This window comes from Sphingomonas sp. CFBP 8760 (assembly GCF_014841615.1).
Classification (GTDB): domain Bacteria; phylum Pseudomonadota; class Alphaproteobacteria; order Sphingomonadales; family Sphingomonadaceae; genus Sphingomonas.
Window position 1 is genome coordinate 225300 of record NZ_JACYUG010000002.1, and the last position, 112525, is coordinate 337824.

Sequence of the window (112525 nt, forward strand, 5' to 3'; positions counted from 1 at the left end):
CTCCGGCCGGAAATAGCTGGCGGTGCCGGTCAGGAACATCGCGAACAGGATCCAGCCGGCCAGCAGCCCCAGCCAGCCGTGGATCCAGGCCATGTTCTGGCGCAGCGATCCGGTCACGGCCGCACGCCCAGCAGCCAGAGCAGCCCGCCACCGGTCAGCGCGATCCCCCACACCGCCGCCAGCACGCGCGCCAACCGGCCTTCGTGGAAGCACCACAGCCCGATCACCGCGTAGAACAGGAACGACAGCGTCATGCCCCATGCGGTGGCCTCCGCCCGGTCGCCCGGCAGCAACCGGGCGATCAGCGTCGCCAGCACCGCCGCGGCGGCATAGCCCCCCACCAGCGCGGTGACGCAGCGTGCCGCCATCGCCCCGCCGCGCCACGGCAGGCGGGCGGTTCGGGGGGCGGGCTGCGGTCGCTGCCGGTCGATAAACATTACGTTATGAGCCTCTTGCCCGGATGACGATCTCCCTTTAGCGGCTGTTGCGACTGACTAGCAATATCGAATCTCGGGGTTGACGACATGTGTACAGGATGGGCAGCGATGCTGTGGGGGACGATGCTGGCCGGCATCGCGGCGCCGGCCATGGCGGAACCCGTCGCCGACCGGATCGTGACGGCCGACGACGAGGCGCAGCGCGGCGACGAGATCGTCGTCAACGGCGAACGGGTGAAGCGCACCGCCGAGACGGGCAGCAAGACCGCCACCCCGCTGATTGCGCTGCCGCAATCGGTGACGGTGATCGACGAGACGGAGCTGCTGCGCCGCAACGCGCTGTCGATCAACCAGGCGCTGGGCTATGTCGCCGGGGTTTCCCCCAACCAGCGCGGCAACGTGGCGACGCGGTACGACCAGCTGTACATCCGCGGCTTCACCCCCGGTGTCTACATGGACGGGATGCGGTTGCTGGGCGGCCCCTATTCCAGCCCGCAGATCGATTTCCATCTCGTCGAGCGGGTCGACGTCATCAAGGGGCCGGCATCGGTCCTCTACGGCAATTCGACCCCGGGTGGCCTCGTCAATCTGGTCAGCAAGACGCCCTATGCCGAAGCCGGCGGACGGATCGAGCTGGCCGGCGGGAGTTTCGACCTGCTGCGCACCGCGATCGACGTGAACCAGCCGCTCGACCGTGACGGCAAGTTCCTGTTCCGCGTGATCGCCGGGGCGGAACGGTCCGACGGCTTTATCGCGCGTACCGGCAACCGCCGCTATTATGCGCGGCCGATGCTGACCTTCGCCCCGGATGACCGGACCGACATCACGCTGATCCTGAACTATCAGCGCGATCCGGAGGCGGCGTCGTACAGCGGCGTGCCCGTCTATGGTTCCGCACTGCCCAACCCGTTCGGCGAACTGCCGCGCGACCTGAACGTGTCGGAGCCCGCCTACGAGGCGTTCGACCGCAAGCAGAAATCCGCCACCCTGCTGTTCCGGCGCCAGCTGAACGATGCGCTGACCTGGACCACCAATGCCCGCTACCTCGACATTGATCTGCATTACCGGCAGATTTATCTGTCGTTCGCGGCGAACGCCAATCTGGATGCGGCCGGCAACACCAACCTGTTGCGGATCAGCCGTGGCGGCGGTGGCGCCGACGAGTCGTTCCGCACGATCACGCTCGACAACCGCATCGCGGCGGCGTTCGCCACCGGCCCGGTCGGGCACACGGTGATCGCCGGGGTCGACTGGCAGAACAATCAGGGGCGCAACACGCAGGCGTTCGCCACCGGGCTGACGGGCAATCCCCGCATCCCCGATCTGGACCTGTTCAACCCCGTCTATGGCCTGTCGCTGCCGACCAGCGATCTCGGCCGGTTCGCCGGCGTAGCGCGCAATTTCCGCAAGATCGATCAGGTCGGCGTCTATGCGCAGGACCAGATCAAGCTGGGCGGCCTGAACCTGATCGCAAGCGGCCGGTACGACTGGTACACGCAGGTCACCCAGAACCTGAACCTGGCGCCGGGCAATGCCGCGGCGGTGACGCGCCTGTCGCAGACCGCCTTCACGGGCCGGCTGGGCGCCCTGTACGAAATCGGTTTCGGGCTGGCGCCGTTCGTCAGCTATTCCGAAAGTTTCGAGCCGCAGACCGGCACCGGGTTCGACGGATCGGCCTTCGTACCGGTCAGCGGTCGCCAGTACGAGGCGGGGCTGAAGTTCCAGCCACGCGGCACCAACGCGCTGTTCACTTTCTCCGCCTTCGACCTGCGGCGGCAGAACGTGCCGGTCGGCGATCCCAACAATGTCGGATTCTCGGTTCAGGTCGGCGAGGTGAAGGTGCGCGGGCTGGAACTGGACGGGCGCGGCGATCTGGCGCCCGGCCTGTCGCTCAGCGTGGCGGGGACGTACACCGATCCGCTGACGACGCGGGGCAATCCGCGCGTCGGCACGGGCGACCAGCTGGCGGGCGTCACCGGCACCCGTCCGCTCGGCATTCCGAAATGGAGCGCGTCCAGCTTCATCGCTTATGACCTGAAACAAGTGGCGACCGGGGCGTTGGGCGGCCTCAACCTCGGGGCCGGCGTCCGCTATGTCGGCAAATCCGATGGCACCGCGCAGACCGTCGTGGCGCGGCAGTTGATTACGCAGCGGTTCAGTTCCCCGGGGTTCACGCTGGTCGATGCGGTCGCCGGTTATGATTTTGGCGCGCTCGACCCGCGCTGGCAGGGGCTGTCGCTGTCGGTCAACGCCGCCAACCTGCTGAACAAGCGGCATATCGCCAGCTGTTTCTTCAACAACAGCTGCTATTTCGGCGAATCGCGCACGGTGGTCGGGACGCTGCGCTACAACTGGTGACGGGGTAGCCTATCCCCGCCAGTCGCCGGCCGCCGCCATCCATAGCGACACGGCGGCGGCGGCGGCGGTGTCGGCGCGCAGGATGCGGGGGCCGAGCGTGATCGCCGTCGCCGACCCATGCGCCCGGATCAGGGCACGCTCCTCGTCGTCGAACCCGCCTTCGGGGCCGATCAGGATCGCCGCCGGTCCGGCATGGGCGCGCATCGCGTCGAACGCGGGCGCACCGCCGGTCTCGTCGGCGAAGAACAGCGCGCGCGCTGCCGGCCATTCGCGCAGCAACGCAGGCAGCTTCACCGGATCGGCCAGATCGGTCAGGGCGGTGCGGTCGCACTGTTCCGCCGCCTCGATCAGGTGGGCACGCAGGCGGTCGGCATTGGGCTTGTCGACGATCGTCCGCCGCGTGATGACCGGCACGAGCCGGGCGACGCCCAGTTCGCACGCCTTCTCCGCCAGCCAGTCGACCCGGCCCTTCTTCAGCGGCGCGGCGCACAGCCACAGGTCGGGCACCGGCTCGCGTTCCCGCAACAGGCTGATGATATCCAGCGTCAGGTCGCGTTTGCCGGCGGCCATGACGGTGGCGAGCCATTCGCCGGTCCGGTCGTCGAACAGCTTCACCGGATCGCCGGGCTTCGCCCGCATCACCGTGGCCAGGTAATGGGCGGGCGGACCATCGAGCGTGATCGGACCGGTGGCGAGCGGCCGGTCGACGAACAGGCGCGGCGTCGATTGCGGCGGCCAGGCGGGGGTGGCGGGCAGGGCTGGAACTCCTATCGGTGCGGGCGACGACGCCACAGGCGGCGCAACACGAACCACGCGGTGATGGCGACGGCGGCGGCCAGCAGCACGCCACCCGCGACGACCCCGGCGACCCGGAAGATCGCCCAGAACAGCGCCTCCACGAAACGGCCGACCGCGACCGACAGGCCGATCATGGGTGGTGGCGCCGTGTCATCGGCATGGGATAGCGCGGTCGGCGCCCGCGTCATAGCGGTTCCCCCGATGGCATCGTCGCGATAGGGCGGGGCCATGACCACAATCGTTCCCGACAGCGAGCATCGCGGGCTCGTCGCGCGGCTGCCGCGTACCGTGCAGGGGCTGGTGCTGCTGGCGCGGCTCGACCGGCCGATCGGCTGGTGGCTGCTGTTCTGGCCGGGGGCCTGGGGCGTGGCGCTGGCCGGTGGCGCGATCCGGCGGTGGGATTTGATCCTGTGGATATTGCTCGGCTCGATCGCGATGCGCGGCGCGGGCTGCGTCTACAACGATATCGTCGACCGCGATCTCGACGCGCAGGTCGCCCGCACCGCCGCGCGGCCGATCCCCAGCGGTATGGTATCGACGAAGACGGCGTGGACATGGCTGGTGGTGCTGAGCCTGATCGGGCTGGCCGTGCTGGTGCAGTTGCATGGGCTGGCCGCGATGGTGGCGCTGGCCAGCCTCGCCCCGGTGGCGGCCTATCCGTTCATGAAGCGGATCACCTGGTGGCCGCAGGCATGGCTGGGTCTGGTCTTTTCATGGGCGGCGCTGGTCGGGTGGAGCGAGACGGCGGGCGATCTGTCCGCGCCGATGTGGTGGCTCTATGCCGGCAGCATCGCCTGGGTGATCGGATACGACACGATCTACGCGTTGCAGGACCGCGAAGACGACGCCCTGATCGGCGTGCGATCGTCCGCGCTGCGGATGGGCCGCCATGTGCGGGGCGGGGTGGCGGCCTTCTATGCGGCGGCGGTGGTGTTGTGGGGCATCGCGATCTGGGGCGTGCGGGCCGATCCGCTGGCGCTCGTCGCGCTGTTGCCGGCGGCGGCGCATCTGGCGTGGCAGGTCGCGACGCTGCGGCCCGAAGACGGCGCGGGCGCCCTGGCCCGCTTTCGCGCGAACCGGATGACGGGGCTGTTGCTGTTCCTCGCCTTCGCGGTGGTCGGAACGGCGGGCTGACGACCGGGTATCGTTCATCGCCGCGAAACCTTTGGCCCGACCGCGCATTGGCGACGACGAACCCCGTCATATCGTCAGGTCGCGTCATGAAGCAGCTGTTGCCCGTCGTCCTCGCCCTCATCCCGCTGGCCGCCGTGATCGGGGCATGCGTCACCTGTCCGTGAGGTGACGGGGGGATAGCCCGGCCGCTGAAAAGACGAATCGCGGCAAGCTATCTGGGCGGCAATCGCGAAGCCTCCGGGAAAGGCACCTCATCCGCCACCAGACCCTCCCCGGCGGAGGCCGGGACCTGGAGCCGGATGATATCAGGTTGAACCGGATGTTCGTCATTGCGAGCGGAGCGAAGCAATCCAGGGCGTCTTGGTCCGGCGCTGGATTGCTTCGCTACGCTCGCAATGACGGATGAGATCAGACCAATGTCATCCCGCTCTGGTGGGGTGAGTGTTGGTAATCACTTACTGCGACGTTCCCAGCTGGGCCCCGGCCTCCGCCGGGGAAGCACAAGGGGGGTCGCAAAGGTCGGTATTCTGTCGGGGAGGCGGTGTGCGCTACAATCGCCGCCGATCCCATCGGACCCCGGCTCAGANGTCAGCCCTGCGCCGGCTCGTCGGAGTGGACCTCGGCGGTCGCGCCCGGCTCGGCATTAGGATCGTAATCCTCGGTGAAGCCGGCTTCGTCGCGCTCGAACATCGATGCCATGACATCGACGCCCTGCGACTGCATCTCGGCCTCTTCGGGCGAGCGGGCCACGTTCACCTTGACGGTGACCGAGACTTCCGGGTGCAGCGCCACCTTGACGGTGTACACGCCGATCGCCTTGATCGGCTTGTCGAGCACGATCGCCGACTTGGCGACCTTGTGACCATCCGCTTCCAGCGCCTCGATCAGATCGCGCACCGCGACCGAACCATAGAGCTGACCGGTGTTCGACGCCTGGCGGATCAGCGTGACCTGCGCGTCCTTGAAGGACTGTGCTTCCTTCTCGGCTTCGCCGCGACGGTTGGCATTGTCCGATTCGATGCGCGACCGGTTGGCCTCGAACACCTTGCGGTTGGCTTCGTTGGCGCGCAGCGCCTTCTTGCGCGGCAGCAGGAAGTTGCGGGCGAACCCGTCCTTCACCTTAACCACGTCGCCGATGGCGCCGAGCTTCTCGACGCGCTCAAGCAGAATGACGTCCATAATCCGGACTCCTTACTTAACGACGTAGGGCAGCAGGCCCAGATGACGGGCGCGCTTGATCGCCTGCGCCAGCTCGCGCTGCTTCTTGGCGCTCACCGAGGTGATGCGCGACGGCACGATTTTGCCACGCTCGGACACGAAGCCCTGCAGCAACCGGACGTCCTTATAGTCGATCCGGGGAGCGTCCTTGGCCGAGAACGGGCAGGACTTGCGGCGGCGGAAAAACGGGCGAGCCATTATGCGGCCTCCTCTTCACGGTCACGACGGGGTGCGCGCTCGGGGCGGTCGCCACGGGGGCCACGGTCGCCACCTTCGCGGTCGCCACGACGCTCACGGTCGCGCTCCTGCTTGCGCATCATCGCCGAAGGGCCGGCTTCCAGCTCGTCGACCTTGACGGTCATGAAGCGGATCACGTCCTCGTTGATCTGGGTCTGGCGCTCCAGCTCGGCGACCACGCCGGCGGGTGCGTCGATTTCGAGCATCACGTAATGCGCCTTGCGGTTCTTCGCGATGCGATACGCCAGCGAACGCAGGCCCCAGGTCTCGGTCTTCACGACCTTGCCCTGATTGTCCGTGATGATCTTGGTGGCGGCTTCCGCCAACGCATCCACCTGCGCCTGTGCCAGATCCTGGCGCGCAAGGAACACGTGCTCGTACAGAGCCATGTCTTACCTTCTATGTTGGCCGATCGCTGACGCCGCCCCATGCGGTCGCCCCTCCGGCTGTCGTCGTACGTCAACGGGGCGGCAGACATGCGCCTGCCACCCCGTGCGCAGGGTCCATACCCGTTTCCGGCCGAAACGCAAGTTGCCTGCGCGGGCGTCCCTGCCTAAGGCGCACGGCTTCTGAATTCAGGGAGACGCCGGATGCGCGCATTCATCTTTCCGGGGCAGGGCAGCCAGTCCGTCGGCATGGGCAAGGCGCTGGCCGAAGCCAGCCCCGTCGCCCGCGAGGTGTTCGGCGAGGTCGACGAGGCACTGGGCCAGCACCTGTTCCGCCTGATGGGCGAGGGGCCGGCCGACGATCTGCTGCTGACCGAGAACGCGCAGCCCGCGATCATGGCGAACGCGATCGCGACCCTGCGCGTGTTGGAGCGCGAGGGCGGCGTGCGGCTGGCCGAAAAGGCGGATTACGTCGCGGGCCATTCGCTGGGCGAATATACCGCCCTGTGCGCGGCGGGCACGTTCGACCTCGCCACCACCGCCCGGCTGCTCAAGCTGCGCGGACAGGCGATGCAGGCGGCGGTGCCGGTGGGCGAGGGGGCGATGGCGGCCCTGCTCGGCGCCGATCTGGACAAGGCGCAGGTGATCGCGGGCGCGGCGGTCGACGCCATCCTGGCGGAAGGCGGCGAGGAACTGGTCTGCACCGTCGCCAACGACAACGATCCCTCGCAGGTCGTGATCTCCGGCCATCGCCTGGCGGTGGAACGCGCGGTGGCGCTGGCGAAGGAGCTGGGGGCGAAGCGCGCGGTGCTGCTGCCGGTGTCCGCGCCGTTCCACTGCCCGCTGATGGCGGATGCCGCGACCGCGATGGACGCCGCGCTGGCCGAGGCGACGATCGCCGCGCCGCTGGTGCCGCTCTATTGCAACATCGATGCGGTCGCGATCGCCGATCCGGGCGCGATCCGCGCCGCGCTGGTCGCGCAGGTGACGGGCATGGTCCGCTGGCGCGAATCCGTGCTGGCGATGGCGGCGGCTGGCGTGACGGAGTTCGTCGAACTGGGCGGCAAGGTGCTGGCCCCGATGGTGAAGCGCATCGCCCCCGATGCGACGGCGACCAGCGTGGTGACGATGGACGATATCGAGGCGCTGCTGAAGACGCTCTAGCAATAGGGTTCGCGCAGAGGCGCAGAGGACGCGGAGGAAGATAAGGCATTGAAGGATATCGATGCGATCAGTGGCGACGTGATCGATGTCGCCTTGCGATTGCATCGTGACCTGGGACCCGGTCTGCTCGAAAGCGTCTATGAAGCCGTGCTGGCAGCGCGGCTCGCAAAAATGGGGTATGTCGTCGAGCGTCAGCGGTCCGTAGACATCGAGTTTGAAGGCTTGCGCATCGAAGGTGCCTTTCGCATCGATCTGCTGATCGACGGTCGGCTGGTCGTGGAAATCAAATCGATCGAGCGGCTTTTGCCGGTGCATGCGAAACAGGTGCTGACCTATCTACGCCTGATCCGCCAACCCGTGGGCCTGCTCATCAATTTCGGTGGCGAGACGCTGAAGGAAGGCGTGCGGCGGCTGGTCAACAACTACCGCCCCTCTGCGTCCTCCGCGCCTCTGCGCGAACACAATCAGACAGGAGATTAAAACGATGTTCGATCTTTCAGGCATGACCGCGCTCGTCACCGGCGCTTCCGGGGGGATCGGGTCGGCGATCGCGCGCGGGCTGGTGGCGCAGGGAGCGACGCTGGCGGTGTCGGGGTCCAACGCCACCAAGCTGGAGGATTTCCGCGCCTCGCTGGGCGGGACCGGCCATGTCGCGCTTCCCTGCGACCTGTCGAACGCCGCCCAGGTCGATGCGCTGGTGCCACAGGCGGTGGCGGCGCTGGGCGGGCGGCTCGACATCCTCGTCAACAATGCCGGGGTGACGCGCGACAATCTGGCGATGCGGATGAAGGACGAGGAGTGGGACACCGTCATCCGCGTCAATCTGGAGGCGGCGTTCCGGCTGATGCGCGCGGCCGCCAAGCCGATGATGAAGGCGCGGTTCGGGCGGATGATCTCGATCACCTCGGTCGTCGGGCAGACGGGCAATCCGGGGCAGGCCAATTACGCGGCATCCAAGGCGGGGCTGGTGGGCATGTCGAAGGCGCTGGGGCAGGAACTGGCCAGCCGCAACATCACCGTCAACTGCGTCGCCCCCGGCTTCATCCGCTCCGCGATGACCGACGGGCTGCCCGAGGCGCAGAAGGCGACGCTGACCGCGCGCATTCCGGCCGGCGACCTCGGCACGGGCGAGGATATCGCCGCGGCGGTGGTCTATCTGGCCAGCCGCGAGGCGGGGTACGTCACCGGGCAGACGCTGCACGTCAATGGCGGCATGGCGATGGTCTGACACGACGGGCCACCTGTCGTGCGGGCCTTGCCACGGCACCACCCGCGTTATAGGTGCGTTCAGGAAGACCGAATTACCGCTTAACGAAGAGGGACTACCATGAGCGAGACCGCCGACCGCGTGAAGAAGATCGTCGTCGAGCATCTCGGCGTCGAGGCCGAAAAGGTGACCGAGGAAGCGAGCTTCATCGACGACCTGGGCGCCGACAGCCTCGATATCGTCGAGCTGGTCATGGCGTTCGAAGAGGAATTCGGCGTCGAGATTCCCGACGATGCCGCCGAGAAGATCACGACCGTGCGCGATGCGATCACCTATATCGACGAGCACAAGGCATAAAGACACGCGCCGTGGCTCCCTGTTCGGGGAGCGCGGATGACAACGGCCCCCCGTCCCCGCTGAGAGGGCGGGGGGCCGTTTCATTATGAGACAGGATGGAGACTGGGTATGCGGCGCGTCGTCGTGACCGGATTGGGCCTCGTGACGCCGCTTGGTGCGGACGTCGAGACGGCGTGGGCGAACATATTGGCGGGCAAGTCGGGCGCAGGCCCCATCACCCGCTTCGACGCCTCCGACCAGGTATGTCGGATCGCGTGCGAGGTGAAGCCCGCCGATCATGAATACGGGTTCGATCCCGGCAAGCGCGTCGACCACAAGGTACAGCGTCAGGTCGATCCGTTCATCATCTATGGCATCGACGCCGCCGGACAGGCGCTGGAGGATGCTGGCCTGACCGAGATGACGGTCGAGGAAAGCTGGCGCGCGGGCTGTTCGATCGGATCGGGCATCGGCGGGCTGCCGGGGATCGAAAGCGAGTCGATCGTCCTGCATACCAAGGGGCCACGCCGCGTCTCGCCGCACTTCGTCCATGGCCGGCTCATCAACCTGATCTCGGGCCAGGTATCGATCAAATACGGCCTGCGCGGGCCGAATCACGCGGTCGTCACCGCCTGCTCCACCGGCGCGCATGCGATCGGCGATGCGGCGCGGATGATCGCGATGGACGACGCCGACGTGATGCTGGCGGGCGGGGCGGAGGGCACGGTCTGCCCGCTCGGCATCGCCGGCTTCGCGCAGGCGCGCGCGCTGTCGACCGGGTTCAACGACACGCCGGAAAAGGCGAGTCGCCCCTACGACAAGGATCGCGACGGCTTCGTCATGGGCGAGGGCGCGGGCATCGTCGTGCTGGAGGAATATGAACACGCCAAGGCACGCGGCGCGAAGATCTATGCCGAGGTGATCGGGTACGGCCTGTCGGGCGACGCCTATCACGTCACCGCCCCGCATCCGGAGGGTGACGGCGCGTTCCGATCGATGCAGATGGCGCTGAAGAAGGCGGGGCTGGCCCCGTCGGACATCGATTACATCAACGCGCACGGCACCTCGACGCCGATGGGCGACGAGCTGGAGTTGGGCGCGGTGCGGCGGTTGTTCGGCGATGCGATGCAGACGGTGTCGATGTCGTCGACCAAATCGGCGATCGGCCATCTGCTGGGCGGTGCGGGCGCGGTCGAATCGATCTTCTGCATCCTCGCGATGCGCGACCAGATCGTGCCGCCGACGCTGAACCTCGACAATCCCAGCGACAGCTGCGTCGGGGTCGATCTGGTGCCGCACGTCGCCAAGAAGCGGCAGGTGCGCGCGGTGCTGAACAACTCGTTCGGCTTCGGCGGCACCAACGCGTCGCTGGTGATGCGCGCGGTCTGACCGGCACATGCGCAAGCTCGGCTGCCTGATCCTGCTGATCGCACTGGTGGTCACCGCCGTGCTGGTCGCCACCAATCTGTGGGTGGGTACCGGCCCGGCCGAGCGGCCCGTCGCGGTGGTGGTGCCGGAGGGCGCCAGCCTCGCCCGCGCCGCGACCGAGCTGGAGCGGGCGGGCGCGATCCGCTCCGCCAGCCGGTTCCGCCTGTTCGCGCGGGTGTTCGGCGGCGGTGGCTCGATCAAGGCGGGCGAGTATCGGATTCCCGCCGGTGCCAGCCAGAAGGACGTGCTGGCCCTGCTGGAGGACGGCAAGGTCCGCCAGCGGCTGGTCGCGGTGCCGGAGGGTTATCCCTCGATCATGGTGCACGACGCAGTGATGCGCGCCGACGGGCTGACCGGAACGGTGGCGGTGCCGGCCGAGGGATCGATCCTGCCCGACAGCTACGCCTATCAGCGCGGCGATACCCGTGCGGCGCTGGTCGCGCGGATGCAGAAGGCGATGAAGGACTACCTCGCCGCCGCCTGGGCGAAGCGCAAGCCGGGTATCGCGGTGACGACGCCCGAACAGGCTATCACGCTGGCCGCGATCGTCGAAAAGGAAACCGGCAAGCCCGCCGAGCGCCGCACCGTGGCGGCAGTCTATGGCAACCGCGTGCGCATCGGGATGCCGCTACAGGCGGACCCGACCGTGATCTACCCGATCACCAAGGGCCGGCCGCTCGGCCGCCGCATCCTGCGGTCCGAACTGCACGCGAAGAACGGCTACAACACCTATGCCAGCCCCGGCCTGCCGGTCGGCCCCATCGCCAACCCCGGCCGCGCCTCGATCGACGCGGTACTGGACCCGGCAAAGTCGCAGGCGCTGTACTTCGTCGCGGACGGCAGCGGCGGCCACGTGTTCGCGAACACGCTGCCCGAGCATAATGCCAATGTCGCGAAATGGTATGCGATCCGCCGGCAACGGGGCGAGATGTAAGGCTGTCATCAGCGGACGGTGAACGTCTCGCTTTGACAGTACGCCCTCCAAACGCTCGTTTGGTTATTCTGGACAGGTCCGGAGCAGCAATGATCTTGCTACTTTGACACGTTATGCATGGATGGAGAACCACATGCGATAATGCAGGTCGGGCAGGCGTGTCGTATTCGCCAGCCGGGCAGGCCGGGATACGGGGGAGATGGGGCGCTCAGGAATGTCTGATTGCCCTCTCGCAAATCTCTACCATTTTCGGGCCGTAGACAGGTTAAGCCTGAGACGTGTCATCCTTGTAACTAGAGCGGGATGACTTGAGGTTGATCCGGATGTTCGTCATTGCGAGCGCAGCGAAGCAATCCAGGGCGTCCTGGTCCGGCACTGGATTGCTTCGCTGCGCTCGCAATGACGGATCAGTCTGATGTCATCTGACTCTAGAACGGCACATCGTCGTCTAAATCATCAGCAAACCCGCCAAACTTTGGGCTGGCCGACGGCTTAGAAAAATCGGGAAGAGCCTTGGGTGGGGGCGCAAGCCGTAACCGTTCCTGCTCTTCCTTTTCTTTGTCGTCGCCAACAAGCCGAATAACCATCATGATCGTTTCAGCAGCCTTGGGTGAGTTGGCGAGCGCCGCAGTTCCACCGCCAACAATGGTCATGATAGAAGCGGCTATGGCCATTGTGCGTGCAAAACTCAGGCGCTGCTTGGTCAACTCAGTTTCAAGCTCGTCAAGCTTATCCCGCAACGCTGCCTTCTTCTTGTCCGTCAAGTCTGAGCCGTCAATGGAGTAACGGAGTTGGTCAATTTCTTGCTGTATCTTGGCTCTGGTTACGCGGCCAAGCTCTACCGAATGGGGTCGTGCGACAAGCTGGCCTTGCAGTCTGACCTTGGTAACAACGCCAGCAAGATAGACTTGGAAAACTTGGTATTAGTTGTAGTCGGCTAGATCATTACCAATCTTAGGCAACCCTTCAATGCCAAGGGCCTCAGCCATGCCCGAGACAATGCTAATAAATTGAGAGCGTATTTCGGTTGAGAAGTCACCTGAGTTTGACGAGTCCAACATACGGGCCAAGTTGTTTTGCGCTATTCGGACAAGCACGGCAAACTTGTCATTTGGTTCCTGAGGCAAACCCTCATAAGCCTCTTCAGGTATCAGGTCATATTCAGACATCGCCGCTCCGCAACCCTTCAGGCAGCATCCGCCTGAGCTAGCGCCACCACGCTGGGACCGCCTTCAGAGAAGCTAGAGCATAATCCGAACGGCGTGAATCGTTGAGGGATTCCCAAGGGGACTGAAGTCTGATTCATGCTTGTCACCGGTGACGGGAGGCCGGTCAGATGGGCAAGCCGTTATCGATGGACCTGCGGGAGCGGGTTGTTAGTGCCATTTCGGGAGGCATGTCCCGCCGGGCGGCTGCAGCGCGGTTCGGAGTAAGCGCGGCGAGCGCGGTGAGGTGGGCGGCACTGCAGCGCGATCAGGGCAAGCCAGCGGCCAAGCCACAGGGTGGTGACACACGCTCGGCGAAGACCGAAGCCAAGGCGGCGCGGATCTGGGCGCTGTACGAAGCAGCGCCCGACATCACGCTTGCTGAGCTGCGCGCGGCGCTGGCCGCCGAGGGGATCGCGGTTGCGGTATCGACCCTGTGGCGCTTCTTCGCCCGCCATGGGCACACGCGCAAAAAAAGACTGGCCATGCACAAGAGCAGGACCGCCCCGACGTCCTGAGCGCGCGCGAGGCATGGTTCGAGGGCCAACTCGATCTCGATCCGGAAGCACTCGTCTTCGTCGATGAGACAGGCGCCAGCACCAGGATGGCACGCCGCTATGGACGCGCTCCACGCGGCGAGCGGCTGCGCATGGCGGTGCCGCACGGGCACTGGATGACGACCACGTTCGTCGGGGCTTTGCGGCTCTCGGGTATGACCGCACCGCTCGTCATCGACGGACCGATGACCGGGGCATGGTTCGAAGCCTGGGTCGCCCGGGCGCTCGCCCCGACGCTGAAACGTGGCGATGTCGTCATCCTGGACAACCTGCCTGCCCACAAGAGCGTCGCGGCCAGGGACGCGATCGAGGCAAGGGGCGCCCGGCTGCTCTTCCTTCCTCCTTACTCGCCGGACTTCAACCCGATCGAGAACGCCTTCGCCAAACTCAAGGCGCTCCTGCGCAAGGCCGCCGCGCGCACCGTAGATGACCTGTCACGCGCCATCGGTGCCGCCATCGACACCTTCACGCCCGCAGAGTGCGCCAACTACTTCGCCGCTGCCGGATACGATGCGTACTGAACGGAATTTGCTCTAGTCTAAGTCGCCATTACCTCAACCCGCTTTTCAAAAAACGTGGGGAAGCGGCTTAACGGTTCGGGTCCCTGTTTAGGATTCACATCGGCCATCCCCTTGCCTGACCAGTCCAAAAGCCTAATACAGCCGCCCCGACGCTCTTTCAGAAAACCCCAGAAATCGGCCATTTTTGGTGTCAGCCGTAAAATCCTTTTCTGGGCACAAACGGCACGTCGACTATCAAACCAAGCGGTACTGTCCTACACCAGCCTGTTCTGGCATGGATCGGTGCCGCTATTTTCCATGGTCGATCCCGTTGCCAGCGCACCGACGTCAGGTGCCGCATCGGTCGCTGTTCGCCACCGCAACACGCTGCATGGAAAGTCCACCGACAGGGCGTTTCCCGTGACTTTCGTGACTTTCCGATCGTCTCGACCCCGATAAACTACCGGTTGGTCGTACGGGCGGCATGTCCAGCCGTGGCTGTCGTCCAGACGGCGCTACCCGCCTGGACGCCCCGCAACGCAGATATCCGGGCTTACCCCCGCAACGCCGCCGCGGCCCGTGCCTTCGCCTCGATCTCGGCCAGCGTGCCGCCGGTCACCCAGCTGCCGCCGACGCATTCGACCGGTTCCACCGCCAGCCAGTCGCGCGCGCTTGCTTCGGTGATGCCGCCGGTGGGGCAGAAGCGGCACTGGTAGAAGGGGGCGGCGAGCGCCTTCAGCGCCTTGATCCCGCCCGAGGTTTCGGCGGGGAAGAACTTGAACGCGGTCAGCCCCATGTCCAGCCCGCGCATGATGTCGCCCGCCGTGGCGACGCCGGGGAGGAAGGGGACGCCGGACTTCACGATCGTCTCGCCCAGGCCCTGCGACAGGCCGGGGGAAACGATGAATTCGGCGCCCGCAGCCATCACCTGTTCGAACTGGCCCTGCGACACGACGGTGCCGGCGCCGACGATCGCGCCCTCCACCTTCTTCATCTCGGCGATCGCGTCGAGCGCGGCGGGGGTGCGCATCGTCACCTCCAGCACGCGCAGGCCGCCGGCGACCAGCGCCTCGGCCAGCGGGCGGGCGGTGGTGGCGTCGTCGATCACCAGCACGGGGATGACGGCGCTGGTGCGCATGATGGTGAGGATATCGGTCATCTGGAATGCTCCTGGGCAAAGGCGGCAGCCGCGCCGAACAGGCCGGGCTGCGGATGGGTGATGAGCTTGACGGGCATGGCGGCCATCATCGACTGGAACCGGCCCTTGGCGACGAAGCGCTGGTCGAAGCCGGAGCGCAGCAGCCGGTCCTTGATGCGCAGACCCAGGCCGCCGGCGATCACCACGCCCTTCGCGCCATGCGCCAGCGCCAGATCGCCCGCGACGGCGCCCAGCGCGAGGCAGAAACGGTCGAGCGCGGCGAGCGCGATCGAATCGGTGCCCTCCAGCGCCTCCTGCCAGATCGTCTTGTCGTCGCGGCTGGGGACCGGGCGGCCCTCCATCTCGGCCAGCGTCTCGTAGATCGCGACGATGCCGGGGCCGGCGACGACGCGCTCGGCGGAGACGCGGGTGAAGGTCTTGCGCAGGCGACGCAGGATCGTGTCCTCGATCCCGTCGAGCGGCGCGTAATCCATATGGCCGCCTTCGGTGGACAGGACGTGATAACCGCCATCGGCCTTCAGCACCTGCGCCACGCCCAGCCCGGTGCCGGGGCCGCAGACGGTGGTGATGCCCTTGGTCGGCAAGGGCACGTCCGGCCCGCAGAGATGGACGAAATCCGCATCGGGCAATTGTGCGACGGCATGGCCGACCGCCCCGAAGTCGTTGATGATCGTATAGGTTTCGGCGTTCAGCCGCTCCGGGATCAGCGAGGGGCGGATGACCCAGGGGTTGTTGGTCAGCCGGATCACGTCACCGGTGATCGGCGAGGCGACCGACAGCGCGGCGGCACGCGGCAGGGGGCCGGCAGCTTGCGCCTCGAATGCCTGCCACGCGGTCTGGAGCGAGGCGTGCTCGGCGGTCTTCTGCGTGCAGACCTCGCCAAGCGAGACGACATGGCCGCCCTCCACCTCGGCGATGGCGAAGCGGGCATGGGTGCCCCCGATATCGACTGCGACGACCTGCATCCTACTTCCTCTCCGCTTTGGGGAGGAGGAGCGGGGAAAGGGGAGTATCGCTCACCATCTTTCCACCGCCCCTCCTGCCGGCCCTCTCCCCCGACGGGGAAAGGGGATTACAGGCCCGCGCCCGCCAGCACGGCGGATGCACCCTTTTCGGCTTCGTCGGCCAGCGACCGGAACATGCCGAACAGTTCGCGACCCATGCCGGTGGCGGCGGGCGGGGCGACGGCCTGTTCGCGCGCGGCCCATTCGTCCGCATCGACCCGCGCATCGACGGTACCCGCCACCGCATCGACGCGGATCAGGTCGCCGTCCCGGATGCGGCCGATCGCGCCGCCCAGCAGCGCCTCCGGCGAGCAATGGATCGCGCAGGGCACCTTGCCGCTGGCACCCGACATCCGCCCGTCCGTCACCAGCGCGACCCGGAAGCCACGATTCTGGAGGACGCCGAGCGGCGGCGTCAGCTTGTGGAGTTCCGGCATGCCGTTGGCGCGCGGCCCCTGGAAGCGGACGACGACGACGACGTCCTGCTCCAGCTCGCCGGCCTTGAACGCCTCCAGCACGTCGAGCTGGTCGTGAAACACGCGGGCCGGCGCCTCGACGACCCAGCGGTCGCGCTCGACGGCGGATACCTTGATGCACGCACGGCCGATATTGCCCGCCAGGATGCGCATACCGCCATCGGGGGAAAACGGTGCCGCCGCCGGGCGCAGGATCGTGTCGTCGCCGCTGACGCCGGGATCGACCCAGTGCACCGTATCGCCATCGATCACCGGTTTGCCGGCATAGGCGACCATGCCGCCCGACGCGATGGTCATGATGTCGCCGTGGAGCAACCCCTCGCCGAGGAGTTCGCGGATGACATAGGGCATGCCGCCCGCCGCCTCGAACCCGTTCACGTCCGCCGATCCGTTGGGATAGACGCGCGCGATCAGCGGCACCGCCGCCGAGAGGCGATCGAAATCCTCCCAGTCGATCACGATGCCCGCCGCACGCGCGATGGCGGGTACGTGGAGCAGGTGGTTGGTCGAACCACCCGTCGCCAGCAGCCCGACCGCCGCGTTGACGATCGCGCGTTCGTCGACGCACCAGCCCAATGGCCGGTAGTCGTCGCCCCGCATGCCGATCGCCGCCAGCCGGTGGACGGCGGCGCGGGTCAGTTCCTGGCGCAGCTTGGTGCCGGGATTGACGAAGGCGGCACCGGGAATGTGCAGGCCCATCACCTCCATCATCATCTGGTTGGTGTTGGCGGTGCCGTAGAAGGTGCAGGTCCCCTTGCCGTGATAGGCCTGGATTTCCGCATCCAGCAATTCGTCGCGGCTGGCATCGCCCACCGCATAACGTTCGCGAACCGCCGCCTTGGCCTTGTTGGGCAGGCCGGTCGGCATCGGGCCGCCGGGGATCAGGATGGTCGGCAGATGGCCGAAGCGCAGCGCGCCCATCAGCAGGCCCGGCACGATCTTGTCGCAGATGCCCAGCAGGGCCGCACCCTCGAACGTGCCGTGGGACAGGCCGACCGCGGTCGACAGCGCGATCGTGTCGCGGCTGAACAGCGACAGTTCCATGCCGGGATAACCCTGCGTCACGCCGTCGCACATCGCGGGCACGCCGCCCGCCACCTGTGCAGTGGCACCAGCCTCGCGCGCCCAGACCTTCATCAGTTCGGGATAGCGATAATAGACCGCGTGCGCCGACAGCATGTCGTTATAGGCGGTGACGATGCCGATGTTCATGCCGCGATCGGCCTTCATCGCATCCCGGTCCTCGTCCGTGCCGGCATAGGCATGGGCGAGGTTGGCACAGCCGAGCTGCGGCCGGCGGATGCCGTTGTCCCGCTCCCGCTCGATCAGGTCGAGATAGGCGCGCCGGCTGTCACGCGACCGGGCGATGATCCGGTCGGTGACGGCGGCGACGGCATCCTTCATCATTCAGGCGCTCCAGTGGATATCGATGGGCAGTTCGACGTCGGCCAGCACGCGGCCGATCGGGTAGGGGGAGGACGGCCCCTCCGCGATCGCCTGTTCCAGCACCTTGCGCTTGGCGTCGCCGGTGACGGCGATCATCAGCGCGCGGGTGGAGGCGATGGCGGCACGCGACAGCGTGACGCGCGCGACCGGCGCCTCGGGCGGCAGCGGATCGGGCATCACGCCCAGGGCGCGGCGTTCCTTGGGGCCGTTCATCGCCTCGTCGAAATCGGGGCCGGGGAAGATCGACGCGGTGTGCCCGTCGCCGCCCACGCCCAGCAGGCAGAAATCGAGCGGCCAGTGAAGATCCTGCATCAGCGCATCGGCGGAACGGCCGGCGGCCTTGTGATCGGCCGTCGCCTCCGGCACGATCGGCATCACCCGCGCCCCCTTGGGCAGGAAGATCTTGGCGAGCGCGGTGACGTTCGACAGCGGATCGCCGAGCGGCACGATCCGCTCGTCGGTCGGGATGATCGTCACCTTCTTCCAGTCGAGCTTGGCCTTGGCCAGCTTCTCATAGGCGGGGAAGGGCGTCTTGCCCCCCGCCAGCGCGATCACCGCGGAGCCGCGGGCGTCCAGTGCGCTTTCGATGACGAACTGGATGTCGCCGGCGATCGCATCGGCCAGCTCGCCGGCGTCGTCATATTCCCACCATTCGATCTCGGTCATGTCGTGCCTTCGTGTCGCTGAAAGAAACGGGCGACGCACCCGTGGATAGACCGGGCGGGCGCCCATGGGTAGTCGTGATGGATATGTATGAAGCGCGCTCCCGCCCGACGAGCGGGGTGCGCGACGATCAGTCGTCCTGCCAGGTCACGCCGCCGCGTTCGGTCAGGCCGATCGCCGCGGACGGCCCCCATGAGCCGGACGGATAATGTTTCGGCTTCTGGTCGTTCGCGGTCCAGCCGGCGCGGATGGCATCGATGAAGCGCCACTGCGCCTCCACCTCGTCGCGGCGCACGAACAGCGTCTGGTCGCCCTCGATCAGGTCGAGCAGCAGGCGCTCATAGGCGATGCGGCGGCGGCTGCCGGCGAATTCGGCGTCCATCGACAGGTTGAGCGGCACCTCGCGCAGGCGCACGCCGTCGCGGTCGAGGCCGGGTTCCTTCGCCATCACCAGCAGCTGGACATATTCTTCCGGCTGCAACCGGATGATGAGCATGTTGGGCTGGAGCAGCCCGCCGCGCCCCGCGAACATCGAATGCGGCACCGCCTTGAACTGGATCGCGATCTCCGACCGGCGCGTCGCCATGCGTTTGCCGGTGCGCAGGTAGAAGGGCACGCCCTGCCACCGCCAGTTGTCGATATGCGCCTTGATCGCGACGAACGTTTCGGTCGACGATGGCTTGCCCAGTTCGTCGGCATAGCTCTTGACGAACTCGCCCTTCACGGCGCCGTCGCCATATTGGCCGGTCACGACGTTCTGGGGCACTTCCTCGGGCTTCATGATGCGCAGGGAACGGAACACCTTGCTCTTCTCGTCGCGCACGTCGTTGCCGTCGAACTTGGCGGGCGGCTCCATCGCGACCAGCGCCAGCAGTTGCAGGATATGGTTCTGCACCATGTCGCGCATCGCGCCCGCAGTCTCGTAATAGCCGGCGCGTTCCTCCAGCCCGACCGTCTCGGCGATCGTGATCTGGACGTTGTCGATGCCGCGCGCGTTCCAGACGGGTTCGAAGAACGAATTGCCGAAACGCAGCGCCAGGATGTTCTGGACCGTTTCCTTGCCCAGATAATGGTCGATCCGGTACGTCCGCTCCTCCGGAAAGGCGACCGCGACCGCGTCGTTGATCTCCTGGCTGGACGCTAGGTCATAGCCGAGCGGTTTCTCCAGCCCGATCCGCACCGTCTCACCCGCCAGCCCGACCTGTGCCAGCCCGGTGATCGCCGCCTCGAACAGCGAGGGTGCGGTGGACAGATAGATGGCCAGACCACCCGACACGTCACCCAGCTTTTCGGCCAATGCGGGGAAGGTGTCGGGGTTGGACAGGTCGACCGACTGATAGAACAGGCGGTCGAGGAAACCGGCCAGTGCGCCTTCGTCGCGGCGGTCCTCTGTCAGGAACTCGTCGAGGGCCTTCCCGGCGAACTCGCGGTAACCGGCGTCGTCCATGTCGCTGCGCGCCGAACCCGTGATCGTCAGCCCTTCCGGCAACAGGCCGTCCGCATGAAGACCGTAGAGCGATGGCAGCAGCATCCGCTGTGCGAGGTCGCCGGTCGCTCCGAACAGGAGCAGCTTGCCTACCGGTGTGCGCTGCATCAGGCTTCCTTCTTCAATTTAGAGCGTCAGGCCGGCGACGGGATCGAGCCCGGCCATGATGTTCAGGTTCTGCACCGCCGCACCCGCCGCACCCTTGCCCAGATTGTCATAGGTGGCGATCAGCCGTGCCTGCCCGTTGTCCGGATTGCCGAAGACCCGCAGCGTCATGCGATCGCTGGCGGCATCCTCCTCGATCCGCACCGCGGCGATGTCGTCCGTCGCGGCGACGCGGACGACGGGGGTATCCCGGTACGCCTCGCGCAGCACATCCTCCACCGCCGCCAGGGTCGGCCGGCCGGGCAAGGCATGAAGCGCCAGCCCGATTTCCCCCAGCATCCCGCGATACACATTGGCGACCGCGGGCAGAAAGATCGGCGGCTGGGCAAGGCCGCCATGCGTCCGCATTTCCGCCAGATGCTTGTGCGACAGGCCAAGCCCGTATGCGCGGAAGCCGGTGGCGGTCCCGCCGCCCTCGAACTCGGCGATCATCGCCTTGCCGCCGCCCGAATAGCCGGAGGCACCCGAATAGACGAGTGGCCAGTCCGCAGGCACCAGCCCGGCCCGGACCAAAGGGCGCACCAGCGCCAGGAAGCCGCTCGGCCAGCAACCGGGATTGCTGACGAACCGGGCCTCAGCGATCCGGGCTGCCTGTTCCGGTTCCAGTTCTGGCAGGCCATAGGTCCAGCCATCGGCGACCCGGTGGGCGCTGGATGCATCGATGACGCGGGTGGCGGGATTGCGGATCAGCGCCACCGCTTCCCGCGCGGCATCGTCGGGCAGGCAAAGGATGACGATGTCGGCGTCGTTGAGCGCCTCGCTCCGCGCGGTCGCGTCCTTGCGGCGCGCCTCGTCGATCGCGATTACGGCGATCCCGTCACGGCCGGCGATACGATCGCGGATTTCCAGCCCGGTGGTGCCGGCGGCGCCGTCGATGAAGATCGAGACGGTCATGCCGGCAACGTCGCATCGGCCGCGGCCAGACTGGCGGCGGGGATATAGCCGACCAGCGTCAACGCGGGGGCCACGCCCCACGCCGCCTCGCCGATCAGGTCGAGCACCTCGAACAGGTCGCCGGCCGCCAGTGTCGCAAGGACGGCCGATCCCGGATCGCGCGCCACGCGCAGGTCGACCGCAGTGGCGATCCGCCGGGGCATCGGGGCGGCATAATGCGGCGCGAAGACCTGGTCGGCGAGCCGGACGTCGGCCAGATCGGACCGGACCGCATGGGTCGACGGATCGAAGACGATGGATCGTCCGGTCAGCGCGAACGCCTTACGCGACGGCGTGGCTGAGGCGGTTGCCGGGGTGGGGGCCGGGGGCAGGGGCGTCGCCATCGCCGATGAATTGCCCGAACTCTTCAAGAAAATCTGCCCCTTCGGAAGTACGCGCGACGAAGATGTTGCGCTTATCGCTGTCGTCGCGTTGCCGACGCAGATAGCCGAGCGTACCCAGCCTGTTCAAGGCGCGCGTGACGACGGGCTTCGATACGTTCAGCGCACGCGCCAGACCGCGCACGGTATGGGGGCCGGGCTTGAGGTATACGAGCAGCAGCAGCGCCATCTGCCGGTTGGTCAGATCGGGTTCACCGGATCTGACGTAATCGACGAGGGCGCTCATCCAGCTGGACAGGGCATGGGGGTCGTGTGCGGGCACGGGGCTGGCTTCCGATCCTTGGTTCGTCCGTTGCGGCGCCCGGCGGTTCGGGCGTCGTTTCGCAGTCATAACGCCTTGACCGCAGCAGGTTTCCCGCCGTCCCCCGGCTTTTCGGGATGGCGTTAACCTGTATCTTCGCGGCGGGGCGGCAGGGTGGCGGATGTAACCCCGATGCGCGGCGGCGTCCGGAAGGTTGATCGCCGCCGTCCACTCGCCTATGTGCCGCGGCTGGCTCTCCCCGAAATTCTGGATCACCCCCGGCCCATGTTTGCCTTCCTGCTCGTCGTCCACGCCATCGTCGCCGCTGCCCTGGTGACGGTGATCCTGATGCAGCGATCCGAGGGTGGCGGGCTCGGCATGGGCGGCAGCCCCTCCGGCCTGATGTCCGCACGCGGCGCCGCCAACTTCCTCAGCCGGGCGACGTCGGTACTGGCGAGCATCTTCGTCGTCTTCTCGATCGTGCTGGCGGTCTATGCCGCGACGCGCAAGGTCGAGTCGATCGATACCTCGCTGGCGCGCACGCCCGCGCCGCAGACCGCGCCCGCGCCGCAGAACAACGCCGTCCCCAACACGCCGGCTGACGGCACCGTCACCACCGGCGCCGGCAAGCCGGTGCAGGTCGGGCCGGGCAGCCCGGCCGACAATTCGTCGGTTCCGCTCGCCAATTAAGTTCCATTCGCCGCGTTAAAGGCACCTGCGCCGGTCGCGGGTGCTTGTCGCGCGTGCCCTATCCACGCTAGGCGATTCCTCCCATGGCACGGTACATATTCATCACCGGGGGCGTGGTCTCGTCGCTCGGCAAGGGCCTCATGGCGGCCTCCCTCGCGGCGCTGTTGCAGGCGCGCGGCTACAAGGTCCGGATCCGGAAGTTCGATCCCTATCTGAACGTCGATCCGGGCACGATGAGTCCCTATCAGCACGGCGAGGTCTATGTGACCGACGACGGGGCCGAAACCGATCTCGACCTGGGTCATTACGAGAGGTTCACCGGCGTCGCGGCGCACCAGTCGGACAACGTCACCTCCGGCCGGATCTATCATCAGGTCATCACGCGGGAACGGCGCGGCGACTATCTGGGCGCGACCGTGCAGGTGATCCCGCACGTGACCGACGCGATCAAGGCGTTCGCGCGGGCCGATGTCGACGACCTCGATTTCGTACTGTGCGAGATCGGCGGCACGGTGGGCGATATCGAGTCGCTGCCCTTCATCGAATCGATCCGCCAGTTGAAGAACGAACTCGGCCGGGGCCAGTCGATCTCGATCCACGTCACGCTGGTGCCTTATATCGCGGCGGCGGGGGAACTGAAGACCAAGCCGACGCAGCATTCGGTGCGGGAGATCGCCGCGCTGGGCGTCGCGCCGGATGTGCTGGTATGCCGTTGTGAACAGCCGCTGCCGCCGTCGGAACGCGCCAAGATCGCGCTGTTCTGCAACGTGCCCGCCTCCGCCGTCATCCCGGCGCTGGATGCGAAGAGCATCTATGCGGTGCCGCTGCAATATCACGCCGAAGGCTTGGACGAGGAGGTGCTGCGCGCGTTCGGGATCGAACCCGGCGCCGCCCCCGACCTGTCGCGCTGGTCCGAGATCGTCGACCGGCTGTTCAACCCGGAGGGTGAGGTGACGGTCGGCGTGGTCGGCAAATATGTCGGGCTGCAGGATGCCTACAAGTCGCTGAACGAGGCGCTGGTCCATGGCGGGATCGCCAACCGCGTGAAGGTGAACGTCCGGTGGATCGACGCCGAACTGTTCGAGGGCGACGATCAGGCGGCGATCGCCGCGCATCTGGAGCCGTGCCACGCGATCCTGGTCCCCGGTGCGTTCGGCGAGCGCGGCGCAGAGGGCAAGATCGCCAGCGTCCGCTTCGCCCGCGAACGGCAGGTGCCGTATTTCGGCATCTGTTTCGGGATGCAGATGGCATGCATCGAAGGTGCGCGCGATCTGGCCGGAATCGCCAATGCCTCATCGACCGAGTTCGGCCCGACCGACGAACCGGTGGTCGGCCTGATCACCGAATGGATGGGGCGTGACGGGCTGGAGAAGCGCGAAGAGCAGGGGGACATGGGCGGCACGATGCGGCTCGGTGCCTATGATGCGACGCTGACGGGCAATTCGGTGGTCGCCTCGATCTATGGCGGCACCGCGATCTCCGAACGGCATCGCCATCGCTACGAGGTCAACACCCATTACCGCGAGGCACTGGAGGCGGGCGGCCTCGTCTTCAGCGGTATGTCGCCGGACGGGATGTTGCCGGAAATCGTCGAACGGCCCGACCATCCGTGGTTCGTCGGCGTGCAGTTCCATCCGGAGCTGAAATCCAAGCCGTTCGACCCGCATCCGCTCTTCGCCAGCTTCATCGGCGCCGCCGTGAAACAGAGCCGGCTGGTATAAGACAAAACCCCCTCCCCGTGCGGGGAGGGGGTGTCCGGGGTTATGCCGCTTCGGCGTCGATCGTCGAGCCACTGGCGGTGTCGACCGCTGCCAGCGGGGTGCCGGTCTTGATCGCGATGGTCTTGGGCTTCATCGCCTCGGGCACCTCGCGGACCAGATCGATCACGAGCAGCCCGTCGTTGAGCCGCGCATCCTCGACGAACACGAAGTCCGCGATCTCGAAGCGGCGCTCGAACGAGCGGTTGGCGATGCCGACGTGCAGGAACTGCGCGCCCGGCTGCTTTTCATCCTTGCGGCCGACGACGAGCAGCAGGTTCTGCTGCGCGGTGATCTCGATCTCGTCGCGGCCAAAACCGGCCACGGCCAGCGTGATGCGATAGCGATCGTCACCAAGGCGTTCGAGATTGAACGGGGGATAGTTTTCCGGGCCGGAACTGCGGGCATTGGTTTCCAGCAGGTCGAACAGTCGGTCGAAGCCGATCGTCGAGCGGCGATAGGGGGTCAGGTCGATACGCATGTCAAATCCTCTGTCGAGCGAGTTGTAGCAAGGCGCCCACCACTGCGCGGCGCCGGTCGCACGGTCCGGTCTCGGCCCCGTGCGGTCGGCAATCTGGGTAGGGCCGAACCGGCTTCAAGAGGGGGTGGACAGAAAATTTATCGCCCCGTTCGAGCAGCATGAAGCTGGGCTTTGCCGATCCCAAGCGCGACGTCGATTGAAAGTCCTCCGATTTGATGGAGTTTAGGGGAAAGGGGATTTCTCATGACGTCGACGCTTGTCCTGTTGCTGGCCCTGCAGGCCGCCACGCCCGCTGCGGAGCCGCAGGCCGGTTCGCCACCCGCTGCCGATGAGCAGGCGGAGGCGACTGGGCGCAGCGGCCCCGCCGCGACATCGGCGGGGGGCGACATCGTCGTCACCGCGCGCCGGCGGACCGAGACGGTGCAGAAGGTGCCGATCGCGATATCCGTGATCGGGGGCACGGCGCTGGCGGAAACCGGCACCTACAATGTCAGCCGGCTGACGCAATTGCAGCCGTCGCTGCAATTCTATTCGACCAACCCGCGCAATTCCGCCGCCAATATCCGCGGACTCGGCGCGCCGTTCGGCCTGACCAACGACGGGATCGAGCAGGGCGTCGGCATCTATGTCGATCAGGTCTATTACAGCCGGATCGCGTCGGCGACGTTCGACTTCACCGATACCGAACGGATCGAGGTGCTGCGCGGACCGCAGGGCACGCTGTACGGCAAGAACACCACGGCCGGCGCGATCAACGTGACGACGCGCAAACCCAGCTTCACGCCGGAGGCGCGGGTCGAGCTGACCGGTGGCAATCTCGATTTCTTTCAGGGCAAGGCGTCTGTTTCCGGCCCGCTGGTCGACGACAAGGTGGCGATCCGCCTGTCGACGTCGGTCACCACGCGTCGCGGCACCATCTACAACGTCCGGCAGGACGAATATCAGAACAGCCAGGACAATCTGAGCCTGCGGTACCAGATCCTGTGGAAGGCATCGCCCAGCCTCGATCTGACGCTGTTCGCCGATTATAATCGGCAGAATCCGAACTGCTGCGTGCAATATTACGCCCGTACCGGCGCGACGCAGCGGCCGGTGATCCGCCAATATGCCGCCCTCGCCGCAGCGCAGGGCTATGCCGTGCCATCGACCAACGCGTTCGACCGGGTGACCGATGTCGATACTGACCTGCGCGCGAAACAGGAACTGGGCGGGCTGTCGCTGCTCGCCAACTGGGATCTGGGCGGGGCGACGCTGACGACGGTCAGCGCGTGGCGGTTCTGGAACTGGGATCCGTCGAACGACCGCGATTTCATCGGGTTGCCGGTCACCACCGTTTCCGCCAACCCGTCGCAGCAGCGGCAGGTGAGCCAGGAACTGCGGATCGCATCGAACGGCGACCGCGCGATCGATTATGTCGGTGGCCTGTTCTATTTCCGCCAGACGATCGATACGCAGGGGCTGCAGGTGCAAGGTCCGGCGGCCAGCGCCTTCCTGCTCAACCCGACCAGCACGGCCGGGCGCAATCCGGCGACACTGAACGGACTGACCGCGCGCAACACGATCGGCTTCGTCAACACGTCCGCCGCGGTGTTCGGCAAGCTGACCTGGCATCCCGACGAACGGCTGTCGATCTCGCCGGGCCTGCGCGTCAACTACGACAAGAAGGACGGCTCCTATGTATCGGTCGTCACCAATGGCGCGGGTAGCACCAACCTGACCGCAGACCAGCGCGGCGTGCTGGCGCCGCAAAGCTATCGGCCGCAGTTCGACAACTGGAACGTCTCGGGCGACCTTACCGTCGCCTACGACATCACCGACGATGTGCATTATTACGCCACCTATGCGCGCAGCTACAAATCGGGTGGCATCAACCTGTCGGGCCTGCCCAACGACCGGTTCGGCAACCCCGCGCTGTCGGTGGCGCGGGTGAAGCCCGAAAAGGTCAACCATTTCGAACTGGGCCTGAAGACGCAGTTCGCCGATCGCCGCGCGACGGTGAACTTCGCCGGCTTCTGGACGGAGATCGAGGATTATCAGGCCACCGTCACCAACAATCAGGTGGGTGTGCTGCGCGGTTACCTGGCCAATGCCGGCAAGGTCCGGACGCGCGGGCTGGAGATCGACAGCGCATTCCGCCCGGTCGACCGGTTGAACCTGTACGCCAACGCCGCCTTCACCGACGCGAAATATGTCCGCTTCGTCGATGCGCCGTGCCCGCCCGAACTGTCCGGCGGCACGGCGTTGACGGCGGGGCAACGGCCGGCGGCGGCCGGGACGCCCGGACCCAGCCCGGACAATTGCGACATCTCCGGCCAGTGGTTGCCCGGCGTGTCGAAATGGGCCTTCTCCTACGGTGCGGAATATGGCGTTCCCGCGCAGGTGGCGGGGCTCGATGGCCGCTTCTACCTTGGCTATGACGGCAGCTATCGGTCCAAGTACTCGTCCAACCCGTCGCGGTCGGCCTATACCGACATCAAGGGCTATGCGCTGTCCAACTTCCGCCTCGGCTTTCGGGCGGAGCGGAGCTGGAACGCGTTCCTCTGGCTGCGCAACGCGTTCAACAAGGATTATTACGAACTGCTCGCCACTCAGTCGGGCAGCACGGGCCTGATCGTTGGCCAGCCGGGCGATCCGCGCACCTATGGCCTTACCGTCTCACGCAGCTTCTAACCGAGGCAGCGTATCAACATTCGATAATGATATTCAAAAGGTGAGTTGACCTGTCCTTTTCGTCGGGCATGATCGGCGACAAAGGAGAGCGGAATGTCTGATCATATCCCACCGATCGATCGACGCGGCTTCGTGGCGGGCGGTCTCGGCAGCGTTGCCGGGCTTGCCCTGCCATCGTCGGTGGCAGGGGCCAGGGCAGCGGTCGGGCGACCGCGCCCCTATCTGCTCGGTGCGGACATATCGTGGTTGCCGGAAGACGAGGCGGCGGGTGCGACCTATCGTTACGAGGGGAAGACGTGGGACCTGCTCGCGCTGCTGCGGCGGATCGGGTTCAACGCGATCAAGGTCAGGACCTTCGTCGATCCCGCCGCCGCCGGTGGCTATTCCGCCGATGCGCCGGCGGCCCGGTGGGCGGGACTGGAACGGACGGTGGCGCTGGGGCGGCGGGTCAAGGCGGCGGGGTTCGATCTCACGCTGAGCCTGCACTTCAGCGACGACTGGGCCGATCCCCAGAAGCAGGTGAAGCCCGCCGCCTGGGCGACGATGTCGCCGATCGCGCTGGCCGCTGCGGTCGAGGCGTACAGCCGGCGCACGGTCGCCGCGCTCGTCGCGGCGGGGGCGGCCCCGGACATGGTCGTCGTCGGCAACGAGACGACGTTCGGCATGATGTGGCCGGAAGGACGGGTGCCGCTGACCCGGCCGACCGGTAATCCGGTGACGGACAAGACGCATCTCGATCCCGGTCGGGTCGGCGGGTTCGATGGCTTCGCGGCGTTGCTGAAAGCGGGGATCGTCGGGGCACGCACGGCCGCGCCGGGGACCCGGATCGTGCTGCACAATCACCTCGGCCGGCATTGGCCGATCCTGCGCGACTGGACCGACGCGCTCCGCGCCCGCGACGTGCGGTTCGATGCGATCGGCCTGTCCTGCTACCAGCAGGCGGCGGAGGGCGACTGGGCACGCAGCTTCACCGAATTCTGCCGCCGCTATCCCGATCTCGGGCTGCTCGTCGCGGAATATTCCAGCCGCAAGCGATATGTGAACGATCTGGTCCACGATCTGCCGAACGGGCAGGGCTGGGGCAGCTTCATCTGGGAACCGACCCGCCATCAGGAAGCGATCTTCGATCGCGGTGGCCGCAATGCCGGCGAGGGGCCACGCCCCAACCTAATCGCGCAGGGCCTGAATTCGGCCGAGGCGCCTGGCGACGGCGTACCCGCAGCGCAACGCCGCCGCACCTACGGCGTCGGCGGCCAATATGAGGGTAACGAGTTCCTCGCCTTGTATCGCCGGATCGCCCGCGATTACGGACTACGCTGACCGGCGGATCATGACAGCGGGTAGGGGCCCTTGCCGCCATCGGCGATGAAGCGGTCGACGCGGGCGTCCACCATCGGCAACGGCACCGATCCCAGCGACAGCATGGCATCGTGGAAGGCGCGGATATCGAATTTCGCGCCCAGCGCCTTTTCCGCCTTCGCGCGCCCGGCGAGGAAGGTCAGTTCGCCCATGTAATAGCTGAGGGCCTGGCCCGGCCACGAAATGTAGCGATCGACCTCGGTCGTGATCTCGTGATCGGAAAGCGCGGTGTTGTCGTGCAGGAAAGCCTGCGCCCGTTCGCGCGACCAGCCCTTGGCATGGACGCCGGTGTCGACCACCAATCGGGCGGCGCGCCACATCTGGTAGCTGAGCATCCCGAACGTCTCGTAGGGAGTGTGGTACAACCCCATGTCCTCGCCCAGCGCCTCGCAATACAACGCCCAGCCCTCGCCATAGGCCGAGATATAGGTGTTGCGGCGATAGGCAGGCAGGTCGTCCAATTCCGCAGAGAACGACATCTGCCACGCATGGCCGGGCGCGCTTTCGTGCAGCGTCAGCGCGGGCAGCGAGTAGAGCGGGCGTGCCGGCAGGTTCCAGGTATTGACCAGATAGACGCCGGAACCGCCGCGACCGGCGGTGTAATAAGGGGCGATTTCCGCCGGTACCGGTTCGATCGCGAAGCGGGCGCGGGGCAGGCGGCCGAACCAGCGCGCGGCCTTGCCGTCGAATTCCTTGGCGGTCCATGCCGCCCGGTCGAGCAGTGCCTGCGGCGTCTTCACGTAGAATTGCGGATCGGTCCGCAGGAACGTGAGGAAACCGGCGAGATCGCCCTGCCATGCCACCTGCTTCATCACCTCGCCCATTCGGGTGCGGATCCTGGCGACCTCGGTCAGGCCGATCGCATGGATCTGATCGGCCGACTGGTCGCGGGTGACGTATTCGGCGATCTTGGACGCGTAATAGGCGCGACCATCCGGCAGGTCGTATGCCGCCAGTCCGGTCCGGGCAGCAGGGATGTATTCGTTGCGCAGGAAGGCGAGCAGCGATGCATGGGCGGGGACCACCGCACCGGCGATCACCCGCAACGCCTCTGCCCGCAGCGCCGCCTGCGTCGCGACCGGGATGGTGGCGGGCATCGTCCTGAACGGCGCGTAGAAGGTGGAGGTATCGCCGCCGGCCTTCGCCACCGCCGCGACACCGACATCGCGGCCTTGCAACGTCACCCGTGGCGGGGTGAAGCCGCGCTTCAGGCCGGCGCGCATATTGGCGACATTCTGGTCGAAATAACGCGGTAACTCGGCGAGGATACGCAGATAGCCGCGATAATCCTCCTCGGTCCGATAGGTCGCGCGGGTGAAGTAGCCGAGGTCGCCCCAGAAGCTGCTATCGGCGTTCAGCGGCTTTTCGTACTCGCGGAAGCGCTGTTCGGCGAGCAGCGCCTCGATCTGGCCGCGATAGACGGCGTAGTTGTCGCGAGCCGCCGGCGACAGCGTGCGCGGATCGATCGCGGCGAGCGCGGCCAGCGTCTCGGTCCACCGCTTCGTCTTGATCGCCTGCATCGCGGGGCCGACATCGGGCAGGCCGCGACGCTGGTTCCGGGAAGTGTTCTCATCGGTGCCCGACAGCGATCGACGCCACCGGTATTCCGCCGTCGCCAGTGCATCGAACCGTGCATCGGTACCGGTGGCGGTGGCGGTGGCGGCGGCGGCCGGCGCCTGCGCGATGGCGGGCAGGGGGGCGAGCGCGGACAGCAGGAGCGCCGGAAGCAGTTTCATGGGGGTATCCTTCATGGGACCGATCAGCCAAACCCATTACCGGTTTCGATGACCTCGACGGGATCGCCGATCCGCACCATGCCCAGGCGTTCGGGGACCGCGTTCTGGCCGAACATGATCCCTGCCGTGGTGGCATGGCCCATCGCGCGCAACGTCGTCAGGGGCTCGTTGCCCTCCAGCCGCTCGCCGGTATCGGGCTGCTGCGTCACGACGATGCAGCGCGCGCACGGGCGGGCGAGACGGAGTTCGACATTGCCGATCCTGATCCGTCGCCAGCGATCCTCTGCCCATGGCGTGGCCCCCGCGATCACCAGATTGGGGCGGAACCGCGCCATCGGTACGGCCACCGCCAGCCGCTCGTTCAGCGCGGCAAGCGACGCTTCGGTCGTCACCAGTAGCGGAAAACCGTCGGCAAGGCTGACATGCTCGCCCGGACGGGCATGGGCGGGCGCGATGGGGCGGCGGCGCGGATCGTACTGCCACGCCAGCCGGGCGGGCCGGTCGAGGATCGCGGCGAGAAAGCCGTCCGCCTGCGGGTTGCCGAGGCGGACCGGCAGTTCGTCCTTCCACACACGACCGTCGATCACCGGCGCGGCGGCATCGGGGGTGGTCACGCGACAATCGCCATGGTCGGGGTGGCGGAGGATCAGGCCGTCCGCCGTGGTTTCCACGGACAAGGCGGTCATCGCGGGCACCTGTCGCCGGGTGATGAAGCGACCGTCCGGATCGACCAGCATCCACCGGCGGTCGCCCGCCAGCCCGCACGGTTCCATCATCGCGTCGTCGACCGCATGGCCGCGCAGGCTTTTGACGGGATAGGTGAACAGGCCGGCAAGCTGCATCATCGCGCCGTCATGCCCGATCCTCCTCCACCCAACCAGACCGTCATGGTCGGTAACGCAGGCCCAGCCACAGGGTGCGCGGCGTGGCGCGCTCGACGATATCGGCGCCGCTGATCCCCGCCTCGACCCGTGCATCGGTCAGGTTCTCCGCGCGGCCCTCGATCGCGAGGGCGGCGTTCAGCGGGATCGCGACATAGGCGTCGACCGTCGTGGCGGGGGCCAGCGTCCGGCGGTTCTGGTCGTCCTCGAACTGGCGGGCGACATGGCGGAGGGTGACGGCGGCGGCGGCCCCGCGATAGCGGCCGTCGACCGTCGCCGACACCTGATCGCGCGGTGTCTGCGCCGGGCGCAGTCCGTCGAGCGGGGCGGCGGCACCGTCCGCCCGCACCCGCGCATCGACATGCGACCAGGATGCGCGCACTCCGACCGGGCCGGGGCGCCATGTCGCATCCACCTCCAGCCCGTTCGAGCGGATGCCGTCCAGATTGGCGCGGACGCGGTACACGCCGCCCGCCGCCACGAAGCCGACCAGCGGAAAGCTGCCGGGACCGGTGCCGGCGGTGACGTTGGCGATCGCGTCGTCCATCACGTTGTGAAACCAGGTCGCGGCGATGCTGGTCGATCCGGTCGGCGTGAGGGTGATGCCGCCCTCCACCCCGGACAGGCGCTCCGGTGACAGGGTGGCGTCGGCGGCGGTCGCATCCGGCCCGACCCGGAACGGGCGATAGAGTTCGTTGAGCGTCGGCAGTCGCCAGCCGCGATAGGCGGCGGTACGCAGCGTCACCGGCCCCGCGATCTGCCAGGCGAGGCCGACACGCCCGGTCGCCTCCGTGCCACGTCGATCCCTGAAAGACAGGTCGGTGATCGCGGCGCCGGTCGCCAGCGTCTGTTCGCGCAGGAAGCCGCCGGCGATCCGCCACCGGTCGATCCGGCCGCCGAGCGACAGGGTGAGCGCCCCCGCCTCGACGTTGCCGTCGGCGAACAGGCCGCCGGTCACGTTGTGCCCGCCCGCGACGCGGCGGCGGGTCGGGCTGCCGGCTACGAAGGTGAAGTTCTCCTGCGTGCGTCCCGCCACGCGGCGCAGGTCCGCCCCCAGCCGCAACCGGATCGCCTCGCCCAGTGGCGGCGCCACCTCCACCCGCGCACCAAGGCCGGTGGCGGGGGTGTTGTACTGGTCCAGCGTCTGCGTCGCGGTCGTCCGGGCGGCGTTCACGCTGGCGAAGCTGGAGGCGAAGGCGCGGCTTTGGACATAACCGAGCGCCGACCAGCTCCAGCGGCCACGGCCAACCAGGCGCAGGCTGGCATCCGCCCCCTCCGACCGGTTGGCGGTGAACGGCGTGCCGCGATCGCGCGTGTCGGTGAAGGCGGCGACGTTCGCCTGCAACTCGGTCTGCGGCGCCAGCGCGACGACGGTACGCAGCGCGCCGGATGCCTGTTCATAGGGGGCGGGCCGATCGACCGGCCCCCGGTTCGCCGCGACGATCGGGGTGAACCCGTCGCCGCGCGTATAGGCACCCGACAGCACCGCGAACCCGCCCGGCCGGACCAGCGCCGCCGACGCCTGCGCATCGATCGAGTCGCGACTGCCATAGGCCACGTTGCCGGCCAGCGGCGCGAGCTGGTCGGGCGTCGCGCTGTCCAGTTCGATCGTTCCTGCCAGGGCGCCCGGACCATAGAAGCCGCTGCCGCCACCACGCGTCACGCGGATGCGGCCTATCCGGTCGGTGGCATAAGCGGGAAATGCCACCCAGCCGCCGAACGGATCGGCCTGCGGTACCCCGTCGAGGATCAGCAGCGCCCGGCTGGCAGCGTTGCCGCCAAGGCCGCGCAGGGTGATGCCCTGGCTGGTCGGATTGGCGGTGCGGCTGTCCGACCGGCGGAACTGCTGCAGCCCGGCGACATCGGCAAGAACGCTTTCGAGCCGGTTCGCGGCATTGGCCTCGATCCGCGTGCGATCGATCTCGACGACATCGAACGCGCGATCGCCGGGCCGGTCAGCGAGACCTCGACCGGTAACGATGATCTCCGGCGGCAGCGTGTCGAGCGCTGTCTGCGCAAGCGCCCCGGCGGAACAGCAGGTCAGCAGGAGGGGTGCGACGCGAAAATCGATCATGCCCCGGCGCTTAGGGGAGGATGGGGCAGGGATGAAGGGCCCGTCAGTCGATCCGTCGAAACGGCTTGCTGAGAAAACGGGAGCCACCAAGCCCGAAGCGCCACGGCTCGGCGGCGGCGCGGGTGATGCCGATGCGGGGACCGACCTGAAGGTCTGGCTCCTCCACCCGTGGCAACAGCGTGAAAGGCGGGGCGTCGAGCGGCTGGCCGTCCAGCGCGGCGGTGATGCCCAGCGCCTGGCACAGGCGACCCGGCCCCGCGCCGCGTCGCCATGATCGCCAATCCCTCGACCGGCTCGATCGCGCGCAGCAGCACCGCCGCGCCGGGTTCGCGACCGCCGACGACGTTCATGCACCAGTGCAGGCCGTAGCTGCGATAGACATAGGCGCGACCGGGCGGGCCGAACATCGTGGCGGTACGCGGGGTGATCCCGGCATGGCTGTGCGAAGCGGCATCCCCGGCATGATACGCCTCCGTCTCGACGATCATGCCACCGACCCCGTCCACGAGCAGCCGGCACCCGATCAGTGCACGGGCAAGATCGAGGACGGGGCGATCGTAGAAGGCAGGCGGCATGTCCGGCGCGGCAGGGGGCGGCATTGCGGTGCTAGTCGACCTTGCCCGCTCCCGCCACGGCCCGCGCGACCATGATCTCCGGTTCCTCGCCCGCCGGCGTGCGGTAGCGTTCGCGGATACCGGCGGTCACCGCGTCGACGCCGCTTTCGGGCATCAGCGCGACGACCGCGCCGCCGAAACCGCCGCCGGTCATGCGTGCCCCACCCTGACCGTCGCACAGCGTCGCGATCAGGTCGTGCGCGGTGGCGGCGAGTTCGTCGACCTTGGGGACGGTGACCTGGAAATCGTCGCGCATCGACGCGTGGCTTTCCGCCATCAGCCGGCCCATCGTGCGCAGGTCGTCCGATGCCAGCGCCTCGGCGGCCGCGATCACGCGGTCGTCCTCGGTCACGACGTGGCGGGCGCGGGCCAGCACGTCGCCGGTCAGCCCGGCCGCGGCGATCATGTCCAGCGTCGCATCGCGCAGCTTGGAGACGCCGAGGATACGGGCGGCTTCCTCGCATTCGGCGCGGCGGCGGTTGTAGTGCCCTTCCACCAGACCACGGACGACGCCCGAATGGATGATGACGATCGCGGTGCCGGCGGGGATCGGGATCGCCCGCGTCTGCAGCGAGCGGCAGTCGATCAGCAGCGCGGCGTCGGCGACGCTGGCGGCCGAGGCGAGCTGGTCCATCACCCCGCACTTCATGCCGACGAAATCGTTCTCGGCGGTCTGCGCCTGCACAGCGATCCTGGTGGCGTCGGGCGTTTCACCCAGCACGGCGAGCATCGCGTGGCCGACCGCCACCTCCAGCGAGGCGGACGACGACAGCCCCGCGCCGCGCGGAATGTCGCCGACGATGGCGAGGTCCGCACCGCGCAGCGTGCGGCCCTCCTTCACCAGCGTCGCGATCATGGCGCGCACATAATCGCGCCAGCCGCCATCGGGGGCATGCTCGATCGGCTGGGCGACGTCGAACTCGTCCTGCTCGTTGCCGAATTCGATCGCGACGACGCGGACGGTCGTATCGGGGCGGGCGCGCCACGCGATCCGCGTCTCGACGGGGATCGCGCAGGGCAGGACGAAACCGTCGTTGTAATCCGTATGCTCGCCGATGATGTTGACGCGGCCGGGCGCGCGGACGACGCCATCAGGCGATCCGTCGAAGGCGGCGGTGAAGCCGGCGGACAGGCGGGCGGCGAGGTCGGTCATGCACGTTTCTCCAATAGGGGGCTTGCCGCGCGCAGCCGTTCGGCGGCCTGCTCGGGCGTCAGGTCGCGCTGGGGTTCGCCCAGCATCTCGAACCCGACCATGAACTTGCGCACCGTCGCCGACCGCAGCAGGGGCGGGAAGACGTGCGCGTGCAACCGCCACGGCGCGGTGTCGGCAATGCCGTGCGGGCAGCCGTGCCACCCGAAGGAATAGGGAAAGCTGGTCGCGAACAGGTTGTCGTACCGCGCCATCAGCCGGCCCAGCAGGCTGGCCAGCGCATCGCGCGCCGCATCCGACAGGTCCTCCATCCGCACGACGGGATCGCGTGCGATGATCAGCGTCTCGAACGGCCACGCCGCCCACCACGGCACGATCGCGAGCCAATGGTCGTTCGACTCCACCTCGCGCTCGCCACCGGCTTCTCGCTCGGCGACGGCATCGAGCAGGACGGTGCCGTGCTCGGCCATCCAGGCGCGCTGTCCTTCGTCCTCACGCGCGACATGCGCGGGGACGAAATCGCCGGCCCATACCTGGCCGTGTGGATGGGGGCTGGAACAGCCCATCATCGCGCCCTTGTTCTCGAAGAGCTGGACATGCGCCCAGCGGGCGCCGAGTTCGGCGGACTGATCGGCCCAGGTGTCGACGATCACCCGGCGTTCGGCGTCGGTCAGTTCCGGCAGGGTCCGCGAATGATCGGGAGAGAAACAGATCACCCGTGCCTCGCCACTGGCCCCCTGTGCGGGAAACAGCGGATCGTCGACCGGGGCGGGCGTATTCGGCAACAGGGCGGCGAAGTCGTTGGGGAAGACGAAGGTGCTGGCGTAATCGGGATTGCGTTCGCCACCCGTGCGGACGTTGCCGGGGCAGAGATAGCAGTTCGGATCGTAGGTCGGCCCGCGCGGGGGGGCGGGCGGGGCCTCCTCGCCCTGCCATGGCCGCTTGGCGCGATGGGGCGAGACCAGCACCCATTCGCCGGTCAGCAGGTTTCGCCGCCGGTGCGGATGATCGGATGCGTCGAATGTCATACAAAACCCCTCCGCCCGCCCACTACGCGTTGACCGCGCGGCCTGCAATTCCTAGCCGTGTCGAAATCATCACGAGGAAAAGCCATGCCCTATCAGCCCGATGCCCACCGATATGACGGGCGGATGCCATATCGCCGGTGCGGGCGCAGCGGGCTCGACCTGCCGGCCATCTCGCTGGGGCTGTGGCAGAATTTCGGCGGGCAGGACGTGTTCGAGACGGGGCGGGCGCTGCTGCGCCGTGCCTTCGACCGGGGGGTGACGCATTTCGATCTCGCGAACAATTACGGCCCGCCCTACGGCTCCGCGGAGGAGAATTTCGGACGCTGGATGGCGCAGGATTTCGCGCCGTATCGCGACGAACTGCTGATCTCGTCCAAGGCGGGGTATGACATGTGGCCGGGGCCTTATGGCGGGCCATCGGGCAGCCGCAAATATGTGATCGCCAGTGCCGAGCAGAGCCTCAAGCGGATGGGTCTCGATTATGTCGACATCTTCTATTCGCACCGCATGGATGCGACCACCCCGCTGGAGGAAACCGCTGGCGCGCTGGCGCATCTGCACCGGCAGGGCAAGGCGCTGTATGTCGGCGTCTCGAACTATACGCCCGATGCAACGGCACGGATCGCGGCGATCCTGGCGGAGGAACGCATCCCCCTGCTGATCCATCAGCCGCGCTATTCGATGCTGGAACGCACGATCGAGAATGGTCTGCTCGATACGCTGGCGCAGACGGGCAGCGGCTGCATCGTGTTCTCCCCGCTGGCGCAAGGGCTGCTGACCGACAAATATCTCGATGGCGGCGCACCGGCGGCAGGCACGCGGCTGGCCAAGGCGCGCACGCTGACACCCGACCGGCTGACCGACGCGGTGCTGGGCAAGCTGCGGGGACTGAACACGATCGCGCAGGCCCGCGGGCAAAGTCTGGCGCAGATGGCGGTGGCGTGGGTGCTGCGCGACCCACGGGTCACCTCCGCCCTGATCGGCGCGCGCACCCTGGAACAGCTGGATCAGCTACTCGATGCCGTCAATGCCCCTGCGCTGACGACGGACGAACTGACCGCCATTGATGTGTTGCTGGGATAACGATTGCAAATTCTGCATCTATGATAGCGTTAAACGCAATTGTTTGCGGTATAGGGCCGGGGTAACAGGATCAGGCCTTTCAGGCATCCTCTCCTAAAAACTTTCATGACCGGGCTTCGACCCGGTCTTTTTTTGTCCGCGTCAGATCGGTCGGTGCAGGTCGACCAGCGACAAGGCGGCGACCGTGGTCGCGTCCTTGATCCGGCCGCTGCGGATCATGTCGATCACCTCGGCACGCGGAAAGGCACGGGTGACGAGGCCCTGTTCCTCGACCTCCAGCGCGGTGTCGGTGCGGGTCAGATCTTCTGCCAGGAAGACATGATAACCCTGGTTCGCGAAGCCGGCGGCTAGGAACAGATGGCCGAGATGCACCATCCGCCCCGCGACCAGCCCGGTCTCCTCGCGCAGTTCACCCCGGGCGAGATCGATCGGATCGGCTTCGGGCGCCTGTTCCCATGCGCCTTGCGGCAATTCCCAGTAACGACCGCCGACCGGATAGCGATATTGTTCGACCAAATGGAGCGATCCGTCCGCCTCGACCGGCACGATCACCGCGAAATCGGGTTTCTCGACGACGCCGTAGATGCCCCGCGATCCATCGGCGCGCTGCACCTCATCCTCACGGACCTGAAGCCAGCGGTTGCGATAGGCGATGCGGGAGCCGATCGTCGTGATCTCGGGCGGGGTATCGGTCATGGCGTCGCTCCGGGGCGGGGAAGGGCAAGCGTGGCGGTAGACCCCGGCGCATCGCGCAGGCGGACCGGGACCGGGCCACCGCCGGCGGGCGGGGAAAAGGTGAGGCGGTCGCCGGTGAACCCTTCGGGCACCATCCGGTCGGCGACACCGGCGAGCAGGAACAGGTCGCGACCCGTGAGCGTGCAGACGTCGGAGCAGGTCAGCGCGGTCAGCACCGGCACCCTGACCAACGTCGCCAAAGGTTGCCAGTCGCCAGCGACATCGCCCTGCACCGGGCGAAACCGCAGCGGCCCCGCCGCCGACGCGCCGAGCGCGGTGGCAGGCGTGATCGCGGCAACCCCGACCTGCGCATCCTGCAGCGTCACGGCGGTCTTGGCGCTCGCATCGTCGCTGCCGATTTCGATCCGGTCCGTGGCGGTGAACCGCGTCGTTCCGGCGGCCCGGAACGAAAAGGTGAGCCGGTCGCCCGCCGCGACGACACCCTCCGGCAGCGTGATCGATACGGGGGCGGGCGGGAGTGCCGACGTCACGCTGCGCGTCAGCAACGTCGCCGCCGGCCGGGCGGGCGCGACGCGCAGCCGGGTAGCCACGGTGCGGCCATCGGCCAGCGTCACGGTCGCGCCACGCGTCTCGCCCGCCGCCAGCGACAACGGTGCCGCCGCCGTCATCGTCAGTCGGTCGCCGCCGTCGACCCGCGCCAGCGCACCCGGCGTGAAGACAATGCCCTCGACCGTCAGCGAGGCGACCGTGTCGAGCCGCGCCCCCGCGAGCGTTCCGGCCCGATCGCCGGCATGAAGCGTCAACCCGTCGATCCGTCCGGCCTCCGTATAGGCCCGCAGCGGCAGGTCGAGCGGGTCGGCGACGCCGTATCGGCCGATCCGCAGCGTGACCGCCCCCGGGGGTACATCGGCAAGCGGCAGTTTGGCCGACACGCGGTTCGCCCCGCGCGCCTCCCACGTCACGGCGCGAACACCGTCACCGGGCAGGCGTAACTCCATCGCCTCGATGCAGGCGGAGGCTGCGCCCGTCAGTTCGACCGCATTGTCACGGCCCGCGACCAGGGACGTACCCTCTCCGGCGCGCCATGCGGCGTCCTGCGGACCTTGCAGGCGAAAGCGAGGACCGTCGAACGGCGTGAAGCCCCATCGTCCATGCAGTCGCCCGGTCAGTTCCTGTTCGAAGGCGATCGATCGCGGCACCGGTTCCCGGACGATGAAGCCGCCGCGTTCGGCATCGGCGACGACGGGCAGGTCGATTTCCTGTCCATCGCGCCCCGCGACACGAAGCGCCATGTCGCGGGCATAGCGGGTCGCATAGATCAGCGGTGCTCCCTCGACCGGCAGCACCAGCCCCGGTCGGGCCAGACACTGCGCCGCCGCGGGCGATGTCGCCCGTAACGGCGGCAACGAGGCGGGGCCGACCGGCGGCAGCGCCGCGACGATCACCGATTGCGGCCGGTTGAACGAGGGCGCGGCGTTCAGCAGCAGGCCCAGCCGATCGCCGTCATGCGTGTTGAGCGCCGGGATATATTGATAACTAGCGGTGCGGAATGCGCCGAGGATGCGGGCAACGTCGCGGACCACGCCGATATAGGGGCTGTAATAACCCGCCCCCCCCTGCGGCGTCGCGCTCAATTGAAAAGCGAGGTCGGTGGGGGTGCCGGTCAGCGCCTCCGCCATGGTACTGCTGTGCCCGTCGCTCAGGACCAGTGCCTCGCGACCGCCGGTCAGGCAGCCGGCCTGAAGTTCGGCGGGGCGGGTCAGGCATTCCGCCTTCAGCTGGATCGCGAGGCTGCGGGCGAGCGCGGGCGACGCTTCCTCCAGCCGGGTGCCGCCTTCCGCGTCGCGCCGGTTGACGCCGGTGACATAGGCATCGAGCCGGGCGCGATCGAGCGCCGCCTGATTGAGGTCCTGCGACGCGCGCACGAACGCGCCGGGGCGGCCGCGGACCGCCCCGGTCAGCGTGCCGAAATCACCCCCGGTTTCCGGGGCGAGGAAGGCGATGGCCTGCTGCGCGCCGGCGGGTACCTTGATGCGCAGGTCCCGCTGCTTCTTCTTCCAGGTTTCGGCGCGGAAGAACCATTTCTTGGGTGGCGGATTGGTGGCGCCGCGCAGGAAACCGACGACAAGCAGATAATGCGCGGACTGGTCGGCTGGCAGGTCCGCGCGCACCAGCATCTCGTCCCCCGCCGCCAGATCGGGCACCTGCGCGATCGGCAGGGTCACGCCTGCGCGGGTCACCGTCACCGTCAGGCGCGGGCCGGCGAGGTCGAATGCCGCGACCTCGGCCGGGGCGGACAGGGGGGTCAGGACACAGGCGACCGCAGCCGCCACGCCTGCCGCCACACTGGCGATCGTTCGGGTCATCGCCCTGCCTTACCCCGTGGAACCACCGCCGCAAACCCTGCCGGGACTTGCCGCCGCCCGCCCGCAGCGCGATAGGGCAGCGATGGCCAAGCAGCGCGTGGATCAGATGCTCGTCGATCGGGGCCTCGTCGAATCGCGCGCGCGGGCGCAGGCGCTCGTCATGGCCGGGCTGGTGTTCGCGGGCACGCGCAAGGTCGACAAGCCCGGCCAGCAACTGGCCGACGATATCGCGCTCGACGTGCGCGGCCGCGATCATCCTTGGGTATCGCGTGGCGGCATCAAGCTGGCACACGGGCTGGATCACTTCGGCTGGAACGTGGCCGGTGCGGTCGCGATCGATGTCGGATCGTCGACCGGCGGCTTCACCGACGTGCTGCTTCAGCGCGGCGCGGCCCGCGTCTATGCGGTCGACAGCGGCACCAACCAGCTTGCCTGGTCGCTGCGGCAGGACGAACGGGTGATCGTCCACGAACAGACCAGCGCCCGCATCCTGACGCCGACCCACATTCCGGAACCCGTCGACCTGATCGTCTGCGACGCCAGCTTCATCGGGCTGGCCAAGGTGCTGGAACGGCCATTGTCGTTCACACGCACCGATGCGCGGCTGTGCGCGCTGGTGAAGCCGCAGTTCGAGGCGGGGCGCGGCGAGGTGGGCAAGGGCGGGGTGGTGCGGGACCCTGTCATCCATGCCCGGGTCTGCGATGATGTCGCCATCTGGCTGACCGGACAGGGCTGGACGGTCGTGGGTATCACCCCCAGCCCGATCACCGGGCCGGAAGGCAATGTCGAATTCCTGATCGCGGCGGTACGCGGCGACGGCCCGGCCGGGGAACGATAGCCGGGCGCAGGATTTGGGCCGGTATGGCCATTCGATCGACCCGGACCGTTTCCCTGTTGCGATGGAGCGCGATCACCGTACCGCTGGTGCTGCTGCTCGGTTTCGCCTCGGGCATGTCGGCGCCGGCGGGGCGCGGCAATGCATGGTACATGGCGCTTTCCCGGCCCGCACAGACGCCGCCCGACTGGGTGTTTCCGGTGGCCTGGACGACGATCTATGTCCTGCTCGGCCTCGCGCTGGCGATCGTCCTTGCCGCGCGATCGGCGCCGGGGCGGGGGCTGGCGACCGGATTGTTCATGTTTGGGTTCGGCCTGTCGCTGGCGTGGATGCCGCTGTTCTTCGGCGCCCATCTGGTGTCGGCGGCGGTCTGGCTGATCGCCGCGATGCTGGTGATCGGCATCGCCACCACCTTCGCGTTCGCGCGCGTGCGGCGACTGGCGGCATGGCTGATGGTGCCGTATCTGGTCTGGATCAGTTTCGCCGGGGTGCTGACATGGAGCATCGACCGGCTGAACCCGGCGGCGGAAACCCTTGTGCCCTCGCCCGTCACGTCCCAAATGTCGTGACGACGCGTTTCATCGCCCCTGGGGATATCAGCATGCAATCCGAAAACCGCTTCTTCGATGATTTCGCCAAGCTCGTGAACGGTGCCGCGGGCACGGTGGCCGGCATGGGCCGGGAGGCGGAAGCCAGTGCGCGATCGCGCGCGCGGGAATGGATCGGCGGGCTCGATTTCGTCAGTCGTGAGGAATTCGACGCGGTGAAGGCGATGGCGGCCGCCGCGCGGGACGAGGCGGATACGCTGCGCGCCCGTCTCGACGCGCTGGAGGCGAAGGCCAGCAATCCGTTGCCGACCGTCTGACAGGGATCGCACGGGATCGTGTCGGCCTTTGCCAGCCGGCTCGCCCCGTGCGACTAGACATTGATGCTCGACCAGACCGAACACGACGATGACGATGCCGCCCCGATCGATATGCTTGAGGCTTATTACGCCGCGCATGGCTGGGACCATGAACGGCAGGACGAGGAGATCGTCGCCTCGGTAAAGGGTAGCTGGGCGACTTATGAGTTGCGCGCGCTCTGGCGGGAGGATGACAGCGTCCTCCAGTTTCTGGCGTTTCCCGATATCAAGGTGCCCGAGGACCGGCGTGGATCGATCTACGAGGCGATCGGCCTCGTCAACGAACAGCTGTGGATCGGCCATTTCGAATTATGGTCCTCCACGGGCGTCCTGCTGTTCCGCCATGCCGCGATGATCGACGGTGACGACGACCGCACGATGACGCTGGGCGGTGCCGAACTGCTGGTCGAATCAGCGATCGAGGAATGCGAGCGCTTCTATCCGGTGTTCCAGTTCGTGTTGTGGGGCGGAAAGAGTCCCCGGGATGCGCTTGCCGCCGCACTGGTCGAAACGCAGGGCGAGGCATGAGTACCGCCACGATGCCCGTCGGTCCGTTCTGGATGATCGGATGCGGCAACATGGGCGGCGCGATGTTGCGCCGGTGGCTGGCCGCCGGGCTCGACCCGGCGGCGATCACGGTGGTGACGCGCAGCGGACGCGGCGTGCCGGACGGCGTGCGATCGATCACGTCGATCCCCACGGACGAACGTCTGGCGACGCTGGTGCTGGCGGTGAAGCCTCAGCAGCTGGATGTGATCGCCCCCCTGCTTGCCGATGTACGTCCGGCGCTGTTGGTGTCGATCCTCGCAGGTGTCGAGGTGGCGGCGCTGGCGCGGCGGATCGAGGCGGCGGCCATCGTGCGCGCGATGCCCAATCTGCCGGTCGCGATCGGGCAGGGCGTTACCGCGTTGTACACGCCAACGACCGATGCTGGTGTCCGGCAGGCCGCAGAGGCTCTGGCAGCGGTGCTGGGGCATGTCGAATGGGTGGCAGATGAAGGCTCGTTCGATGCCGTCACCGCGCTGGCCGGCTGCGGGCCGGGCTTCGTCTTCCGCTTTGCCGATGCGCTGGCAGTGGCGGGGGCGGCATTGGGCCTGCCCGAGGAACAGGCACGGCGATTGGCGCTGGCGACGCTGGCCGGATCGTCGGCGATGGCGGTGACGGCGGATGTGCCGCCGGCGGTGCTGGCCGACCGCGTCGCCAGCCCCGGCGGATCGACGCGCGAAGGGCTGAATGTACTCGACGCCGATCGCGCGCTGGAACGGTTGCTGATCGAAACGCTCGCGGCATCGGCGCGGCGTAACGGCGAGATGGCGGCGGCGGCGCGGGAGCGATAATCGACCCGCACCGCTGTGCCACCGCTGGCCTAGCGGCGCAGCCCCTCGACCTGCGGCATCGCTTCTTCCGGGATCATGCCTTCCAGTACCGCCCAATAGCCGGCGACCGCCGCCGGCCCGGCATGGGTGTAGGCCGCTGAGATTTTCTGCTTCCAGGCATCGAACAACTCGCCTTCCAGCTTCTTGCCCGCATCGGTCAGCCGGAGCAGGCGCTGGCGCCGATCACGCTCACCGGCGCGATTCTCGACCAGATCGCGCTCCGTCAGCTCGTTGAGTACGCGTCCAAGTGACTGTTTGGTAATGGCAAGCAACGACAACAGCTCGCTGACGGTCAGATCGGGTTTCCTGCTGATGAAATATAGGGCACGATGATGGGCACGGCCCAGTCCTTGCCTCGCCAGATCGCGATCGATCGAGCGATTCAGGTGGCTGTGGCCGAAATACAGGAGTTCCAGGCCGCGGCGCAATTCGGGCTCGCGGAGGAACTGGGCGGGGGGAAGAGGTGCTGAGACAGCCATGTTGACCCGTCTAAGCCGCACTCCTACGCGTCCGCAACCCCATGAGATAAGAGAACGATACGAAATGTCCGCCCTTGTGCCTGCCGCCTTCCGCCACGATCCCCATGCCGCCCCGGTCGAAGCGGCGGAGCGGGCCAAGCGATTGATCGATCCGGGTTTCGGACGCGTCTTCACCGATCACATGGCGGTGATCCGCTATTCCGATCAGGCAGGGTGGCACGATGCGCACATCACGGCGCGGGCGCCGCTGCCGATCGATCCTGCCTCATCGGTCCTGCATTATGCGCAGGAGATATTCGAGGGGATGAAGGCGTATCGGCTGGCCGATGGCGGCACCGCGTTGTTCCGGCCGCAGGCGAACGCAGCGCGGTTCCGCGATTCGGCACGGCGGATGGCAATGGCGGAACTGCCCGACGACCTGTTCATCGAATCGATCGAGCGGCTGGTCGCGGCAGACAGCGACTGGATTCCCGAAGGCGACGGGGCGCTCTACCTGCGGCCTTTCATGATCGCGTCGGAGGTGTTCCTGGGCGTGAAGCCGTCGGCGGAATATCTCTACATGGTCATCGCCTCGTCCGTCGGCGCCTACTGGAAGGGCGGGGTGCGGGCGATTACGGTGTGGGTCAGCCGCGATCATACCCGTGCTGCGCTCGGCGGTACCGGTGCGGCCAAGTGCGGCGGCAATTATGCCGCCAGCCTGATCGCGCAGAAACAGGCGATCGCGCATGGCTGCGATCAGGTCGTCTTCCTCGATGCGGTGGAGCGGCGCTGGGTGGAGGAACTGGGGGGCATGAACCTGTTCTTCGTCTTCGCCGACGGCAGCCTGCAGACGCCGCCGCTGACCGGTACGATCCTGCCGGGCATCACCCGTGATTCGCTGCTGACGCTGGCGCGCGACGCCGGCCTGACCGTGCGCGAGGAGCCCTATGCGATCGACCAGTGGCGCGCCGATGCACAGAGCCGCCGATTGGTCGAGGCGTTCGCCTGCGGCACGGCGGCGGTGGTGACCCCGGTAGGCCGCATCGCGGATCGCGACGGCGACTTCACGGTCGGCGACGGCACCGGCGGCCCGGTGACCGACCGGCTGCATCAGGCGCTGGTCGCGATCCAGCGCGGCACGGCCCCCGATCCCCATGGTTGGCTGCATCGGTTGTAAACGGTCTTCCCAACCACGCGGGCTGCGCTATAAGCCCGCGCTCTGCTGGGGCGTCGCCAAGTGGTAAGGCAGCGGCTTTTGGTGCCGCCATCCGCAGGTTCGAATCCTGCCGCCCCAGCCAATTTCTCGCTAAGTGATTGATTGAACTGGCTAACCCCGGTCCGGATGCCCCAGTGTGTACAGTCGGCTGCGCCAATGGGGTGTGCGGGGAGATCAACGTCCTTGGCCTCGCTCCAGCATGTCTATGGCCGCGGCCACATTTTCTGGTGGCGCCGGGTTCATTATTCGTTCCATGATAAGCCCATTGATGTCCGCCTGTCGCTCGGGACCCCCGACCGGCTGCAGGCGCGTCACCGGGGCGCGGTCCTGACCGCGTCCTATGATCGGGTGGTGTCCATGTTGAACGACCGTATTCGCGCCAGCCGCGGCCTGACCGAACGCAAGCTGCAGGCGATCGCGAGGGCGATGCACGAGGAGCGGCTGGCCGAGGTCTGCACAGAACAGCGCGCGACGCCGGACGATGCCGAATATCACTCGGCCACCAATCGCGCCTTCGTCGACTATTTCCACCGTCTGACGTCGCGGGGCGGACATATGTCGTTCCTGCCGGACGAGCAGAGCGCGCTCGAAGCACAAGGGTGGGACGCGCAGCGCATCGCTGACCTGAAGACGGTCATCGCGTTGCGCGAGAACAAGGGCGTCAGCCCGATCCGTAAGGACGAGATCGACCGCCATCTCGCCGCGGCCGGCTTCGCGATCGACGACCGGTTGCGCTGGATGGTCGAGCTCGCGCTCTACCCGACCTATCGCGGCGTCTATGCCGATGCCGAGGAGCAGTTGCGCACATTGGTTGGCCGAAACTCGGCGCCTGCATGGACAACGCCGAGCACGACGTGCTCGCCTACATGACCTTTCCCGAGCAGCACCGGGTGAAGCTGCACAGCACCAACCCGCTCGAACGGCTCAACCAGGAGGTGAAGCGCCGGGCTGACGTGGTGGGCATCTTCCCCAACGAGGACAGCATCATCCGTCTTATCGGCGCCGTGCTCCTCGAGCAGAACGACGAGTTCCAGCTCCAGAACCGCTACATGCAGATCGAGGGCATGGTCGCTCTCGCCACACCACAGATCGAGGAGGTGACGCCGCTACAGATTACACCCAAGGCCGCCTGAACGATGCGGCCCGGGGCCACACCCGAAATTACACCACGTTGACGGACACGACCTGACCCAAAGCGTCCTGGGCCTCGGTGCCGGCATCCCCGAAGGCCATTATGGTCGGCGACCGAGGCCGGTGGCGCTCCAGTGGATGCCGCCCATCAGGTGGCCGAGATAGGTCGGGTCGCGGTACATTTCGCCGTTATGGCCCAGCGTGGTGACGAACACGCGGCCACCCTCATACCGGTGGTGCCATGCGATGGGGTGATCGCGCCCCATTGGACGCGATACCTGTCCGGGCCAGATCTTCGTGGGATCGTAGCTGGTTTCGTCGACGTTCAGCACCGGATCGATCGCGATGCGATATGGATTGGTGGTGACATAGAACTCGTCGCTCCACAGCCAACGGTCCGGCAGGCCAAAGGTGGCGGGGAAGCCACGATCGACGACGGTCACGACTCCGGTCTGGAGCATCGGGTGCACGCCAACGGCACGACCGACCATCTTCTCGTACCATGGCCAGTCGTTCGCCGGCATGATCGCGGCACGGTGGACGACCATGGCATTGCCACCGGCTCGCATATACGCCTCGAAATTCCGGCGCTGCGGCTGGGTCAGTTCGCTTCCGGCGGTGTTGAGGAACATGATCGCGGCATATTGTCGCAGGTCGCCTTCAAATATCTCGGTCTTGTTGGTGAAAACGAGGTCGAACGCATGAAGCTTCGCCAGCTTTTCCAGGCTGTCCCGGGCAATGGGGATGTATTCGTAATGGTAGGTGCTGGGCCGGGCGAGGACGAGCAGCTTGTACTGGTTCTGCGCCTCGGCCGACAATGGCGACGACAGGGCCACGACGCTTGCGAGGATGGGGACCAGCCGGTTCATCATCTTACTCCTGTCGGTGCGCCGGCTCATGGCCGGACGCGGTAGAGCGAACGGTGGGTCAGAACGAACAGGGTGTCCTCGTCCTTGCCGCCGAAGATCAATTGCACGGGCCGCTCCGGCACGTCGATCCGGCCCAACGCCCGACCATTGCGATCATGGACGAAGACCTGGCCGTTCGCGATGAACACGCGTCCTCGCCTGTCGGTCGCCACGCTTTCGCCGCCGCGATCTGCAAAGGGTTTCAGATCGGTCAGGCTGCCGCCTGGGCCGACGAGGGCGCTGTAGGTGCGTGCCTCGGACGCGTTGCTAACGTGGATGCGCTCGCCCGGCCGCCCCCGCACGAAGCCATAGGTGTCCAGCGCATGCGAGAAGCGGCGCGCACGGAAGTCAGCTGGCCCCTGCTGAAAGGTACGATAGGCAGGCAACACCAGACTGCCATCCGGTGAGACATATTCGCGCGTGCCCGGCACGACGACGTCGCGGGCAAACATATCCGCCAGCGTTTCGAAACGATAGGTCGCGACATCCAGCCGATCCCGGAATTCGCCATTGACCCACCAGTTGCCGGGCAACGCCGTGGCCGCGTTCGGGTGAGAGGCGACGCGGGTCGGCGGGATGATCGTCAAGGCCAGTTCCGACGATCCGGGGCGGAAGCCGTAGACGGTGCCGTCGCGCCCGGCGGCGGACAGGACCATCAGGTTGCCCGATGCGTCCGCCGCCAGATTCACCGGGTCCAGCGTGTTGTCGCGCTCGATCCCCAGCCCGGTCGTATCCGACCAGCGATAGATGCGCTGCTGCGTGCGATCGACGAAATAGAGCGTACCGTCCGGCGTCACCGCAGCACCGCCAAGCGCATCAAAGCCGTCGGCGATCTTCTCCACCCTAGTCGTGCCCGCTGCGGACGGGGCGGTGGCGCTCGGCGTGGCGCTCGGCGTGGCGGGGCCTGGGACGTCGAATGTGGCGAATTGACGCTCGCGGACCTGTCGACCGCGCGCCATGTCGACGATCGCGTTCTCGTAGGGGAATTTGTTGGCCCGCAGGAACGTGGCGCAGCCATTCTCGTCGCAGGTGCCCAGCCCGCTTTCGGCATTCACATGCATATTGCGAAAGCGAATGCCGCTGCTGTTGTATAGGGTGACCGCAGCCGGTTTCGCCTTGGCGGTCCGGGTGACGCGATAGGCATGAAGGTTGGCAACCAGAATATCGCGCGAGTCCCTGATCTCCAGCGCGACGGCATCCCGGCTCTCGCCGCCTTCCTCCTCGGTCTGGGGGGCGATCAGTTCCCAGTTGGCGACGCGGTTGAGTGCGATCTCGACCCGGCCGTGATGTTCCGCCGACATCTGGTAGACATGGCCCGGCGTCTCGGTATCCGACACGTACAGCCCGGCCTGGGCATAGGTGTTCGGCGTCCAGATGTTGTTGAACGTGCCGCCGCCCCCCTTGGTCACCCACAGACTGGGATATTGCGCGTCCCACCGCTTGGCGGGATCGGCATCGCCGGTCGCGTTGGCGTTATAGGGGATGAAGCGCTTGCCGCCGGCCAGATCGGTGCCGTGCCCGCCCTGGAACTTGACGTCGTCCACCAGCGATTCCGCCCCTGCCGTCCATAACAGGGCAGTGGCGCGGGGATTGATACCGCCGGTGAACAGGCCGATGCCCGATACGATCGCATCGCCGCCCTCCGCCGTCTGGACCAGCGCCTTGGGCGCGCCGACGCCCTGATAGGCGGGCGTGCCGTCGGGCAGGATGATCTGCGTCAGATTGGGATGAAGCGCGATCAGCACGCTGTCCCGCCGGAGCCGCAGCGTATCGGTGACGATATAGCGGCCCGCGGGGAAATATACCGTGCGATGCGTGTCGATCGCGCGCTGGATCGCGACGGTGTCGTCGGTGCGATCGTCGCCCTTCGCGCCGCCGTCGCGGACATTGTACCAATCGCCGCTGGCCGGCAGCGCCCGGATCGCCGCGGTGCGACGCGGGGGCAGGGCGGCGAGGGGCGATGCCTTCATCGCCGTATCATACTCGCCCATCCGGTCGAAGCCGGGAACGGCGAGGCCGTAATTGAACCGCGCGACGCCATAGGCCCGACCCGATCCGCCGACCGTCCTGCCGCTGTCGCGGAAACGGGCGAAAACGGGGGTGTTCGCCGCCAGCGCGTTTTCGAACGACACCTGGGTATAGGCGTTGCCCTCGTTGGAGACGACCACGGCGGCGCGTGACACGTTCTCGAAGCGCACGTCCTTGCCGAACAGCCAGTCGCCATAACCCTTGTCGATATCGATGCCGACGGGGGTATCGCTGATCGCGACGTTCACCATCGTCAGCCCCGCCTCATGCTCGCGGATCGCGGCCTCGCGCTGGCCTTCGAACGTCGCGTCGATCAGGGCGAAGGGCCAGGCGGGGGACGGTTTTTCGGTCAGGATGCCGTATCGGCCGCCGCGAAAGCGCAAATCCTGTCCGATGTTGCCGACCTGATAGAGCCCGGCGAGGGCGGAGCCGAGATCGAAGTCCATATGCGTGACGAAGGCATGCTGGGCGGCGTGGAACCGGATCGCGGCGGCGGCCGGATTGCCGGCGCCGATCCGGATGTCGATATTGCTGATCCCGGAATAGAAGGTGCCGGGATTGGCATCGGCGATCATCGGATCGAACGGCACGCTGCCGGGCACCGGGAACGGTACGCGCGGCCGGGCGGCGGGCCGGCCGTCGTCGCTTCTGACACCGTCGCCGTCGCGGCGGGCACCGGCGAAGACGATCATGGTGCCGAGGCCGCGCTGGAAACCGGGGGTGCGGTCGCCCAGCACGATCCGGGGCCGGGTCGGGCCGGTGCCGAACAGGCGGACGCCCGGCCACAGGAACAGGGTGCGGGTGATCCGGTATTCGCCGGCGGGCAGGAAGACGATGCCCCCGCCGCCCCGGTCGGCGGCCGCATCGATCGTACGCTGGATCGCGGCGGTATCGTCGGCCCGTCCGTCGCCCCGGCCGCGTACCGTCAGGGCGCGCGCATCGGTGGGGGCGGTTTGCAGCGTGGAAAGGCCCCGTGACGATACGGCCCGCGACGATACGGCCTGTGAAGACCCGGGGTGGGTCGACGGGGTTTGCGCCGATACGGGCGCGACCGTGGCCACCAGTCCTGCGGTCAGTGCCGTCCGCACGATCGCGATCCTGAACTCCATGGTGCCGGTCCTTCGGGGAAAAGGCCCCGGCCGGATGGCCGGGGCAGGGGGGAACTCGATAAGCCGCGATGCCGTATCCGTCAGCATCGACAGGGAATTTTCCTAGAAATTGAACCGTACGCCGACCCGGTACACCCGTCCGATGATATCGTAGAGCGCGGGATTGATGTCGACGCCGGTATTGGTCTGCGGTGACGGCGTCGGGTCGCGGTTGAACAGGTTGTCGACCTTGAAATACGCGTTCAGGCCCTTGCCGAACGTGTAGCTACCGCCGACGTCGAAATAGAACGCACCCTTCATCCGGTTGAAGTCGATGGTCGGCGCGTTGGCGGTCGAGGTCGGGCAGTTCGTCTGGCAGACGATGTACTGGTTGCCGAATACCCCGTCCGAGAACCAGCGCTGCTGGAGGAGGAGGGAGAACTGGTCCTGCGTATAGGTCTGCGTCGCCAGCCATTTCCACGATGGCGTATTGCCCGAATTCGCGCCGGCGCTGTCGACCGGCATCGTGCGCGGCAGGCCCAGGTCGGTCACGAACTTGCGGACATGGGTGGCCAGCCCGCGCAGGGTGAACGTGCCGGGCAGGCCCAGTGGCTGGCGGTATTGATAACTGGCCTCGATATCGAAGCCCTCGGTCTTGATCGAGGCGAGGTTGAACGGCTGCACGTTGACGAAATTGCCCTGTCCGCCGGGACCGTCGAGGAAGAATGCGCCGCACAGCTGGGTGACGCCCTCCTGGCAATAGTTCACCAGCTGCTGGGCACCGAGCGCCGAGATCACGTCGCTGATCTTGATGTTGTAATAGTCGACCGAGACGCTGAGGCCGGGCAGCCATTTGGGCCGCGACAGGACGATGCCCAGTTCGGTGTTGCGCGCGGATTCGGGCACCAGGTTCGCGTTGCCGATCGTATTCTGCGAAATGACGACCGACGTGTTGGTGAACGGGTTGGTGAAGTTGGGCACGTTGACCGAGATCGGTGCCGCGAACAGTTCCGACAGGTTGGGCGCGCGGACATCGCGCGAGGTGACCGCGCGCAGCCGCACGCCGTCGAGCGGCGTATCCCAGGTGCCGCCCACCTTCCACGTATAGACGGTGCCGGACGTGCTGTAGCGGGTGGCGCGCCCCGCCACGTTCAGGTTGGCGCGGCCGAGCCCGTCGGGATCGTCGAGCAGGGGGACGTTCGCCTCCAGATAGCTTTCCAGCACCGTGAACACGCCGCGTCCCGCGCGGTAATTGCCGGCGTACCAGTTGCCGCCGCCGTTATCGAACAGCGGATCGGCCGGATAATCGGCATTGTACGCGGTCGCCCCGGTCAGGATGCCGTTGCCATAGGGGTCGGAGGTGACGCGGTAGAACTCGCGCCGCCACTCGACGCCCGTCGCGATCGAGACGCGGCCCGCCCAGGTGGCGAAGGGATCGCCCGACAGGTTGACGCTCGCCACGTCCTGCGTCTGGCGGGTGTGCTGGAACGGCCCGTTTTCCGGCTGGAGGTATGACAGCGCCGCGGATGACGGGGTCGCGCCGCCGAAGATGTTGAGCGGCTGGCATCCGTTGGCCCGCGCGGCGACGTTGCGGCAGACGATGGTGCCGTTTTCGCGCACCGCGTCGATCGCCTGAAGATAGCGGCGCGGGATCAGCATGTTCTCGACGGTGATGTCGGTGATGTTCTCGCCATGCTCGTAATAGGCGTCGTAGCGCCAGTCGGTGCCGAATGCGGCGAGCTTGCCGGTCGCGCCGCCGACGAAGCGATATTGCTTGCGCGACGGGAAGACCTTGATGTTGGGCAGGATCGCGTTGGTGACGCCGTACCGGAAGCCGGTGATCCCGGCGGTGGCGCAGGCGGCCGACACCGATTGCGGCAGGAACGGGTTGGCGCAACTGATGTTCAGGCTGGTCTGAGCGGCGCCGGGATTGGGCTGGTTGCTGGTGTCGACCTGCGACAGGTTGACCGTCGCATAGACCTCGTTGTCGGCATCGATGTCGAACCCGATGCGGCCATAGCCGTTATAGCGGTCGAGCCGGGATTTCAGCGTGGTGCCGATCCCGACATTGCCCGACAGGTCGCCGCCGATGCAGAAGCCGACATAGCATCCCGCGACATCGCCATTGGCATTGCGTCGCGGCACCCCGTTCGATCCGTAGTTGAAGGCGAAGGGCTGGCCCGACTGGTCGAAGGCGATCCCCTGCAGCGGACCGTTGTTGATGAGGCCGTATTTGGTGTATTGATAGGCCTGCGCGTGTTCACGGTAGTTGAACTGGGGCGCGCCGTCGTTGGTGATGCCGCGATTGACCAGCGTCGCGGTGGTGTACCAGTCGCGACCGGCCGGGCCTTCTTCCCCGTAACCGCCGGGGCCGATGCCGCCTTCGTGCGAATATTCGCCGCTGACGATCAGGTGCAGCCGGTCGTTCAGGAACGAGGTGCCGAAGGCGAGCTGCGCCAGCACCTGTTCGTCGTCGCCATAGTCGCTGATGCCGCCCTGCAGGTTGCCCTTGATCCCCTTGAACCGCTTGTTGGTGATGAAGTTGACGACGCCGCCCACCGCATCGGAGCCATAGGAGGCGGACGCGCCACCGGTCACCACGTCGACCCGCTCGATCAGCAACTGGGGAAACTGGCTGATATCGGGCACGCCCGTGACGTTCGCGCCGACGACGCGCTGGCCGTCGAGCAGGGTCAGCGTGCGAATGGTGCCGAGACCGCGCAGCGAGAACGAGCTGAGTCCCTGTGTCCCGCTGGAGGTGCTATTGGTGCCGGTGGTGACGCCGGTCGATCCCTGCAACGACGGCAGCTGCGCGATGCTGTTGAAGACGTTGGGCTGTGCGTTGAGCGCGAGTTGCTCGGCCCCGATCACGGTCGTCGGCGTCGGCGCGCTGAAGCCGTTCGACACGATCCGCGATCCGGTGACGACGATGTCGCCGGAACCGGCGTCGGCGGGCGTGTCGGTTTGTTCGATCTCCGTGCCGATCGGGGGCGATGCCGGCGTCTGCGCCGCCGCGGGGTCTTGCGGCAGCGTCGCCGCCGGGTCCTGCGCCAGCGCGGCGGTGGGGAATGCCAGCGCAAGGGCGATCAGCGGGGCGAGCGGGCACGCCGCCAGCCGGCGCCGCCTGCCAAGGATGCGCGAAGAAGGGGGATTCTCGATCTCGAACACGGGGCTATCCTCTCCTGTTGGTTTTGTTTTTGTCGTTCGTCACAGTGCCGCGGCGTAGAGCGCGTGGTGGGTCAGGATGAACAGGGTGCGGCGGTCGGCACCGCCGATCAGCAGTTGCAGGGGGCGTTCCGGCACGTCGATCCGGCCGATCTCGCGACCGTCCGCGCCATAGGCGAACACCTGTCCGTTCGCGACGAACACCCGGCCGCGATCGTCCGCCACTACGCTTTCGCCGCCCCGATCGGCGAACGGCTTCACGTCGACCAGCGCCCCGCCGGCGGCGACGGTGCCGCGATAGGTGCGGTTCTCGGATGCATTGGTCACGAACACCGGGTCACCGACCTTGCCCGCGACGAGCCCATGCGCGTTCAGCGCATCGGACCAGCGCCAGCCGGTGCGGTCCGGCGGACCCTGTTCGAAGGTGCGGAACGCGGGCAGCACGACGCTGCCGTCACCTGACACATAGGCGCGGGGCTTCGCCGTGCCGACGTCGCGCACGAACATTTCGGACAGGGTGGTGAAGTGATCGCGGGCGGGATCGTACTGGTCGCGGAATTCGCCGTTGTTCCACCAGTTCACCGGCAGCAATATCCGCGCATCGTTCCGGGGGGCGGCCGATACCGGGGCTGGCACCGGGGCCAGCGTGGTGACGGCGGTGGCCGGCCCGTTCGGATCGATCTGGTACACGGTGCCGGCGGGTCCATAGGATGACAGGACCATCAGCTTGCCCGACGCATCGATCGCCAGGTTCACCGGGTCCAGCGACTGGTCGGACACCACCTCCAGACCCTTGGCGCCGGTCCAGCGATAGATGCGCTGGAACCGCCGTTCGATGAAATACAGCGCACCGTCCGCGCCGACCGCCCCGCCGGAGAGCGACCAGAACCCATCGTGCAGCTTGCGTACGTCGCTGCCACCCAGCCGCGATACGGCGGGCGCGACCGGTTTGGCCGGCACGTCGAGCGCGGCGAATTCACGCTCGCGGACGTCGAGCTTCGCGGTCTCGTCGCGGATCGCGTTCTCGAACGGGAACTTGCTGGCACGCAGGAAGGTGCCGCAGCCATTGGCATCGCAGGTGGCGAAACCGCTTTCGGCGTTCACATGGACGTTGCGGAAGCGGATGTCGGACGAATTGAACAGCTTCACCGCGGTCGGTGCCGGGTGGAAATTGCGGGTGACGCGATAGGCGTGATAGTTCGCGATCAGCAGATTGCTGGAATTGCGGATTTCCAGCGACACCGCGTCCATGCCCTCGCCGACCTCCTGCTCGGTCTGAGGGGCGAGCAGTTCCCAGTTGCGGACATTGTCGAACACGAACTCGTTGCGGACGTGATGTTCGACCGACATCTCGTAGATGTGGCCCGGCACGCTGGTGTTGGTGGCGTAGAAGCCGGCGCTGGCGAAGGTGTTGGGGCTCCAGATGTCGAAGAACGTGCCGCCGCCGCCATCGACCCAGATGCTGGGATATTGCGCGTCCCAGCGATTGTCGGCGACCGGATCGCCACTGCCCGCCCGCCGGCTGCCCAGCGGCTTGCCGTCCGCGGTGGGGCTGCCGCCACCGCCCATGATCTTCACGTCGTTCAACAGGCTGTCCGCGCCCGACCGCCACAGCACGGCCGCCGCGCGGGGATTGATGCGGCCGGTGAACAGGCCCAGCCCCGATACGATGTTGCGTCCGCCCGTCGGTGTCTCGACGATCGGCTTCACCGCACCGATGCCGGCATGACCGGCATTCTCGTCCGGGATCACCAGCTGCGTCATCGCCGGGTGCATTCCCAGCAGCACGGTATCCGGGCGCAGTTTCAGCGTGTCGGCGACCATGTAGAAACCGGTGGGGAAATACAGCACGCGATGACTGTCGATCGCCCGCTGGATCGCGGCGGTGTCGTCGGTCCGCCCGTCGCCGCGTACGCCCAGCGACCGGACGTTGGTCCATTGCGCGACCGGCGGCAGCTCGCGGATGGCCGGTGCGGGGGCAGGGGGCACGCCGGCCAGCGCCGCGATCCGCACGTCGGTCGCGGTGGCGCCCACCGTCTCCAGCCCCCGCACCTTCACGCCGTGGCTGAACGACGTGACCCGGTAGGCGCGCCCCTTGCCCGCGATGGTGCGGGCGGCATCGGCGAAGCGGACCAGCGTCGGCACGTTCGTGGCGACGGCATCGTCCAGCCCGATCTGGGTGAACACGCTCTTCTCGCTGCCGATCAGCAATCCGGCGCGCGATACGTTTTCCAGCCGCAGGTTCTTCGCCCACAGCGAATCGCCATATCCCTCGTCGATGCGGATGCCGACCGGGGTGTTGCGGATCGCGACGTTGACCATCGTCAGCCCGGCTTCGTGCTCGCGGATCGCGGCCTCGCGCTGGCCGTCGAAGGTGGCGTCGACGAGCGTGAACTGCCACGCGGGCGACGTCTTCTCGCTGACGATGCCGTATCGGCCGCCGTGGAAGTGCACGTCCTCCATGACGTTGCCGGCCTGATAGACCCCGGCGAAGCCCGAGCCGAGGCGGAAGTCCATGTGGCTGAGGAAACCGTGCTGCGCGACGCGGAAGCGGACGGCGGCGGCCCCCTGATTGCCCGCGCCGATCTCGATGTCGATGTTGCTCATCGAGGAATAGAAGGTGGCGGAATTGGCGTCGCGGACCACCTTGTCGCGGGGAACGACGGTGGGGACGGGCACGGGCACGTCGCCGACCGAATACTGGTCGCCGCCCGAGAACACCACCATCGTCGACACCCCCTGCTGGAAGCCGGGGGTATTGTCCGCCAGCAACAGCACGGGGCGGGTCTGACCGACGCCGAACACGCGGACGCCGATCGGCACCACCAGGGTACGCGTCAGGCGATATCGACCCGATGGCAGGAACACCAGACCGTGCCCGGTCTTGTCGCGCGCGGCGTCGAGTGCCCGCTGGATCGCGGCGGTGTCGTCGGCGCGGCCGTCTCCCCTCGCCTTGACGACGACGGCGGCGGGATCGTCGGGGCGGGTGGCCAACACGGACCCTGGCTGGATCGAGGCGAAGGCAGGTGTCGCCATGGCCAGTGCCGTCGCCAGCGCGGTTCCGAATACCATCCGCCGCTTTGCCGCGGCCATCAACATGCCAGCTCGCATCGCCGTCCCCTTTGTTGCGATCTCGGTCGTTCGGACGTTCCATCGTCCTCGCCGTATCGTGATACGGGTTGGCGCCCGGCCAGACACTCGGGACCATGGTCTTAGTTTTAGCCGTTCGTTCAACGGCGTAGCGATAAGGTATGGATGCGTGAGCCGGGGGCAGCGAGTGGATCGGACAAGGGCTGGGCGGAATGACGAACCCATGGCGATCGTCGTCATGGGCGTCAGCGGTAGCGGCAAATCGACTCTGGGGGCGCTGTTGGCCCGGACGTTCGACTGCGCCTTTCTGGAAGGCGACGATTTCCACGCGCCCGACGCGATCGCGAAGATGCGGGGCGGCGCGCCGCTGACCGACGATGATCGATGGCCCTGGCTCGACCGGCTCGGCCACGCGCTGGCGGCGGAGGTGGCGGATCACGGCTGCGTGGTGGCGGCCTGTTCCGCGCTCAAGCGCACCTATCGCCAGCGGCTGGCGATGGCGATCGGGCCGGGCGCCCGGTTCGTGCTGCTCGACAACGATCGGGCGGTGCTGCTGCACCGGCTGAGCAACCGGCCGGGTCATTACATGCCGCCCAGCCTGCTCGACAGCCAGTTGCAGACGCTGGAGCCGCCGCGCGCCGACGAACCGGTGCTGACGCTTGATTCGAACACGTCGCCCGACCGGTTGTGCGCGGCGGTCGCAAACTGGCTCCTGGCGACATGACGGCGGGTGCGGCGGCCTAAGGCATCAGCCGCTTGCGCCCTTCGGACAGATGCCAGCGCATCGCCAGCGAGGCGGCATCGCCGTCCTGCGCCCGGATCGCGTCGACGATCATCTCATGCTCGCGCATCATCGCGCCGATCACTTCGGGCGGGCGGGAGCGCGAGATATCGACACCGGCCCGCATGACCCGGTCGATATCCGGGAACAGTGCGTCGAACGCGGCGAGGAACGCGGGGTTGGCGGTCGCCAGCACGATGCGCCGGTGCAGTTCCATGTCCTCGTCATGCGCGGGCGCGCTGGACAGCAGCGCGATGCGCAGCGTCGCCAGCGCCTCGTCGATCAACGCCATCTCGTCCGACGATCGCCGCGCCGCCGCCAGTCGTGCCGTTTCCGCCTCCAGCACGAAGCGAACCTCGTACGTGCCGAGCGTCGCCGACAGGCCCTCCGTGGGCATGAAGGCCAGCATCCGGTCCGATGGGCGGCTCTTGATGAAGGATCCCGCCCCCCGCCGCGCCTCCGTGATGCCGTCGGAGGCCAGTCTCGCCAGCGCCTCGCGCACGATGGTGCGCGACATGCCGAACCGCTCCGCCAGTCCCGCCTCGGATGGCAATCGGTCGCCGACCGCCAGGTCGTCGACATGTATCATTTCGACGATCCCGGTATAAGCCCGGTCCGCCAGCCGATCCTGGGTCATCCTGCCGCCTTTCCCGCCGCCCGCATCAGAACAGCTGGCTGGCCAGCATTACCAGCATCAGTCCCATCACCGAAATCACCGTCTCCAGTACCGACCAGGTGCGGAACGTACCCGGCGTGTCGGTGCCGAGATAGCTTTTCACCAGCCAGAACCCGGGATCGTTGACATGGCTGAAGAAGACCGAGCCGGCCCCGATCGCCAGCACGGTCCACTCGGGCGATACGCCCGTCGCCGATACGACCGCCGGCATCACTCCGGCGGCCGTGATCGTCGCCACCGTCGCCGATCCCGTGGCCAGCCGGATGCAGACCGCGATGCCCCAGGCGAGGACCAGCGGCGACAGCGATGTGCCCGCTGCGGCCCGAACCAGCAGATCGGACAGGCCCACCGTGACCAGCACCTGTTTCAGGGCGCCACCGGCCCCGATCGCCAACAGGATCGCGCCTGCGGGCAACATCGTCTCGCGCCAGATCGCCGCTTGGATCGGGGGGCGAAGCGCCGCGCGTCCGAACAGCAGCGGCAGGGCGGCGAGGCACGCCACCAGCAGCGCCAGCACCGGATTGCTGGCGACCGACAGCCAGCCGAACCGCGGCGCGATGGCCGCAGGCAGCAACGACTCGATCTGGCCCGCCGCAATCAACGCCACGGGAAGCAGCACCGCAACCAGTGCCCGCCGGTTGCTCGGTGCGGGTACCTCGATCGGCGGGGTGGCCATTGCCGGCTCGCCCAGCACGATCCCACGCGTGGTGAAGCGGGCCAGCAACGGCCCCGCGACGATCGCCGTCGGTAACGCCACGATCAGGCCGTACACGATGGTGAGACCCAGATCCGCATTCAGCGCATCGACCGCCAACAGGGGGCCGGGATGCGGTGGGACGAGCGCGTGGACCACGGACAGCCCGGTCACCGCTGACAGCATCAGGCGCAACCGGGCAGCGTCGACATTGCCGGCCAGCACCGGTAGCGCTGCGGCCGCAGACGCCACGATCGGCAGCAGGAGGACGAGGCCCGTCTCGAAGAATAGCGGCAGGCCGATGACCAGGCCGACCAGCAGGCTGGCCCAGGGCGCACGGGCCGGGCTGCATAACCGCAGGGCGGATCGGGCCAGACCCGCCGCACCGTCCGACAGTTGCAGCATCGCGCCAAGCGCCAGACCCAGCGCAACGACCAGTCCGGTGCCGCCCAGAATGTCGCCGGCCCCCTTCTGCACCGCCTTGGCGGTGTCGGCGGCGGGCAGGCCGGCCAGCAGCCCCACCGCGAAGGCGCCGCAGAGCAGGCCGATAAACGGGTGGAACCGCGCCTTGACGATCAGGCCGACCGAAAGGGCCACGCCGACGATCGCGGCCATGATGAGCTGGGTATCGGGGCCGTTCATCGGATGGGTGCCGTGCCCATCGATCCGGTTCGTTCGTCCGTCATAACGATCCTCCCACCCATGGCGGACAATCACGACCCCATGGGCCATGTTGCTGCCTTTCGCCTAATCTGTACGACAGCATAGGCGGCTGTCCAACAGAATTTAGCTGATTTAGGTCGAGTAACGAAGAATCCACTTGAACCTGTCCAACCAATTCCATTAGCGTAGCGATACTGACCTATGCCGCGGATGACGGTGGGGTCTGGCGAGAGGAGGCGTTTGGGGCATCATGGACAGATATCAGGATGACGAGCGACGGGCAGTGGATGCCAGGACCGCGACGGCTGCCGCGACGATGGCCGCAGCGCGGCTGACGCCGACCCAGATGAAGGTGATGCAGGGTGTCAGCTTCGGGCGACTGAACAAGCAGATCGCCTTCGACCTCGGCATCGCCGAAAAGACGGTCAAAGCGCACATGACCGCGCTGATGCGCAAGCTGAACGTCAGCAACCGGACGCAGGTCGCGGTGGTGGCGCAACTGCTGGATCACGGCCGTCGTCTGGCAAGCTAGACGGATCGCCGATGGGCGACGCGAGGCCGGCGTCGCACCGATCCTACGGGTTGTGACGCGGCAGTTTCATGCCCAGCATCACCAGTTTGCCGCCGGTGATGCCGAACCAGTGCGGTACGCCGGCGGGGACGAGAATGACATCGCCGACCGCCAGCGATCGGGTGGTGCCGCCGCTGATGTGGCTACCTTCGACCAGGTCGGGACGTGTCGTCTTCGGATCGACCATCGTCCCGCCGGACACCAGCGTGCCGGCACCGTCGATCACGATCGCATATTCGGCGTCGTTGGGATGGACGGCCGGGCGGCCGGGCGCCTTCCAGTATTCGAGCGCGGCCACCGTCTTCCCGTCCTTCAACAGCGGTTGATAGAGAAAGCCGCGGCCGTCGCGCATCGTCGCGGCCATCCGGGCGACGATGGTGCGAATTTCGGTGCTGCTGGCCACCCCGCCCGGGGTCGTCGGTGCCTGGGACATGGCGGCGGACGACAGCATGGCGAGCGCCAGCGCGGCCTGACGCATCATACCCGCCCGTCCAGCCGGATCGTGCGGCCTTCGCGCGCCGAACGGTAGATCGCCTCCACGATCCGCATGTCGCGCAGTCCCTCCTCCCCCGACACGATCGGCTCGCGGCCCGATACGACGCATTGCGCCAAATGATCGAGCTGCCCGACGAACTGGTTGCGGGCAGGGGCGGGGGCAGGCGTCACGGCATGTTCGCGACCATCCTCCCCCACCCACATCCTGATGCCGTCGTAACGGGTCGCCGGTTCCAGTTCGATCCGTCCCCGGTCGCCCATCAGCAATATGTGGTTCTGGTTGGCACTGTACATCGACTGGCAGCCGGCAATCGCGCCGGACGGAAATTCCAGCGTCCAGTCGATCATGTCCTCCACCTCGGTGAAGCGGGGATCGCGGCGATCCGTGGATTCGCGGGCAGTGACGGCGACCGGTTCCTCGCCTGTCATGTAGCGGGCAGCCTGTAGACTGTAGATTCCCATGTCCATCAGCGATCCGCCGCCGGCCAGCGAGCGCTTCAGGCGCCAGGCATCCGGGCTTCGCTGGATGAAGCCGTGTTCGGAGCGGACATAGCGTATCTTGCCTGCTTCCCCGGCGCGGGCGCGCCGCATCGCTTCGCGGTTGAACGGCTCGAAATGGCAGCGGTAGCCGATCATCAGCTTGCGGCTCGCCTGCTTGCAGGCCGCGATCATCGCCTCACACTCGGCGACGGAGGTGGCCATCGGTTTCTCGCACATCACATGCTTGCCGGCCCGTGCGGCGCGGATCGTGTATTCCGCGTGCATCGAATTGGGCAAGCAGACATAGACGATGTCGATATCCGGATTGTCGCGAAGGCGGTCGAAATCGGCATAGGAATAGATCGCGTGGTCGGACAATCCGTGTCGACGTGCGGTCCGCGCGGCCTTGACGGGGTCGCCGCTGACGACCGCCGCCAGCCGGCTATGCGTGCAGTTGGCCAGTTGTGGAATGATGACGCCGAGGCCGTAGCTGCCAAGACCGACGATGGCGTATCCCAGTTTGCGCGGCGGTGCAGCCAGGGCAGGGGCCGCCAATCCCGTCGCCATCGCCGCAGCCGACAGCAATATGTCGCGTCGTTCGAATTCCATCGACGGCATTTCCCTGATCAAATCGTTCGACGATCGTACAAGTGGATGACTGACGAACTCAACAGGACCATGGTCGCATATGCGAGCAGGAATTACCTTTGTTTCGAAGTACGTAGCGCACAAGTCATGCCCCCGACCGTGCCGGCGACCCTTCACGATCCACGGCACTGTTGCCATAGAACAGCCGATCGTCGCGACCGCGACGCCCCCGGGCCGGTCGGCTTGCCCGGACGATGCGGCTCCATCTGCGCCGACCTTGTTTCCATCGGAATATCGCGATCGATCCAGGGGATGGATCACCGCTATGCCTGCATGTGAAACCCCACGCCCGTTAGAAGACCTTCCGCAGATTGACGCTGACGACGCGGCCCAGCGGATCGAGATAGGCCGGCTGGTAGCTGAGCGGTGTCGCGCCTGTGCGATCGCGCACCCGCGGGCGGGTGTTGAACAGGTTGGCGACGCCGATGGTGGCGCGCGTGCCCTTCAGCCATCCGGGTGCGGCAGAACCCCCGAATCGCTCCGCCGGATTGGCGAACAGGTTGAGGGTCACCGTGGCGAAATCGCCGAAGCGCAGGTCATCCGCGGTGTCACCCGACCCGTGGATGTCGGTCCCGCTCCGCCATGTGGCCGTGACGCGGACACCGAGACCGCGTTGGAAGGCGCCTGCCTGGAACTCGATCTCGTGACGGCGCCGGCCACCGGCGAAGTCGACCGCCCCGCCGTCCAGCAGGTCCAGGGCAGGAAGTCCGCCCCGCAGGGTGATGGCATCCTCCAGATTCCAGTTGTGGTAAAGGCTGGCGAACACCCGGCTCGTCAGATTGGCGGCGCCCCGTGCCATCGCGCTGCCCGGCTCGGCGCGGGCGAAGACGGCTCCCGGAAGCGCCCGGCGGGCTTCCGCCTCGCTCGCGAAGACGAACGTCCGGGCGTTCTGCATGGCCTGGGGCACCGGCCCCAGCGGCCGGGTGAAGTTGACGCCCCAGCGCACCTGCTCCTGACGGGACTCGGCGAAATTGAGTGGCCGACCGTCAATCTGTTGAAGCCGACCTTCGCCGTCGCGCGTGAAACGATCGGGGAAAGCGGCCTCGATCTGCGGCGTCACGATGGGGAAGGCGGCGATCGGATCGTCAATCCGCGTGGCGACGTAATCGAGGCTGAGGGTCAGGTCGGTGCGGGCCAGGGGGCGGACGTTCAGCCCCAGCCTGACGACGTGACGATCATCGGCAAGCTGGCCGAGGCGCATACGGCCCCCCTTATCGAAACGGTGCGCGGTGTCGGATACCGCTTCCTGCCGAAGGTCCATCCGGCATGAGACGCGCACCCAGCGCGCTCGTGGCGATCGGTGGCTTCGGCGTCGCCGTGGCCACACTGGGTGTCGCGACCACCGCCGCGATCGTCATCCTCGCGCCTCAGCCGCCCGTGCTCCGCGTCAGCGCGGGCGAAGCCATCGCGGCGTTGCACAGGCCGGTTCCCGGTTTCGACCGCCATATCGTTGCCGGGCCGCCACAGGGTGCGCGCCTGCCGATGCTGGAGGGAGTGATCGCCGCCGAGTTGGGCCGGTCTCCGCGCGATGTGCGAGTGACATGGCCGAACGGTACGGCGCGAATTGGCGAGCATGTCCGGGGGGCGACGGTCAGAAAGGCGCCCGGTCCCGGTCCCGGTCCCGGTCCCGGTGGCGCCGCGCTGCCGCCGGCGTTCGTCCTCATACAGCGGGCGCGGGGCCGCTTGGAATTGGTCCAGCCAGGTGCGGCAGGCGGCTGGGCCCGCTCTGTGCTGATTGGCCTGCCGATGACCGCCTTCACGACGAGTGTGCGGCAGCAGGACGGTCGCTGGCTCAGCGTGGAGCCCGCCCGGCCGTTTCTCGGCGGATGGCAGCGCAACATCCTGATCGCGCTGGCCGTCAGCCTCCTGCTGCTTGCTCCCATCGCGTGGATCTTCGCACGCCGGCTGACCCGCCCTTTCCGTGCCCTCGCCGGGGCGCTCGACAACGATCGCGCCGCTCCGCTCCCGCACGAGAGGCCGCGCGAACTGCGCGAGGCGGCGGCGGCGATCGCCGCGATGCGCGACCGGCTCGCCATCGAGGCGGCGGAACGCGCGCGGATGCTGACGGCGATCGCCCACGATCTGCGCACGCCGCTCACCGGCCTTCGCCTGCGGATCGAGGCCGCGCCCGAGCCGCAGCGCGCCCGCATGGTCGCCGATGTCGAACGGATGCAAGCGATGATCGGCGAGGTTCTGGCCTTCGCCCGCGACGCCGCGGCGCCTGTCAAAGTGGTGGATGTCCGGCCCCTGCTCGCCGCGATCATCGAGGACATGGGGCAGGGCAGCGCGATCGTCCGGCTCCTGCCCGGCGACGAGGCACGAATTGCGGTGCCCGAACTCACCTTCCGGCGCGCAGTCGAGAATCTCCTGCGCAACGCGGCCGACTATGCGGGTGGCGGCAGGGTGACCGTGCGACAGGCCGACACCGGCGTGATCATATCGATCGCCGACGATGGTCCCGGTATCCCGGCCGGGGATCGCGAGCGCCTGCTGCGTCCGTTCGAGCGGGGGGAGGCTTCGCGCAACCGCGACACGGGCGGCGCAGGCCTTGGCCTCAGCATCGTCCGCGACTTCGCAGCCAGACATGGCGGTGACTTTACCCTGGCCCATGCCCCGAACGGCGGCACCATCGCGAGCCTGCGATTGCCGTCCGCGTAACGGCCTCGCTCCGTCCGTCAGTCCTGCTCGGGGGCCGGGTGTCTGATCCCGGCGTTTGATAGCGGATCATCATCACCAACCTTGAGGGATGCATTATGGGACAGGTTCTACACGGCAGTGCCCGCATGACGGAGGCAGTCCGTCGAACGAACGGCATAATCGGGAAAGCCTGAGGGCGCCGGGCAGGCGCCGTTGCATCGACCAGAAGACGGATCGCCACGTAAAGGAAATGGACGGCGATCAAGGATTTGCCGACCGGTCATCAGAGTCTGTTTGGACACTCGCGAAAGGGCGGGTTTCGAAGGCGGTGCCGCCCTCCACCTGCTTTCCAACGATCCTGCGGACGCCGTAACCTTGGCGGTGGGCCGGCGCTGTAAAACGCGCTTTGGCACGTTTTCAAACAGATTCTGGGGATTCTCATTCGATGGTGCCAAGCAACGCGGGTGAGGCGATCATCGTGGCGTTTTGCCGGGACGCGCTGCTACCGCTGGATGATTGCCTCTACGCATTGCAGGCGACGATCCCGTATCTGACGCGCTCCTCGCCGCCTGCAACGTCACAGGATCAGCGCGTTGCACGGGGTGGTCGGGGAGAAGGTGCCAAACCACCAGTTCGGGGCTGCCCGATCGGTTACCACTGCATCGACATCGCTAAAATCCAGACTGCCGACGGCAAGCTATGTCTGTTCGTGGTGATCGACCGGACCAGCAAGTTCGCGCCCGTGAAACGCCGCGAGCAGACCATCAACATGATCGCGGCCGAATTCCTGCGCAACCTTGTCCCACCCGTACCCTACGGTATCTACTCTTTACTGACCGAAACGATATTCAGTTCATCCATCACGTTCGCCACAAATAGCCATTCGGGAATCTAAAGGGCATATGGCCTCAGTTATAATCTCCGAGACACCGCCGTGTTTTCAGCAAGCAGGCCGTTACCATTTGGAGCGGGATTGGTGGTCAAACGTCTAGCGTATTTAATAAAACGCGCTTCAAATTTGAACGTCGACAAATGAGCGATAAGGAACGTAACTGCAATAAAAAGAGGGCGTTTGCTATACTTTACAATCGTATCACCACTAGAGAGCCAGGTGGCCATCAGTGCGCCATGCAATATGTACAGTGCATAGGATATTGTTGCTAAATAGATTGTGAATCGATGCTGTGACAAGCGCAAAAAGATGATGGGCGGATTATAGAGGGTCGATCCAACGACTGCGGCCGCAATATAAGGACGCAGATACTGCAGCGCCCCAGCGGCTGGATTTGCAGACAAAATCAACACGGGCAGAAGCCAAAGTGGGTTAAGCCATGTCAGCAAGCGTTGTGTCATGTCTCCATACCGTTTGGCATAGACAAGCGCCAGTATTCCACCTGCCAGTATCTCATCGCATCGATACCAGGTTGCCATGTCAATATAAACATGATGCGAGATTCGCCATAACGTTACAGCAATACAAATGAACGGTATGGCTCCAACCCCGATGCGGGGAAGCGCCGCTATGAGGATTGCCAGCATTACATAAATCTGCATTTCGACGCAGAGGCTCCATAGATGGCCTCCACCATTCACGATCAGTGCATTGGGTACGCTGTTGGCATAAAAAAGTAGGTTAGCCATCCATACATAGAAAGACGAGCCATTGGCGATCAACAGCACCAGCATAGCAGCCCAAGCGAGCGGTACGATCCGGAAAAATCTTCTAACCGCAAAGACGTATAGGTTGCTGTTTGACAGAAGGGTTTTGGTAATCAGAAATCCTGAAAGCGTAAAGAATAACGCCATCCCGCTGCAGGCAATCGATACATTCAGGGATAGTTGACTTGGCCCCAGTGGAAACAGATGGCCTAAAAGTACGAACATTATGCTCAGCGCGCGCCATCCGTCCAGAACGGCGAAGTGGCTATGCGCGTCACTTCCCGGCTCGTTCTTCGGTAGTGGCAAGTGTAACTGGCGACTTTTCGCCATGGCAGCGAACATACGAAGTATTCCCCCTTCGCTACGCTTGGGCTTTTGCTCAATTCGTAGCTCCCTGTTTTTCCGGCATGGCTAATGGCAATGCATTCGACAAGCAATTTTTGTGACCCGTTTTGAGACAATATAATTTTGGCATATAATTCAACGTACTTTATGGCATGCCAGTGCGCAGGCATCGGCGAAGCTTGATAAGATCGTTCTATGATCCCCGGCAGCATCAAAACGGCACACGTCGTTTCATTCGATAGCCGGATTTTGGCTATCGGGACGATCATGTGCTGCCGTTGCAGCGTGGTCTGATGCGTAAAAGTTATCCGGGATCGCCTTGGCGACCTGACTTGCTTTTTACGTCAAGCTTTTGGCGGATACCGAACATGTCTTATGCACGTGCCTCGGGTATCATGGCTGGCCCGGCTGGAAATGCAGCGGCCCTCGCCGTGATTGAGCGGCGGACTTTGACCGCCTTCTTGGCGATGATCCGCTTTGAGAGCTGACATGCCGCCATAGTGTCGGCTCAGGGCAAAATTCGAACAGTGCAACCTGCTAAATTATTCGCACGTGATCTGAAGTCTGGTTCAAGTCAGGCGCCGGCGACAAAGGGCCGGCACTTCAGCGCGATCAGGGCAAGTTGGCGGCCACGCCGCCGGACGGTGACACACGCGGTCACGACCGAGGCCAGGAGGGCATGCATCCGGGCGCTGTACGGGGCGATCCCCGACATCATGCTCGCCGAACCGCGTGCGATGTTATCCACCGAGAGGATCGTGGTGTCAGTATCGACCCTGTGGCGCTTCTTCGCCCGCCGCGGGGACACGCACAGGAACAGGACCGCCCCGACATGCGGCGCCCGCGTGAAGCGTGGCTGAATGGCCGGCTCGATCCCGGTCCGGGAACGCGGGTCCCTTCGACAGACCCGGCACAGGCTTCGTCGAGGGGACGGACGCCCGCACGGCGATGGCACGCCGGTTCAGTGGTGCGCGGTTGCGCATGACCTGCCGCACGGCCATTGGATGATGGCCGTGACCGCTCCCGTGCCATCGGCACCTTCACGCCTGTCGAATGCGCCAGCCGCTTGCGACATGGCGTCATCGCGGCGGATCGGGCGTGTTCTCGCAATCGGTAACGACCCAGGACCTTCGCGATCCACCCATGTTGCGTCAGGTGACGGCGAGCGTCTCGCGCACGCGGGACAGCGCGGCGGCCTCAGGTGCGGTCTCGCCCATTAATGCCCATGCGCCGCTTACCGAGAAGGCACAATGACCGTGGACGGTGGCGATCAGGGAGCGGGCAAGGGTGCTGACCTGTTGATCGACGGGACAGGCGAGGGCGCGGGCGACCTCGACGACGATGATCTCGGTGAGCGCACCACGTGCGATCTGGTCGGCGTCCGAAAGGTCGGTCGGGGCGAGGCGGTGGTCGTAGATCGCGGTCCATAGCGTGGGGTTGGCGTGGGCGAAGGCGAAGTAGCCGTCGACCAGCGCGGCGATGCGGTCGCCATCGCCCGCCGCGTCGAGTGCCCGTTGCAGATCGGCGGTCCAGGCCACGAAGCTGCGCGTGTTGATCGCGGCGATCAGCCGATCGATCGAGCCGAAGACGTTGTGGATGGTACCGATCGAATAGCCGATCCGTCGCGCCACCTCGCGCGCGGAAAAACCCGACAAACCGACCTGGGCGACCAGCGCGCTGCCGGCCGCCAGAATCAGTTCGTGCAGTTCGTCGCGGTTGTGATCGGATCGGCGGCCCATGCGCATACCGATAACCATTAAAATAAGCAGTGTCCAATTAATCTATTGAGCGGTGCTCAATTATAGCTATGCTGCCGGTCGAATCGTGGAGTGGACGGCGATGATGATCCTCCTGCTTATCCTGTCGATGGCGGTCGCCGCGCCGGGCTTCGGCCGGATCGGCGTCGACTGGCTCTACGGCCGCTACCTGCCGGCGCACGATCGTTCATCATTCGCCGCTATCAACCCGGATCAAGGGGAATAGATCATGGCCGCACCTGACATATCGCTGATCGCCAAGCGCCGGTTCGGGCCGCTGTTCGTCGTCCAGTTCCTGGGGGCGTTCAACGACAATCTGTTGAAGTTCGCGCTGCTGTTCCTCGCCAATTTCGGCCTCTACGCCGCCGTGCCCGACAAGGCGGAGATGCTGGCGACGATCGCGACCGGCCTGTTCATCCTGCCCTATTTTCTGTTCTCGGCGCTGGCCGGCCAGCTTGCGGACAAGTGGGACAAGGCGTCGTTGGTCCGCGCGGTCAAGGCGGCGGAGGTCGGCATCATGCTGCTGGCGCTGCTCGGTTTCTGGATCCAGTCGGTGCCGGTGCTGCTCGGCTGCCTGTTCCTGATGGGCATCCATTCGACCCTGTTCGGGCCGGTCAAATACTCAATCCTGCCGCAGCATCTGCGCGAGGGCGAGGTGATGGGCGGCACCGGCCTGATCGAGGCGGGGACGTTTATCGCGATCCTCGGCGGACAGTTGCTCGGCGGCGTGATCCCGCCATGGGAGGCGGGACTGGTCGCGACCGGGATCGCGGTGCTGGGTTTCCTGGCCAGCCTGGCGGTGCCCTCGGCGCCGCCCGCGGCACCGGGCCTGAAGCTTCAGCGCAATATCCTGAAGGGCACGTGGGACATCCTGTCGGTGGCGCACGGGCGAAAGGGCGTCTGGCTGGCGATCCTCGGGATCAGCTGGTTCTTCTCGGTCGGCGCGATCCTGCTGTCGGAGTTCGCGCCGCTCGCCAGCGGCACGCTGCATGCGGGCGCGCCGGTCGTGACGCTGTTCCTGCTCGTCTTCTCCGTCTCGGTCGCGATCGGCTCGCTTACCGTCAACCGGCTGCTCGCCGGCGAGGTGTCGGCGCGGTACGTGCCGGTGGCGGCGCTGGGGCTGGCGGTGTTCCAGCTCTATCTGTGGATCGCGACCTCGACCTATGTGTCGAGTGCGCCGCAGCGCGACGTCGCCGGCTTCCTGGCGAGTGCGGGGAGCTGGCACATCCTGGCGGCGCTGGCTGGCATCGCCTTCTCGGGCGGCGTATTCATCGTGCCGCTCTACGCGATCCTCCAGGTGCACAGCGATCCGGCCGAGCGGTCGCGCGTCATCGCCGCGAACAACATCGTCAACGCGGTCGTCACCGTGCTGATGGTGGCGGCCGTCACCGGGCTGCTGGCGGCGGGGGTTGGGGTACCGGGCGTGATCGGTACGCTCGGCTTCGCGACGCTGGCGGTGGCGCTGATCTCGTGCTGGCTGCTGCCGGAGACATTGCTCAAGGCGCTGGTGCGCGCCACGCTGCGCCTGCTCTACCGCGTCGATGTGCACGGCGTGGACAACATGCCGCGCGTCGGCGAGAGGGCGGTGGTGGTGGTCAACCACGTGTCGTTCCTCGACGGGCTGCTTCTCGCCGCCTTTCTGCCCGGCCGCCCGACCTTCGCGATCCACAGCCGCATCGCGCGCGCCTGGTGGGTGAGGCCGTTCCTGAGCCTGTTCGACGCCTTCCCGGTCGATCCCACCAACCCGATGGCGGCCAAGGCGATGGTCAAGGCGGTGCGTGAGGGGCGGACGCTGGTGATCTTCCCCGAAGGCCGGATCACGGTGACGGGCGCGTTGATGAAGGTGTTCGATGGCCCCGGCATGGTCGCCGACAAGGCCGACGCGCCGATCGTCCCCGTCCGCATCGACGGTGCGCAGTTCACGCCCTTCTCGCGCCTGAAGGGCAAGGTGCGGCTGCGCACCTTTCCCAAGATCGACCTCACCGTGCTGCCGCCGCGCCGCTTCGACGTGACCGGCGACACCGCCCGCCAGCGCCGTGCCGCGGCGGGCGCGAAGCTGTACGACGTGATGAGCGGGATGATCTTCGAGACGTCCGACACGAACCGGACGCTCTACCGCGCGCTGGTCGACGCGGCCGGGGTGCACGGTTTCGGTGCGCCGATCGTCGAGGACGTAAAGCGCGAGCCGCTGACCTATGGCCGCCTGCTTGCCGGCAGCATCGCGCTTGCCCGGCCGCTCGCGGCGCTGTCGCGGCCGGGCGAGGCGGTCGGCTTGCTGCTGCCCAACGTCAATGCCGTGGTCGCGGCGTTCTTCGCGCTCCAGCGCACGGGCCGGGTGCCGGCGATGCTCAACTACACCGCCGGGCTTGCCAACCTGCGCGCGGCATGCACCGCCGCCGAGGTCCGCACGATCGTGACCGCGCGGGCCTTCGTCGAACAGGCGAAGCTCGGCGAGGTGGTCGCGGGGCTGGAGGCCGCCGGCGTCCGGGTCGTCTGGCTGGAGGATGTCGGCGCCGGCATCGGGCGCCTCGCGAAACTCGGCGCGCTGGTCGCCAGCCGCTGGGCGGGGCGGTCCGGCCACCGCATCTCGCCCGATGCGCCGTCGGTGATCCTGTTCACCAGCGGATCGGAGGGGCTGCCCAAGGGCGTGGTGCTCACCCACCGCAATCTCCTGTCCAATTGCCTGCAATTGTCGGCGCGTGTCGACTTCAACGCATCGGACGTGGTGCTGAACGCGCTGCCGGTGTTCCACAGCTTCGGGCTGACGGGGGGCACGCTGTTGCCGATCCTGTCGGGCGTCAGGACGCTGCTCTATCCAAGCCCGCTCCACTACCGGATCGTGCCGGCGCTCGCCTATGATGCGAACGCGACGATCCTGTTCGGCACCGACACCTTCCTGTCGGGCTATGCGCGGATGGCGCACGGCTACGACTTCTACTCGCTGCGCTATATCTTCGCCGGCGCAGAGCGGGTACGCGACGATACTCGCAAGACCTACGCGGAGAAGTTCGGCCTGCGGATCATGGAAGGTTATGGCGCGACCGAGGCGGGGCCGGTGATCGCGGTCAACACGCCGATGCACTTCCAGGCGGGTTCGGTCGGGCGGCTGCTGCCGGCGATCGAGGCGAAGGTCGAGCCGGTGCCGGGAATCGAGGAGGGCGGTCGTCTGTCGATCCGCGGGCCGAACGTCATGGCCGGCTACCTCAAGACCGACGCGCCCGGTGTCCTCCAGCCCGCCGAGGGCGGCTGGCACGACACCGGCGACATCGTGACGATCGATGCGGCGGGCTTCGTCGTGATCCGCGGTCGCGCCAAGCGCTTCGCCAAGATCGGCGGTGAGATGGTGTCGCTGCCGGCGGTCGAGGGCTATGCTGCCAAGGTCTGGCCGGGCGCCGAACACGCGGTCGTGACCCGGCCCGACGCGCGCAAGGGCGAGCAGCTGGTGCTGTTCACCACCGCCCCCGCTGCGACCGCCCCCATGCTCCAGGCCTGGGCGCGCGCCAACGGCGTCGCCGAACTGGCGGTGCCGCGCGACATCCGCATCGTCGACGCGCTGCCGGTGCTGGGCACCGGCAAGCTCGATTATGTCACCCTGACCGAGCGGGCGGCGCGCGACGCCGCATCCGTCGCCAGGGCGGGCGAGGCGGAGGAGACGCCATGAGCCATGATGCAGCCATCATTTACGGCGCCGACGCGCTGAGCGGCATCATCAACTTCATCCTGCGCAAGGACGGCAGGGGACTGACGCCCGGCAGTCAGGCACTGACGTCGACCACCGGCGCCGACAACCCGCGGTTCAACGGGTTCGGCGTCTTTTTCCTGCCCACGATGTCGCGGCGGACGCCGCTGCTGCCCTGCGTCGCACCGGTGATCGTGCCATAGGCGCGCAGCCGGGGCATCGGCCCCGGCCAGACCGGTCGCGTCGGGCAATCATCCCGGCCGGCAACGACAAGCATCCCGCGGACGTCCCGACGACCATCTCAGTTTGCGGCCCCGGACGTGGCGGCGACGGCATCCTCGACGCCACCCGCCTTGATCTGCGCGGTCGAGGCGGTCAGCGCCCCGCCGACCGGCTCGGCCCGGCCGCCCAGGCATCGGGCCAGGAAGTTCTCGGTCACCGCGTTGAACGCGATGTTGTTGGCGGGCCGGGCGAAGCCGTGGCCCTCGTCGGGGAAGACGACATAGGTCACGGGAATGTTCTTCGCCTTCATCGCGGCGACGATCTGGTCGCTTTCGGCGACGTTCACGCGCGGGTCGTTGGCACCCTGGCCGATCAGCAACGGCTTCTTGATGGCGTCCGCATAGGTAAGCGGGCTGCGTTCCTTCAGCAGCGCCTGACCCTCCGGCGTGCCCGGATCGCCCATGCGGCGATACATCTGCTGCTTGCCCGCCTCCCAATAGGGGGGGATCGTCTTTAGCAGGGTGAACAGGTTCGACGGGCCGACGATATCGACGCCGCAGGCAAAGGCATCCGGCGTCATGGTCAGCCCGGCAAGCGTCGCATAGCCGCCATAGCTGCCGCCCATGATCGCCACCTTGTCCTTGGCCGTCACGCCGCGCTTCACGGCCCAGTCCACCGCATCCAGCAGGTCGTCGTGCATCTTGCGGCCCCATTGCCGGTCGCCGGCCTGCACGAACTTCTTCCCGAACCCGGTCGAGCTGCGATAATTGACCGACAGCACCGCGTAGCCGCGGTTGGCGAGCCACTGGTGATAGCCGTTGAAGCCATAACCGTCCCGCGCCCATGGGCCGCCATGGACCAGCAGCACCATCGGCACGGGGCCGGTCGCGCCCTTGGGCCGGGTCAGGTAGCTGACCATCGACAGGCCGTCGCGGGTCGGGATGTCGATCGATTCCATCGCCACCAGCGGTGCGCCGACCAGTTCCGGCCGGGGCGTGTAGAGCTCGGTCAGCGCCTTCGCCCGGCGGTCGTAGAGCCAAGTGGATGAGGGGGCGGTGACCGGATCAAACGTCACCAGCCATTTGTCGTCGGCCGTCGTCCGGGTGCCGATGAAGAATTCGCCCTTGCTCCGGCTTTTCAGGAAGGCGAGATCGGCCTTCACCGCATCGTCGATGGGCACATATTCGTTGCGGTGGAAATTGACCGCATAGGCTTCCACCTTGCCGGTCCTGGGATTGATGAGGCCCCCGCCGACATCGGCGCGGTCGTCGGCCCCGATGGTGGTGAACTTGCCCGTCGCCATGTCCTGCGCGAGCAGCGCACCCGTGTCGCGACCGCGCGCATCGCTCCAGTACAGCGTCTTGCCATCGGTGGTGAAGCCCAGCGGCGACGTGGTGGAGGCGTCCTCGTAATCCACGGAGGTGAAGGGCTTGGCCTCCACCTTGTTGTTGACGATGCGATAATAATCGACGCCGCTGTCGGGGCGGGACTTCACGGCGATGCGCAGTTTCAGCTGATCGTCGGTGACGAAGCCGGCATAACCATCGTTCTGGAACACCGGCGCCAGCGTGCCGGTGGTCAGGTTCAGTTCCTGCACGTCATGCCAGCGCGGATCGCGGTTGTTGACGCCGACGAGGATACGGTCCCTGATCGTCTCGGATGTGCCGACGATCTGGACGCGGGTCTTCTCGAACGGGGTCAACGCCTTCTGCTGCCCGCCGACCAGGTCGACGCCATAAAGCAGGAAATTCTCGTCGCCGCCCTTGTCGTTGACGAACAGGACCTGCTTGGAATCGGGCGACCAGAAATAGGAGCGGATGGGCCGCGTCTTCTCCGCGGTCAGCGGGCGGGCCTGATCGGGATGATCGATCGGGGCGACCCAGACGTTGAGCACGCCGTCGCGCGGCGCGATGAAACCCAGCCATTTGCCGTCGGGTGACAGCTGGCCCCCGGTACGGGTCGGATTGCCGAACAGCTTCGCCCGCTCGATCAGCGGCACACCCGATACCGCCGTCTGTGCGCTCACGCTCGTCGTCATCAATGCTGCTCCTGCGGCGGCCACCAACCAGATCGTCCTGCGCATATTCGTCTCCCCCCGACACAGTGTATTAGGAGAACAGCACACAATCGACAGCGCGGCAAGCCACCTTTGACGGCTTGCTCCGGTTGGTCCGGCCACGCGAGTACATGCGACGACCGGTGGCCACCCGGCCGCTAACGCCCGCCGTATACATGCTCCCACACCTTGGAGATCACCACCGATCCTTCACCCACCGAGGATGCCACTCGTTTGGTCGATCCCGCCCGCACGTCGCCCACCGCATAGATGCCGGCGCGCGAGGTGGCGTAGGGCGAGGCCGCGCCCGCCGCCTCGCCGGTGAGCACGAAGCCCTTGTCGTCCAGCCTGACCAGATCGGCCAGCCAGGCGGTGTTCGGGGCGGCGCCGACCATCACGAACATGGCGCAGGTGTCGATCGTCCGGTCGCCGTCGCCATTGCGGATCGTCACCCCGGTCAGCGCGTCGGCCCCGTGCAGTTCGGCGACATGGGTGCCATATTCGATCGTGATCGCCGGATCGGCCTCCAGCCGGCTGGACAGATAGTGCGACATCGACGTCGCCAGCGTCTCCCCGCGGACGAGCAGCCGTACATGGCGCGCCACGCGGCTGAGGAACATCGCGGCCTGACCCGCCGAATTGCCCCCGCCGATCACCACGACCTCGCCGTCGCGGCAGAAGCGCGCCTCGTTCTCCGTCGCGGCGTAATAGATACCCGCGCCTTCCAGATCGGCGAGCCGCGCCAGGGGCAGGCGACGATACTGGACCCCGGTCGCGACCACCACCGCGGCGGCGCGCAGGCGCTGCCCGTTGGCGAACGTCGCACAGAATCCTCCCTCGGCGAGTTCTTCCAGCGCGGCGACGCGGCGGGGCATCACGAAACGCGTCCCGAACTTCATCGCCTGGATTTCGCCGCGCCAGACCAGATCGGCCCCCGAGATGCCGGTCGGGAAGCCCATGTAATTCTCGATCCGGCTCGACGTGCCCGCCTGTCCGCCGATCGCGATATCGTCCACCACCAGCGCCTTCAGCCCCTCCGCGCCCGCATAGACGCCGGCGGCGACCCCCGCCGGGCCGGCACCGACGATCAGCACGTCGAACGCATCCTCCTCCGGCAGATCCTGGTCGAGGCCGAGCAGGCGCGCGACCTTTTCCGGGGTGGGATCGGTCACGACCAGATCGCGGCCGAACACCACCACGGGGGCCTCGGCCCCCGTGCCGCAACTGGTGGCGACCTTGGCGGCTTCGGGACTGCCGACCGGATATGATCGGTACGGCACCCGGTTGCGCGCGGCGAATTCCGCCACCCGCCGGATCGCGCGATCGACCTCCTCACCCACCAGCACCAGCAGGCCGTCGCCGGTATCCAGCTGCCGCCGTCGTCGCGCGGCGAGGACGGTGATGATGATATCCGACATCTCGGGTATCGCGGCCATCAGCCGCAGCATCTCGTGCCGGGGAACCTCGGTCACGACGGTGTCGGCGGCGGCGCGCATCGGCATCGACCAGGTGCCGCCGGACAGCAACGCGATCTCCGCCATGTACTGGCCGGGACCCAGCGTCGACGGCACCATCCGCTGCCCCGTGAACGGGTTGACGACCTCGATCTCGCCCTGCTCGACATAGACGAAACGGTCGGCCGGCGTACCGATCTCCGCCAGCATCGTGCCCCGGGCATGGTGTGTCCGCGTTCCGGCGGCGCGGATCGCCGCGACATGCTCGGGTGCCAGGGGGATACGCTGCATTTCGCGCAGGTCGCGCCCGATCGTCTCCATCACCATCTCCCGTTCGGGGGTCTGGCTACCGTGCCGATCCATCGCGGGCAACCGGCCCGCGCCGTTGGCGCTATCCGTCCGACGGCGGCGGCACGGCCAGCCGGTTGCCGGGAAATCATGGTGTCGAACGGGTCCTTGGCGCTATCGAGGCGCGATGGCGAAGAAGAAGCGCTACCTGACCGCGACCATGCCCGATGGCTATGTGAAGACGATCGGCCCCACCGCCGCGCCGTTCACGCATTTCTGGCGCATCGTCGCGATCACCGCGAATGGAAAGACGGAGGTCTTCTGGGGCCATGCCCCCTCGCTCAGGGATGCCGCCGGCAAGCGGGCCGCGGCGACCGAGGCCGCACGGCAACGCGGCTGGGCCAGCTATGATTTCGAGATCGTCGAGCTTGTCGAGAGCCGGGACGGATGATCGGGCATGGCCGCCGCCGCTCCGGCAACCTCGCCCATCCTCACCCGCACGCCGGGATGACGGTCGCCGATCCGGGTTTCGGCAGCGTGGCATGCGGGGTCAGCGCTTCCCATTCCTGCACGGCGACCGCCGCCCGGCGCGCTCCGCTACCCGATGCGTCGAACACCGCGCGCAGGCAGCGTGTCCTGATCACCGGAAAGCGCACCGCCTGCCAGACATCGGATGCGGTGGCATAGGGGCCTGCACCGGGCACTGGCTTCCACCCGCCGTCCCAATATTCCAGATGCCATGCCGCGGGCGGTGCCACGCCCTCGTCCGCGCCGGCCGGATGATCCGCCCACAACAGGATGCGGCTGCCGTCGAGCGTGACCGGCTGTGCCCAACGATATTCGATCCACTGCTGCGGCGGGTTCGCGGGCGACCAGCTCGCCCACAGGTCCGGTGGCAGCGGCGCCTGCCTGACGATCCCGTCGTTCAGAGCCTTGATCCAGTACCGCACCGGCACCGGCTCGTTGGCGGCATGTGGCTGCGCGGCGGCGGCGATGTTGCGGGTCGGGGCCGGCGGCGGTCCGGGGCGGCGCGTCGGCACGACCGGCCGGATCGCCGCGGGCGAGACGCTGTCGTCCCATTCCAGCCGGTCGATCGCAATGCTGCGGCGGAAATGGCCGCCGCCGACCGCATCGGCGGTGTGATAGGCCAGATACCACTGTCCCCTGAATGCGACCGCGCCGGGATGGCTGGTGGTCGAACTCACCGGCTTCAGCACGGTACCGCGCCACGTCCATGGGCCAAGCGGCGACGGCGCCGTGCCGTATGCGATGCAGGCGTGATAAAGCGTCGGCGTGCAGCCGGAATCCGCCCCGGCATTGTTGCCGGCATACAGCATGTAATAGGTGCCGTGCCGCTTCATCAGCCAGGGCGCCTCGAAGAAACCGGTCAGCGACCTGACCGCGACCGCCGCCCCCGTCGTGGTCACCATGTCGCGGGCAAGCTCGATCCCCCGCAACCGCCCGAACGTTCCCCAGTACAGGTAGATGCGCCCGTCGTCGTCGATCAGCACGGTGGGATCGATGTTCTGGATATCGTTCGCGACGGGCGTCGTCTGCGAGATGATCGGGCCGGCGGGATGGGCATCGCGCCACGGACCGGTGATCCGGTCCGCCACCGCGACCCCGATCGCGAACTTGTCCTCCGCGTCGCTCCGCCGCTGAAGCACGGGCGCGTAGAGGTAGAAGCGACCGTCCGGTCCCTTCACGATCTGCCCGGCATAGGCACGGCCGGGTTCGGCCCAGGCGAATACCGCCTCGGGCCGCGCGATCGCGGGATGATGCGTCCAGTGGCCCGAGGCCGGGTCCCTGGTCGACAGCAACTGCCACTCGTTCATGATGAAGTCGTTGGTGCCGGCCGGCGCCTCGTCGCGCCCCGCCAGTATCCACAAGGTGTCGCCATCGACGATCGGTGCCGGATCGGTCGAGTAATAGCGTCCGTCCGCCAGGATCGGGTTGCCCGGCGCGGTGACGGGAACCCCGGTCTGCGCGACGGACGGACCCGCCAGCGACCATGCCGCGACGATGATGGCGGTCCGCGCCGCCCCGGCGCCCCCGGGCATGACCCGCCGGCGCCCGGTCGATCGCCCGGTCGATCGCCCGGTCAATCGCGCAGTCAATCCCGGGGCCATCCGGTCGCGGTCATCAGCATGTCGAAGATATGGGTGTTGGGAAAGAAGCCATGCACCTGCGCCGCGCCGGGGCCGGTGGCGGCGGCGATCACGTCGTCACCGGTATGGCCGTCCTCGACGCCGATCACCGGGTTGTTCACGATCGTGGCGCCCGGCGCAGCGGCGGCGGCGGCGAACTGGGTGGCCAGTGGCGTCCCCCGGCTGCCGCCGCCCATCCGCAGCCCGAAACTGTGGTCGGCGGTGAACAGGATCAGCGTGTCCTTGCCCGCCACCGCGGCGACGCGCCGGATCATGTCGTCCATTTCCACGACATGGCGCAGCCCGGCTTGCGGATCGTCGGTGTGCATGTCCCATTCGACCATCAGTACATAGCCCCTGGGGTTGCGCGCCAGCTGGCCGATCGTCGCCTCCACGGCGGGAAGCGGCGCGAAATCGGTGTCGCGCAGTACGGCGGCCCGCGCCGCCTGACGGACGAGGGCGGGATCGTCGCCATAGCGGTAGCCGGCGGCGGCGAACGCCCGTTCCGGCGTCGTCCCGCCCTTGGCGAACGAGGCGTCGGCATCCTTGCGACCCTTGCCGATCAGGATATCGACGCCCTTGCCGAAGCGCGGGGCGAGCATCTGCGCGAAGATCGCATCCTTGTCCTTGCGGGAGGGGACATGAGCGAAGCACGCGGCGGGCGTCGCATCCCAGATCGGCATGTTGGTGACGACGCCGGTCGACAGCCCGTGCTGCCCGGCATATTCGATGAAGCTCTTGACGGGGACGGGCGCACCGCCGGCAGTGCCGGGGATCATCGATACGACGCCGTTGTCGGTCTTGTGCCCGGCGATGATCGCGGTCATCCCCGCCGCGGAATCGGTGACCCAGCGGTTGCGCGACGAGGTGTCCGACAGGCCGACATGCGGCATCGACTGGATGAACAGCGATTGCGGCCGGTCATGCGCCAGGATGGCCGCCGCGCCCAGTGTCGGCAGGCCCCCGGCATCGCCCAGGAAGATGATGACGTTGCGCGGCCGCGACCCGGCATTGGCCGTCACGGGGGCCGTGACCGAAGCCGTCCGCGCGGCATGTCGCGCCGATGTCCCGCGTGCCGTCGCCATGCCGCTGCCGCCCGCCAGCACGCTTGCCGCGATCAGGCAGGTCGCCCATCCCGGCGAGGCGCGTCGACCGGGCCGGCGGGTCCGCATTGTCGTCATCGGTCATACCCCATCGTTCGACGGTCCCCGCGGGCATGAACGCCGCCGGTCGCCGTCATCGCAGTCGTAGCGCGCGTCTGATCGCCGCCCAACCGACATATTTGAAATTCTGCGTGGCGGGGGCGTTGTCGCCGTCCTGCGCGACGAACAGCCCGCCCGGATAGGCAGGGCCGAAATCGCCTAGCACGAGGTCGATCCCGTCGGTGTCGCTGGTCGCATCGATCGCGCCGCCGCCGATGCGGAAGCGCCCGGCATAGCTGACGGCGGGCAGGCGATAGAGCGTATAGGCGTTGTCCCCCTGGCTCGACACGACCAGATAGCCGCCCGTCCGCCCCGAAGGAGCGAGCGCCAGACCCTCGGCATCCGCGACCAGCGTAGCGCCGTCGACCCGCGCGATCGCCGTGGCGGTCGTGGCGGCGGCGGGGTCCGCGGCGAACCGCCACAGGCCGACATCCTCCTCCGCGACATAGAGCTGCCCGGTGCGGTCGTCGACGACGCAGCCTTCGGACTGGGTGCGAAGCTTCATCGACCGGACGGTGCGTACCTGCGGTGTCGTCCCCGTCCGGTCGATCGCGATCTGATCGATCCGCCCGTCCTTCATCACCACGAACCCGAACAGCGCGCCATCGCGCGCGCGCGTCCACAGGCACAGGCCATAGGCTTCGCCCGCGCCGACCGGGAACCGGCCCAGCGGCCGCAGCCGGGCCGTCACGGGGTCGAGATCGAACAGCGAGACATGCGCCCGGTCGACATCCGCGCGATCGCTGGCGACCACGGTGATGCGACCGCCGCTGTCGCGCAGGTCGACATTGTTCAGTCGCGGCGCGGGCGTATAGCTCAGGCGCCTGCCCGCCAGATCATAGACATGGACCCCCGCCTGCTTGTCGGTGGCGACGACCAGACTTTTGGCAGGCGCGCGCCGGTTGCGCCAGATCGCGGGGTCGTCGGCGGCGTCGTCGGCGCTGGCGACCGGCTCGGTCTCCGCCGTCGCGGCCACGGTGGGTACGGATCTGGCGGCGGGGGCGGGGGGTGTCCCCACCAGCGCTGGCGTACAGCCGGGCAGCAGCAGCGCGATGGCAGCAAGCGTCCGCATCAGAAGCTGACCCGCACACCGGCGGTATAGCGGCGGCCGAACGTCTCATGCTCGATCGTGTACCGGCTGGTGTCGACATAGCGGCGGCCCGGGCCGTTCAGCAGGTTGGCGAAATCGCCATAGATTTCGATCGCCGGCGTGATCGCGAACCGCACGCTGGCGTCGAGTTCCGAATCCTGCGCCCAATAGGCGTCACCGCCGTCGATGCCGCGGGTCACCCCGTTGACGGTCCCGAACGCCCCGATCGAGTCGATCCATGGCGACCGGTTCTGATAGGAGACGCGAGCCGAGAAGCCGTATTTCTCGTAATAACCGATCAGGTTGTACACCGCGTCCGACGCGCCCGGCAGGCGGATCTTGCGGCCGTCGGGCGTTTCCGACCGGCTCTTGTTCAGCGTCGCGTTCAACTGCACGCCGAAACCGCCCATCCACTCGGGCAGCCCCAGATCGCCCACGAACGGCTCCAGCTGCTGCTGGATCGCGGCTTCCAGACCCAGCAGATATCCGTCGCCGCCATTGGCGATCGTCGAATAGATATACTGCGACCGGTCGACGCCGCCGAAATTGGCGGTGTTGCTGCCGAACGTGCCCGCCGTGTCGAACAGCACGTCCTTCACGTCCTTGTAGAAGGCACCGACCGATATGAAGCCGCGCGGCATGGTGTAATATTCGACGTACAGGTCGACCCCGCGCGCCTTTTCCGGCTTCGCATCGGGATTGCCGCCGCTGATCGTCTGGTTGGCGTCGTTATAGGACAGGTTGGGGCGAAGCTGGTCGTAATCGGGCCGGGCCGCCCCGGTGTTGAACGACAGGCGCGTTTTCATCCGGTCGTTGACCTCCCAGTTGAAGTGGAGGCTGGGATAGACCAGCGTCTGGTCGTTCTTTACCCGCACCGGCGTGGCGATGCCGGTCGCAGCATTGATCGCGAACGCACCGCTATCGTTGCGGATATGCTCGACGCGGGCGCCGCCGACGATGCTGCCCCAGTCCATCGTCGCGGTCGCCATGGCATAGCCGGAATAGACCCGCTCCGTCACGTCATAGGCATTGGCCTGCACCAGCGACGGTCGCGCCACCGTCTTTGCCCGGTCGGCCAGCGCCAGAATCTTGTCACGTCCGAAATACTGGAAGGTATAGCCGAGCGGGATTTCTCCCTGAAAGCCACCGGGGATCGCGATCTCGCCGAACCCGGTGGGGATGCCGGCGGCGGCGAACAGGGCCGTGCTGCTGAGGTCCAGCAGATACTCGTTCGACGTCTTGGTGCGGTCGTCATAGCGCAGGCCCGCCGCGAAGGTGACCGGCAGCGTGCCCAGAACGGTTTCGCGCGAAACGTCGAGCTTGGCGGTATAGGCCTCGGTGATGTCCTTGGCGTCCAGCACGCGCAGCCTGGCCAGCGTGCGCGGGAAATCCTCGATCGCGGTGACCGGTGCGCCGCGGGCCAGCGTGCCGTCGGCGTTGCGGATCGTGCGGTACAGCTGGACCCTGGCCAGCTGGGGGTCGGTGAAATCATAGCCTACGGTCAGGCGGTTGGCGGCGTTCGCCCCGTTGGTGCCGAACGACGGGCTGTCGTAGTTCAGCTGGGCCGGCGCGCCGCGATCGTCGATCGATCGGGTGTAATTGCCCCGCCATGCGACCTTCCATCCGCCGAATGCGTGATCGCCGCCGATCGTGTTGGTGAACACCGACTGCTTGTAGGCACGGACGAGGAAGTTGGAATTCAGGTCGACCCCGTACACCGTACCTGCCAGCGGGGTATTGCCCGCGCAGACATCGGCATAGCCGGTGGTGTTCGCGGCGGGGACGGGGTTGCCGGCGCAGGCGGCAGTGCCGGTTGGGGTGCGCGACTGCTGGTCGTCGAGATCGAAGATGTAGTTGCTGCGCTGCTCGTCGTCCTGGAACGCCGAATAGATCGTCTCGAAGAACAGCTTCGAATCGCCGTCGTTCGGCCGCCAGTCGAGCCGGGTCGATAGCGAATAGTTCTTGCGGGTCAGGCGATACAGCTTGTTCTCGGTTTCGCGGCCCCAGATGCGGTCGAGGAAGCCGGGGCGGCGATCTTCGCCCACCGCCTCGAAATCGGTCTCGAAATTGTCGGTGACCATGGCGCGGCGATACAGGCTGCCCGACGAGACGATGCCGAATTCGCCGATGCCGGTGTCGATCCGGTCGGATACGACCAGCGATCCCTCATATTCGGTCTTTCCCCCCAGTTCGACATGGCCCGCGCCGGCCTTCGCCTGCACCTTGAATCCGGGATAATCGAAGGCGGAGCGGGTGATGATGTCGACATTGCCCGCGATCGTCTCGCCGGTCATGTCCGGGGTCACCGCCTTGCGGACGATGATCTGCGACGCGATCGCGGAGGGGATCGAATCGAACCGGGCGTCGCGCCCTTCGGGGCTGACGACGTTGATCCCGTCGATCGACAGCGTGGTCCAGTTGATCGGTGCGCCGCGCAGGTTGATGTAGCGGGCCTGGCCCTGATCGCGCTGCACCGCGACGCCGGGCAGGCGGCTGACCGCCTGCGCGATGTTCTGGTCGGGCAGGCGGCCGACCGCGTCGGACGCGACGACGGAGACCAGCGACGGGCTGGTCCGCTGGATCTGCAGCGCAGCGGCCTCCGATTCGGCGATCGGGCGGCTGCCCTTCACGATGATGTCGTCGCTGTCCGCACCGCCGGTGGCGGCGGTCGCCGCATCGATCTGCACGTCCAGCGTCACCGGGCGGTCGGCGATCGTGACGGTACGGCGCTGGTCGGGGAAACCGACATAGCGGATCACGATCTCGTGCGTACCGGCGGGCAGGTCGTTGATCGTGAACCGGCCGGAACGGTCCGCCACCGTCGCGCGATCGAGGGCGGGGATCGCGACGGATGCCCCGTCCAGATATTCGCCATTGGCCTGCGTCACGGTGCCGGTAACGCTGCCCGGCGCGGCGATCGGTGCGCGACTGACGGCGACCGGGGTTTCCGCGGCGACGGAACCGGTCATCATCGCGGCATAACCCCCGCTGGCGAGCAACGCCTGCACGAACGAACGGCCGCCGATGCGGCGCGGATGAATCTTGAACATGATGAGGTCCCCCTTGGGAACGGCAGCCTTTTCCGGCTCTGTCCGTCGAGGGGGCGGGTAGGGGGAGGGCGTGTCGGCGGAATGACGGATCGATGACGATACGCTTACAGTCGGTGCCGTCGTCGTTCTTCGCGTGCCGGCCGGGCCGTGGCCGGAAACGGGGATCGTCTCGCCGCGTCGGCATCACGCCTGCCTGGTCACGCGAACAGGCAGGCGCCCGTGCCCGGCGCGCTATTGATACCCGCCATTCTCCTCGCGCTCTTCGGCCGCGTCCTCCTGCACCTTCTCCATCTCCTCGGCTTCGTCGGAATGGGTCGCGCCATCAGTGTTCGGATCGTCGATCATGTTCGTCTCCTCGCCGGTTGAACGCGGGGTCCGGCTGTCCGGGCGCAGCGACGTGAACCAGATTCGCGCTAACCTAGGATAAGGGCAGGAACCCTGACCCGATTGGGCGCTTGGTAAAGGCATGCAATGGCTTGCCGGCTGGCCCCGTCCCGGGCTGTCGCCGCGTGCCGGATCAGGGAGCAGTCTGCCATGCTGGCAATGAACTATCGCGGGCCGTATCGCGTGCGTGTCGACGAAAAGCCGATGCCGGTGATCCTGCATCCGGAGGACGCGATCGTCCGGGTGACGCGGTCCTGCATCTGCGGGTCCGACCTGCACCTCTACCACGGCATGGTGCCCGACACCCGGATCGGCAGCACGTTCGGTCACGAATTCTGTGGGATCGTCGAACAGGTCGGGCCGGCGGTGCGCGACCTGAAGCCCGGCGATCATGTGCTGGTCCCGTTCAACATCGCCTGCGGGAAATGCCATTTCTGCCAGCAGGGCCTGTTCGGCAACTGTCACGAATCCAATGCCCAGGCGACGGCGGTCGGCGGCATCTTCGGATACTCGCATACCGCCGGCGGCTATGACGGCGGGCAGGCGCAATATGTCCGCGTGCCTTACGCCGATGTGGGGCCGATGGTGATCCCCGACTGGATGGACCCGGACGATGCGGTGTTGCTGACCGATGTCGTCCCCACCGGTTATCAGGCGGCCGAGATGGGCGGCATCCAGCGCGGTGACACGGTGGTGGTGTTCGGCGCCGGCCCGGTCGGGCTGATGGCGGCCCGTTCGGCCTGGCTGTTCGGGGCGGGGCGGGTGATCGTGATCGACCATCTCGACTATCGCCTGGAATTCGCCCGCACGTTCGGCCCGGCCGAGGTCTACAACTTCGGCGAGATCGACGACATGGCGGTGTTCCTCAAGAAACAGACCGACGGTCTCGGTGCGGATGTGTGCATCGATGCGGTCGGTGGCGATGCGGCGGGCAGCGCGCTGCACACCCTGTTCGGGGCCAAGCTGAAGCTGGAGGCGGGCAGCGCCATCGCGCTCCACTGGGCGATCAATTCGGTGAAGAAGGGCGGCGTCGTCTCGATCGTCGGTGTCTATGGGCCGACCGGCAACATGGTGCCGATGGGCAATGTCGTGAACAAGGGGATCACGATCCGCGCCAACCAGGCATCGGTCCGCCGGCTGCTGCCGCGGCTGATCGAGCATATCCGCGCGGGGCATATCGATCCCAAGGCGATGATCACCCACCGCGTGCCGCTGGCGGATATCGCGGACGCCTATCACCTGTTCTCGGCGAAGCTCGATGGCTGCATCAAGCCCGTGCTGCTGCCCCATGGTGCATGAAGGAGAGACGGGCATGAGCAGGTCAGTGGTCGATACCGCATCGATTCCGGGGTGGGGCAGCGATGCCGATCCTGGGAACGATCCGACCTATCCGATGCGTCGTATCGACGATCAGTCATCGCGCGGCATGGATTGGGATCGACCGGCCCCGCAGACCCCCACGGTCGAGGTCCTGAGCTCGATCGAGCACCGGCGTCTCCCGGCGGTGACCGGTACCGCCACGCCGCCCAGCGGGATCAGCGGCGCCCTTCGCCGTCTCGCCTTCCGGCGGAGCGAATCCGACTGGTGGCACTGGCTGTTGCTGATGGGCGCGGACCGGATCAACGTCGTCGAGGGCGTGGTCGAGGATCTGGGACGTGGCCGGGTTCCCAACATTCCGGCCGAGATGGGCATCCGCGCGGAATGGCGGCATAACCGGAAAGGGCTGGCGACCAAGCTGGGCATCGTCGCGGCCGGCGCGCTGGCCGGGTATCTGCTGGTACGAGGCAGCCGCGATGGCGACCGGTCGGCGGATGCGGCCGGTCACGCTGGCCACGATCGACCGGGTTCGGCCGCGATCGGCGCGGATATCCATCCGGCGATGCGGCCTTCCTGATGCGCGGACGGGCTTCCCTGACCGCGGCGATACTGACGTTCGGCGGGTCGCTGGCGGCGGGACCCGCTCATGCCTGCACGCTCTGCCACAGCCGGATCGCCGACGACGTGCGCGCCGCCGTGTTCGGACCGGGGTTTTGGAGCGACGCCGTCGCCCTGATCTCGCCGGTGCCGCTGCTGGCGGCCATGGTAATCGTCATGCGCCGATACCTGCCATGACCGGGGCGATCGTCGGCGATGCCGGCCATGCCCCGGCGCGGAGCATCCGGCCGATCGCCACCGCCGGCATGACGATCGGGATCGGCATGGGCGGCTTTTTCGATGGCATCCTGTTCCATCAGATCCTGCAGGTGCACAACATGATGTCGGCGCGCATCCCCACGGATACGCTGCTCGGCGCCAAGGTGAACATGGTGTGGGACGGGCTGTTCCATGCCGTCGTCTGGTTCGTCACGGCGGCGGGGATCGCGCTGTTGTGGCGGGCGACCGCGCGCCCCGATGCGGTGCGGTCGGGCCGCGCGCTGGCGGGATCGATCCTGATCGGCTTCGGCCTGTTCAACCTGGTCGAGGGCACGATCGACCATCACGTCCTCCACCTGCATCACGTCTACGAACGGCTGGGCGTCTCCGCCTGGGATTATGTGTTCCTGGCTTCCGGCCTCGCGCTGATCGCCACCGGCTGGCTGATGATCCGCGCCAGCCGGTCCAACTGAGGTAGCGGCCATGCGTATCCATCATCTGAATTGCGGTACGGACTGTCCATTGGGCGGTGCATTGTTCGACGGGCGCAGCAAGGGGCCGCTGGGGCAGATCGTCTGCCATTGCCTGCTGATCGAAACCGATGCGCATGGGCTGGTACTGGTCGATACCGGCTATGGCCTGCGCGACGTTGCGCATCCGCATCGCCATCCCGAACCGCGGATCACCTGGCCGTGGCGGCTGATGCTCAATATCCGCCTGCACGAACGCGACACCGCGATCCGCCAGATCGAGGCGCTCGGCTATCGCGCCGGTGACGTCCGGCACATCGTCGCGACGCATCTCGATTTCGATCATGCCGGCGGGCTGGAGGATTTTCCCAACGCCGTCGTCCACGTCATGCAGCGCGAATATGACGATGCGACGGGGCCGCGCACCGGCATCGTCGCGCGAAACCGCTGGCGGCCGCGCCAGTTGGACGACATCGCCGGCTGGCGGACCTATGGCGCCCGTGGCGAGCCGTGGTTCGGCTTCGACGCGGTCCGCGATCTCGACGGGTTGCCGCCCGAAATCCTGATGGTGCCGTTGCCGGGTCATACATGGGGTCATGCCGGCGTCGCGATCCGCCGGGACGACGGCCGCTGGCTGCTCCACGCCGGCGACGCCTATTTCTATCGCGGCGAGATGCGGCGCGCCCGGCGGCACTGCACCCCCGGCCTGCGAGCCTATCAGCGGCTGATGGAGGTCGACGCGACCAGCCGTCTGACCAATCAGGCGCGGCTGCGTGCCCTGTCCATCGAGCGCCGGCACGATGTCGCCATCACCTGCACGCACGATCCCGTCGAGTTCGAGCGGTGCCGGGCGGGAATGGCGTTATAGGCGATGGCCGGGGAGGGGACGGACCATGACGTCCGCTCAGCTTCTGTTCAGTGGCCGGGGTACATAACGGGCCATGCTCAAGACAATGTTCCTGGCGGCTGTGGTTCTCGCGACACCTGCCGTGGCGGCTCATCGCGACACCCCCGATGTGCAGTTGCAGAAAGCGCTCGAAGGGCGGGTCGCCGGCAAGCCCGTCAATTGCATCAGCCTGTCGAGCACGAACTCGTCCCGGATCATCGACGGCAAGGCGATCATCTACCGGGTGGGTGGCAGGCTCTATGTCAACGAACCGCGATCCGGTGCCGCATCGCTGCGCGACGACGACATTCTGGTCACCCGCACGTTCAGTTCGCAGTTGTGCAGCGTCGATATGGTGCGGCTGATCGACCGTGGTTCCCGTTTTCCACGCGGCTTCGTGTCGCTCGGCCAGTTCGTCCCCTACACCAAGGTGAAGGTCGGCTGATCGCCGCGCGATCGACGCGGGCAAGCAACACCCCGTTTTTCTGCGGGTATCCGTCCGGCCATTTTTCACAAGCCGAATCTCCGGGTCCCTGCGTCGTGGCAAAACAGAACGGCTGGTCCACGGTGGCGGGGATCGACCTCGATACGGGTATGCGCCACGGGAACCCGGTCGCCGCCGTAGTGCCCGACAATCCATCTATGGGTTACGGTCGAATCTTGGGCAGCTCTACCGCACCGAACTATTCCGACACGGCAAAGGCCATGTCAGCTTGCCGGTAATCAGGAAAATGTCGAGGATGCCCGTCGTAACCGATGCATCGCAAGCCAAAGGCTTGTCTTCACCTGGTGACCCCTACGAGAATCGAACTCGTGTTTTCGCCGTGAGAGGGCGACGTCCTAACCGCTAGACGAAGGGGCCGTATCCGGTGGAGGCGGGCATGTATCCGGGGGCGGGGGCGGCGTCAAGCCGTCCCCGCCGGGAAAACCGGTCAGGCCGCGACCAGCCGGCGTTCTGCCATTTCCGCGTTCAGCATCTCGGCGAGCAGGAACGCCAGTTCCAGGCTCTGCCCGGCGTTCAGGCGCGGGTCGCAATGCGTGTGATAGCGGTCGGCCAGCGACTGTTCGGTCACGTCCACCGCGCCACCGGTGCATTCGGTCACGTTCTGGCCGGTCATCTCGGCATGGATGCCGCCCGCGTGCGTGCCCTCGGCACGGTGGACCGCGAAGAAGCCGCGCACCTCCGCCAGGATGCGGTCGAACGGCCGGGTCTTGTAGCCGGTCGTCGCCTTCACCGTGTTGCCGTGCATCGGATCGCAGCTCCACACCACCGGATGCCCCTCGCGCGTCACGGCGCGCACCAGCCTGGGCAGATGCGCCTCGATCTTGTCGTAGCCATAGCGGGTGATGAGCGTCATCCGGCCTGGCACCCGCCCCGGATTGAGCGTGTCGAGCATCCGCAGCAGCGCGTCCGGCTCCAGGCTGGGGCCGCACTTCACGCCGATCGGGTTGCCGATGCCGCGCAGGAACTCGACGTGCGACGATCCCTCGAACCGGGTGCGATCGCCGATCCACAGGAAATGCGCGGAGGTGTCGTACCAGTCGCCGGTCAGCGAATCCTGCCGGGTCAGCGCCTGTTCGAACGGCAGCAGCAGCGCTTCGTGGCTGGTGTAGAAATGCGTCTGCGCCAGCTGCGGCACCGTTTCCGGGTCGATCCCGCACGCCGCCATGAATTCCAGCGCCTCGCCGATCCGGTCGGCGGTTTCGGCATATTTCTTCGTCCACGGGCTGCGGCCCATGAAGTCGTGCGTCCAGCGATGCACCTGATGCAGGTTGGCATAGCCGCCCTGCGCAAAGGCGCGCAGCAGGTTCAGCGTCGCCGCGCCTTGCGCATAGGCGCGGATCATCCGCTGCGGATCGGGGTGCCGTGCCTCGGGGGTGAAGGCGATGTCGTTGACGTTGTCGCCGCGATACGAGGGCAGCTCGACGCCGTCGATCGTCTCGGTCGGGGTGGAGCGCGGCTTGGCGAACTGGCCCGCCATCCGGCCGACCTTCACCACCGGCAGCTTCGATGCCCAGGTCAGCACCACCGCCATCTGCAGGATGACGCGGAACGTGTCGCGGATGTTGTTCGCGCTATGCTCGGCGAAACTTTCCGCGCAATCGCCGCCCTGCAACAGGAAGCCACGACCCTCGGCGACCTCGGCCAGCTCGCGCGTCAGGCTGCGCGCCTCGCCCGCGAACACCAGCGGGGGATAGGTCGACAGCGTGTCGGTCGCGCTCTTCAGCGCCGCGGCGTCGGGATAGTCGGGCAGCTGGCGTGCCTCGGCGGTGGTCCAGCTATCGGGGGCCCAGTTGGCAGCCATAATGTCCTCGCGTTGTCGCGGGGGCTCATGCGCCACTCCGGCCCTTTCCGCAATTGCCGACCGCTATCGGGCGGGCAACCGCAACTTTCAGGCGGCGGCGATCAACTGTGGACGATGCGGCCGCTGACCATGCCCGTCACGTCCAGCCGCGCACCGGGTTCGACGATGATGTCGCCCTCCACCATGCCGCTCATCCGAAGGTGGCAACCCGCCCGCACGGTGATGCTGCCGTTCACGATGCCGCTGACCTCGGTGTCCGATTCGATCGACAGCGGCTGGTTGAGAATACCGGAAATGCGATGCATGACGTGATCTCCCTCGATCGATACGGCGGATGGGCTGCATTCAGTATCCCGCGTGCAGATCGACCCGGTTGCGCAAGGGCTGACCCGCCACGAACGCCGCCAGATTGGCGAGGAACAGCTCGGCACCGCGCCGGAACATCGTCGTCTGGCTGCGTCCCGACAGATGCATCGTGACCAGCGCGTTCGGCGCCCGCCACAGCGGGTGATCCGCCGGCAACGGTTCGGGATCGGTAGGGTCGAGGAACGCGCCGCCGATCGCCCCCGCGTCCAGCGCCGCCAGCAACGCGTCCTGATCGACCATGTCGCCGCGTGCCACGTTCACCAGCCACGCATCGTCCCGCATCGCCGCCAGTTCGGCCGCGCCGATCATCGCCCGCGTGGCGGTGGTGGAGGGGGCGGCCAGCACCACCCAGTCCATCTCGCCCAGCCGCGCCCGCCAGTCGTCCGGCCCCAGCGTGCCGTCGCGGCCCGACCGGGTCACGCCGGTCACCGCCACCCCGAACGCCGCCAGCCGCGCGCCGATCAGCCGCCCGATCGTGCCATAGCCGATCACCAGCGCGCGGGTGCCGTCCAGTTCGCGCTTGCCCGGCGCATCCGCCAGCCATTCGTGGCGGTCGTGCGCGCGCACCACCTCGTCCAGCCGCTTGGCGGCGGTCAGGATGCCCAGCACCGCATATTCCGCCACCGTCACCGCGTTGATGCCCGCACCGTTGGTCAGCGCGATATCCCGGTCGCGTAACAGCGCGAGGGGGAAGGTGTCCAGCCCGGCATAGATCGTCGATATCCAGCGCAGCCGCGGTCCCGCCGCCGCCATCACGTCACCGGTCAGTTGCGGCGGCTGCAGGTCGACCCAGGCGATGTCGGCCTCCGCGATCCCTGCCTTCGCCTCCTCGACGGTGCCGAACCACGTCACCGCCAGATCGGCGGGCAGATCCGGCGCCAGCAGCGGCCGGGCGATCGCGGGCAGCACCGCCCGCATCGTCAGCGGCCGATCCCGGCATAGGTGAAGCCGGCGGCCTCGGCCGCCTCGCGGCGATAGATGTTGCGCAGGTCGACCAGCACGTCGCCCGCCATCGCCGCCTTCAGCCGCTTCAGGTCGATCGCGCGGAACGCGTCCCATTCGGTCACGATCACCACCGCGTCCGCGCCGGTCGCCGCGTCATAGGGGTCGGCGCAATAGGTCAGGTCGGGCATCAGCGCCTTCGCCTGCTCCGTCCCCTCCGGGTCGTGCGCGCGCACGGTGACGCCGGCATCCGCCAGCGCGGTGGCGATCGCGACGCTGGGCGCATCGCGCATGTCGTCGGTGTTGGGCTTGAAGGTCAGGCCGAGCAGCGCGACCGTCCGCCCCCGTGCCTCATCCCCCAGCGCCGCCAGCACCTTGCGCCCCATCGCGCGCTTGCGGGCCTCGTTCACCTTCACCACCGCCTCGACGATATGGACCGGGCTCTCGAAATCCTCGGCGGTCTTCAGCAGCGCCAGCGTGTCCTTGGGGAAGCACGACCCGCCATAGCCCGGCCCGGCATGTAGGAACTTGCGCCCGATGCGGTTGTCCAGCCCGATGCCGCGCGACACGTCCTGCACGTCCGCGCCCACCGCCTCGCACAGGTCGGCGATCTCGTTGATGAAGGTGATCTTGGTCGCGAGGAACGCGTTGGCGGCGTATTTGGTCAGCTCCGACGTGCGCCGGCTGGTGAACAGGATCGGGTTGTCGTTGATGTAGAGCGGGCGATACACCTCGCGCATCACGCCGCGGGCGCGCTCGTCGTCGGTGCCGATCACGACGCGGTCGGGCCGCTTGAAGTCGCCGATCGCGGCTCCCTCGCGCAGGAATTCGGGATTGGAGACGACCGCGATGTCCATCTCCGGCCGCGCCTCGCGCAGGATGCGCTCCACCTCGTCGCCGGTGCCGACCGGGACGGTGGATTTGGTCACGACCACGGTCGGGCCGGTCACCGCGCCGGCGATCTCGCGCGTGGCGGCATAGACATAGGACAGGTCGGCATGGCCGTCGCCGCGCCGGGACGGGGTGCCGACCCCGATGAAGATCGCGTCCGCCCCGGCCACCGCGGTGGTCAGGTCGGTGGTGAACGACAGCCGCCCGGCGGCCACGTTGCCCGCGACCAGCTGTTCGAGGCCGGGCTCGTAGATCGGCATCCGCCCCGCCTCGAGTGAGGCGATCTTGCCGGCATCCTTGTCGACGCACACCACGTCATGCCCGAAATCGGCGAAGCACGCCCCCGATACCAGGCCGACATAGCCCGATCCGATCATCACGATACGCATGGTCGCCTATACTTTCCGCTGTCAGGGCAGGGCGCTCGCCTTACGATGCCCGCCCGGCCCCGGCAACGATCTCGGCGGCCGCCGCTACGCTCCCTTGTTATAGTCCTTGATCCCGCGCAGCCGCCGCCGGCGCGCGGTACGGCGTTTCCAGGTGACCATGCCGACGATGCTGCCGATCACGGCAACGGCGACGATCAGGCCGTAGGCGATGAGGTGACGGGTTTCCACCCGCGGCCGGATGCCTCCCCGGCCCGTATCCGTCAAGCGTCGGCGCCGTCTGTCCCTCATGGGAAAGCAACGATATAGCGCGCCGATGCCCCGCCCGATCGCCGTCGCCCTGCTGCTCGCCGCCGCTGCCCCCGTACCGGCACCCCCCGCGCCCGCCGCCGCGCCCACGGCCGCGATCGATGCCGATGGCTATCGTGCCCTGCGCGCGATCGACCTGCGCCTGGCGACGATCGCGCACCGCCTCGTCACCGCCAACGCCCGCCTGTGTGATCGGCAACAGCCCGCGCCCGGCGTCGTCCTCCATGCGATCGACCAATATGATCCCGATACGCGCGCCGTCGTCCGGCAGGTGTTCGGGTTCGTCCGGCCCGTCTCGGTCGAGGCGGTCGTCCCCGGCGGCGCGGCCGACCGCGCCGGGCTGGTCGCGGACGACGGCGTGGTCTCGATCAACCGTCGGCCGATGCCCGCGCCCCGGACTGGCCCCAAGGCGGGCGACGCGACCAGCGCCACCCGCGATGCCGCCGCCGCGATCCTCGCCGCCGCGCCGACCGGCCCGAGCCCTTGGGTGATCGACCGCGCCGGTGCCACGCGCACGCTGACGATCGATGCGCCCGCCGGCTGCCGCGCCGCGTTCGAGGTGCTGCTGGGGCCGGCGATGGCCGCCTCGTCGGATGGCGCCACCGTCCAGATCGGCGTCCGCTTCTTCGAACGCTATACCGACGAACAGGTCGCCGCCGTCGTCGCGCACGAACTGGCGCACACCGTCCTGCGCCATCGCGCCCGGCTGGAGGCGGCGGGGGTGAAATGGGGGCTGCTGTCCGAATTCGGCCGCAACGGCCGCCTGTTCCGCCGTACCGAGAGCGAGGCCGATCTGCTCGGCGCGGGCCTGATGCGCAACGCCGGCTACGATCCGGCGGCGGCGGTCGCGTTCTGGCGCGACCATGGCGGCGATGTCGATGGCGGCCTGTTCCGCAGCCGCACCCACCCCTCGTCCCGTGCGCGCGCCGACGCCATCGCCGCCGAGATCGCGACGATGCCCGCCGACCGCACTGTCTTCTACCGACCGCCGCTGATCGCCACGCGCGACCAGCCGCTCAACTGATCCGCCAGTCCCAGCCCAGCGGATCGCCGTCCATCACCTCGACCCCCGCCGCCGCCAGGTCGTCGCGGATCGCATCGGATCGGGGAAAGTCCTTCGCCGCCCGCGCCGCGCGCCGGTCTGCCAGTCGTTCGGCGATCCCGGCGTCGTCGATCGCCGCCGATGCGGGCCGCACCCGCAGATCGGCCCGCGTCAGCGTGGCGAGGTCCAGCCCCAGCACCGCGTCGAAATCGGCCAGCATCGCCAGCCGGTCGCCCGGCGACACCTTCTTGTCCGCCAGCATCTCGTCCAGCGCGATCAGCGCGCGCGGCGTGCCCAGATCGTCCGCCACCGCCTGGTCCAGCCGCTCGGCATGGGCGGCGGCGCTGCCCGTCGAGGGCATCGCCGGCCGTGCCTTCAGCGTCTCCACCGCCTGCACCAGCCGCTTCAGCCGCGTCTGCGCCGCCGCCAGTCCTTCCCACGAGAACTCCATTTCCGACCGGTACTGCGCCTGCAGGCACATCAGCCGGTAGGACAGGGGGTGGAAACCGCGATCGACCAGCGTCTGCAACCGCGTGAACTGGCCTGACGATTTCGACATCTTGGCGTCGCGCTCGACCAGGAAATTGTTGTGCAGCCAGTAGGTCGCGCCGGTGTCGGCGGTGCCGCTGTGCGCCTGGTTCTGCGCGATCTCGTTGGGGTGGTGGATTTCGCGGTGGTCGATCCCGCCGGTATGGATGTCGAACCGCGCGCCCAGATAGCGCTCGCTCATCACCGAACATTCCAGGTGCCATCCCGGCGCGCCGCGGCCCCAGGGCGAATCCCATTCCATCTGCCGGTTCTCGCCCGGCGCGGAGGTACGCCAGATCGCGAAGTCCTCCGGCTGGCGCTTGCCCGCCACCGCCTCGATCCGCCCTTCGCGCTCCTCCATCCCCGCGCGCGCCAGCCGCCCGTAGTCGGGCACCGTCGCGGTGTCGAAATACAGGCCGTCGGGCAGGCGGTAGCAATGCCGGTCCGCGATCGCCTCGCCCCAGGCGATCATCCCGTCGACATGGTCGGTCGCCAGTGGAAACCGGTCGGGCTCGCGGATGTGCAGGTCCTTCAGGTTCTGCTTGAAGGCATCGGTGTAATGCCGTGCGATCGCCCAGATATCCTGGCCGCTGGCCCGCGCCGCCGCCTCCATCTTGTCGTCGCCCGCATCCGCGTCGGACGTCAGGTGGCCGACATCGGTGATGTTGATGACATGCGTGACCGGCCACCCCTTCCACCGCAGCACCCGCACCAGCGTATCGGTGAAGACATAGGCGCGCAGATTGCCGATATGGGCATAGTTGTAGACGGTCGGCCCGCACGAATAGACGCGGACATTGGTGGGATCGATCGGCACGAACGGCTCGGCCGCGCGCGACAGGCTGTTGAACAGGGTGAGGGTGGGCATGGCGGGTGTGTAGCCGCGTCTGCCCGTGCCCGCCAAGGGGGCCGCCATGCGGGCCTTTTCGCAGGCCGCCGCCGCCCCGGCCGGGCCCGCTCGACACCCCGTCGGCGGTTGTCAATCCCGATAATGGGTGCTAGGCGCCCCGTAACACGACTGAGGCGGCTGCCTGCGGTCGCCATATCCATTTGGAGCCGATTCGGTTTATGCAGATCATCGTTCGCGAAAATAATGTCGACCAGGCTCTCCGCGCGCTCAAGAAGAAGTTGCAGCGTGAGGGCGTGTATCGCGAGATGAAGCTGCGCCGTCACTACGAAAAGCCGTCGGAGAAGCGCGCGCGTGAGCGGGCGGCGGCGGTTCGCCGTTCGCGCAAGCTTGAGCGCAAGCGCGCGGAACGCGACGGCGCCCGGTAAGTCGCGGGCGCACCGCACACATGCCCCTGCATGTGTGTAGGATGCGACTTTAGTGACTTTCCGATCGTGACTTTTCAACCGGTGGCGGCGACCGGGCCGGCATCTCCAGCTACGGGTGTTTCCATGTCGACCGTCACCGCCGTGCCGCTTCTGCCGGTCAAGCGCAGTTACATCGTCTATCTGATCGTGGGGCTGGTCCTCGCGGTCGTCGCCGCGGTGGCCCTCGCCACGCAGGGGGACGACGTGCTGACCCGCAACGCCCGTGCGCGCGGCGTGATGACGACCGCGTCCGGCCTCCAGTACAAGGTGCTGGAGCCGGGCCAGAAGGGCGGCGCGAAGCCGACCGACGCCGATGTCGCGCTGGTGAATTACGAGGGCAAGCTGCTCGACGGCACCACCTTCGACAAGTCGCAGCAGCCGACGCCGCTGCCCGTGACGCAGGTCGTGCCCGGTTTCTCCGAACTGCTGAAGCTGATGCCGAAGGGTGCGAAGTACCGGGCATGGCTCAAGCCGTCGCTCGGCTACGGCGACAAGGCGGCCGGCTCGGCGATCCCGGCGAACTCTACGTTGATCTTCGACGTCGAACTGGTCGACTTCCTGCCCGAGGCGACCGTGCGTCAGATGCAGCAGCAGCAGATGATGATGCAGGGCGGAATGCCGGGTGGTATGCCGGGCGGCGTCCCCGGCGGTCCGGCCGGTCCGGGCGGACGCTGATCGTCTCCTGATCCGGACGGGGGCGGATTACCCCTCCGTCCGGATCAGTTTTCCGCCTCGATCAGTCCCCCGTCTGGATCAACCAGCGCTCGCTGCCCTCGAAGCCCATCGCACTCAGCTTCCCGGTCGAATAGGCGCCGGTATCCAGCCCGATCCTGTTGGGCAGTTGCTCCACCTCGGTCGCGATGCTGTGGCCATGGACCACCATCTTCTCGTGCGGCCCCTTGAAGCGCAGGAATTCCTCGCGGATCCAGCGCAGGTCGCTGGGGCGCTGCGCCGACAGCGGCTGTTCCGGCCGGATGCCGGCATGGACGAACACGTAATCGCCCAGCTCGATGATATCCTCGAACCCGTTCAGGAAATCGATATGCGCGGGCGGCACCCGCTCCCGCATCATCGCCAGCAGCTCGTCGTAATCCGCCGCGTCATAGGCGGCGCGATCGATGCCGTAGCTCAGGATCGTCTCGATCCCGCCGATCCGGGTGAACAGCCGCAGCGTCTGCCGGTCGCCGTCCATCGCCTTCAGGAACACCTCTTCGTGGTTGCCCAGCAACAGCCTGGTGTCCGGCCGCGCCGCCTTCAGCGCGATCAGGCGGTCGATCACCCCGGCCGATGCCGGTCCGCGATCGATCAGGTCGCCCAGCAGGATGATCGCGGCCGGTTCGCCACCGCGCGCCCGGTCGTCCGCCTCGATCCGGTCGAGCAGGGGATCGAGCAGGTCGATCCGGCCATGCACGTCGCCGATGGCATAGGCGCGTAAGCCCTCCGGCATCGCGGTCGCGCGGGTGGTGGCCTGACGGCGGGAAAAAAGCTTGGCGATCATGAAGGGATGGTGTCGGGTTCCGATAGGGCAGGGCCGGCCTGTATCCCGCCACGGCGGGCGGGGGCAATGCCGATCCTTCTCCCAGCGCCTTGCCAGATGATCCTCGCCTGAACGGAACGGATCGGATCGGATCAGGCGCGATGGGCGGCGCTCACGATGGCGGCGATCCGCGCCGCCGCCCGCCCGTCACCGAACGGATGGTGCGCCCGCGCCATCGCCGCATAAGCCGCCTCGTCGTTTAGCACCCGCGTCGCCGCGGCCACGATGCGGTCCGGATCGGTGCCGACCAGCCTCGCGGTGCCCGCCGCCACCGCCTCGGGCCGCTCGGTCGTATTGCGCATCACCAGCACCGGCTTGCCGAAGGCGGGCGCCTCCTCCTGCACCCCGCCCGAATCGGTCAGCACCAGATGGCAGTGCGTCAGCGCCCGGACGAACGACGGGTAGTCGAGCGGCGCGACGCGGATCACGGCGGGATGATCCACCGCCGTCATCGCCGTTGTGACGGCAGGATTGGGATGCGCCGGCCACAGGATCGCGACATCGCCCCGCGCCGCCAGCCGCATCACCGCCGCCGCGACGCCCGCCAGTCCCGCCCCGGCATGCTCGCGCCGATGCGCCGTCACCAGGATGACCCGGCGCCCGCCGCACCGGGCGATCACCGGATCGAGCGCCGCCGTCAGCGCCGGTGCCGCCATCAGGCGATCGCGGGTCCAGTGCAGCGCATCGATCACCGTGTTGCCCGTCACATGCACGCCGGCGACCACGGCTTCCCGGTGCAGCGCCGCCGCCGCCGTCGCGGTCGGGGCGAAGTGCAGGTCGGCGATCGGGGTAATCATCCGCCGGTTGCCCTCCTCCGGCCAGGGATGGCCAAGATCGCCCGTCCGCAGCCCCGCCTCGACATGGCCGACCGGGATACGCCGGTAAAAGGCGGCAAGCGCGGCGGCGAAGGCGGTGGTCGTATCGCCCTGCACCAGCACCCGGTCGGGCCGTTCGCGGTCCAGCACCGCTCCCAGTCCGGCCAGCAGCCGTGCCGTCAGCCGGTCCAGCGACTGGCCGGGTTCCATCAGGTCCAGATCGATGTCGGGCACCAGTCCCGCCACCGCCAGCACCTGGTCCAGCAGGTCGCGATGCTGCCCGGTCACGCAGGTCGACACGGTGATGCCCGGCACCGACCGCAAGGCCCGGATCACCGGGAACAGCTTGATCGCCTCCGGCCGGGTCCCGAACACCACCATGATCCGCGTCATCGATTCCCCCCGGCACCGACATCGCCTTTCCACAAACCTGCTTTACAGGCGGTTTGCAGCGAGCGACGGGGGCGGATAAGTGCTGCACCGCGATATGACCAACGCGATACAGCCATCGCGATACAGGCACCGGAGAAACGGCAATGACGATCAAGCGCGTACGCAAGGCGGTATTCCCGGTTGCCGGTCTCGGCACCCGATTCCTGCCGGCGACCAAGGCGATGCCCAAGGAGATGCTGACCGTCGTCGACAAGCCGCTGATCCAATATGCGGTTGAAGAGGCGCTGGAGGCGGGGATCGAACAGATCATCTTCGTCACCGGTCGCGGCAAGGGCGCGCTGGAGGATCATTTCGACGTCTCCTACGAGCTTGAGGCGACGATGAAGGCGCGCGGCAAGTCGATGGCGCTGATCGAGGGTATCCGGCAGAAGCCGGGCAGCCCGGTCTATGTCCGCCAGCAGGAGCCATTGGGCCTCGGTCACGCGGTATGGTGCGCGCGCGAGATCGTCGGGGACGAGCCGTTCGCGGTGCTGCTGCCCGACGAACTGATGGTCGGCGGCTTCCTGAAGCAGATGGTGGCGGCATATGAGAAGGTCGGCGGCAACGTCATCGGCGCGCTGGAAGTGCCCGACAGCGAAACCGACAAATACGGCATCATCTCGCCCGGCCGCACCGATGGCCGCCTGACCGAGGTGACCGCGCTGGTCGAGAAGCCGAAGGGCAAGGCGCCGTCCAACCTGATGATCCCCGGCCGCTACATCCTCCAGCCGGAGGTGATGGATATCCTCGACGCGCAGGAGCCGGGCGCGGGTGGCGAGATCCAGTTGACCGACGCGATGGCGAAGCTGATCGGCACGCAGCCGTTCCACGGCTTCACCTTCGACGGCAAGCGGTACGATTGCGGCGACAAGACCGGGTATATCCAGGCCAATCTCGCGCTGGCGCTGGCCCGCGACGATATCGGTCCCGCGGTCCGCGAATTCGCCCGGACGCTGCTGGGGTGACCACGATATTGGTGACGGGCGTGGCGGGGTTCATCGGGTTCCACGTCGCCAACCGGCTGGCCGCGCGGGGCGACCGGGTGGTGGGGATCGACGATCTCAATGCCTATTACGATCCCGCGCTGAAGCGGGCGCGGCTCGCCGAACTGGCGGCACGCCACGGCGATGCCATCCGCTTCGTCGAGGCCGATTTCGCCGACGAGGCGGGGTTGCGCCGGGCGCTGGATGGCGAGGCGTTCGACCGGATCGTCCATCTCGGCGCACAGGCCGGTGTGCGGTACTCGATCGAGCATCCCCATGCCTATGCCCGCGCCAATCTGATCGGCCACCTCACCATGCTGGAACTGGCGCGCTCGCGGAACGGCGTGCCCATGGTCTATGCGTCGTCATCGTCCGTCTATGGCGGCAACACCTCGCTGCCGTTCCGGGTCGGCGATCCCGTCGACCATCCCGTATCGCTCTATGCGGCGACCAAGCGGGCGGACGAACTGATGAGCGAAAGCTACGCGCATCTGTATCGCCTGCCGCTGACCGGGCTGCGCTTCTTCACGGTCTATGGCCCATGGGGGCGTCCCGACATGGCGATCTGGCTGTTTACGGAGGCGGTCCTGGCCGGGCGGCCGATCCGCGTCTTCAACGAAGGCCGGATGCAGCGCGACTTCACCTATATCGACGATGCCGTGACCGGCGTCGTCGCCGCGCTCGACCGCGCGCCCGTGGATGACGGCATGGTGAAACCGGGCGGCAGTCGCAGTCCGCATGCGATCTACAACATCGGCAACAACCGCGCCGAACCCTTGGGCCGGTTGATCGACCTGATCGAACGGGCAAGCGGTCGTACCGCGATTCGCGATCTCCAGCCGATGCAGCCGGGCGACGTGCCCGCCACCTTCGCCGACATCGCCGATGCGGCGCGCGATCTGGGCTTCACCCCCACCACCGGTCTCGACGCCGGCGTCCCGCGCTTCGTCGACTGGTATCGTCGCTATACGGGTCGCTGACCGCAGGCGGAGCAGCCGGGGTCCTTGGGCAGCCGCAGCGTGCGGAACCGCAGCGACAGCAGGTCGGCCAGCAACAGGCTGCCGGCGGGATCGTCGCCGAACGGCACGATCGCGCGGATCACCTCCAGCGCCGCCATGCTGCCCAGAATACCCGTCACCGGCCCCAGGATGCCGACATCCGCGCAGCTGCGATCGGGCCGCGCGGGTGCATCGCCGACGAAGCAGCGATAGCAGGGCAGGTCGGCCTGCCATCCGCGATAGACGCCAAGCTGCCCCTCGAACTGGTCGACCGCCGCCGACACCAGCGGAATCCGTGCCTGCAACGCGGCATCGGCCACGGCCAGCCGCGTCGTGAAATTGTCGCAGCCGTCGAGCACCACATCGGCCCCGGCGATCGTCAGGGCCACGTCTTGCGCGTCGATCCGCTGTCGGCTGGCGACGATCTCGACATGCGGGTTGATCGCGCGGGCGCGGTCGGCGGCGGCCTCCACCTTGGCCCGGCCGCGATCGGTCGTGGCGAAGATCGTCTGCCGCTGGAGATTGGAGGGTTCGACGATATCGTCGTCGATCAGCCGCAACCGGCCGATACCCGCGCCCGCCAGATACTGGATCGCGGGCGACCCGATCCCGCCGGCGCCGATCACCAACACCGATGCCGCCTTCAGCCGCATCTGGCCGGTGCCGCCGATCTCCCGCAGGACGATGTGTCTTGCGTAGCGCTCCAGTTCCGCGTCCGACAACATGGTCGCCGCTATAGTCCCGGCCGATCATCCCGCAAGCCGATCTGCCGCGGACAAAAAAATAGCGGCCCGAAGGCCGCTATTCTCTCGTAACCGAGCGTGAAGCTCAGTTGCTGTCCGCGTCGTCGTCTTCGTCGGCGACGATGACGATGCCCGCAACAACGGCAGCCGCTGCGATGACCGCAACGATGATGCCGCCGCCGGCCAGCTCATTCTTCTTTGCCGAGTGCGAACCGGCGCGAGCCGACTTCGCAACCGACAGGCTCGCTGCCGAGTTGGCCGGAGCTGCAACGGCAGGCGCAACTGCCAGCGTGGCGGCAGCGGCAGCCATGAGATACTTCCCAAGACGCATATTGAACTCCCTTAGTGTTCGTCGCCCCATCCCCTTGCATACCAGAATACGCAAGGCAACCCGACAACACTGCTCGTCGCAGAAACGTTCTGCGGCGATGCAGCACTGCAACACTCTGTCATGGTGCAGCGCGCATGCTGTAGCCCAACTATCACAGGCTGCGAAAGGCAGGTTCGACCGGTTTCACACGTTTCGCGCTGAAAACCGTGAAGAATGCGATCAGGTGAAGACTTCTGCCGCGCCCGTCACCACCGGTAACCTGCGGTCAGTTGATACCAGCCGGCGGGCAGCGATACGGACGATTCCGTCCCCATCCGCGTCAGCGACAATAGATAGCCCACAACATATTGTTCGACCGAAGGGCAACCGATCGCCCGGGGCACGATCTGGCGGACCTGTCCTGCCCGCCCGACCAGGATCGCGACGGGAAGTTGCAGGCGGTCGTCCCCGGGCGGGGGCAATTGCGGATGACATCGACCGGCCTCCACCTCGTCCCTGACGAAGCCGACGCCGTCGGCGATGCTGGCCGTGCGGGGCAGGGGATAGGTCGGCAGCGTCGACCATTCCGTCACCGGCGGTGGCACCAGCATGGCGGACGGCGCACCGGTAGGGGGCACCGGAGCCGGCGATAGCTGCATCATCGCCGTGATAGCGAGCGCAGCGATCATCGTCCCGTCGATCCGAAACCACCCTCGCCCCGGACGGTGTCGTCGAGCGTCGCGACCTCCACCAGCCGTGCGGGCTGGACGGGGGCGGGCACCAGTTGCGCGATCCGCTCGCCGCGCACCACCGCGAAGGGCGCCTGCCCCAGGTTGACGAGGATCACCTTCACCTCGCCCCGATAATCATGGTCGATCGTGCCCGGCGTGTTGAGGCAGGTGATGCCATGACGCAGCGCCAGGCCGGAGCGGGGGCGGACCTGCACCTCGTAGCCCTCGGGTATCGCCAGCGCGAAACCGGTCGCCACCGCCGCGCGGGCGCCGGGGTCTAGCGTCATTGTCTCGGCGGCGACGACGTCCATCCCCGCCGCGCCTGCCGTCGCATAGGCGGGAAGCGGCAGGCCCTCGCCATGCGGCAGGCGCCGGATGCTGATCGTGATCGGATTCATGGCCGCTCCCGCAGTTCGTCGGCGATGCGCCGTGCCAGCCGGATGGCGACATCGTCCTTCGTCATCGTCTCCCAGCTTTCCACGCCGGTCGCGGTGACGAGGTGGACGCTGTTGTCGGCGCCACCCATCACATCGCCCGATACATCGTTGGCTATGATCCAGTCGCAACCCTTGCGACCCCGCTTGACGACGGCATGATCGATCACCCGTTCGGTTTCCGCGGCGAAGCCGACGACGAGGCGCGGGCGGTCGTCCCCCACCGACACCCGGGCGAGGATATCCGGATTCTCGACCAGCGTCAGCACGGGCGGCGAGCCCGTCTTCTTCAGTTTCTGATCGAGCGGCGCGACATGCCAGTCGGCCACGGCGGCGACCATCACCGCCACGTCGGCGGGCATCGCCGCAGCGACCGCCGCCGCCATCTCGCGCGCGGTCTGCACGTCGACCCGGTCGACACCGGCGGGCGTCGGCAGCGTCACCGGCCCCGCGACCAGCGAGACGCGCGCGCCGAGCATCGCGGCGGCACGGGCGATCGCGAAGCCCTGTCGCCCGGACGACCGGTTGGCCAGATAGCGGACCGGATCGATCGGCTCGTGCGTCGGCCCGGCGGTGACCAACACATGCCGTCCCGCCAGCGGCCGGTCGGCGACATCCGGCGCCGACCCGTCCAGCGCCGACCCGTCCAGCGCCGATTCGATCGCGGCGAGGATCGCGGCCGGTTCGGGCAGCCGGCCGGGGCCGTATTCGCCGCACGCCATCGCGCCGTCGTCGGGGTCGAGCACGGTGATGCCGTCGGCGCGCAGGCGGGCGACGTTGCGCGTGGTGGCGGGATGCGTCCACATCCGCACGTTCATCGCCGGCGCCGCCAGCACCGGCTTGTCGGTGGCGAGCAGCAGCGTGGTCGCCAGATCGTCCGCCAGCCCCGCCGCCATCCGGGCGAGCAGATCGGCGGTGGCGGGTGCCACGACGACCAGATCGGCCTGGCGGCTGAGCTGGATATGGCCCATCTCCGCCTCGTCCTTCAGGTCCCACAGGCTGGTGTGGACGGGCTGTTCGGACAGGGCGGCCAGCGTCATCGGGGTGACGAAATGACTGCCCCCCTCCGTCAGCACGCAACGTACCCTATGGCCACGGCCACGCAGCAGGCGGATCAGCTCGCACGATTTATAGGCGGCGATCCCACCGCCCACGATCAGCAGGATACGCTTCATCGCACGCTCCTTCTCACGGTGATGCGCCGGTTGTCGAGCGCGCCGGCGAGCAGATCGCGCAGCAGGTCCGGAATGAAGACCAGTCCGACGAGGGCGACCGGCGCGACCAGCAGGCCACCCATCGCGGGCATGCCCGTCGCCAGGACCATCAGCACCGCCAGCACCGTGCCCCCGGCGCGGATCGCCAGCGGATCGCGCCACGCCGTCCACCCGATCGTCGCCAGCAGCACCAGCACCGCCCCGGCGGATACCGGCAGCAACAACGCCGCCGTCGCCGCCGCGACGCTGGCGAAACCCACGCTCCATTCCGCCCCGCCCGTCATCGCCGCCGCCATATCCAGCGGGTGCAGCACGCCCGCCACCCCGTGGAGGTGGAAGCCCAGCACCACGACCAGCACCAGCAGCGCGCCCAGCCATCCGGCGGCCTCCCTGCCATAACCCTCCCGCCACGCGCAGGCCGCCATCACCAGCAGGTACAGCGCGGCGACCCCTGCCGTCAGTGCGGCGGCGAGGCCGAAGCCCACCGCCTCCATCCACCGGCGGGGATGGCGGCGCGCCAGCGACAGGGCGATCAGCAGTCCGGCCCATGTCTCGGGCACGGCGGTCAGGTCCGGCTGCCCCGCGGGCACAAGGCCGGCGATCAGCAGGACGAGCAGCACGACCTGTCCCGTCGCTCCATCGCATACCGCCAGCATCCGCGCCTGCCACGCCATCGCCACCACCGCGGCGAACAGGATCATCATCGCCACCACCACGATCGGCGGCAGGGCGGCGACGATCACGGGCAATGCGGGCATGGGGAAGGCGAGCGCGGGCCGCAGCGATTCGCCACCGCTGCGCAGCGTATCGGCGGCGATGGGATAGAAACCGCCGCCATGGCGCAATCGCTCGACCAGTCCGGTATCGCGGGCCAGCACCGGCCCCGGATCGACCGGCGACGCCGCCATCGCCAGCAGCAGGACCACGGCCAACACGATCAGCGCCAGCCACCACCGGGCGGGGGACCGTGCCAGCGCGGCGGCGCGGGTCGGGCCGGCCAGCAGCAGCGGGCGCGACGGGCGGCGGCGCAGCGGGTCGCGCATCGCCGCCTAGTGGAGCAGCGCGATCGTGGCGGCCGCGCCGCCCGCCGCGGCCAGCGCCGCCACCAGCGCGTAACGCCAGCCGCCACCGATCCGGATGATATCGACCTCCTGCAGGGGCAGGGCAGGCGGCTCGCCCCCCGGGGCCGGATACCGCGCCTCGATCCGGCGGACGAGGTCGGGCAATCCGGCCAGCGTCCGGAAATCGAGGATCAGCCGGTCGGCGATCGCCGCCTCCGGTCCCAGTTCGGTGCGAATCCATTCGCGCACGAACGGCGCGGCGGAATCCCACAGGTTGATATCGGGGTCGAGGCTGGTCGCGACCCCCTCCACCATCACCATCGTCTTCTGCAGCAGCAGCAGGTGCGGCTGCGTCACCATGTCGAAATCGCGGGTGATCGAGAACAGCCCGTCGAGCATCATTCCGATCGACATGTCCTTCACCGGCAGGCCGCGCATCGGTTCGCCCACCGCCCGCAGCGCGGTCGCGAATTCGGCGACGTTGTGATGCGCGGGGACGTAGCCGGCCTCGAAATGGATTTCCGCGACGCGTTTGTAGTTGCCGGTGATGAGACCGTAGAGGATTTCGGCCAGCCACACGCGGGCGCGCCGGTCGATCCGGCCCATGATGCCGAAATCGATCGCGGCGATGCGGTTGCCGGGCAGCGCGAACAGATTGCCCTGATGCATGTCGGCATGGAAGAACCCTTCCGCGATCGCTTGTCGCAGGAAGGCGCGCACCAGCGTTTCCGCCAGGCGCGGCAGGTCGTAACCGGCGGCGACCAGCGCGGGCCGGTCCGACAGCTTGATGCCGTCGATCCACTCGGTCGTCAGGATCTTCGCGGTCGATCGCTGCCAGTCGATCGCGGGCACGACGAAGTCCGGCTCGGCGGTCATCGCCTCGGCCAGTTCGGAGGCGGAGGCCGCCTCGCGCCGGAAATTGAGTTCGCGCAGCGTCCAGCGGCGGAAATTCTCGATCGTCAGGCGCGGGCGCAGCCGGCGGGCCTCGGGGCTGAGCGCCTCAAGCTGCGCCGCCGCCCATTGATAGGTGTCGATCGCCCGACCGAAATCGTCCTCCACGCCGGGCCGCAGCACCTTCACCGCGACCTGCCGGCCATCGGTGGTGACGGCGCGGTGGACCTGCGCGATCGAGGCGGCGCCGACTGGCGTCTCCTGGATCTGGGTGAACAGCACCGCCGGATCGCGGCCCAGCCCGGCGCGCAACGCCTCGTGGATCGTCTCGTACGGGATGGCGGGCAGCTGGTCCTGCAACCGCAGCAGATCGTGTGCGGCATCGTCGCCGACGATGTCGGGACGGGTCGCGAGCGACTGGCCCAGCTTGATCGCGGCGGGGCCGATCGCCTGGAACGCGTCGGCATAGCGCGGCACCGCCGGCACGCGCGCGCCGATGCGGGCGATCCGCACGATCCGGCGCACCGCGGCGGGGGTGTTGGGATCGCGCTCGATCCCGCGCAGCGCGCCGTGGCGGGCGAGGATGCGACCCCATTTCAGGAGCCGCCAGACATGGGTGGCGGAACCGGTCACGGGCGGATCAGATCTTCCAGCCGCTGTGGATCGCGACCAGGCCGCCCATGATCGGTTCCACCTTGGTGTTCACGAAACCCGCCTCGCCGATCATCGCCTTGAACGTCGGCATCGGTGGAAAGCGCCGGATCGATTCGATCAGATAGCGATAGCTGTCGGCGTCGCGTGCCAGCAACTGCCCCAGCTTCGGCACCAGCCGGTGCGAATAGGCGTCGTACACCTCGGCGAAACCCGGCCATTCGACGGTCGAGAATTCGAGGCAGAAGAATCGCCCGCCGCGCCGCAGCACCCGGTGCGCCTCGCGCAATGCCTGGGGGATGTCGGTGACGTTCCGGATGCCGAACGCGATCGTATAGGCATCGAAGAACCGGTCGGGGAAGGTCAGCGTCTCGGCATTCGCCTCCGTCCAGACCAGGCCGTCGATACCGCGCTTGGCGGCGCGGCCCATGCCCACGTCGAGCATCGCGGGATTGATGTCCGCCACCGTGATCGCCGCGCCCGACGGAGCCATGCGGAATGCGATGTCGCCGGTGCCGCCCGCCATGTCGAGGATCTGTTCGCCGTCGCGCGGCTTCACGCGGCGGACGAAGCGGTCCTTCCACAGCCGGTGCATCCCGCCCGACATGGCGTCGTTCATCAGGTCGTAGCTGGAGGCGACGCTGGTGAAGACGCCCCCGACCCGCTGGGTCTTTTCCGCCGGAGCGACATCTTCATAGCCGAAGGAGACGGTTTCATTCATGGGCAACGCCCTAGCGGGCGCTTGTGGCGGGGGCAAACGCAACCTAGCTCCACGGGGTGCCAGAACTTCCCGAAGTCGAAACCACCGTTCGCGGGCTGACCCCCGTTCTCCATGGTCAGCGCCTGACGCTGGTCGAGCCGCGCCGCGCCGATCTGCGCAAGGCGATCCCCGTCGATCTGCGTCAACGGATGCAGGGGGCGGTCGTCACCGGCTTGGGCCGCCGCGCCAAATACGGGATGATCGACACCGATCGCGGCGATACGATGATCTTCCATCTGGGCATGTCGGGGCGCTGGCGGGTCGATCCGGCCGATCTGCTGGCGCACGATCACCTGCTGATCGAAACGGCGGCGGGGCGGCGACTGGCGCTGAACGACCCGCGGCGATTCGGCTTTCTCGACCTGTTGCCGACCGCCGACTTGGCCACCTATCCCGCCTTCGCCGCGATGGGGCCGGAACCGCTGGGCGACGACCTGACCGCCGCCGGGCTGATGCGCGCGCTGGAGGGGCGGTCCGCCCCGATCAAGGCGATGCTGCTCGACCAGCGGATCGTGGCGGGGCTGGGCAACATCTATGTGTGCGAGGCGCTGCACATGGCGGGCATCGCCCCGTCGCGTGCGGCGGGACAGATATCGTCGGCGCGACTCGCGCGGCTGGTCGAGGCGATCCGGGCGGTCCTGATGGCCGCGATCGACGCCGGCGGCTCGACGCTGCGGGATTTCGCGGCGCCGGACGGCGAACTCGGTTATTTCTCCAAGCAGTTTCTGGTCTATGGTCGCGAGCACGAGGCCTGTGCCTGTGGCGGGCCGGTCCATCGGCAGACGCAGGCGGGGCGATCCACCTTCTGGTGCCCGCGTTGCCAGCGCACCTGAACGCGGCATGTGTTGACGCCCCGATGCCTGGCGGCTAAGGGCGGCGGCTTCCAAGCATCGGGTGTTCCCGACGCTTCCAATTCATCGAACCGAATTCAAGGACCGATCCAGCATGGCGAACACGCCGCAAGCCAAGAAGCGTATCCGTCGCAACCAGCGCCGCGCCGATGTGAACGGCGCTCGCGTCGGCCGCATCCGCACTTTCGTGAAGAAGGTCGAATCGGCACTGGAATCGGGCGACAAGGTTGCGGCGGCTGCGGCCCTGTCGGCGGTGCAGCCGGAACTGGCGCGCGGCGTCGCGCGCGGCGTGCTTCATCGCAACACCGCCAGCCGCAAGTTCTCGCGTCTGACCAAGGCGGTCACCGCGCTCGCCTGATCCGTTCGGGACGACGAAATGACGACCCGCCGGGTAATTCCCGGCGGGTTTTTTCGTGCCTTTTTGCGATGACCGGAGGAACTCCCGCCAAGGTGGCGCAAAGCAGCGATCCGGCGGACTTGATCTCGAGCAAGATTGCCATTTTTCCAAGTAAAATGCAGCAATATCAATGGCTTGTAAGAAAGTTTGACGCATTTCCGCCAACCGTGACGTGTCAATCCGGTTTATTTCAGATTTGTGGCCGGACCCGGTCTTGATCGTACCTCCCAGCCCTTCATAATCACTTCCACGCCGGCAATGACCATTGCGGCGTCAGAACCAGATCAGCGAAGCCCGGGTATCGTATCGGTACCCAATGGGGGGCTTTTGTCCGGATGTAATCAACGACGGCGAAGCAATGTGCTTTTGCCGGCGGGAGAATTGTGCGCGTGAACGAATGGCAGGGAGATACGGTGAGCGAGCAGGCGCAAGCCTGGGCGCAGATCCGCGCCTCGCTGCGCGAGTCCGCCGGCGTCCGGCTGTTCGATCAGTGGCTGAAGCCGATCGAACTGGTCGAGGCCGATCCGGATGAGGACGATATCGTCCGGCTGGCGCTGCCATCTGCCTTCCTGGCGAACTGGGTGCGCAGCCATTACGCCGACCGGCTCCAGTTCGAATTCCGGCGCGTCCTGCCGCATGTCCGCGATGTGAAGCTGGAAACCCGGCCGCCGTCGCGGATGCCAGTGACGATGCCGGTGATGATGGCGGCGGAGCCGGTGGCGGATGCCGGGCTGGAAGCATCGCCGGTGATTCGCGAATCGGTTCCGGCGATGGCGCCTGCCGCCGCGGCGCCCGTCGCGGTGGCGGAACCCGGCGAGCGGCCGTTGCTCGATCCGCGGCTGACCTTCGACCGATTCGTGGTCGACCAGTCCAACCGCGTGTCCTTCAACGCCGCCCGGTTGCTGGCCGAACCCGGTATCCCGCGGTTCTCGCCGCTGTTCATCCATTCGACGACGGGGCAGGGCAAGACCCACCTGATGCACGCGATCGGCCACGCCTTCCGCGCGGCGGTGCCGCATGCGGTGGTGATATGCATGTCGGCCGAGCGGTTCATGTTCGATTTCGTCGCCGCGATGCGCGCGCGCGATACCTTTTCCTTCAAGACCCGGCTGCGCTCCGCCGACCTGCTGCTGATCGACGACCTCCAGTTCATCGCCGGCAAGGATGCCACGCAGGAGGAGTTCTTCCACACGATCAACGAGATCGTCGGCGCGGGCAAGCGGCTGGTGATCGCCGCCGATCGCCCGCCCCAGGCGCTGGACGGGGTCGAGCCGCGCATCATCAGCCGGCTGGGGGCAGGGCTGGTCGCCGATATCAAGGCGCCCGACTTGGCGCTGCGCCGTGCGATCCTGGAGCGGAAGGCCGCCGAGCTACCCGGTACGGTGATGCCGCCCGAGGTGCTCGACATGATCGCCGCCCGCGTCCACACCAGCGTGCGCGAAGTGGAGGGGGCGCTGAACCGCGTCGCCGCCTATGCGCAGCTGACCGGCGAGGCGATCGATCTCGACTTTGCCCGCCAGACGCTGGGCGACGTGTTCCGCGGCGCGGAACGTCGGGTGACGATCGAGGAGATCCAGAAGCTGGTCAGCCAGCATTTCGAGCTGAAGCCGCTCGATCTCGTATCCGCCCGCCGCTCGCGCGCGGTGGCGCGCCCGCGCCAGATCGCGATGTACCTGTCGAAACGGCTGACCACGCGCTCGCTGCCCGAAATCGGCCGCAAGTTCGGCGGGCGCGACCACTCCACCGTGATCCATGCGGTCCGCAAGATCGAGGAACTGCGCGACACCGACCGCGACATCGATGGCGCGGTGCGCGTGCTGATGCGGGAACTGGAAGCCTGAGGGGGCCATCGCTGCCCCCCGGCCGCTACCGGTCGAACTAGACCTGCAACCCCGTCGCCCGTTGCGCGGCCCGCAAGGTCGGCTCCGCCAGGGCGCGGGCCTTGTCGGCCCCCCGTTCCAGTGCGACACCCACGGCGGCGCGATCGTCCAGCAACCGGACGAGCCGCTCGCGAATCGGGCCGAGGACGGACACCGTCAGGTCGGCCAGCGCCGGCTTGAACGCCCCGAACCCCTGACCGGCATGGTCCGCCAGCACCGCATCGGTGCCGGTGCCCGCCAGCGCGGCATAGATGGTGACGAGGTTGCGCGCCTCGGGCCGCTCCGCCAGTTCGGCCATCGTGTCGGGCAGCTGGCCGGGATCGGTCCGCGCCTTGCGCATCTTCTGCGCGATCGCGTCGTCCGAATCGGTCAGGTTGATCCGCGACGCATCGGACGGGTCCGATTTCGACATCTTGGCGGTGCCGTCGCGCAGGCTCATGATCCGGGGCGCGGCGGCGGAGATGAAGGGTTCGGGGGGTACGAACAGGTCGACGCCGAAATCGGCGTTGAACTTGACCGCGATGTCGCGCGCCAGTTCCAGATGCTGTTTCTGGTCGTCGCCCACGGGCACGTGCGTGCCGCGATAGACCAGTATGTCGGCGGCCTGCAGTACCGGATAGGTGAACAGGCCGACCGAGGCGCCGTCACGGTTCTTGCCCGCCTTGTCCTTCCACTGCGTCATCCGGCCGAGCCAGCCCATCCGCGCGGTGCCCTGCAACACCCAGCACAGTTCGGCATGGGCGGAGACGCGCGCCTGGTTGAACAGGATCGACCGGTCGGGATCGATCCCGGCGGCGAGCAGCGTCGCCGCCATCTCGATCGTGGTGGCCGCGCGTTCGACCGGGTCGATCGCCACCGTCAGCGAATGGAGGTCGGCAAGGAAGAACAGCGCCTCGCCGCCCTCCGCCTGCATGTCGTCCTGCATCGCGACCCATTGGCGGATCGCGCCCAGATAGTTGCCGAGGTGGAGATTGCCGGTGGTCTGGATGCCGGAGACGATGCGCAACGAACGGGTTCCTTCAGGCGGGGCGGCGGATCAGTCGCTTCAGATCGGCCGGGCGTACCGCGCCGGTCAGCACGGTGGCGGCGGCATAGACCAGCCCGCCGGTGCCGACCAGCACGACCAGCGCACCCCAGCGCTCGACCGTCGATCCGGTGACGTAAGGCGTGAACAGGTCGTTGAGGAAGAACATCGTCCCCCCCATCGCCAGCGCCGCGACCAGCAGGCGCGGCGCGCGGCGGCGCAACTGCCGGTCGGGGACGAACTGACCGCGCTTCGCCAGCGTGCGGTACAGCAGCGCGACGTTCACCGTGCTGGCGATCGCCGTCGCCAGCGGCGGCCCCATATGCTGGAGCGGCACGATCAGCGCGAGGTTGAGGACGAGGTTCACGACCATCGAGATCGTCGCATAGCGGACGGGCGTGCGGGTGTCGGAGCGGGCATAATAGCCCGGCGTCAGCACCTTGACGAGGATGTAGGAGGGCAGGCCGACCGAGAAGGCGGCCAGCGCCTGCGCGGTGAACAGCGTGTCGTCCATGCCGAACTTGCCATGCTGGAACAGCGCAGCGGCGATCGGCACGCCGCACACGATGAGCGCGGCGGTGGCGGGCAGGGTGAGGAACAGCGCCAGCTCCATCCCCCGGTTCTGCGTCTCCATCGCCGCCGCTTCCTCCCCCTTGCCCAGCAGGCGGGAGATGGTGGGCAGGAGGACGGTACCCAACCCGATCCCGATCAGCCCGAGCGGCAGCTGGTTCAGCCGGTCGGCGGCATAGATATAGCTGACCGACCCGGCGGGAAGCAGGCTGGCGGCCAGCGCGGTTGAGACGACGAGGTTGATCTGCACCGCGCCGGCTCCTGCCGCGGCGGGCCAGATCAGCGACAGCAGCCGCTTCACGTCGGCGTTGAGCCGGGGTCGCTTCAGACGCAGTCTCACCCCCGCCGCCCGGCATGCCAGCCACAGCCACAGCAACTGGAGCGCGCCGGCGACGGTCACCGCGATCGCCTGGTTGCGCGCGGTCAGTATCGGCACGTCCGTGTGGAAGAACAGCAGCGCCCCGATCAGCGTCAGGTTCAGCAGGATCGGTGCCGCTGCGTTGATCCAGAATTTATGCAACGAATTGAGGATGCCGCCCAACAGCGACACCAGGCTGATGAGCATCAGATAGGGAAAGGTCAGCCGCGCCAGCTGCACCACCTGTGCGAACTGCGCATCGGTGGCGTCGTTGAACCCGAACGTCAGCAGCCACGTCACCGGCCACGCCGCGATCTCGACCAGCCCGGTCATCAGGATCAGGACCGGGAGCAGCACCGACAGCGCATCCTCCGCAAACGCCAGCCCGTCGGGCAGACCGCGCCCTGTCGGGTCGGCGACCTTGCGATTGAACAGGGGGATGAATGCAGCGTTGAACGCGCCTTCCGCAAACAACGCCCGGAACATGTTGGGCAGGCGGAACGCGATCTGGAAGGCATCGGACGCGAAGTTCGCGCCGACGAACCGGAAGAACAGCGCATCACGCACCAGTCCCAGTACCCGACTGGCGAGCGTGAGCCCGCCGATCGAGCCCAGCGCCCGGGTGAGGTTCATGGCCGTTCGTCCCGGTTCGGACGAATTAAATCAGGCGTGACCGA

The 112525-nt window shown here is 67.4% G+C and carries 105 protein-coding genes, 2 tRNA genes and 2 pseudogenes (2 of these 109 only partly in view); 45 read left to right on the forward strand and 64 right to left on the reverse strand.

The features are described 5' to 3' along the window. Positions 1 to 93, reverse strand: the start of a protein-coding gene (locus IFT82_RS03940; protein ID WP_192125084.1) for a PepSY-associated TM helix domain-containing protein. 1422 nt of this gene lie to the left of the window's left edge; only the first 93 of its 1515 coding nucleotides appear in the window; it begins with the start codon at positions 91 to 93; the stop codon falls past the left edge of the window. Positions 94 to 113: 20 nt separating this feature from the next. Next, a complete protein-coding gene (locus IFT82_RS03945) occupies positions 114 to 437 on the reverse strand; it encodes an iron transporter (RefSeq protein WP_192124736.1) in 324 nt (107 codons plus the stop codon). A gap of 108 nt (positions 438 to 545) precedes the next feature. On the opposite strand from IFT82_RS03945, the gene IFT82_RS03950 reads away from it, so the two are divergent. Continuing rightward, positions 546 to 2795 carry a TonB-dependent siderophore receptor gene (locus tag IFT82_RS03950; RefSeq protein ID WP_192124737.1) on the forward strand — a complete coding sequence of 750 codons (2250 nt, stop codon included), beginning with the start codon at positions 546 to 548 and terminating at the stop codon, positions 2793 to 2795. 9 nt (positions 2796 to 2804) lie between these two features. Here the strand turns inward: IFT82_RS03950 and IFT82_RS03955 are convergent, their stop codons facing one another. Next, complete coding sequence (locus tag IFT82_RS03955; protein ID WP_192125086.1) at positions 2805 to 3551, reverse strand: 16S rRNA (uracil(1498)-N(3))-methyltransferase; 747 nt, start codon at positions 3549 to 3551, stop codon at positions 2805 to 2807. Positions 3552 to 3562: 11 nt separating this feature from the next. Then, on the reverse strand, positions 3563 to 3823 hold the full coding sequence (locus IFT82_RS03960) for a hypothetical protein (RefSeq protein WP_192125128.1): 261 nt from the start codon (positions 3821 to 3823) through the stop codon (positions 3563 to 3565). Between IFT82_RS03960 and ubiA the strand changes: the two genes are divergently transcribed. After that, a complete protein-coding gene (gene ubiA / locus IFT82_RS03965) occupies positions 3822 to 4727 on the forward strand; it encodes a 4-hydroxybenzoate octaprenyltransferase (protein ID WP_192124739.1) in 906 nt (301 codons plus the stop codon). The genes IFT82_RS03960 and ubiA overlap by 2 nt on opposite strands. Before the next feature lie 588 nt (positions 4728 to 5315). Here ubiA and rplI read toward each other — a convergent pair. From rplI to rpsF, 3 genes are read right to left on the reverse strand one after another with little or no spacing between them, the layout of a single operon-like run. After that, positions 5316 to 5906, reverse strand: a complete 591-nt coding sequence (gene rplI, locus IFT82_RS03970) for a 50S ribosomal protein L9 (protein ID WP_192124741.1) — start codon at positions 5904 to 5906, stop codon at positions 5316 to 5318. Between the two features lie 12 nt (positions 5907 to 5918). Then, on the reverse strand, positions 5919 to 6143 hold the full coding sequence (gene rpsR / locus IFT82_RS03975) for a 30S ribosomal protein S18 (RefSeq protein ID WP_007403456.1): 225 nt from the start codon (positions 6141 to 6143) through the stop codon (positions 5919 to 5921). After that, positions 6143 to 6571 carry a 30S ribosomal protein S6 gene (gene rpsF, locus IFT82_RS03980; protein WP_192124743.1) on the reverse strand — a complete coding sequence of 143 codons (429 nt, stop codon included), beginning with the start codon at positions 6569 to 6571 and terminating at the stop codon, positions 6143 to 6145. The genes rpsR and rpsF overlap by 1 nt, the downstream gene beginning before the upstream one ends. Positions 6572 to 6772: 201 nt before the next feature. Between rpsF and fabD the strand changes: the two genes are divergently transcribed. The 6 genes from fabD (at position 6773) to mltG (ending at position 11637) form a co-directional block, all read left to right on the forward strand. Then, on the forward strand, positions 6773 to 7732 hold the full coding sequence (fabD, locus tag IFT82_RS03985; RefSeq protein WP_192124745.1) for an ACP S-malonyltransferase: 960 nt from the start codon (positions 6773 to 6775) through the stop codon (positions 7730 to 7732). A 48-nt stretch (positions 7733 to 7780) separates the two neighbouring features. After that, on the forward strand, positions 7781 to 8212 hold the full coding sequence (locus IFT82_RS03990) for a GxxExxY protein (RefSeq protein WP_192124747.1): 432 nt from the start codon (positions 7781 to 7783) through the stop codon (positions 8210 to 8212). Between the two features lie 4 nt (positions 8213 to 8216). Next, a complete protein-coding gene (gene fabG / locus IFT82_RS03995) occupies positions 8217 to 8960 on the forward strand; it encodes a 3-oxoacyl-[acyl-carrier-protein] reductase (protein ID WP_192124749.1) in 744 nt (247 codons plus the stop codon). 99 nt (positions 8961 to 9059) lie between these two features. Further along, positions 9060 to 9296 (forward strand): acyl carrier protein, encoded by a 237-nt coding sequence (locus IFT82_RS04000; protein WP_192124750.1) that lies wholly within the window; start codon positions 9060 to 9062, stop codon positions 9294 to 9296. Between the two features lie 108 nt (positions 9297 to 9404). Then, positions 9405 to 10664, forward strand: coding sequence for a beta-ketoacyl-ACP synthase II (gene fabF, locus IFT82_RS04005; RefSeq protein ID WP_192124752.1), 1260 nt, complete (start codon positions 9405 to 9407; stop codon positions 10662 to 10664). A 7-nt stretch (positions 10665 to 10671) separates the two neighbouring features. After that, positions 10672 to 11637: an endolytic transglycosylase MltG gene (gene mltG, locus IFT82_RS04010; protein WP_192124754.1), complete on the forward strand. Its 966-nt coding sequence runs from the start codon at positions 10672 to 10674 to the stop codon at positions 11635 to 11637. A 428-nt stretch (positions 11638 to 12065) separates the two neighbouring features. On the opposite strand, the gene IFT82_RS04015 is transcribed toward mltG, so the two are convergent. Together IFT82_RS04015 and IFT82_RS04020 are read right to left on the reverse strand one after the other, a co-directional pair. Then, positions 12066 to 12401: a hypothetical protein gene (locus tag IFT82_RS04015; RefSeq protein ID WP_192124756.1), complete on the reverse strand. Its 336-nt coding sequence runs from the start codon at positions 12399 to 12401 to the stop codon at positions 12066 to 12068. Between the two features lie 159 nt (positions 12402 to 12560). Then, a complete protein-coding gene (locus IFT82_RS04020; protein ID WP_192124758.1) occupies positions 12561 to 12806 on the reverse strand; it encodes a hypothetical protein in 246 nt (81 codons plus the stop codon). Between the two features lie 167 nt (positions 12807 to 12973). Between IFT82_RS04020 and IFT82_RS04025 the strand changes: the two genes are divergently transcribed. Beyond that, positions 12974 to 13920 (forward strand): IS630 family transposase gene (locus IFT82_RS04025; RefSeq protein ID WP_192124760.1). Its coding sequence is split into 2 segments (ribosomal slippage): positions 12974 to 13319 and positions 13319 to 13920, totalling 948 coding nucleotides; the frame shifts between segments, so codons are not numbered across the junction. 532 nt (positions 13921 to 14452) lie between these two features. On the opposite strand, the gene eda is transcribed toward IFT82_RS04025, so the two are convergent. The 8 genes from eda to IFT82_RS04065 form a co-directional block, all read right to left on the reverse strand. Further along, positions 14453 to 15058, reverse strand: a complete 606-nt coding sequence (gene eda / locus IFT82_RS04030; RefSeq protein WP_192124761.1) for a bifunctional 4-hydroxy-2-oxoglutarate aldolase/2-dehydro-3-deoxy-phosphogluconate aldolase — start codon at positions 15056 to 15058, stop codon at positions 14453 to 14455. After that, positions 15055 to 16023 (reverse strand): glucokinase, encoded by a 969-nt coding sequence (gene glk, locus IFT82_RS04035; RefSeq protein WP_192124763.1) that lies wholly within the window; start codon positions 16021 to 16023, stop codon positions 15055 to 15057. The genes eda and glk overlap by 4 nt, the downstream gene beginning before the upstream one ends. Before the next feature lie 107 nt (positions 16024 to 16130). Then, positions 16131 to 17942 (reverse strand): phosphogluconate dehydratase, encoded by a 1812-nt coding sequence (gene edd, locus IFT82_RS04040; protein ID WP_192125088.1) that lies wholly within the window; start codon positions 17940 to 17942, stop codon positions 16131 to 16133. A 3-nt stretch (positions 17943 to 17945) separates the two neighbouring features. Then, complete coding sequence (pgl, locus tag IFT82_RS04045; protein ID WP_192124765.1) at positions 17946 to 18650, reverse strand: 6-phosphogluconolactonase; 705 nt, start codon at positions 18648 to 18650, stop codon at positions 17946 to 17948. Positions 18651 to 18777: 127 nt separating this feature from the next. Then, positions 18778 to 20241: a glucose-6-phosphate dehydrogenase gene (zwf, locus tag IFT82_RS04050; RefSeq protein ID WP_192124767.1), complete on the reverse strand. Its 1464-nt coding sequence runs from the start codon at positions 20239 to 20241 to the stop codon at positions 18778 to 18780. Between the two features lie 18 nt (positions 20242 to 20259). After that, on the reverse strand, positions 20260 to 21192 hold the full coding sequence (gene argC / locus IFT82_RS04055) for an N-acetyl-gamma-glutamyl-phosphate reductase (protein WP_192124769.1): 933 nt from the start codon (positions 21190 to 21192) through the stop codon (positions 20260 to 20262). Beyond that, entirely contained in the window at positions 21189 to 21575 is a 387-nt protein-coding gene (locus IFT82_RS04060; RefSeq protein ID WP_342355039.1) for an SH3 domain-containing protein, read from the reverse strand. Before IFT82_RS04060 ends, argC begins: the two co-directional genes overlap by 4 nt. Next, positions 21514 to 21858: a MarR family transcriptional regulator gene (locus IFT82_RS04065; RefSeq protein WP_192125092.1), complete on the reverse strand. Its 345-nt coding sequence runs from the start codon at positions 21856 to 21858 to the stop codon at positions 21514 to 21516. Before IFT82_RS04065 ends, IFT82_RS04060 begins: the two co-directional genes overlap by 62 nt. 300 nt (positions 21859 to 22158) lie before the next feature. Here IFT82_RS04065 and secG point away from each other — a divergent pair, with 300 nt between their 5' ends. Together secG and IFT82_RS04075 are read left to right on the forward strand one after the other, a co-directional pair. After that, positions 22159 to 22563 carry a preprotein translocase subunit SecG gene (gene secG / locus IFT82_RS04070; protein WP_192125094.1) on the forward strand — a complete coding sequence of 135 codons (405 nt, stop codon included), beginning with the start codon at positions 22159 to 22161 and terminating at the stop codon, positions 22561 to 22563. Between the two features lie 83 nt (positions 22564 to 22646). Next, complete coding sequence (locus IFT82_RS04075) at positions 22647 to 24284, forward strand: CTP synthase (protein WP_192124771.1); 1638 nt, start codon at positions 22647 to 22649, stop codon at positions 24282 to 24284. A 40-nt stretch (positions 24285 to 24324) separates the two neighbouring features. Here IFT82_RS04075 and IFT82_RS04080 read toward each other — a convergent pair whose 3' ends face one another. Next, positions 24325 to 24801, reverse strand: a complete 477-nt coding sequence (locus IFT82_RS04080; RefSeq protein WP_192124773.1) for an Hsp20 family protein — start codon at positions 24799 to 24801, stop codon at positions 24325 to 24327. 243 nt (positions 24802 to 25044) lie between these two features. Here IFT82_RS04080 and IFT82_RS04085 point away from each other — a divergent pair, with 243 nt between their 5' ends. Continuing rightward, complete coding sequence (locus IFT82_RS04085; protein ID WP_192124776.1) at positions 25045 to 27471, forward strand: TonB-dependent receptor; 2427 nt, start codon at positions 25045 to 25047, stop codon at positions 27469 to 27471. Positions 27472 to 27564: 93 nt separating this feature from the next. Continuing rightward, on the forward strand, positions 27565 to 28791 hold the full coding sequence (locus tag IFT82_RS04090) for a glycosyl hydrolase 53 family protein (RefSeq protein WP_192124778.1): 1227 nt from the start codon (positions 27565 to 27567) through the stop codon (positions 28789 to 28791). Between the two features lie 8 nt (positions 28792 to 28799). Here the strand turns inward: IFT82_RS04090 and IFT82_RS04095 are convergent, their stop codons facing one another. From IFT82_RS04095 to IFT82_RS04120, 6 genes and pseudogenes are all read right to left on the reverse strand, one after another. Then, a complete protein-coding gene (locus IFT82_RS04095; protein WP_192124780.1) occupies positions 28800 to 30566 on the reverse strand; it encodes a DUF885 domain-containing protein in 1767 nt (588 codons plus the stop codon). A gap of 23 nt (positions 30567 to 30589) precedes the next feature. Beyond that, entirely contained in the window at positions 30590 to 31411 is an 822-nt protein-coding gene (locus IFT82_RS04100) for an MOSC domain-containing protein (protein WP_199860317.1), read from the reverse strand. A 40-nt stretch (positions 31412 to 31451) separates the two neighbouring features. Beyond that, entirely contained in the window at positions 31452 to 33521 is a 2070-nt protein-coding gene (locus IFT82_RS04105; protein WP_192124783.1) for a TonB-dependent receptor, read from the reverse strand. A 43-nt stretch (positions 33522 to 33564) separates the two neighbouring features. Next, positions 33565 to 34120: pseudogene (locus IFT82_RS21410) on the reverse strand (DNA-3-methyladenine glycosylase). 7 nt (positions 34121 to 34127) lie between these two features. Further along, complete coding sequence (gene galK, locus IFT82_RS04115; protein WP_192124785.1) at positions 34128 to 35288, reverse strand: galactokinase; 1161 nt, start codon at positions 35286 to 35288, stop codon at positions 34128 to 34130. Next, positions 35285 to 36313 carry a UDP-glucose--hexose-1-phosphate uridylyltransferase gene (locus tag IFT82_RS04120; protein ID WP_192124787.1) on the reverse strand — a complete coding sequence of 343 codons (1029 nt, stop codon included), beginning with the start codon at positions 36311 to 36313 and terminating at the stop codon, positions 35285 to 35287. The genes galK and IFT82_RS04120 overlap by 4 nt, the downstream gene beginning before the upstream one ends. Positions 36314 to 36397: 84 nt before the next feature. On the opposite strand from IFT82_RS04120, the gene mgrA reads away from it, so the two are divergent. Further along, positions 36398 to 37396: an L-glyceraldehyde 3-phosphate reductase gene (gene mgrA / locus IFT82_RS04125; RefSeq protein WP_192124790.1), complete on the forward strand. Its 999-nt coding sequence runs from the start codon at positions 36398 to 36400 to the stop codon at positions 37394 to 37396. A 141-nt stretch (positions 37397 to 37537) separates the two neighbouring features. On the opposite strand, the gene IFT82_RS04130 is transcribed toward mgrA, so the two are convergent. Beyond that, positions 37538 to 38092, reverse strand: coding sequence for an NUDIX domain-containing protein (locus IFT82_RS04130; RefSeq protein WP_192124792.1), 555 nt, complete (start codon positions 38090 to 38092; stop codon positions 37538 to 37540). Continuing rightward, positions 38089 to 40458, reverse strand: a complete 2370-nt coding sequence (locus tag IFT82_RS04135) for a hypothetical protein (RefSeq protein ID WP_244646476.1) — start codon at positions 40456 to 40458, stop codon at positions 38089 to 38091. The genes IFT82_RS04130 and IFT82_RS04135 overlap by 4 nt, the downstream gene beginning before the upstream one ends. An 82-nt stretch (positions 40459 to 40540) precedes the next feature. Here IFT82_RS04135 and IFT82_RS04140 point away from each other — a divergent pair, with 82 nt between their 5' ends. The 5 genes from IFT82_RS04140 (at position 40541) to IFT82_RS04160 (ending at position 43534) form a co-directional block, all read left to right on the forward strand. Further along, complete coding sequence (locus IFT82_RS04140; protein WP_192124794.1) at positions 40541 to 41296, forward strand: TlyA family RNA methyltransferase; 756 nt, start codon at positions 40541 to 40543, stop codon at positions 41294 to 41296. A 23-nt stretch (positions 41297 to 41319) separates the two neighbouring features. After that, positions 41320 to 41862, forward strand: coding sequence for a TspO/MBR family protein (locus IFT82_RS04145; RefSeq protein ID WP_192124796.1), 543 nt, complete (start codon positions 41320 to 41322; stop codon positions 41860 to 41862). Between the two features lie 32 nt (positions 41863 to 41894). Then, the gene (locus tag IFT82_RS04150; protein WP_192124798.1) at positions 41895 to 42158 is read left to right on the forward strand and encodes an accessory factor UbiK family protein; all 264 of its coding nucleotides are present in this window, start codon (positions 41895 to 41897) and stop codon (positions 42156 to 42158) included. A 63-nt stretch (positions 42159 to 42221) separates the two neighbouring features. Further along, positions 42222 to 42725, forward strand: a complete 504-nt coding sequence (locus IFT82_RS04155; protein ID WP_192124800.1) for a YbjN domain-containing protein — start codon at positions 42222 to 42224, stop codon at positions 42723 to 42725. Next, positions 42722 to 43534 carry a pyrroline-5-carboxylate reductase family protein gene (locus tag IFT82_RS04160; RefSeq protein WP_192124802.1) on the forward strand — a complete coding sequence of 271 codons (813 nt, stop codon included), beginning with the start codon at positions 42722 to 42724 and terminating at the stop codon, positions 43532 to 43534. Before IFT82_RS04155 ends, IFT82_RS04160 begins: the two co-directional genes overlap by 4 nt. A 29-nt stretch (positions 43535 to 43563) precedes the next feature. Here IFT82_RS04160 and IFT82_RS04165 read toward each other — a convergent pair whose 3' ends face one another. Next, positions 43564 to 44052 carry a MarR family winged helix-turn-helix transcriptional regulator gene (locus IFT82_RS04165; RefSeq protein ID WP_192125100.1) on the reverse strand — a complete coding sequence of 163 codons (489 nt, stop codon included), beginning with the start codon at positions 44050 to 44052 and terminating at the stop codon, positions 43564 to 43566. 64 nt (positions 44053 to 44116) lie between these two features. On the opposite strand from IFT82_RS04165, the gene IFT82_RS04170 reads away from it, so the two are divergent. The 4 genes and pseudogenes from IFT82_RS04170 to IFT82_RS04185 form a co-directional block, all read left to right on the forward strand. Further along, on the forward strand, positions 44117 to 45208 hold the full coding sequence (locus IFT82_RS04170) for a branched-chain amino acid aminotransferase (RefSeq protein ID WP_192124804.1): 1092 nt from the start codon (positions 44117 to 44119) through the stop codon (positions 45206 to 45208). A gap of 46 nt (positions 45209 to 45254) precedes the next feature. Continuing rightward, a tRNA-Gln gene (locus IFT82_RS04175) sits at positions 45255 to 45329 on the forward strand. A gap of 275 nt (positions 45330 to 45604) precedes the next feature. Then, on the forward strand, positions 45605 to 46117 hold the full coding sequence (locus IFT82_RS04180; RefSeq protein ID WP_207105724.1) for a hypothetical protein: 513 nt from the start codon (positions 45605 to 45607) through the stop codon (positions 46115 to 46117). After that, positions 46063 to 46380: pseudogene (locus IFT82_RS04185) on the forward strand (transposase); the annotation flags it as partial. The gene IFT82_RS04180 and the pseudogene IFT82_RS04185, both read left to right, overlap by 55 nt. 99 nt (positions 46381 to 46479) lie before the next feature. On the opposite strand, the gene IFT82_RS04190 reads toward IFT82_RS04185, so the two are convergent. The 4 genes from IFT82_RS04190 to IFT82_RS04205 all read right to left on the reverse strand — a co-directional run bounded on the left by IFT82_RS04190 (position 46480) and on the right by IFT82_RS04205 (position 56639). Continuing rightward, a complete protein-coding gene (locus tag IFT82_RS04190) occupies positions 46480 to 47250 on the reverse strand; it encodes a ThuA domain-containing protein (RefSeq protein WP_244646478.1) in 771 nt (256 codons plus the stop codon). 23 nt (positions 47251 to 47273) lie between these two features. After that, positions 47274 to 50423 carry a glycosyl hydrolase family 28-related protein gene (locus IFT82_RS04195; RefSeq protein WP_192124810.1) on the reverse strand — a complete coding sequence of 1050 codons (3150 nt, stop codon included), beginning with the start codon at positions 50421 to 50423 and terminating at the stop codon, positions 47274 to 47276. 102 nt (positions 50424 to 50525) lie between these two features. After that, a complete protein-coding gene (locus IFT82_RS04200; RefSeq protein WP_446740940.1) occupies positions 50526 to 53570 on the reverse strand; it encodes a TonB-dependent receptor plug domain-containing protein in 3045 nt (1014 codons plus the stop codon). 39 nt (positions 53571 to 53609) lie between these two features. After that, positions 53610 to 56639 carry a glycosyl hydrolase family 28-related protein gene (locus tag IFT82_RS04205; protein WP_192125104.1) on the reverse strand — a complete coding sequence of 1010 codons (3030 nt, stop codon included), beginning with the start codon at positions 56637 to 56639 and terminating at the stop codon, positions 53610 to 53612. Between the two features lie 241 nt (positions 56640 to 56880). Between IFT82_RS04205 and IFT82_RS04210 the strand changes: the two genes are divergently transcribed. Continuing rightward, complete coding sequence (locus IFT82_RS04210) at positions 56881 to 57381, forward strand: gluconokinase (protein ID WP_244646480.1); 501 nt, start codon at positions 56881 to 56883, stop codon at positions 57379 to 57381. Positions 57382 to 57397: 16 nt separating this feature from the next. On the opposite strand, the gene IFT82_RS04215 is transcribed toward IFT82_RS04210, so the two are convergent. Further along, entirely contained in the window at positions 57398 to 58075 is a 678-nt protein-coding gene (locus IFT82_RS04215; protein WP_192124812.1) for a FadR/GntR family transcriptional regulator, read from the reverse strand. Between the two features lie 25 nt (positions 58076 to 58100). Then, complete coding sequence (locus IFT82_RS04220; protein ID WP_192125108.1) at positions 58101 to 59450, reverse strand: GntP family permease; 1350 nt, start codon at positions 59448 to 59450, stop codon at positions 58101 to 58103. Between the two features lie 337 nt (positions 59451 to 59787). Between IFT82_RS04220 and IFT82_RS04225 the strand changes: the two genes are divergently transcribed. After that, positions 59788 to 60003 (forward strand): helix-turn-helix domain-containing protein, encoded by a 216-nt coding sequence (locus IFT82_RS04225; RefSeq protein WP_192125110.1) that lies wholly within the window; start codon positions 59788 to 59790, stop codon positions 60001 to 60003. Positions 60004 to 60046: 43 nt separating this feature from the next. Here the strand turns inward: IFT82_RS04225 and IFT82_RS04230 are convergent, their stop codons facing one another. The 3 genes from IFT82_RS04230 to IFT82_RS04240 form a co-directional block, all read right to left on the reverse strand. Then, positions 60047 to 60523 (reverse strand): cupin domain-containing protein, encoded by a 477-nt coding sequence (locus tag IFT82_RS04230; RefSeq protein WP_192124814.1) that lies wholly within the window; start codon positions 60521 to 60523, stop codon positions 60047 to 60049. Continuing rightward, the gene (locus IFT82_RS04235; protein ID WP_192124816.1) at positions 60520 to 61626 is read right to left on the reverse strand and encodes a Gfo/Idh/MocA family protein; all 1107 of its coding nucleotides are present in this window, start codon (positions 61624 to 61626) and stop codon (positions 60520 to 60522) included. The genes IFT82_RS04230 and IFT82_RS04235 overlap by 4 nt, the downstream gene beginning before the upstream one ends. A gap of 331 nt (positions 61627 to 61957) precedes the next feature. After that, positions 61958 to 62926, reverse strand: a complete 969-nt coding sequence (locus tag IFT82_RS04240) for a TonB-dependent receptor (protein WP_207105725.1) — start codon at positions 62924 to 62926, stop codon at positions 61958 to 61960. A gap of 29 nt (positions 62927 to 62955) precedes the next feature. On the opposite strand from IFT82_RS04240, the gene IFT82_RS04245 reads away from it, so the two are divergent. Together IFT82_RS04245 and IFT82_RS04250 are read left to right on the forward strand one after the other, a co-directional pair. Further along, entirely contained in the window at positions 62956 to 64323 is a 1368-nt protein-coding gene (locus IFT82_RS04245) for a sensor histidine kinase (protein WP_342355040.1), read from the forward strand. A 424-nt stretch (positions 64324 to 64747) separates the two neighbouring features. Continuing rightward, positions 64748 to 65197, forward strand: coding sequence for a hypothetical protein (locus tag IFT82_RS04250; protein ID WP_192124823.1), 450 nt, complete (start codon positions 64748 to 64750; stop codon positions 65195 to 65197). Positions 65198 to 65214: 17 nt separating this feature from the next. Here IFT82_RS04250 and IFT82_RS04255 read toward each other — a convergent pair whose 3' ends face one another. Then, complete coding sequence (locus IFT82_RS04255) at positions 65215 to 66303, reverse strand: acyltransferase family protein (RefSeq protein ID WP_199860318.1); 1089 nt, start codon at positions 66301 to 66303, stop codon at positions 65215 to 65217. A gap of 1154 nt (positions 66304 to 67457) precedes the next feature. Further along, positions 67458 to 68045 carry a TetR/AcrR family transcriptional regulator gene (locus tag IFT82_RS04265; RefSeq protein ID WP_192124827.1) on the reverse strand — a complete coding sequence of 196 codons (588 nt, stop codon included), beginning with the start codon at positions 68043 to 68045 and terminating at the stop codon, positions 67458 to 67460. A 100-nt stretch (positions 68046 to 68145) separates the two neighbouring features. On the opposite strand from IFT82_RS04265, the gene IFT82_RS04270 reads away from it, so the two are divergent. From IFT82_RS04270 to IFT82_RS04280, 3 genes are read left to right on the forward strand one after another with little or no spacing between them, the layout of a single operon-like run. After that, positions 68146 to 68289: a hypothetical protein gene (locus tag IFT82_RS04270; RefSeq protein WP_192124829.1), complete on the forward strand. Its 144-nt coding sequence runs from the start codon at positions 68146 to 68148 to the stop codon at positions 68287 to 68289. Positions 68290 to 68292: 3 nt separating this feature from the next. After that, positions 68293 to 71724: an acyl-[ACP]--phospholipid O-acyltransferase gene (locus IFT82_RS04275; protein WP_192124831.1), complete on the forward strand. Its 3432-nt coding sequence runs from the start codon at positions 68293 to 68295 to the stop codon at positions 71722 to 71724. Then, positions 71721 to 71945 (forward strand): hypothetical protein, encoded by a 225-nt coding sequence (locus IFT82_RS04280; protein WP_192124833.1) that lies wholly within the window; start codon positions 71721 to 71723, stop codon positions 71943 to 71945. Before IFT82_RS04275 ends, IFT82_RS04280 begins: the two co-directional genes overlap by 4 nt. Before the next feature lie 98 nt (positions 71946 to 72043). Here IFT82_RS04280 and IFT82_RS04285 read toward each other — a convergent pair whose 3' ends face one another. Beyond that, on the reverse strand, positions 72044 to 74002 hold the full coding sequence (locus IFT82_RS04285; protein WP_244646482.1) for a S9 family peptidase: 1959 nt from the start codon (positions 74000 to 74002) through the stop codon (positions 72044 to 72046). Positions 74003 to 74178: 176 nt separating this feature from the next. Continuing rightward, positions 74179 to 75795, reverse strand: coding sequence for an FAD-dependent oxidoreductase (locus IFT82_RS04290; protein ID WP_192125113.1), 1617 nt, complete (start codon positions 75793 to 75795; stop codon positions 74179 to 74181). A 154-nt stretch (positions 75796 to 75949) separates the two neighbouring features. On the opposite strand from IFT82_RS04290, the gene IFT82_RS04295 reads away from it, so the two are divergent. Continuing rightward, on the forward strand, positions 75950 to 76213 hold the full coding sequence (locus IFT82_RS04295; protein ID WP_192124837.1) for a hypothetical protein: 264 nt from the start codon (positions 75950 to 75952) through the stop codon (positions 76211 to 76213). Positions 76214 to 76253: 40 nt separating this feature from the next. Here the strand turns inward: IFT82_RS04295 and IFT82_RS04300 are convergent, their stop codons facing one another. Genes IFT82_RS04300 through IFT82_RS04315 form a run of 4 tightly spaced genes read right to left on the reverse strand, consistent with a single transcriptional unit; the run spans position 76254 to position 83251 of the window. After that, on the reverse strand, positions 76254 to 77822 hold the full coding sequence (locus tag IFT82_RS04300; RefSeq protein ID WP_192124839.1) for a family 43 glycosylhydrolase: 1569 nt from the start codon (positions 77820 to 77822) through the stop codon (positions 76254 to 76256). A gap of 53 nt (positions 77823 to 77875) precedes the next feature. Continuing rightward, positions 77876 to 79090 (reverse strand): alkaline phosphatase, encoded by a 1215-nt coding sequence (locus IFT82_RS04305; protein ID WP_244646484.1) that lies wholly within the window; start codon positions 79088 to 79090, stop codon positions 77876 to 77878. Between the two features lie 55 nt (positions 79091 to 79145). After that, entirely contained in the window at positions 79146 to 80183 is a 1038-nt protein-coding gene (locus tag IFT82_RS04310; protein WP_192124841.1) for a phytase, read from the reverse strand. Next, positions 80183 to 83251 (reverse strand): TonB-dependent receptor, encoded by a 3069-nt coding sequence (locus IFT82_RS04315; RefSeq protein WP_192124842.1) that lies wholly within the window; start codon positions 83249 to 83251, stop codon positions 80183 to 80185. Before IFT82_RS04315 ends, IFT82_RS04310 begins: the two co-directional genes overlap by 1 nt. A 534-nt stretch (positions 83252 to 83785) precedes the next feature. Between IFT82_RS04315 and IFT82_RS04320 the strand changes: the two genes are divergently transcribed. The 6 genes from IFT82_RS04320 (at position 83786) to IFT82_RS04345 (ending at position 87569) form a co-directional block, all read left to right on the forward strand. Further along, entirely contained in the window at positions 83786 to 84934 is a 1149-nt protein-coding gene (locus tag IFT82_RS04320; RefSeq protein WP_192124844.1) for a zinc-dependent alcohol dehydrogenase, read from the forward strand. Between the two features lie 13 nt (positions 84935 to 84947). Further along, the gene (locus IFT82_RS04325) at positions 84948 to 85529 is read left to right on the forward strand and encodes a hypothetical protein (RefSeq protein ID WP_199860319.1); all 582 of its coding nucleotides are present in this window, start codon (positions 84948 to 84950) and stop codon (positions 85527 to 85529) included. Continuing rightward, positions 85529 to 85747 carry a hypothetical protein gene (locus IFT82_RS04330; RefSeq protein WP_192124846.1) on the forward strand — a complete coding sequence of 73 codons (219 nt, stop codon included), beginning with the start codon at positions 85529 to 85531 and terminating at the stop codon, positions 85745 to 85747. The genes IFT82_RS04325 and IFT82_RS04330 overlap by 1 nt, the downstream gene beginning before the upstream one ends. After that, positions 85744 to 86241 carry a DUF2243 domain-containing protein gene (locus IFT82_RS04335; RefSeq protein WP_192124848.1) on the forward strand — a complete coding sequence of 166 codons (498 nt, stop codon included), beginning with the start codon at positions 85744 to 85746 and terminating at the stop codon, positions 86239 to 86241. The genes IFT82_RS04330 and IFT82_RS04335 overlap by 4 nt, the downstream gene beginning before the upstream one ends. Positions 86242 to 86251: 10 nt before the next feature. Next, positions 86252 to 87106: an MBL fold metallo-hydrolase gene (locus IFT82_RS04340; protein ID WP_192124850.1), complete on the forward strand. Its 855-nt coding sequence runs from the start codon at positions 86252 to 86254 to the stop codon at positions 87104 to 87106. Between the two features lie 73 nt (positions 87107 to 87179). Then, the gene (locus IFT82_RS04345; protein ID WP_192124852.1) at positions 87180 to 87569 is read left to right on the forward strand and encodes a hypothetical protein; all 390 of its coding nucleotides are present in this window, start codon (positions 87180 to 87182) and stop codon (positions 87567 to 87569) included. A gap of 342 nt (positions 87570 to 87911) precedes the next feature. Here IFT82_RS04345 and IFT82_RS04350 read toward each other — a convergent pair. The 6 genes from IFT82_RS04350 to IFT82_RS04375 all read right to left on the reverse strand — a co-directional run bounded on the left by IFT82_RS04350 (position 87912) and on the right by IFT82_RS04375 (position 92282). Beyond that, positions 87912 to 87986: transfer RNA gene (locus tag IFT82_RS04350), tRNA-Glu, on the reverse strand. Between the two features lie 70 nt (positions 87987 to 88056). Continuing rightward, positions 88057 to 89430, reverse strand: coding sequence for a class II 3-deoxy-7-phosphoheptulonate synthase (locus IFT82_RS04355; protein WP_192124854.1), 1374 nt, complete (start codon positions 89428 to 89430; stop codon positions 88057 to 88059). 101 nt (positions 89431 to 89531) lie between these two features. After that, positions 89532 to 89735, reverse strand: a complete 204-nt coding sequence (locus IFT82_RS04360) for a hypothetical protein (protein WP_192124856.1) — start codon at positions 89733 to 89735, stop codon at positions 89532 to 89534. 40 nt (positions 89736 to 89775) lie between these two features. Then, entirely contained in the window at positions 89776 to 90714 is a 939-nt protein-coding gene (locus IFT82_RS04365; protein WP_192124857.1) for a D-2-hydroxyacid dehydrogenase, read from the reverse strand. Positions 90715 to 90716: 2 nt separating this feature from the next. Continuing rightward, the gene (locus IFT82_RS04370; RefSeq protein ID WP_192124859.1) at positions 90717 to 92018 is read right to left on the reverse strand and encodes a UDP-glucose dehydrogenase family protein; all 1302 of its coding nucleotides are present in this window, start codon (positions 92016 to 92018) and stop codon (positions 90717 to 90719) included. Positions 92019 to 92102: 84 nt separating this feature from the next. Further along, the gene (locus IFT82_RS04375) at positions 92103 to 92282 is read right to left on the reverse strand and encodes a hypothetical protein (RefSeq protein WP_192124861.1); all 180 of its coding nucleotides are present in this window, start codon (positions 92280 to 92282) and stop codon (positions 92103 to 92105) included. 49 nt (positions 92283 to 92331) lie between these two features. Here IFT82_RS04375 and IFT82_RS04380 point away from each other — a divergent pair, with 49 nt between their 5' ends. Then, positions 92332 to 93348: a M48 family metallopeptidase gene (locus tag IFT82_RS04380; RefSeq protein ID WP_192124863.1), complete on the forward strand. Its 1017-nt coding sequence runs from the start codon at positions 92332 to 92334 to the stop codon at positions 93346 to 93348. Here IFT82_RS04380 and cysS read toward each other — a convergent pair. Next, positions 93341 to 94762 (reverse strand): cysteine--tRNA ligase, encoded by a 1422-nt coding sequence (gene cysS, locus IFT82_RS04385; RefSeq protein WP_192125115.1) that lies wholly within the window; start codon positions 94760 to 94762, stop codon positions 93341 to 93343. The genes IFT82_RS04380 and cysS overlap by 8 nt on opposite strands. Before the next feature lie 200 nt (positions 94763 to 94962). Between cysS and rpsU the strand changes: the two genes are divergently transcribed. Then, complete coding sequence (rpsU, locus tag IFT82_RS04390; protein ID WP_192124865.1) at positions 94963 to 95169, forward strand: 30S ribosomal protein S21; 207 nt, start codon at positions 94963 to 94965, stop codon at positions 95167 to 95169. 123 nt (positions 95170 to 95292) lie between these two features. After that, positions 95293 to 95883: an FKBP-type peptidyl-prolyl cis-trans isomerase gene (locus IFT82_RS04395; protein WP_192124867.1), complete on the forward strand. Its 591-nt coding sequence runs from the start codon at positions 95293 to 95295 to the stop codon at positions 95881 to 95883. Between the two features lie 61 nt (positions 95884 to 95944). On the opposite strand, the gene IFT82_RS04400 is transcribed toward IFT82_RS04395, so the two are convergent. Together IFT82_RS04400 and wecB are read right to left on the reverse strand one after the other, a co-directional pair. Then, positions 95945 to 96706, reverse strand: coding sequence for a metallophosphoesterase family protein (locus IFT82_RS04400; RefSeq protein ID WP_192124869.1), 762 nt, complete (start codon positions 96704 to 96706; stop codon positions 95945 to 95947). Between the two features lie 131 nt (positions 96707 to 96837). Further along, a complete protein-coding gene (wecB, locus tag IFT82_RS04405; protein WP_192124871.1) occupies positions 96838 to 97953 on the reverse strand; it encodes a non-hydrolyzing UDP-N-acetylglucosamine 2-epimerase in 1116 nt (371 codons plus the stop codon). Positions 97954 to 98096: 143 nt separating this feature from the next. On the opposite strand from wecB, the gene galU reads away from it, so the two are divergent. Further along, a complete protein-coding gene (gene galU, locus IFT82_RS04410) occupies positions 98097 to 98957 on the forward strand; it encodes a UTP--glucose-1-phosphate uridylyltransferase GalU (RefSeq protein WP_192124873.1) in 861 nt (286 codons plus the stop codon). Next, a complete protein-coding gene (locus IFT82_RS04415) occupies positions 98954 to 99955 on the forward strand; it encodes an NAD-dependent epimerase/dehydratase family protein (RefSeq protein ID WP_192124875.1) in 1002 nt (333 codons plus the stop codon). The genes galU and IFT82_RS04415 overlap by 4 nt, the downstream gene beginning before the upstream one ends. Here IFT82_RS04415 and IFT82_RS04420 read toward each other — a convergent pair. The 8 genes from IFT82_RS04420 to IFT82_RS04455 form a co-directional block, all read right to left on the reverse strand. Further along, positions 99940 to 100698 carry a HesA/MoeB/ThiF family protein gene (locus tag IFT82_RS04420; RefSeq protein ID WP_192124877.1) on the reverse strand — a complete coding sequence of 253 codons (759 nt, stop codon included), beginning with the start codon at positions 100696 to 100698 and terminating at the stop codon, positions 99940 to 99942. The genes IFT82_RS04415 and IFT82_RS04420 overlap by 16 nt on opposite strands. 103 nt (positions 100699 to 100801) lie before the next feature. Continuing rightward, a complete protein-coding gene (locus tag IFT82_RS04425) occupies positions 100802 to 101047 on the reverse strand; it encodes a hypothetical protein (RefSeq protein ID WP_244646488.1) in 246 nt (81 codons plus the stop codon). A 245-nt stretch (positions 101048 to 101292) separates the two neighbouring features. Continuing rightward, the gene (locus IFT82_RS04430; protein WP_192124879.1) at positions 101293 to 101715 is read right to left on the reverse strand and encodes a hypothetical protein; all 423 of its coding nucleotides are present in this window, start codon (positions 101713 to 101715) and stop codon (positions 101293 to 101295) included. Then, positions 101712 to 102155 (reverse strand): dUTP diphosphatase, encoded by a 444-nt coding sequence (dut, locus tag IFT82_RS04435; RefSeq protein WP_192124881.1) that lies wholly within the window; start codon positions 102153 to 102155, stop codon positions 101712 to 101714. The genes IFT82_RS04430 and dut overlap by 4 nt, the downstream gene beginning before the upstream one ends. After that, entirely contained in the window at positions 102152 to 103366 is a 1215-nt protein-coding gene (gene coaBC, locus IFT82_RS04440; RefSeq protein ID WP_192124883.1) for a bifunctional phosphopantothenoylcysteine decarboxylase/phosphopantothenate--cysteine ligase CoaBC, read from the reverse strand. The genes dut and coaBC overlap by 4 nt, the downstream gene beginning before the upstream one ends. Continuing rightward, positions 103363 to 104448, reverse strand: coding sequence for a hypothetical protein (locus IFT82_RS04445; RefSeq protein WP_192124885.1), 1086 nt, complete (start codon positions 104446 to 104448; stop codon positions 103363 to 103365). Before IFT82_RS04445 ends, coaBC begins: the two co-directional genes overlap by 4 nt. Positions 104449 to 104454: 6 nt before the next feature. After that, the gene (ubiB, locus tag IFT82_RS04450) at positions 104455 to 105990 is read right to left on the reverse strand and encodes a 2-polyprenylphenol 6-hydroxylase (protein ID WP_192124887.1); all 1536 of its coding nucleotides are present in this window, start codon (positions 105988 to 105990) and stop codon (positions 104455 to 104457) included. A gap of 7 nt (positions 105991 to 105997) precedes the next feature. Next, complete coding sequence (locus IFT82_RS04455) at positions 105998 to 106729, reverse strand: class I SAM-dependent methyltransferase (protein WP_192124890.1); 732 nt, start codon at positions 106727 to 106729, stop codon at positions 105998 to 106000. A 56-nt stretch (positions 106730 to 106785) separates the two neighbouring features. Here IFT82_RS04455 and mutM point away from each other — a divergent pair, with 56 nt between their 5' ends. The 3 genes from mutM (at position 106786) to dnaA (ending at position 109857) form a co-directional block, all read left to right on the forward strand. Beyond that, entirely contained in the window at positions 106786 to 107601 is an 816-nt protein-coding gene (gene mutM, locus IFT82_RS04460) for a bifunctional DNA-formamidopyrimidine glycosylase/DNA-(apurinic or apyrimidinic site) lyase (RefSeq protein ID WP_192124892.1), read from the forward strand. Between the two features lie 112 nt (positions 107602 to 107713). Next, the gene (rpsT, locus tag IFT82_RS04465; RefSeq protein ID WP_192124894.1) at positions 107714 to 107977 is read left to right on the forward strand and encodes a 30S ribosomal protein S20; all 264 of its coding nucleotides are present in this window, start codon (positions 107714 to 107716) and stop codon (positions 107975 to 107977) included. A 452-nt stretch (positions 107978 to 108429) separates the two neighbouring features. Beyond that, complete coding sequence (dnaA, locus tag IFT82_RS04470) at positions 108430 to 109857, forward strand: chromosomal replication initiator protein DnaA (protein WP_342355042.1); 1428 nt, start codon at positions 108430 to 108432, stop codon at positions 109855 to 109857. 37 nt (positions 109858 to 109894) lie between these two features. On the opposite strand, the gene trpS is transcribed toward dnaA, so the two are convergent. The 3 genes in view from trpS to secB are tightly spaced (at most 30 nt apart) and all read right to left on the reverse strand, a layout consistent with a single transcriptional unit that may run on beyond the window. Beyond that, positions 109895 to 110902, reverse strand: a complete 1008-nt coding sequence (gene trpS / locus IFT82_RS04475; protein ID WP_192124898.1) for a tryptophan--tRNA ligase — start codon at positions 110900 to 110902, stop codon at positions 109895 to 109897. 13 nt (positions 110903 to 110915) lie between these two features. Further along, positions 110916 to 112481, reverse strand: coding sequence for a murein biosynthesis integral membrane protein MurJ (gene murJ / locus IFT82_RS04480; RefSeq protein ID WP_192124900.1), 1566 nt, complete (start codon positions 112479 to 112481; stop codon positions 110916 to 110918). Positions 112482 to 112511: 30 nt separating this feature from the next. Next, positions 112512 to 112525: the final stretch of a protein-export chaperone SecB gene (secB, locus tag IFT82_RS04485; protein WP_192124902.1), read on the reverse strand. 490 nt of this gene lie beyond the right edge of the window; 14 of the gene's 504 nt are visible here — the last part of the coding sequence; its start codon lies beyond the right edge, outside the window; it ends in the stop codon at positions 112512 to 112514.

What these genes read in the sequence shown, in the direction of transcription:
- IFT82_RS03945 (WP_192124736.1), bottom strand. Translation starts at nt 437, where the DNA reads ATGTTTATCGACCGGCAGCGACCGCAGCCCGCCCCCCGAACCGCCCGC.
- IFT82_RS03950 (WP_192124737.1), top strand. Translation starts at nt 546, where the DNA reads ATGCTGTGGGGGACGATGCTGGCCGGCATCGCGGCGCCGGCCATGGCG.
- ubiA (WP_192124739.1), top strand. Translation starts at nt 3,822, where the DNA reads ATGACCACAATCGTTCCCGACAGCGAGCATCGCGGGCTCGTCGCGCGG.
- IFT82_RS03960 (WP_192125128.1), bottom strand. Translation starts at nt 3,823, where the DNA reads ATGGCCCCGCCCTATCGCGACGATGCCATCGGGGGAACCGCTATGACG.
- rplI (WP_192124741.1), bottom strand. Translation starts at nt 5,906, where the DNA reads ATGGACGTCATTCTGCTTGAGCGCGTCGAGAAGCTCGGCGCCATCGGC.
- rpsR (WP_007403456.1), bottom strand. Translation starts at nt 6,143, where the DNA reads ATGGCTCGCCCGTTTTTCCGCCGCCGCAAGTCCTGCCCGTTCTCGGCC.
- rpsF (WP_192124743.1), bottom strand. Translation starts at nt 6,571, where the DNA reads ATGGCTCTGTACGAGCACGTGTTCCTTGCGCGCCAGGATCTGGCACAG.
- fabD (WP_192124745.1), top strand. Translation starts at nt 6,773, where the DNA reads ATGCGCGCATTCATCTTTCCGGGGCAGGGCAGCCAGTCCGTCGGCATG.
- fabG (WP_192124749.1), top strand. Translation starts at nt 8,217, where the DNA reads ATGTTCGATCTTTCAGGCATGACCGCGCTCGTCACCGGCGCTTCCGGG.
- IFT82_RS04000 (WP_192124750.1), top strand. Translation starts at nt 9,060, where the DNA reads ATGAGCGAGACCGCCGACCGCGTGAAGAAGATCGTCGTCGAGCATCTC.
- fabF (WP_192124752.1), top strand. Translation starts at nt 9,405, where the DNA reads ATGCGGCGCGTCGTCGTGACCGGATTGGGCCTCGTGACGCCGCTTGGT.
- mltG (WP_192124754.1), top strand. Translation starts at nt 10,672, where the DNA reads ATGCGCAAGCTCGGCTGCCTGATCCTGCTGATCGCACTGGTGGTCACC.
- IFT82_RS04020 (WP_192124758.1), bottom strand. Translation starts at nt 12,806, where the DNA reads ATGTCTGAATATGACCTGATACCTGAAGAGGCTTATGAGGGTTTGCCT.
- eda (WP_192124761.1), bottom strand. Translation starts at nt 15,058, where the DNA reads ATGACCGATATCCTCACCATCATGCGCACCAGCGCCGTCATCCCCGTG.
- glk (WP_192124763.1), bottom strand. Translation starts at nt 16,023, where the DNA reads ATGCAGGTCGTCGCAGTCGATATCGGGGGCACCCATGCCCGCTTCGCC.
- edd (WP_192125088.1), bottom strand. Translation starts at nt 17,942, where the DNA reads ATGAAGGATGCCGTCGCCGCCGTCACCGACCGGATCATCGCCCGGTCG.
- pgl (WP_192124765.1), bottom strand. Translation starts at nt 18,650, where the DNA reads ATGACCGAGATCGAATGGTGGGAATATGACGACGCCGGCGAGCTGGCC.
- zwf (WP_192124767.1), bottom strand. Translation starts at nt 20,241, where the DNA reads ATGCAGCGCACACCGGTAGGCAAGCTGCTCCTGTTCGGAGCGACCGGC.
- argC (WP_192124769.1), bottom strand. Translation starts at nt 21,192, where the DNA reads ATGACCGTCTCGATCTTCATCGACGGCGCCGCCGGCACCACCGGGCTG.
- IFT82_RS04060 (WP_342355039.1), bottom strand. Translation starts at nt 21,575, where the DNA reads ATGGCGACGCCCCTGCCCCCGGCCCCCACCCCGGCAACCGCCTCAGCC.
- IFT82_RS04065 (WP_192125092.1), bottom strand. Translation starts at nt 21,858, where the DNA reads ATGAGCGCCCTCGTCGATTACGTCAGATCCGGTGAACCCGATCTGACC.
- secG (WP_192125094.1), top strand. Translation starts at nt 22,159, where the DNA reads ATGTTTGCCTTCCTGCTCGTCGTCCACGCCATCGTCGCCGCTGCCCTG.
- IFT82_RS04075 (WP_192124771.1), top strand. Translation starts at nt 22,647, where the DNA reads ATGGCACGGTACATATTCATCACCGGGGGCGTGGTCTCGTCGCTCGGC.
- IFT82_RS04080 (WP_192124773.1), bottom strand. Translation starts at nt 24,801, where the DNA reads ATGCGTATCGACCTGACCCCCTATCGCCGCTCGACGATCGGCTTCGAC.
- IFT82_RS04085 (WP_192124776.1), top strand. Translation starts at nt 25,045, where the DNA reads ATGACGTCGACGCTTGTCCTGTTGCTGGCCCTGCAGGCCGCCACGCCC.
- IFT82_RS04090 (WP_192124778.1), top strand. Translation starts at nt 27,565, where the DNA reads ATGTCTGATCATATCCCACCGATCGATCGACGCGGCTTCGTGGCGGGC.
- IFT82_RS04095 (WP_192124780.1), bottom strand. Translation starts at nt 30,566, where the DNA reads ATGAAACTGCTTCCGGCGCTCCTGCTGTCCGCGCTCGCCCCCCTGCCC.
- IFT82_RS04100 (WP_199860317.1), bottom strand. Translation starts at nt 31,411, where the DNA reads ATGATGCAGCTTGCCGGCCTGTTCACCTATCCCGTCAAAAGCCTGCGC.
- IFT82_RS04105 (WP_192124783.1), bottom strand. Translation starts at nt 33,521, where the DNA reads ATGATCGATTTTCGCGTCGCACCCCTCCTGCTGACCTGCTGTTCCGCC.
- galK (WP_192124785.1), bottom strand. Translation starts at nt 35,288, where the DNA reads ATGACCGACCTCGCCGCCCGCCTGTCCGCCGGCTTCACCGCCGCCTTC.
- IFT82_RS04120 (WP_192124787.1), bottom strand. Translation starts at nt 36,313, where the DNA reads ATGACATTCGACGCATCCGATCATCCGCACCGGCGGCGAAACCTGCTG.
- mgrA (WP_192124790.1), top strand. Translation starts at nt 36,398, where the DNA reads ATGCCCTATCAGCCCGATGCCCACCGATATGACGGGCGGATGCCATAT.
- IFT82_RS04130 (WP_192124792.1), bottom strand. Translation starts at nt 38,092, where the DNA reads ATGACCGATACCCCGCCCGAGATCACGACGATCGGCTCCCGCATCGCC.
- IFT82_RS04135 (WP_244646476.1), bottom strand. Translation starts at nt 40,458, where the DNA reads ATGACCCGAACGATCGCCAGTGTGGCGGCAGGCGTGGCGGCTGCGGTC.
- IFT82_RS04140 (WP_192124794.1), top strand. Translation starts at nt 40,541, where the DNA reads ATGGCCAAGCAGCGCGTGGATCAGATGCTCGTCGATCGGGGCCTCGTC.
- IFT82_RS04145 (WP_192124796.1), top strand. Translation starts at nt 41,320, where the DNA reads ATGGCCATTCGATCGACCCGGACCGTTTCCCTGTTGCGATGGAGCGCG.
- IFT82_RS04150 (WP_192124798.1), top strand. Translation starts at nt 41,895, where the DNA reads ATGCAATCCGAAAACCGCTTCTTCGATGATTTCGCCAAGCTCGTGAAC.
- IFT82_RS04155 (WP_192124800.1), top strand. Translation starts at nt 42,222, where the DNA reads ATGCTCGACCAGACCGAACACGACGATGACGATGCCGCCCCGATCGAT.
- IFT82_RS04160 (WP_192124802.1), top strand. Translation starts at nt 42,722, where the DNA reads ATGAGTACCGCCACGATGCCCGTCGGTCCGTTCTGGATGATCGGATGC.
- IFT82_RS04165 (WP_192125100.1), bottom strand. Translation starts at nt 44,052, where the DNA reads ATGGCTGTCTCAGCACCTCTTCCCCCCGCCCAGTTCCTCCGCGAGCCC.
- IFT82_RS04170 (WP_192124804.1), top strand. Translation starts at nt 44,117, where the DNA reads ATGTCCGCCCTTGTGCCTGCCGCCTTCCGCCACGATCCCCATGCCGCC.
- IFT82_RS04180 (WP_207105724.1), top strand. Translation starts at nt 45,605, where the DNA reads ATGTTGAACGACCGTATTCGCGCCAGCCGCGGCCTGACCGAACGCAAG.
- IFT82_RS04190 (WP_244646478.1), bottom strand. Translation starts at nt 47,250, where the DNA reads ATGATGAACCGGCTGGTCCCCATCCTCGCAAGCGTCGTGGCCCTGTCG.
- IFT82_RS04195 (WP_192124810.1), bottom strand. Translation starts at nt 50,423, where the DNA reads ATGGAGTTCAGGATCGCGATCGTGCGGACGGCACTGACCGCAGGACTG.
- IFT82_RS04205 (WP_192125104.1), bottom strand. Translation starts at nt 56,639, where the DNA reads ATGGTATTCGGAACCGCGCTGGCGACGGCACTGGCCATGGCGACACCT.
- IFT82_RS04210 (WP_244646480.1), top strand. Translation starts at nt 56,881, where the DNA reads ATGGCGATCGTCGTCATGGGCGTCAGCGGTAGCGGCAAATCGACTCTG.
- IFT82_RS04215 (WP_192124812.1), bottom strand. Translation starts at nt 58,075, where the DNA reads ATGACCCAGGATCGGCTGGCGGACCGGGCTTATACCGGGATCGTCGAA.
- IFT82_RS04220 (WP_192125108.1), bottom strand. Translation starts at nt 59,450, where the DNA reads ATGAACGGCCCCGATACCCAGCTCATCATGGCCGCGATCGTCGGCGTG.
- IFT82_RS04225 (WP_192125110.1), top strand. Translation starts at nt 59,788, where the DNA reads ATGGCCGCAGCGCGGCTGACGCCGACCCAGATGAAGGTGATGCAGGGT.
- IFT82_RS04230 (WP_192124814.1), bottom strand. Translation starts at nt 60,523, where the DNA reads ATGATGCGTCAGGCCGCGCTGGCGCTCGCCATGCTGTCGTCCGCCGCC.
- IFT82_RS04235 (WP_192124816.1), bottom strand. Translation starts at nt 61,626, where the DNA reads ATGGAATTCGAACGACGCGACATATTGCTGTCGGCTGCGGCGATGGCG.
- IFT82_RS04240 (WP_207105725.1), bottom strand. Translation starts at nt 62,926, where the DNA reads ATGGACCTTCGGCAGGAAGCGGTATCCGACACCGCGCACCGTTTCGAT.
- IFT82_RS04250 (WP_192124823.1), top strand. Translation starts at nt 64,748, where the DNA reads ATGGTGCCAAGCAACGCGGGTGAGGCGATCATCGTGGCGTTTTGCCGG.
- IFT82_RS04255 (WP_199860318.1), bottom strand. Translation starts at nt 66,303, where the DNA reads ATGTTCGCTGCCATGGCGAAAAGTCGCCAGTTACACTTGCCACTACCG.
- IFT82_RS04265 (WP_192124827.1), bottom strand. Translation starts at nt 68,045, where the DNA reads ATGGGCCGCCGATCCGATCACAACCGCGACGAACTGCACGAACTGATT.
- IFT82_RS04270 (WP_192124829.1), top strand. Translation starts at nt 68,146, where the DNA reads ATGATGATCCTCCTGCTTATCCTGTCGATGGCGGTCGCCGCGCCGGGC.
- IFT82_RS04275 (WP_192124831.1), top strand. Translation starts at nt 68,293, where the DNA reads ATGGCCGCACCTGACATATCGCTGATCGCCAAGCGCCGGTTCGGGCCG.
- IFT82_RS04280 (WP_192124833.1), top strand. Translation starts at nt 71,721, where the DNA reads ATGAGCCATGATGCAGCCATCATTTACGGCGCCGACGCGCTGAGCGGC.
- IFT82_RS04285 (WP_244646482.1), bottom strand. Translation starts at nt 74,002, where the DNA reads ATGACGACGAGCGTGAGCGCACAGACGGCGGTATCGGGTGTGCCGCTG.
- IFT82_RS04290 (WP_192125113.1), bottom strand. Translation starts at nt 75,795, where the DNA reads ATGGAGACGATCGGGCGCGACCTGCGCGAAATGCAGCGTATCCCCCTG.
- IFT82_RS04295 (WP_192124837.1), top strand. Translation starts at nt 75,950, where the DNA reads ATGGCGAAGAAGAAGCGCTACCTGACCGCGACCATGCCCGATGGCTAT.
- IFT82_RS04300 (WP_192124839.1), bottom strand. Translation starts at nt 77,822, where the DNA reads ATGCCCGGGGGCGCCGGGGCGGCGCGGACCGCCATCATCGTCGCGGCA.
- IFT82_RS04305 (WP_244646484.1), bottom strand. Translation starts at nt 79,090, where the DNA reads ATGACGACAATGCGGACCCGCCGGCCCGGTCGACGCGCCTCGCCGGGA.
- IFT82_RS04310 (WP_192124841.1), bottom strand. Translation starts at nt 80,183, where the DNA reads ATGCGGACGCTTGCTGCCATCGCGCTGCTGCTGCCCGGCTGTACGCCA.
- IFT82_RS04315 (WP_192124842.1), bottom strand. Translation starts at nt 83,251, where the DNA reads ATGTTCAAGATTCATCCGCGCCGCATCGGCGGCCGTTCGTTCGTGCAG.
- IFT82_RS04320 (WP_192124844.1), top strand. Translation starts at nt 83,786, where the DNA reads ATGCTGGCAATGAACTATCGCGGGCCGTATCGCGTGCGTGTCGACGAA.
- IFT82_RS04325 (WP_199860319.1), top strand. Translation starts at nt 84,948, where the DNA reads ATGAGCAGGTCAGTGGTCGATACCGCATCGATTCCGGGGTGGGGCAGC.
- IFT82_RS04330 (WP_192124846.1), top strand. Translation starts at nt 85,529, where the DNA reads ATGCGCGGACGGGCTTCCCTGACCGCGGCGATACTGACGTTCGGCGGG.
- IFT82_RS04335 (WP_192124848.1), top strand. Translation starts at nt 85,744, where the DNA reads ATGACCGGGGCGATCGTCGGCGATGCCGGCCATGCCCCGGCGCGGAGC.
- IFT82_RS04340 (WP_192124850.1), top strand. Translation starts at nt 86,252, where the DNA reads ATGCGTATCCATCATCTGAATTGCGGTACGGACTGTCCATTGGGCGGT.
- IFT82_RS04345 (WP_192124852.1), top strand. Translation starts at nt 87,180, where the DNA reads ATGCTCAAGACAATGTTCCTGGCGGCTGTGGTTCTCGCGACACCTGCC.
- IFT82_RS04355 (WP_192124854.1), bottom strand. Translation starts at nt 89,430, where the DNA reads ATGGCTGCCAACTGGGCCCCCGATAGCTGGACCACCGCCGAGGCACGC.
- IFT82_RS04360 (WP_192124856.1), bottom strand. Translation starts at nt 89,735, where the DNA reads ATGCATCGCATTTCCGGTATTCTCAACCAGCCGCTGTCGATCGAATCG.
- IFT82_RS04365 (WP_192124857.1), bottom strand. Translation starts at nt 90,714, where the DNA reads ATGCGGGCGGTGCTGCCCGCGATCGCCCGGCCGCTGCTGGCGCCGGAT.
- IFT82_RS04370 (WP_192124859.1), bottom strand. Translation starts at nt 92,018, where the DNA reads ATGCGTATCGTGATGATCGGATCGGGCTATGTCGGCCTGGTATCGGGG.
- IFT82_RS04380 (WP_192124863.1), top strand. Translation starts at nt 92,332, where the DNA reads ATGCCCCGCCCGATCGCCGTCGCCCTGCTGCTCGCCGCCGCTGCCCCC.
- cysS (WP_192125115.1), bottom strand. Translation starts at nt 94,762, where the DNA reads ATGCCCACCCTCACCCTGTTCAACAGCCTGTCGCGCGCGGCCGAGCCG.
- rpsU (WP_192124865.1), top strand. Translation starts at nt 94,963, where the DNA reads ATGCAGATCATCGTTCGCGAAAATAATGTCGACCAGGCTCTCCGCGCG.
- IFT82_RS04395 (WP_192124867.1), top strand. Translation starts at nt 95,293, where the DNA reads ATGTCGACCGTCACCGCCGTGCCGCTTCTGCCGGTCAAGCGCAGTTAC.
- IFT82_RS04400 (WP_192124869.1), bottom strand. Translation starts at nt 96,706, where the DNA reads ATGATCGCCAAGCTTTTTTCCCGCCGTCAGGCCACCACCCGCGCGACC.
- wecB (WP_192124871.1), bottom strand. Translation starts at nt 97,953, where the DNA reads ATGACGCGGATCATGGTGGTGTTCGGGACCCGGCCGGAGGCGATCAAG.
- galU (WP_192124873.1), top strand. Translation starts at nt 98,097, where the DNA reads ATGACGATCAAGCGCGTACGCAAGGCGGTATTCCCGGTTGCCGGTCTC.
- IFT82_RS04420 (WP_192124877.1), bottom strand. Translation starts at nt 100,698, where the DNA reads ATGTTGTCGGACGCGGAACTGGAGCGCTACGCAAGACACATCGTCCTG.
- IFT82_RS04425 (WP_244646488.1), bottom strand. Translation starts at nt 101,047, where the DNA reads ATGCGTCTTGGGAAGTATCTCATGGCTGCCGCTGCCGCCACGCTGGCA.
- IFT82_RS04430 (WP_192124879.1), bottom strand. Translation starts at nt 101,715, where the DNA reads ATGATCGCTGCGCTCGCTATCACGGCGATGATGCAGCTATCGCCGGCT.
- dut (WP_192124881.1), bottom strand. Translation starts at nt 102,155, where the DNA reads ATGAATCCGATCACGATCAGCATCCGGCGCCTGCCGCATGGCGAGGGC.
- coaBC (WP_192124883.1), bottom strand. Translation starts at nt 103,366, where the DNA reads ATGAAGCGTATCCTGCTGATCGTGGGCGGTGGGATCGCCGCCTATAAA.
- IFT82_RS04445 (WP_192124885.1), bottom strand. Translation starts at nt 104,448, where the DNA reads ATGCGCGACCCGCTGCGCCGCCGCCCGTCGCGCCCGCTGCTGCTGGCC.
- IFT82_RS04455 (WP_192124890.1), bottom strand. Translation starts at nt 106,729, where the DNA reads ATGAATGAAACCGTCTCCTTCGGCTATGAAGATGTCGCTCCGGCGGAA.
- rpsT (WP_192124894.1), top strand. Translation starts at nt 107,714, where the DNA reads ATGGCGAACACGCCGCAAGCCAAGAAGCGTATCCGTCGCAACCAGCGC.
- murJ (WP_192124900.1), bottom strand. Translation starts at nt 112,481, where the DNA reads ATGAACCTCACCCGGGCGCTGGGCTCGATCGGCGGGCTCACGCTCGCC.